The organism is Amycolatopsis sp. NPDC051371 (genome assembly GCF_040682155.1).
Taxonomy (GTDB): Bacteria; Actinomycetota; Actinomycetes; order Mycobacteriales; family Pseudonocardiaceae; genus Amycolatopsis.
Genome location: NZ_JBFBAG010000002.1, coordinates 343,573 through 454,596, shown reverse-complemented (window position 1 = coordinate 454,596; position 111,024 = coordinate 343,573). Strand labels below are relative to the sequence as shown.

The 111,024-nt window shown below is 72.6% G+C and carries 109 protein-coding genes (1 of these 109 only partly in view); 52 read left to right on the top strand and 57 right to left on the bottom strand.

Features of this window, described 5'->3' with window-relative positions:
• Positions 1-29 carry the 3' end of a hypothetical protein gene (locus AB0M59_RS04405; RefSeq protein ID WP_364608470.1) on the top strand. Its footprint begins 364 nt before the window's first position, so the window shows 29 of its 393 coding nt (coding positions 365-393); its start codon lies beyond the left edge, outside the window; its stop codon occupies positions 27-29.
• Between the two features lie 3 nt (positions 30-32).
• Here AB0M59_RS04405 and AB0M59_RS04400 read toward each other — a convergent pair whose 3' ends face one another.
• On the bottom strand, positions 33-173 hold the full coding sequence (locus AB0M59_RS04400; protein ID WP_364608467.1) for a hypothetical protein: 141 nt from the start codon (positions 171-173) through the stop codon (positions 33-35).
• A 42-nt stretch (positions 174-215) separates the two neighbouring features.
• A complete protein-coding gene (locus tag AB0M59_RS04395; protein ID WP_364608464.1) occupies positions 216-1,067 on the bottom strand; it encodes a phytanoyl-CoA dioxygenase family protein in 852 nt (283 codons plus the stop codon).
• Between the two features lie 82 nt (positions 1,068-1,149).
• On the opposite strand from AB0M59_RS04395, the gene AB0M59_RS04390 reads away from it, so the two are divergent.
• A complete protein-coding gene (locus tag AB0M59_RS04390) occupies positions 1,150-2,121 on the top strand; it encodes a LacI family DNA-binding transcriptional regulator (protein WP_364608461.1) in 972 nt (323 codons plus the stop codon).
• A 3-nt stretch (positions 2,122-2,124) separates the two neighbouring features.
• Here the strand turns inward: AB0M59_RS04390 and AB0M59_RS04385 are convergent, their stop codons facing one another.
• Complete coding sequence (locus AB0M59_RS04385) at positions 2,125-2,574, bottom strand: hypothetical protein (RefSeq protein WP_364608458.1); 450 nt, start codon at positions 2,572-2,574, stop codon at positions 2,125-2,127.
• Between the two features lie 132 nt (positions 2,575-2,706).
• On the opposite strand from AB0M59_RS04385, the gene AB0M59_RS04380 reads away from it, so the two are divergent.
• Both AB0M59_RS04380 and AB0M59_RS04375 read left to right on the top strand, forming a co-directional pair.
• On the top strand, positions 2,707-3,888 hold the full coding sequence (locus tag AB0M59_RS04380) for a histidine kinase (RefSeq protein ID WP_364608455.1): 1,182 nt from the start codon (positions 2,707-2,709) through the stop codon (positions 3,886-3,888).
• Positions 3,889-3,905: 17 nt separating this feature from the next.
• Positions 3,906-4,556: a response regulator transcription factor gene (locus AB0M59_RS04375; protein ID WP_364608452.1), complete on the top strand. Its 651-nt coding sequence runs from the start codon at positions 3,906-3,908 to the stop codon at positions 4,554-4,556.
• On the opposite strand, the gene AB0M59_RS04370 is transcribed toward AB0M59_RS04375, so the two are convergent.
• Positions 4,437-5,012 carry an RDD family protein gene (locus AB0M59_RS04370; protein WP_364608449.1) on the bottom strand — a complete coding sequence of 192 codons (576 nt, stop codon included), beginning with the start codon at positions 5,010-5,012 and terminating at the stop codon, positions 4,437-4,439. The two genes, AB0M59_RS04375 and AB0M59_RS04370, sit on opposite strands and share 120 nt — an antisense overlap.
• Before the next feature lie 157 nt (positions 5,013-5,169).
• Here AB0M59_RS04370 and AB0M59_RS04365 point away from each other — a divergent pair, with 157 nt between their 5' ends.
• Entirely contained in the window at positions 5,170-6,834 is a 1,665-nt protein-coding gene (locus tag AB0M59_RS04365) for an alpha/beta fold hydrolase (protein WP_364608446.1), read from the top strand.
• On the opposite strand, the gene AB0M59_RS04360 is transcribed toward AB0M59_RS04365, so the two are convergent.
• A complete protein-coding gene (locus AB0M59_RS04360) occupies positions 6,815-7,558 on the bottom strand; it encodes a DUF3592 domain-containing protein (protein ID WP_364608443.1) in 744 nt (247 codons plus the stop codon). The genes AB0M59_RS04365 and AB0M59_RS04360 overlap by 20 nt on opposite strands.
• 94 nt (positions 7,559-7,652) lie before the next feature.
• Here AB0M59_RS04360 and AB0M59_RS04355 point away from each other — a divergent pair, with 94 nt between their 5' ends.
• Both AB0M59_RS04355 and AB0M59_RS04350 read left to right on the top strand, forming a co-directional pair.
• A complete protein-coding gene (locus AB0M59_RS04355; protein WP_364608440.1) occupies positions 7,653-8,849 on the top strand; it encodes an amidohydrolase family protein in 1,197 nt (398 codons plus the stop codon).
• Between the two features lie 147 nt (positions 8,850-8,996).
• The gene (locus tag AB0M59_RS04350; RefSeq protein WP_364608437.1) at positions 8,997-11,750 is read left to right on the top strand and encodes an AAA family ATPase; all 2,754 of its coding nucleotides are present in this window, start codon (positions 8,997-8,999) and stop codon (positions 11,748-11,750) included.
• Here the strand turns inward: AB0M59_RS04350 and AB0M59_RS04345 are convergent.
• On the bottom strand, positions 11,715-12,536 hold the full coding sequence (locus tag AB0M59_RS04345; protein WP_364608434.1) for an alpha/beta fold hydrolase: 822 nt from the start codon (positions 12,534-12,536) through the stop codon (positions 11,715-11,717). The two genes, AB0M59_RS04350 and AB0M59_RS04345, sit on opposite strands and share 36 nt — an antisense overlap.
• A 44-nt stretch (positions 12,537-12,580) precedes the next feature.
• On the opposite strand from AB0M59_RS04345, the gene AB0M59_RS04340 reads away from it, so the two are divergent.
• Together AB0M59_RS04340 and AB0M59_RS04335 are read left to right on the top strand one after the other, a co-directional pair.
• Positions 12,581-13,186 (top strand): SGNH/GDSL hydrolase family protein, encoded by a 606-nt coding sequence (locus tag AB0M59_RS04340; protein WP_364608431.1) that lies wholly within the window; start codon positions 12,581-12,583, stop codon positions 13,184-13,186.
• A 10-nt stretch (positions 13,187-13,196) separates the two neighbouring features.
• On the top strand, positions 13,197-13,613 hold the full coding sequence (locus AB0M59_RS04335) for a hypothetical protein (RefSeq protein ID WP_364608428.1): 417 nt from the start codon (positions 13,197-13,199) through the stop codon (positions 13,611-13,613).
• Between the two features lie 2 nt (positions 13,614-13,615).
• On the opposite strand, the gene AB0M59_RS04330 is transcribed toward AB0M59_RS04335, so the two are convergent.
• Positions 13,616-14,770: an iron-containing alcohol dehydrogenase gene (locus AB0M59_RS04330; protein WP_364608425.1), complete on the bottom strand. Its 1,155-nt coding sequence runs from the start codon at positions 14,768-14,770 to the stop codon at positions 13,616-13,618.
• Complete coding sequence (locus AB0M59_RS04325; protein ID WP_364608422.1) at positions 14,758-15,867, bottom strand: mandelate racemase/muconate lactonizing enzyme family protein; 1,110 nt, start codon at positions 15,865-15,867, stop codon at positions 14,758-14,760. The genes AB0M59_RS04330 and AB0M59_RS04325 overlap by 13 nt, the downstream gene beginning before the upstream one ends.
• 281 nt (positions 15,868-16,148) lie before the next feature.
• On the opposite strand from AB0M59_RS04325, the gene AB0M59_RS04320 reads away from it, so the two are divergent.
• The 4 genes from AB0M59_RS04320 (at position 16,149) to AB0M59_RS04305 (ending at position 18,408) form a co-directional block, all read left to right on the top strand.
• Positions 16,149-16,961: an IclR family transcriptional regulator gene (locus AB0M59_RS04320; RefSeq protein ID WP_364608419.1), complete on the top strand. Its 813-nt coding sequence runs from the start codon at positions 16,149-16,151 to the stop codon at positions 16,959-16,961.
• A 114-nt stretch (positions 16,962-17,075) separates the two neighbouring features.
• Positions 17,076-17,606: a hypothetical protein gene (locus tag AB0M59_RS04315; protein WP_364608416.1), complete on the top strand. Its 531-nt coding sequence runs from the start codon at positions 17,076-17,078 to the stop codon at positions 17,604-17,606.
• A 51-nt stretch (positions 17,607-17,657) separates the two neighbouring features.
• Entirely contained in the window at positions 17,658-17,819 is a 162-nt protein-coding gene (locus AB0M59_RS04310; RefSeq protein ID WP_364608413.1) for a hypothetical protein, read from the top strand.
• A gap of 85 nt (positions 17,820-17,904) precedes the next feature.
• Positions 17,905-18,408 (top strand): hypothetical protein, encoded by a 504-nt coding sequence (locus AB0M59_RS04305; RefSeq protein ID WP_364608410.1) that lies wholly within the window; start codon positions 17,905-17,907, stop codon positions 18,406-18,408.
• A gap of 40 nt (positions 18,409-18,448) precedes the next feature.
• Here AB0M59_RS04305 and AB0M59_RS04300 read toward each other — a convergent pair whose 3' ends face one another.
• The 4 genes from AB0M59_RS04300 to AB0M59_RS04285 form a co-directional block, all read right to left on the bottom strand.
• Complete coding sequence (locus tag AB0M59_RS04300; RefSeq protein ID WP_364608407.1) at positions 18,449-19,204, bottom strand: ZIP family zinc transporter; 756 nt, start codon at positions 19,202-19,204, stop codon at positions 18,449-18,451.
• Between the two features lie 101 nt (positions 19,205-19,305).
• Complete coding sequence (locus AB0M59_RS04295) at positions 19,306-19,599, bottom strand: hypothetical protein (RefSeq protein ID WP_364608404.1); 294 nt, start codon at positions 19,597-19,599, stop codon at positions 19,306-19,308.
• A gap of 52 nt (positions 19,600-19,651) precedes the next feature.
• Positions 19,652-20,137: a DinB family protein gene (locus tag AB0M59_RS04290; RefSeq protein WP_364608401.1), complete on the bottom strand. Its 486-nt coding sequence runs from the start codon at positions 20,135-20,137 to the stop codon at positions 19,652-19,654.
• On the bottom strand, positions 20,134-20,739 hold the full coding sequence (locus AB0M59_RS04285; RefSeq protein ID WP_364608398.1) for a class I SAM-dependent methyltransferase: 606 nt from the start codon (positions 20,737-20,739) through the stop codon (positions 20,134-20,136). Before AB0M59_RS04285 ends, AB0M59_RS04290 begins: the two co-directional genes overlap by 4 nt.
• 66 nt (positions 20,740-20,805) lie before the next feature.
• Between AB0M59_RS04285 and AB0M59_RS04280 the strand changes: the two genes are divergently transcribed.
• The 7 genes from AB0M59_RS04280 (at position 20,806) to AB0M59_RS04250 (ending at position 27,280) form a co-directional block, all read left to right on the top strand.
• Entirely contained in the window at positions 20,806-21,390 is a 585-nt protein-coding gene (locus AB0M59_RS04280; RefSeq protein ID WP_364608395.1) for an XRE family transcriptional regulator, read from the top strand.
• Positions 21,391-21,480: 90 nt separating this feature from the next.
• On the top strand, positions 21,481-22,305 hold the full coding sequence (locus AB0M59_RS04275; protein WP_364608392.1) for a hypothetical protein: 825 nt from the start codon (positions 21,481-21,483) through the stop codon (positions 22,303-22,305).
• A 128-nt stretch (positions 22,306-22,433) separates the two neighbouring features.
• The gene (locus AB0M59_RS04270) at positions 22,434-23,339 is read left to right on the top strand and encodes an ATP-binding cassette domain-containing protein (RefSeq protein WP_364608389.1); all 906 of its coding nucleotides are present in this window, start codon (positions 22,434-22,436) and stop codon (positions 23,337-23,339) included.
• Positions 23,336-24,097 (top strand): ABC transporter permease, encoded by a 762-nt coding sequence (locus AB0M59_RS04265; protein WP_364608386.1) that lies wholly within the window; start codon positions 23,336-23,338, stop codon positions 24,095-24,097. The genes AB0M59_RS04270 and AB0M59_RS04265 overlap by 4 nt, the downstream gene beginning before the upstream one ends.
• Complete coding sequence (locus AB0M59_RS04260; RefSeq protein ID WP_364608383.1) at positions 24,097-25,152, top strand: streptophobe family protein; 1,056 nt, start codon at positions 24,097-24,099, stop codon at positions 25,150-25,152. The genes AB0M59_RS04265 and AB0M59_RS04260 overlap by 1 nt, the downstream gene beginning before the upstream one ends.
• The gene (locus tag AB0M59_RS04255; RefSeq protein ID WP_364608512.1) at positions 25,149-25,844 is read left to right on the top strand and encodes a response regulator transcription factor; all 696 of its coding nucleotides are present in this window, start codon (positions 25,149-25,151) and stop codon (positions 25,842-25,844) included. The genes AB0M59_RS04260 and AB0M59_RS04255 overlap by 4 nt, the downstream gene beginning before the upstream one ends.
• A complete protein-coding gene (locus AB0M59_RS04250; protein ID WP_364608380.1) occupies positions 25,841-27,280 on the top strand; it encodes a HAMP domain-containing sensor histidine kinase in 1,440 nt (479 codons plus the stop codon). The genes AB0M59_RS04255 and AB0M59_RS04250 overlap by 4 nt, the downstream gene beginning before the upstream one ends.
• Positions 27,281-27,282: 2 nt before the next feature.
• Here AB0M59_RS04250 and AB0M59_RS04245 read toward each other — a convergent pair whose 3' ends face one another.
• Entirely contained in the window at positions 27,283-28,050 is a 768-nt protein-coding gene (locus AB0M59_RS04245) for an SDR family oxidoreductase (RefSeq protein WP_364608377.1), read from the bottom strand.
• A gap of 12 nt (positions 28,051-28,062) precedes the next feature.
• A complete protein-coding gene (locus tag AB0M59_RS04240; RefSeq protein WP_364608374.1) occupies positions 28,063-28,266 on the bottom strand; it encodes a DUF5808 domain-containing protein in 204 nt (67 codons plus the stop codon).
• A 79-nt stretch (positions 28,267-28,345) separates the two neighbouring features.
• On the opposite strand from AB0M59_RS04240, the gene AB0M59_RS04235 reads away from it, so the two are divergent.
• Positions 28,346-29,068 carry an SDR family oxidoreductase gene (locus tag AB0M59_RS04235; protein WP_364608371.1) on the top strand — a complete coding sequence of 241 codons (723 nt, stop codon included), beginning with the start codon at positions 28,346-28,348 and terminating at the stop codon, positions 29,066-29,068.
• Here the strand turns inward: AB0M59_RS04235 and AB0M59_RS04230 are convergent.
• On the bottom strand, positions 29,050-29,346 hold the full coding sequence (locus AB0M59_RS04230; protein ID WP_364608368.1) for a winged helix-turn-helix domain-containing protein: 297 nt from the start codon (positions 29,344-29,346) through the stop codon (positions 29,050-29,052). The genes AB0M59_RS04235 and AB0M59_RS04230 overlap by 19 nt on opposite strands.
• A gap of 184 nt (positions 29,347-29,530) precedes the next feature.
• Between AB0M59_RS04230 and AB0M59_RS04225 the strand changes: the two genes are divergently transcribed.
• Positions 29,531-30,466 (top strand): TerC family protein, encoded by a 936-nt coding sequence (locus AB0M59_RS04225; protein WP_364608365.1) that lies wholly within the window; start codon positions 29,531-29,533, stop codon positions 30,464-30,466.
• A complete protein-coding gene (locus AB0M59_RS04220; RefSeq protein WP_364608362.1) occupies positions 30,463-30,840 on the top strand; it encodes a bacteriophage spanin2 family protein in 378 nt (125 codons plus the stop codon). Before AB0M59_RS04225 ends, AB0M59_RS04220 begins: the two co-directional genes overlap by 4 nt.
• Positions 30,841-30,858: 18 nt before the next feature.
• Here the strand turns inward: AB0M59_RS04220 and AB0M59_RS04215 are convergent, their stop codons facing one another.
• Positions 30,859-32,310, bottom strand: coding sequence for an aromatic amino acid ammonia-lyase (locus tag AB0M59_RS04215; RefSeq protein WP_364608359.1), 1,452 nt, complete (start codon positions 32,308-32,310; stop codon positions 30,859-30,861).
• Positions 32,311-32,387: 77 nt separating this feature from the next.
• On the opposite strand from AB0M59_RS04215, the gene AB0M59_RS04210 reads away from it, so the two are divergent.
• Both AB0M59_RS04210 and AB0M59_RS04205 read left to right on the top strand, forming a co-directional pair.
• Positions 32,388-33,212 carry a MurR/RpiR family transcriptional regulator gene (locus AB0M59_RS04210; protein WP_364608354.1) on the top strand — a complete coding sequence of 275 codons (825 nt, stop codon included), beginning with the start codon at positions 32,388-32,390 and terminating at the stop codon, positions 33,210-33,212.
• Positions 33,178-34,512, top strand: a complete 1,335-nt coding sequence (locus tag AB0M59_RS04205) for an MFS transporter (protein WP_364608351.1) — start codon at positions 33,178-33,180, stop codon at positions 34,510-34,512. The genes AB0M59_RS04210 and AB0M59_RS04205 overlap by 35 nt, the downstream gene beginning before the upstream one ends.
• Positions 34,513-34,651: 139 nt before the next feature.
• Here the strand turns inward: AB0M59_RS04205 and AB0M59_RS04200 are convergent, their stop codons facing one another.
• Entirely contained in the window at positions 34,652-35,113 is a 462-nt protein-coding gene (locus AB0M59_RS04200; protein WP_364608348.1) for a MarR family transcriptional regulator, read from the bottom strand.
• Positions 35,114-35,180: 67 nt separating this feature from the next.
• Here AB0M59_RS04200 and AB0M59_RS04195 point away from each other — a divergent pair, with 67 nt between their 5' ends.
• The 3 genes from AB0M59_RS04195 to AB0M59_RS04185 are packed head-to-tail and all read left to right on the top strand — an operon-like array spanning position 35,181 to position 37,901.
• Entirely contained in the window at positions 35,181-36,218 is a 1,038-nt protein-coding gene (locus AB0M59_RS04195; RefSeq protein WP_364608345.1) for an LLM class flavin-dependent oxidoreductase, read from the top strand.
• Positions 36,211-37,248, top strand: coding sequence for an LLM class flavin-dependent oxidoreductase (locus tag AB0M59_RS04190; RefSeq protein WP_364608342.1), 1,038 nt, complete (start codon positions 36,211-36,213; stop codon positions 37,246-37,248). The genes AB0M59_RS04195 and AB0M59_RS04190 overlap by 8 nt, the downstream gene beginning before the upstream one ends.
• A complete protein-coding gene (locus AB0M59_RS04185; protein ID WP_364608339.1) occupies positions 37,245-37,901 on the top strand; it encodes an NAD(P)-binding domain-containing protein in 657 nt (218 codons plus the stop codon). The genes AB0M59_RS04190 and AB0M59_RS04185 overlap by 4 nt, the downstream gene beginning before the upstream one ends.
• On the opposite strand, the gene AB0M59_RS04180 is transcribed toward AB0M59_RS04185, so the two are convergent.
• Complete coding sequence (locus AB0M59_RS04180; protein ID WP_364608336.1) at positions 37,898-39,271, bottom strand: MFS transporter; 1,374 nt, start codon at positions 39,269-39,271, stop codon at positions 37,898-37,900. The genes AB0M59_RS04185 and AB0M59_RS04180 overlap by 4 nt on opposite strands.
• A 94-nt stretch (positions 39,272-39,365) precedes the next feature.
• On the opposite strand from AB0M59_RS04180, the gene AB0M59_RS04175 reads away from it, so the two are divergent.
• From AB0M59_RS04175 to AB0M59_RS04165, 3 genes are all read left to right on the top strand, one after another.
• Positions 39,366-39,884 carry a helix-turn-helix domain-containing protein gene (locus AB0M59_RS04175; RefSeq protein ID WP_364608333.1) on the top strand — a complete coding sequence of 173 codons (519 nt, stop codon included), beginning with the start codon at positions 39,366-39,368 and terminating at the stop codon, positions 39,882-39,884.
• A 68-nt stretch (positions 39,885-39,952) separates the two neighbouring features.
• Positions 39,953-40,516: a TetR family transcriptional regulator gene (locus AB0M59_RS04170; RefSeq protein ID WP_364608330.1), complete on the top strand. Its 564-nt coding sequence runs from the start codon at positions 39,953-39,955 to the stop codon at positions 40,514-40,516.
• Positions 40,517-40,526: 10 nt separating this feature from the next.
• A complete protein-coding gene (locus tag AB0M59_RS04165) occupies positions 40,527-41,261 on the top strand; it encodes a cupin domain-containing protein (RefSeq protein WP_364608327.1) in 735 nt (244 codons plus the stop codon).
• A gap of 6 nt (positions 41,262-41,267) precedes the next feature.
• On the opposite strand, the gene AB0M59_RS04160 is transcribed toward AB0M59_RS04165, so the two are convergent.
• A complete protein-coding gene (locus AB0M59_RS04160; protein WP_364608321.1) occupies positions 41,268-41,744 on the bottom strand; it encodes a hypothetical protein in 477 nt (158 codons plus the stop codon).
• A 45-nt stretch (positions 41,745-41,789) separates the two neighbouring features.
• Complete coding sequence (locus AB0M59_RS04155; RefSeq protein ID WP_364608319.1) at positions 41,790-42,674, bottom strand: SDR family oxidoreductase; 885 nt, start codon at positions 42,672-42,674, stop codon at positions 41,790-41,792.
• 122 nt (positions 42,675-42,796) lie between these two features.
• Here AB0M59_RS04155 and AB0M59_RS04150 point away from each other — a divergent pair, with 122 nt between their 5' ends.
• Positions 42,797-43,366: a helix-turn-helix domain-containing protein gene (locus tag AB0M59_RS04150; RefSeq protein ID WP_364608317.1), complete on the top strand. Its 570-nt coding sequence runs from the start codon at positions 42,797-42,799 to the stop codon at positions 43,364-43,366.
• Positions 43,363-44,130 (top strand): SDR family oxidoreductase, encoded by a 768-nt coding sequence (locus AB0M59_RS04145; protein ID WP_364608313.1) that lies wholly within the window; start codon positions 43,363-43,365, stop codon positions 44,128-44,130. Before AB0M59_RS04150 ends, AB0M59_RS04145 begins: the two co-directional genes overlap by 4 nt.
• 4 nt (positions 44,131-44,134) lie before the next feature.
• On the opposite strand, the gene AB0M59_RS04140 is transcribed toward AB0M59_RS04145, so the two are convergent.
• Entirely contained in the window at positions 44,135-44,806 is a 672-nt protein-coding gene (locus AB0M59_RS04140; RefSeq protein ID WP_364608310.1) for a Rieske (2Fe-2S) protein, read from the bottom strand.
• Positions 44,803-45,399, bottom strand: a complete 597-nt coding sequence (locus tag AB0M59_RS04135) for an RNA polymerase sigma factor (RefSeq protein ID WP_364608302.1) — start codon at positions 45,397-45,399, stop codon at positions 44,803-44,805. Before AB0M59_RS04135 ends, AB0M59_RS04140 begins: the two co-directional genes overlap by 4 nt.
• Positions 45,400-45,511: 112 nt before the next feature.
• Here AB0M59_RS04135 and AB0M59_RS04130 point away from each other — a divergent pair, with 112 nt between their 5' ends.
• Positions 45,512-46,792, top strand: a complete 1,281-nt coding sequence (locus tag AB0M59_RS04130; protein WP_364608295.1) for a vanadium-dependent haloperoxidase — start codon at positions 45,512-45,514, stop codon at positions 46,790-46,792.
• Positions 46,793-46,795: 3 nt separating this feature from the next.
• Here the strand turns inward: AB0M59_RS04130 and AB0M59_RS04125 are convergent, their stop codons facing one another.
• The 3 genes from AB0M59_RS04125 to AB0M59_RS04115 form a co-directional block, all read right to left on the bottom strand.
• Positions 46,796-48,130 (bottom strand): alpha/beta hydrolase, encoded by a 1,335-nt coding sequence (locus AB0M59_RS04125; protein ID WP_364608289.1) that lies wholly within the window; start codon positions 48,128-48,130, stop codon positions 46,796-46,798.
• A gap of 63 nt (positions 48,131-48,193) precedes the next feature.
• Positions 48,194-48,652, bottom strand: a complete 459-nt coding sequence (locus tag AB0M59_RS04120; RefSeq protein WP_364608281.1) for a MarR family transcriptional regulator — start codon at positions 48,650-48,652, stop codon at positions 48,194-48,196.
• A gap of 3 nt (positions 48,653-48,655) precedes the next feature.
• Positions 48,656-49,207 carry a MarR family transcriptional regulator gene (locus tag AB0M59_RS04115; RefSeq protein ID WP_364608274.1) on the bottom strand — a complete coding sequence of 184 codons (552 nt, stop codon included), beginning with the start codon at positions 49,205-49,207 and terminating at the stop codon, positions 48,656-48,658.
• A 47-nt stretch (positions 49,208-49,254) separates the two neighbouring features.
• Between AB0M59_RS04115 and AB0M59_RS04110 the strand changes: the two genes are divergently transcribed.
• Positions 49,255-49,680: a DUF6069 family protein gene (locus AB0M59_RS04110; protein WP_364608271.1), complete on the top strand. Its 426-nt coding sequence runs from the start codon at positions 49,255-49,257 to the stop codon at positions 49,678-49,680.
• Between the two features lie 10 nt (positions 49,681-49,690).
• Positions 49,691-50,293: a hypothetical protein gene (locus tag AB0M59_RS04105; protein WP_364608263.1), complete on the top strand. Its 603-nt coding sequence runs from the start codon at positions 49,691-49,693 to the stop codon at positions 50,291-50,293.
• On the opposite strand, the gene AB0M59_RS04100 is transcribed toward AB0M59_RS04105, so the two are convergent.
• The 3 genes from AB0M59_RS04100 to AB0M59_RS04090 form a co-directional block, all read right to left on the bottom strand.
• Positions 50,285-51,109, bottom strand: a complete 825-nt coding sequence (locus tag AB0M59_RS04100) for an amidohydrolase family protein (RefSeq protein WP_364608257.1) — start codon at positions 51,107-51,109, stop codon at positions 50,285-50,287. The two genes, AB0M59_RS04105 and AB0M59_RS04100, sit on opposite strands and share 9 nt — an antisense overlap.
• Positions 51,110-51,172: 63 nt before the next feature.
• Positions 51,173-52,216 carry an amidohydrolase family protein gene (locus AB0M59_RS04095; RefSeq protein WP_364608254.1) on the bottom strand — a complete coding sequence of 348 codons (1,044 nt, stop codon included), beginning with the start codon at positions 52,214-52,216 and terminating at the stop codon, positions 51,173-51,175.
• Between the two features lie 28 nt (positions 52,217-52,244).
• Complete coding sequence (locus AB0M59_RS04090; RefSeq protein WP_364608249.1) at positions 52,245-52,934, bottom strand: GntR family transcriptional regulator; 690 nt, start codon at positions 52,932-52,934, stop codon at positions 52,245-52,247.
• A gap of 167 nt (positions 52,935-53,101) precedes the next feature.
• Between AB0M59_RS04090 and AB0M59_RS04085 the strand changes: the two genes are divergently transcribed.
• Genes AB0M59_RS04085 through AB0M59_RS04070 form a run of 4 tightly spaced genes read left to right on the top strand, consistent with a single transcriptional unit; the run spans position 53,102 to position 56,632 of the window.
• Positions 53,102-53,944: a fumarylacetoacetate hydrolase family protein gene (locus AB0M59_RS04085; RefSeq protein ID WP_364608246.1), complete on the top strand. Its 843-nt coding sequence runs from the start codon at positions 53,102-53,104 to the stop codon at positions 53,942-53,944.
• Positions 53,941-54,474, top strand: coding sequence for a flavin reductase family protein (locus AB0M59_RS04080; protein WP_364608243.1), 534 nt, complete (start codon positions 53,941-53,943; stop codon positions 54,472-54,474). The genes AB0M59_RS04085 and AB0M59_RS04080 overlap by 4 nt, the downstream gene beginning before the upstream one ends.
• 24 nt (positions 54,475-54,498) lie before the next feature.
• Positions 54,499-55,695: an oxidoreductase gene (locus AB0M59_RS04075; RefSeq protein WP_364608240.1), complete on the top strand. Its 1,197-nt coding sequence runs from the start codon at positions 54,499-54,501 to the stop codon at positions 55,693-55,695.
• Positions 55,696-55,711: 16 nt separating this feature from the next.
• Positions 55,712-56,632: a VOC family protein gene (locus tag AB0M59_RS04070; RefSeq protein ID WP_364608236.1), complete on the top strand. Its 921-nt coding sequence runs from the start codon at positions 55,712-55,714 to the stop codon at positions 56,630-56,632.
• Between the two features lie 135 nt (positions 56,633-56,767).
• Here the strand turns inward: AB0M59_RS04070 and AB0M59_RS04065 are convergent, their stop codons facing one another.
• Positions 56,768-57,880 carry an NAD(P)/FAD-dependent oxidoreductase gene (locus tag AB0M59_RS04065; protein ID WP_364608231.1) on the bottom strand — a complete coding sequence of 371 codons (1,113 nt, stop codon included), beginning with the start codon at positions 57,878-57,880 and terminating at the stop codon, positions 56,768-56,770.
• 69 nt (positions 57,881-57,949) lie between these two features.
• Here AB0M59_RS04065 and AB0M59_RS04060 point away from each other — a divergent pair, with 69 nt between their 5' ends.
• On the top strand, positions 57,950-58,627 hold the full coding sequence (locus AB0M59_RS04060; protein WP_364608228.1) for a TetR/AcrR family transcriptional regulator: 678 nt from the start codon (positions 57,950-57,952) through the stop codon (positions 58,625-58,627).
• 89 nt (positions 58,628-58,716) lie between these two features.
• Positions 58,717-60,360 carry a CotH kinase family protein gene (locus AB0M59_RS04055; protein WP_364608225.1) on the top strand — a complete coding sequence of 548 codons (1,644 nt, stop codon included), beginning with the start codon at positions 58,717-58,719 and terminating at the stop codon, positions 60,358-60,360.
• Position 60,361: 1 nt separating this feature from the next.
• Here AB0M59_RS04055 and AB0M59_RS04050 read toward each other — a convergent pair whose 3' ends face one another.
• Both AB0M59_RS04050 and AB0M59_RS04045 read right to left on the bottom strand, forming a co-directional pair.
• Positions 60,362-61,240 carry a hypothetical protein gene (locus AB0M59_RS04050; RefSeq protein WP_364608222.1) on the bottom strand — a complete coding sequence of 293 codons (879 nt, stop codon included), beginning with the start codon at positions 61,238-61,240 and terminating at the stop codon, positions 60,362-60,364.
• Positions 61,241-61,292: 52 nt separating this feature from the next.
• A complete protein-coding gene (locus AB0M59_RS04045; RefSeq protein ID WP_364608219.1) occupies positions 61,293-62,012 on the bottom strand; it encodes a TetR family transcriptional regulator in 720 nt (239 codons plus the stop codon).
• An 87-nt stretch (positions 62,013-62,099) separates the two neighbouring features.
• Here AB0M59_RS04045 and AB0M59_RS04040 point away from each other — a divergent pair, with 87 nt between their 5' ends.
• From AB0M59_RS04040 to AB0M59_RS04030, 3 genes are all read left to right on the top strand, one after another.
• Positions 62,100-62,567, top strand: coding sequence for a glycogen operon protein GlgX (locus AB0M59_RS04040; RefSeq protein ID WP_364608216.1), 468 nt, complete (start codon positions 62,100-62,102; stop codon positions 62,565-62,567).
• A gap of 87 nt (positions 62,568-62,654) precedes the next feature.
• Entirely contained in the window at positions 62,655-63,602 is a 948-nt protein-coding gene (locus AB0M59_RS04035) for a GNAT family N-acetyltransferase (RefSeq protein WP_364608211.1), read from the top strand.
• 161 nt (positions 63,603-63,763) lie between these two features.
• Positions 63,764-64,456, top strand: a complete 693-nt coding sequence (locus AB0M59_RS04030; RefSeq protein WP_364608203.1) for a signal peptidase II — start codon at positions 63,764-63,766, stop codon at positions 64,454-64,456.
• A 10-nt stretch (positions 64,457-64,466) separates the two neighbouring features.
• Here the strand turns inward: AB0M59_RS04030 and AB0M59_RS04025 are convergent, their stop codons facing one another.
• From AB0M59_RS04025 to AB0M59_RS03990, 8 genes are all read right to left on the bottom strand, one after another.
• Entirely contained in the window at positions 64,467-65,435 is a 969-nt protein-coding gene (locus AB0M59_RS04025) for a sensor histidine kinase (protein ID WP_364608198.1), read from the bottom strand.
• Positions 65,432-66,274, bottom strand: a complete 843-nt coding sequence (locus tag AB0M59_RS04020; RefSeq protein WP_364608509.1) for an MEDS domain-containing protein — start codon at positions 66,272-66,274, stop codon at positions 65,432-65,434. Before AB0M59_RS04020 ends, AB0M59_RS04025 begins: the two co-directional genes overlap by 4 nt.
• 50 nt (positions 66,275-66,324) lie before the next feature.
• Complete coding sequence (locus AB0M59_RS04015; protein ID WP_364608193.1) at positions 66,325-66,834, bottom strand: DUF664 domain-containing protein; 510 nt, start codon at positions 66,832-66,834, stop codon at positions 66,325-66,327.
• A gap of 18 nt (positions 66,835-66,852) precedes the next feature.
• Positions 66,853-67,365 (bottom strand): DinB family protein, encoded by a 513-nt coding sequence (locus tag AB0M59_RS04010; RefSeq protein ID WP_364608190.1) that lies wholly within the window; start codon positions 67,363-67,365, stop codon positions 66,853-66,855.
• A 197-nt stretch (positions 67,366-67,562) separates the two neighbouring features.
• Positions 67,563-68,231: a hypothetical protein gene (locus tag AB0M59_RS04005; protein ID WP_364608187.1), complete on the bottom strand. Its 669-nt coding sequence runs from the start codon at positions 68,229-68,231 to the stop codon at positions 67,563-67,565.
• A gap of 19 nt (positions 68,232-68,250) precedes the next feature.
• The gene (locus AB0M59_RS04000) at positions 68,251-68,616 is read right to left on the bottom strand and encodes a hypothetical protein (protein ID WP_364608506.1); all 366 of its coding nucleotides are present in this window, start codon (positions 68,614-68,616) and stop codon (positions 68,251-68,253) included.
• Between the two features lie 32 nt (positions 68,617-68,648).
• Entirely contained in the window at positions 68,649-69,017 is a 369-nt protein-coding gene (locus tag AB0M59_RS03995) for a roadblock/LC7 domain-containing protein (RefSeq protein ID WP_364608184.1), read from the bottom strand.
• Positions 69,018-69,440: 423 nt separating this feature from the next.
• Positions 69,441-70,421, bottom strand: coding sequence for a sigma-70 family RNA polymerase sigma factor (locus tag AB0M59_RS03990; RefSeq protein WP_364608181.1), 981 nt, complete (start codon positions 70,419-70,421; stop codon positions 69,441-69,443).
• 97 nt (positions 70,422-70,518) lie between these two features.
• On the opposite strand from AB0M59_RS03990, the gene AB0M59_RS03985 reads away from it, so the two are divergent.
• Both AB0M59_RS03985 and AB0M59_RS03980 read left to right on the top strand, forming a co-directional pair.
• Positions 70,519-71,085, top strand: a complete 567-nt coding sequence (locus tag AB0M59_RS03985) for a dihydrofolate reductase family protein (protein WP_364608177.1) — start codon at positions 70,519-70,521, stop codon at positions 71,083-71,085.
• 107 nt (positions 71,086-71,192) lie between these two features.
• The gene (locus AB0M59_RS03980; protein ID WP_364608172.1) at positions 71,193-71,636 is read left to right on the top strand and encodes a hypothetical protein; all 444 of its coding nucleotides are present in this window, start codon (positions 71,193-71,195) and stop codon (positions 71,634-71,636) included.
• On the opposite strand, the gene AB0M59_RS03975 is transcribed toward AB0M59_RS03980, so the two are convergent.
• Both AB0M59_RS03975 and AB0M59_RS03970 read right to left on the bottom strand, forming a co-directional pair.
• Positions 71,620-72,243, bottom strand: coding sequence for an NAD(P)H-binding protein (locus AB0M59_RS03975; protein WP_364608163.1), 624 nt, complete (start codon positions 72,241-72,243; stop codon positions 71,620-71,622). The two genes, AB0M59_RS03980 and AB0M59_RS03975, sit on opposite strands and share 17 nt — an antisense overlap.
• Positions 72,240-73,142, bottom strand: coding sequence for an EamA family transporter (locus AB0M59_RS03970; RefSeq protein ID WP_364608157.1), 903 nt, complete (start codon positions 73,140-73,142; stop codon positions 72,240-72,242). Before AB0M59_RS03970 ends, AB0M59_RS03975 begins: the two co-directional genes overlap by 4 nt.
• 78 nt (positions 73,143-73,220) lie before the next feature.
• Here AB0M59_RS03970 and AB0M59_RS03965 point away from each other — a divergent pair, with 78 nt between their 5' ends.
• Entirely contained in the window at positions 73,221-74,114 is an 894-nt protein-coding gene (locus tag AB0M59_RS03965; protein WP_364608153.1) for a LysR family transcriptional regulator, read from the top strand.
• Here AB0M59_RS03965 and AB0M59_RS03960 read toward each other — a convergent pair.
• The 6 genes from AB0M59_RS03960 to AB0M59_RS03935 all read right to left on the bottom strand — a co-directional run bounded on the left by AB0M59_RS03960 (position 74,098) and on the right by AB0M59_RS03935 (position 84,127).
• Positions 74,098-75,585 (bottom strand): SulP family inorganic anion transporter, encoded by a 1,488-nt coding sequence (locus AB0M59_RS03960; protein ID WP_364608148.1) that lies wholly within the window; start codon positions 75,583-75,585, stop codon positions 74,098-74,100. The genes AB0M59_RS03965 and AB0M59_RS03960 overlap by 17 nt on opposite strands.
• Before the next feature lie 172 nt (positions 75,586-75,757).
• Entirely contained in the window at positions 75,758-76,234 is a 477-nt protein-coding gene (locus AB0M59_RS03955) for a (2Fe-2S)-binding protein (protein WP_364608144.1), read from the bottom strand.
• Between the two features lie 9 nt (positions 76,235-76,243).
• Entirely contained in the window at positions 76,244-78,520 is a 2,277-nt protein-coding gene (locus AB0M59_RS03950; protein WP_364608141.1) for a molybdopterin cofactor-binding domain-containing protein, read from the bottom strand.
• A gap of 203 nt (positions 78,521-78,723) precedes the next feature.
• Positions 78,724-79,935, bottom strand: a complete 1,212-nt coding sequence (locus tag AB0M59_RS03945) for a helix-turn-helix domain-containing protein (protein WP_364608136.1) — start codon at positions 79,933-79,935, stop codon at positions 78,724-78,726.
• A gap of 62 nt (positions 79,936-79,997) precedes the next feature.
• Positions 79,998-81,812 carry a rhamnogalacturonan lyase gene (locus AB0M59_RS03940; protein WP_364608129.1) on the bottom strand — a complete coding sequence of 605 codons (1,815 nt, stop codon included), beginning with the start codon at positions 81,810-81,812 and terminating at the stop codon, positions 79,998-80,000.
• A 29-nt stretch (positions 81,813-81,841) separates the two neighbouring features.
• Positions 81,842-84,127 carry a cellulase family glycosylhydrolase gene (locus AB0M59_RS03935; RefSeq protein ID WP_364608122.1) on the bottom strand — a complete coding sequence of 762 codons (2,286 nt, stop codon included), beginning with the start codon at positions 84,125-84,127 and terminating at the stop codon, positions 81,842-81,844.
• A gap of 266 nt (positions 84,128-84,393) precedes the next feature.
• Here AB0M59_RS03935 and AB0M59_RS03930 point away from each other — a divergent pair, with 266 nt between their 5' ends.
• A complete protein-coding gene (locus tag AB0M59_RS03930) occupies positions 84,394-85,395 on the top strand; it encodes a hypothetical protein (protein ID WP_364608118.1) in 1,002 nt (333 codons plus the stop codon).
• A gap of 95 nt (positions 85,396-85,490) precedes the next feature.
• Positions 85,491-86,306, top strand: a complete 816-nt coding sequence (locus AB0M59_RS03925; RefSeq protein WP_364608113.1) for a SigB/SigF/SigG family RNA polymerase sigma factor — start codon at positions 85,491-85,493, stop codon at positions 86,304-86,306.
• A 197-nt stretch (positions 86,307-86,503) separates the two neighbouring features.
• Here the strand turns inward: AB0M59_RS03925 and AB0M59_RS03920 are convergent, their stop codons facing one another.
• Positions 86,504-92,863: a type I polyketide synthase gene (locus tag AB0M59_RS03920; protein WP_364608103.1), complete on the bottom strand. Its 6,360-nt coding sequence runs from the start codon at positions 92,861-92,863 to the stop codon at positions 86,504-86,506.
• A 118-nt stretch (positions 92,864-92,981) separates the two neighbouring features.
• Here AB0M59_RS03920 and AB0M59_RS03915 point away from each other — a divergent pair, with 118 nt between their 5' ends.
• Together AB0M59_RS03915 and AB0M59_RS03910 are read left to right on the top strand one after the other, a co-directional pair.
• On the top strand, positions 92,982-97,115 hold the full coding sequence (locus tag AB0M59_RS03915) for a hypothetical protein (RefSeq protein WP_364608098.1): 4,134 nt from the start codon (positions 92,982-92,984) through the stop codon (positions 97,113-97,115).
• 14 nt (positions 97,116-97,129) lie between these two features.
• Positions 97,130-97,807 (top strand): hypothetical protein, encoded by a 678-nt coding sequence (locus tag AB0M59_RS03910; RefSeq protein ID WP_364608092.1) that lies wholly within the window; start codon positions 97,130-97,132, stop codon positions 97,805-97,807.
• Between the two features lie 161 nt (positions 97,808-97,968).
• On the opposite strand, the gene AB0M59_RS03905 is transcribed toward AB0M59_RS03910, so the two are convergent.
• Genes AB0M59_RS03905 through AB0M59_RS03865 form a run of 9 tightly spaced genes read right to left on the bottom strand, consistent with a single transcriptional unit; the run spans position 97,969 to position 110,856 of the window.
• Entirely contained in the window at positions 97,969-98,265 is a 297-nt protein-coding gene (locus AB0M59_RS03905; RefSeq protein WP_364608089.1) for a hypothetical protein, read from the bottom strand.
• The gene (locus AB0M59_RS03900; protein ID WP_364608086.1) at positions 98,258-100,333 is read right to left on the bottom strand and encodes an ATP-binding protein; all 2,076 of its coding nucleotides are present in this window, start codon (positions 100,331-100,333) and stop codon (positions 98,258-98,260) included. Before AB0M59_RS03900 ends, AB0M59_RS03905 begins: the two co-directional genes overlap by 8 nt.
• Position 100,334: 1 nt before the next feature.
• Entirely contained in the window at positions 100,335-101,999 is a 1,665-nt protein-coding gene (locus AB0M59_RS03895) for a hypothetical protein (RefSeq protein WP_364608083.1), read from the bottom strand.
• Positions 101,996-102,502, bottom strand: a complete 507-nt coding sequence (locus AB0M59_RS03890; RefSeq protein WP_364608080.1) for a hypothetical protein — start codon at positions 102,500-102,502, stop codon at positions 101,996-101,998. Before AB0M59_RS03890 ends, AB0M59_RS03895 begins: the two co-directional genes overlap by 4 nt.
• Before the next feature lie 2 nt (positions 102,503-102,504).
• Positions 102,505-103,632, bottom strand: a complete 1,128-nt coding sequence (locus tag AB0M59_RS03885; protein WP_364608077.1) for a hypothetical protein — start codon at positions 103,630-103,632, stop codon at positions 102,505-102,507.
• The gene (locus AB0M59_RS03880) at positions 103,629-105,623 is read right to left on the bottom strand and encodes a hypothetical protein (protein WP_364608074.1); all 1,995 of its coding nucleotides are present in this window, start codon (positions 105,621-105,623) and stop codon (positions 103,629-103,631) included. The genes AB0M59_RS03885 and AB0M59_RS03880 overlap by 4 nt, the downstream gene beginning before the upstream one ends.
• Complete coding sequence (locus tag AB0M59_RS03875; protein WP_364608071.1) at positions 105,620-106,828, bottom strand: hypothetical protein; 1,209 nt, start codon at positions 106,826-106,828, stop codon at positions 105,620-105,622. Before AB0M59_RS03875 ends, AB0M59_RS03880 begins: the two co-directional genes overlap by 4 nt.
• A gap of 15 nt (positions 106,829-106,843) precedes the next feature.
• Positions 106,844-108,757 (bottom strand): phage tail protein, encoded by a 1,914-nt coding sequence (locus AB0M59_RS03870; protein WP_364608068.1) that lies wholly within the window; start codon positions 108,755-108,757, stop codon positions 106,844-106,846.
• Positions 108,754-110,856 carry a putative baseplate assembly protein gene (locus AB0M59_RS03865; RefSeq protein WP_364608065.1) on the bottom strand — a complete coding sequence of 701 codons (2,103 nt, stop codon included), beginning with the start codon at positions 110,854-110,856 and terminating at the stop codon, positions 108,754-108,756. The genes AB0M59_RS03870 and AB0M59_RS03865 overlap by 4 nt, the downstream gene beginning before the upstream one ends.
• Positions 110,857-111,024: the final 168 nt, after the last annotated feature.

The following is a 111,024-nucleotide window of genomic DNA, read 5'->3' as shown; positions in this document are numbered from 1 at the left end:
ACGAACTGACCAAGTCGGACGAGTTCTAGCCGCTACAGGTGCATCGCCAGCCACAACGCCATCCAGGCGAGGCACGCCAGCGCACCGCCGACTCCGAACGCCAGCAGCACGCGGCGCAAGCCCGCGATGACCCCGGCCCGGCCCGACATCTCGGTGATCCCTGCTTCAGCCATGACACTGAGATGCCCGCCGGCCGGGCCCACAAACATCCGGGTTCAGGAACCGGGCTCTTCCTCGCCCATCACCAGGCCCTCGATGGTGTGCTTCTGGGTGATCGGCTCCAGGGTGTCGACGATCGGGCAGTGCAGGTGGGCGCGCACCGATTCCGGTAGTGACGCCCAGAAGCCGTGCGTCACGGCGGTGTCGTGGCGTTCGTCGTTGCCCGCGCCCGGCGCGTCGAGGCCCAGCACCAGCACCGGCCGGGACTTCACCGACTGGTTCGCGGTGCCGCGGTGGACGGTCAGCGCCGAACGGATCGAGATGTCGCCCATCCGCGGGAACTTGCGCGCCGCGAGCGAGCGATACCTCGGGTAAGCCGAGCGCGGCGGGAACATGCCGTGGTCGAACGCGCCGCCGTCGTCCCAGTGGGTGCCGGGGGCGATCTCGAACGGGCCCATGTCCGGCTCGGTGTCGACGGCGGTCACGTTGACGGCGAGCGAGTTCAGCCGGCGGTGGCGCGCGGTCTCTTCGGGCATCGGGAAGTCGCGGTGCCACGGCTGGTCGACCGCGCCGGCGAGCGGGACGTCGAACCCGAGCTCGACGATCCGGTACTCCGGCCCCAGCACGGCCTCGGCGACCGCGGTGATCCACGGGTGCGCGGCCAGGTCGGCGAAGCCCCGGAGCTGTTCGGGGTGGATCTCGACGTAGTAGCGGTTCGGGCCGCGGCCGACGGCACCGTCCGGCCGGGCGCGGGCCTCGGTGAACGCCGCTTCGATGTCTTCGCCGAGCCGGGCCACCCAGTCGCGCGGGAAGGCCTGGGGCAGGCCGATGATGCCGACCTCGTACAGCCGGCCGGTCAGGGATTCGACTTCGGCGGCGGTCAACGGCGCGGTCAGGTTGGTGGTCATCCGGTCCTCCGAGCTGTCACTACGGCGTGGCGACTTCAGTTTGCAACGTGGCATGCCACGTTGCAAGAGGTAGGCTGCCGTCGTGAACCCGAAGTTGCGGGACGTGGCCGAGCACGCCGGGGTGTCGGTGCGGACGGTGTCCAACGTGGTCAACGGCTTCCGCTATGTGGCCCCGGCGACCCGGGAACGGGTCCAGGCGAGCATCGACGCGCTGGGCTACCGGCCGAACCTGGCCGCCCGGACGCTGCGGCGCGGCCGGACCGGGCTGGTGGCCCTGGTCGTCCCGGAGATCGATTCGCCCTACTTCGCCGAGCTCGCCGCGCGGACGGTCCGCATCGCCGAACGCCGCGGCCTGACCGTGCTCATCGACCAGACCGACGGCGACGCCGAGCGGGAGAAGGAGCTGCTGCACGGCCGGCGCAGCCAGCTCGTCGACGGCGTCCTGTTCAGCCCGTGGGCGGTGGCTCCCGCGGAGCTGGCCGCGCGCACCGACACCGTTCCGCTGGTGCTGCTCGGCGAGCACGACGGCACGGCCGGGGTCGACCACGTCGCGATCGACAACGTCGCCGCCGCGCGCGAGGCCACCGGGCACCTGCTGGCGACCGGCCGCCGCCGCATCGCCGCGCTGGGCATCCAGCCGGAGTCCTTGAACGCCACCGCCCGTCAGCGGCTCGCCGGTTACCGCGAAGCGCTGGGAGACCTGCCCAGGCTGGAGATCCCGGTTCGGCGCCTGCACCGGGCCGACGGTCACCGGGCGATGCTGGAGCTGCTGGACTGCGCCGAGCCTCCCGACGCCGTCTTCTGCTTCACCGACGAACTCGCGCTGGGCGCGTTGCGCGCCGCCGCCGACCGCGGCCTGACCGTGCCGGACGATCTGGCGCTGGTCGGGTTCGACGACATCGAGGACGGCCGGTTCAGCGTCCCCGCCCTGACGACGGTGTCGCCGGACAAGGACCGCATCGCCGAGCTCGCCCTCGACTGCCTGACGGCCGAGCCCGGGCCGCCGCGGTCGATCGTCGCCCCGCACCGGCTCGTGGTGCGCGGCACCAGCTGACGTTCAGGCGTCCCGGTTCACCACTCGCAGGATGAGCCACTGGTCGAACCACGCCCCGGCCGTGGTCACGACCAGCATGACGATGCCGAGGATCAGGTGTGTGTAGCTGTGCAGCGGCGCCGCGCTGTCGGTCAGCTTCGTCAGCCCGACCTGCAGTCCCAGCCGCAGCGCGAAGAGCACGACGACGAGCGCGAGCGCCTGCTTGCTGCGCCACACCGCGCGCAGGTACTTGCGACGCCGCGACAGCAGCGTGAACCACAGCGTCAAGTGCACCGCCAGGAGCACGAGCGGCAGGTACACCACCCACGAGTACCGGTCGCTGAACTGCAGGCTGAAGTCGTTGCTCGCCACCAGCAGCCCGACCAGCACGAAGTACCAGCCCGGCAGGCCCTCGATCTTCCCGGGCGCGGTTCCGGTCTCCACTTCGGCCTCTCGCATCAGAAATCGGTTCATGCGCCGAGCCTTCCGCGATCGGCGGCGCGGGCGATCAACCGGCGGTACGAGATTCTCCCGCCGTCTCGTACCCAGGTACGAACTCTCGGCGCGAAGGGAGCGTGGGGACGCCGGGTGGGGCACGATCGGCAGATGACCTTCGCCGGCCACCCGGGGATCCCGTGGACCGGCCGCCGCGGCCCGCTGGTGGCCGAGGCGGTCGTCCTCGGCCTGCTGGTGGTGCTCGACTCGGTCCTCGCGGTCCGCGCCGGTCCGGGCCAGGGCGAGCTCGTCACCGTCGCCATCGAGTTCGCGCCGGCCATCGGCCCGGTCGTTGCCGTGCTGGCGGTGCTGCGCCGCCGGTTCCCCGACCACATCGCCGTGCTGGCCACCGCTGTCTCCGGGCTTTCCCTGCTGGGCTCGACGGTCACCGCGGTGCTCGCGGAGGCGGGAGCGCGACTCCCGCCGCAGCCCGGCGCGGCCGAAGCCCTCGCGCTCGCGCTGGTGGTCGGCGCCTGCTGCCACCGGCTCCCGCCCCGGGCCGCCGCGGCCCAGGCGGTGCTCGGCGGCGCCGCGGCCACCCTCGCCCCGATCCTGCGCTACGGCACCGGCTCCCCCGCCGCGCTCTACGCCGCCGGGGCCGCGGTGGTCTGGGGCGGCGCGCTGGCCGGCGGCTTGGTCCTGCGCGACGCCGAGGTCCGCCACCGCGTGGACGTCCTCGAACTCAGGTCCGCCGAACGGCTCCGGCTGGCCCGCGAGCTGCACGACCTCGTCGCCCACCAGATCACCGGCATCGTCGTGCGCGTCCAGGCCGCGCACCGCGTCGCCGAGCGCACCGGCGGCGACACCGCGACCTTCGCCGAGCTCGAAACCGCGGGCGCGACCGCCCTTTCCGCGATGCGGCGGCTCGTCGGCGCGCTGCGGACCGGGGACGAAGACCTCTTCGTGCCGCCCGCCGACCTCGCCACCGCCGTGGACCGCGCGGTTCCCGACGACGACCGGATCCACCTCGACGTCAGCCCGGATCTCGCCACCCTGGCCGTCGCGCCGGAGGTCGTCACCACCGCGCACCGGCTGCTGACCGAGTCCCTCACGAACGTCCGCCGGCACGCGCCCGACGCCGTCGAGGTCCGGGTGCTCGTGCACCACGAACCCCGTGGCGAGCTGCGCGTCGAGGTGATCAACGACGGCGCCGCCCGGCCCGCCCGCCGGGGCGGTTACGGCCTGCTCGGGATGGCGGAGCGGGTCGCGGCGGTGGGCGGTACGGTGCAGGCGGGACCGGCGGAAGGCCGGCGCTGGCGCGTCGTCGCCCGGCTGCCGCTCGAACCCGGCTGAGGCGAGGGGAGACCGGGTTGCCGACGCGAGTGCTGATCGCCGACGACCAGGCGATGGTCCGCGCGGGGTTCCGGCTGATCCTCGAAGGTGAGCCGGACATCGAGGTCGTCGGCGAGGCCGCCGACGGCGACCAGGCGGTGCGGCTGGCCCGCGAACTGCGGCCCGACGTCACGCTCATGGACATCCGGATGCCCGGCGTCGACGGGCTGCGCGCCACGGAACTGCTGGCCGGCGCGGGAGTCCCGGACCCGCTGCACGTCGTGATGGTCACGACGTTCGGGCTGGACGAGAACGTGCACGCGGCCCTGCGCGCCGGCGCCTGCGGGTTCCTGCTCAAGGACGCCGGGCCGAACCTGCTGATCGAAGCCGTGCACGCGGCCGCCCACGGCGAAGCCCTCGTCTCCCCCGCGATCACCACGCGGCTGCTGGCGCACTTCACGCGCGGCGGTTCCGCGCACGCCACCGAGCCCGCGAACCCGCTCACCCCCCGGGAGCTGGACGTCGTGAAAGCCGTGGCGCGCGGCGAGACGAACGACGAGATCTGCCGCTCACTGGTGGTTTCGCTGCCGACGGTCAAGACCCACATCGGCGCGGTCAAGCGCAAGCTGAGCGCCCGCAACCGCACCGAGATCGCCATCTGGGCTTGGGAAAGCGGCCTGATCCGCTGACTCTTCGATCGGACGCCGCGGCACGCGCACGACGACCGTGCGCGCCACGACGTCGCCGAACCGCTGCCGTCGGCGCGTCACGAGCATCACCACGATCCCCGCGAGTCCCCACGCGAAGCCGTCGACGAGCATCAGCAGGTCGCGGACGACGAACGCGCCCAGCGACGGATGCGTACCTTCGAGAGTTTCGATGCGCAGGCGCAGCCAGCGCATCGCCGGAGTCTGGCCGCCGTGCCGGTAGGGCCACCACACGTTGACGAACACGAGGCCGAGGAAGTCCAGCGCCAGCATCGTGTAGAGGACGACTTCGAGGAACGTCAACAGCGCCAGGCCGTGGGGGTGGAACAGCCAGACCACCGCGATCGCGAGCAGCAGCATGGGCACGAAGACGAGCATCTCGTCCAGCACGAACTGCACCAGGCGGCGCCCGACGACGCCGAGTCCCGGACGGGTCATGAGCCCATGATCTCGGTCCCGGCGCACGGGCGCGCGCTGAGCCGTCTCATACCCGGGACCGAGGCGCGGGCACCGACTTCGTCCTCCGGGCTGATCACCACCCGCCGCGGCCGGGCCAGGCTCGGGCGCACCCCACCCGGCGACGGAAGGACCCCCGGTGCGCATCTCCCGGACAGGACTGGCGGCCGCGACGGCCGCTCTCTTCGCGGCGGCGGTACCCGCCGCGGCCGCGGACCCGCTCACGCCGTACTCGACCCAGCAGCTCCAGTGGGGCGACTGCCCGTTCAAGCCGGCCGCGGACGACGCTCCCACGCAGTGCGCGCTCGTAACCGTGCCGCGGGACTGGGCTAACCCAGCCGCGGGCACCGACCTGCGGGTGTCGATCAGCCGCGCCGCCGCGACCGGCGAGCGGCAGGGCGCGCTCCTGCTCAACCCGGGCGGGCCGGGCGGCCAGGGCACGCCGCTGGCCGGGACGCTCGCCGCCCTCGAGCCGTCGGTGCACCAGCTCTACGACTTCGTCGGCATGGACCCGCGCGGCACGGGCCACGCGGGCACCGACGACAAGGGCTTCCAGTGCCAGATCCCGGTCGGCCGCCTGCCGCAGGGAATCCTCGACGCCCGCGACCGCTCGACGGCGAGCGTCGCCGCGCACCAGCAGGTCCCGCGGGCCACCGCCGAGGCGTGCCAGAGCGACGCCGTCGCGCCGTACATCACGACGTGGCAGACCGCGCACGACATGGACCTGATCCGCGCGCTGCTGGGCGACGAGAAGCTCAACTACCTCGGCTATTCGTACGGCACGTGGCTCGGCGCCAAGTACGCGTCGCTGTTCCCCGAGCACACCGGCAAGACGGTGCTGGACTCCAGCGTGAACTTCGAAGGCCGGCTGCAGGCCGACTTCGAGGCGTTCCCGGTGATCGACCAGCGGCAGTTCGACGACGTCTACGTGCCGTGGCTGGCCCGCAACTTCGCCGAGCAGTTCGGCGGGACGGCCGCGGAGGTCAAGGCGAAGTGGGAGCGGGTCCGCGCCTACTACGGCGGTCACGGTGTCTCCCCCGACACGTTCGACGGCATCTTCGTCGGCAACGGCAGCGAGCTCCAGTGGCTGCTCGGCGCGCTGGTCTTCCTCCAGGGCGCGGCCGCGCTCGACGGGACGTCCGCCACTCCCCCGGCGAAGCTGGCGGACTCGATGGATGCCGTGTCGCGCAAGGCGTTCGGCGTCCCCGCCGCGTCCCTGACGCCGGACCGGGTGGCTGCCGCCGCGCCGGACTACACCCAGCGTCCCGGCACCCGGTACGCCGTCGCGTGCGGTGACCAACCCACGCGCTCGGCGTCCTGGTACGAGCGGCTCAGCGACCGGCAAGGCCCGCGGTACCCGCTGTTCGGCTGGGCCTACGGTCTCGGCGAAACCTGCGGCTTCTGGTCCGACAAGCCGCAGCACGACCTGCCGGACGTGCCTGCTTCGGTGGCGGCGAACATCCTGGTGGTACAGGGAGAATTCGACCCGCAGACGGGGTACGAGCAGGCTTCCGCGGCGGTGCGGTCGGCCGGTGTCCCGCTGGTGTCGGTGGACGATTCGCCGTTCCACGGCCAGTACGCGCTGGCGGGCAACCCCTGCGTCGACGGACTCGTGAACGTGTTCCTCACCAAGAACTCCCGGCCCCGCAGCACGACGTGCCCGGGGGTCCCGCTGATCGGCGAGGACCAGGTGTACCCGGTCGCCGGGCCGGTGCGGAGCGCTCCGGCGTCCGTCCCGACGCGACTGGCCGGCGGGGATGCGCGCACGCGGGTCCGGGACGAGGTCAGTGCGATGAACCGCTGACGGTTCGCCCGGTCGCCGGGACCAGGAACGGCCCGCCGCGAGGCCCCTCGCGGAACAGGACGCTCAGGTTCGCGCCGGTCCCGGCGACCCAGGCCGGCCGGCGCGGCCGGTCGCTCAGCGCGGCGACCCCGAAGGCCTGGGCGCCCCGGGCCGTGACGGTGGTGCCGTCGTCGTAGCGGATCTCGAGGTCCGGTGCATGGTGGCCCTTCGCGGCGAGGTTCCGGTCCGGGACAACGGTGACGACGGCGGGGCGCCATCCGGTGCGGCGGGCGTCGCCCCGCCGCCGCGCCCACCGGATCCGGCGCAGGACGGCGACCGGCAGCGTCACCCCGCCGGTGAAGAGCAGGAGTCCGCCGAGGGCGCTCACGACCGCGTTCTCGTTCGGTTCGTCGACCGTGCGGACCCGGTCCGGGCGAACCGCGTCCGTGACGACGGTGACGTGGTCGCCGGTTCGGTAGCGGCGTCCCGAGGTCACTTCGACCCGCGCTTCCCGGGGCGACCCGGCGAGTGCGTAGCGGATGGTGAGCACGTACGTTTTCCGAACCGAGTGAACGGACACCACGGAACCGTCCCCCCGCACGCCGGTGCGCAGCAGTTCGTCCGCGGCCCGGTCCAGCAGGATCGAGAGCGCGATGCTTCCGCCGAACACCGCGAGGGCGACCACCAGCACGAGCGTCCAGCGCAGGCCGCCGGCCCGGAGGCGGCGCAGCCCGATTTCCCCCATGGACCGATCGTAGGCCGGTCGTCCGGAATCTCCGTACCGCTTCTCCGTACTTGCCCCGACGTGCCCGCGCCGCGACCGGGTGATCGTGGCCCGCATGACGAAACAGCTTCAGGTGACCGAGCGGCGCAGGCTCACCGCCATCCGGGCGGCTCGGTTGTTCGACGGTGTGGGCTCGGCGTTCGTGGCCGACCCGCTGGTGGTGCTCGACGGCGCCACGATCCTGGGCGTCGAGTCCGGGGGAACCGCGCCCGAAGGGGCCGACGTCGTGGATCTCGCCGGGGCGACGTTGCTGCCCGGGCTCATCGACACGCACGTCCACCTCGCCTTCGATGCCAGTACCGAGCCCGTCGCCCGGCTCGCGGCGCGGGACGACGAGCAGGCGCTGGCGGCGATGGCCGAGGCCGGGCGGGCGTCGCTGCGGGCCGGGGTCACCACCGTGCGGGACCTCGGGGACCGCGGCTATCTCTCGCTGTCCCTCAAGGACCGCGCGGACCAGCCGGCGCTCGTCGCCGCCGGGCCGCCGATCACCAGTCCCGGCGGGCACTGCCACTTCCTCGGCGGCGTCGCGGACGCGAGCGAGGCCGGCGTGCGGGCCGCCGTGCGCGAGCACGTCGAACGCGGGACCGACGTCGTCAAGATCATGGCCAGCGGCGGGACGATGACACCGGGGACTCGGCAGGAGTGCGCGCAGTTCGACCGGGACGTCCTGCGTGCCGCCGTCGACGAGGCGCACCGGCACGGGCTGCCGGTCACCGCGCACGCGCACGGCACCTCGGCCATCGCCGACGCCCTCGCCGCCGGCGTGGACGGCATGGAGCACGTGACGTTCTGGTCCGCCACCGGCGTCGACCACTCCGAGGAGCTCCTGCGCGCCGTCGTGGACCAGGGCGTGGCCGTCGGGGCGACGGTCGGCATGGTGCCGGTCGAAGGCCTGGCGCCGCCCGAGGAGATCGCCCGGCGCATGCCCGGGGTCGTCGCGAACTACCGGCGGCTCGTCGAGCTCGGCGCGCGGGTCGTCGCGGGCACCGACGCCGGGATCGCGCCGGTGAAGCCGCACGGCGTGCTGCCGTGGGCGCCGCTGATGCTGCGCCAGGTCGGCCTGTCGCCGGCCGACACGCTGCGGGCGATCACCTCGGTCGCGGCGGGTGTGTGCGGGCTCGCGCACCGCAAGGGCCGCGTCGCGCCGGGGTTCGACGCCGACCTGCTGGCCGTCGACGGCGATCCGCTGGCCGACCCGCGGGCGCTGCTCCGGGTCCGTGCGGTGTGCGCGCGAGGGCGGTGGATCGCGTGAAGAAGTTCCTGAAAGCCCTGGTCGCCGGCCTGGCCCGAGCCACGTGGTTCCCGGCGCCGATCCGGCCGGCCGGGCCGAAGTCCCGGTGGCCCGGCGAGCCGCGCTGAACCGCGCCCGATGAGCGCGAGCGCCGTATCGTACGAGCTCATGGAGCGGGGCTTCGTCGGCCGGACCGGCGAGCTGGACCTGCTGCGCGCCCGCCTCGAGGAGGCGCGGGCCGGGCGCGGCGGGCTCGTGCTCGTCGTCGGCGAGCCGGGCATCGGCAAGACGAGCCTGGCCCGCGAGCTGGCCTCGCACGCCGAGCGGGCGGGCGTCCCGGTCGGCTGGGGACGCGCGAGCGACGACGAAGGCAGCCCGCCCTACTGGGTCTTCCGGCAGCTCGCCCGCTCGCTGGACCGGCCGTTCCCGACCGGGGACACCGGCGGCTCGGCGGAAGCGCGGTTCGCCGCCTTCGAAGCCTTCGCCGACCGCCTGCGCGAAGCGGCCGCGCCGCACGGCCTGCTCGCGGTGCTCGACGACGTGCAGTGGGCGGACGCGGCGTCGCTCGCGCTGCTCGTCCACCTGGCGCGTGACCTCGACCGGGCGCCGGTGCTGCTCGTCGTGACCTACCGCGACACCGAGGCGACCGGCCGAGCCGCTCTCACCGCGGCCCTGGCTGCGCTGGCCCGCGAGCCGGTCCTGACCCGGATCCGGCTCGCCGGGCTGACCGAGGCCGAAGTCGTCGAGCAGCTCGGCCGAGGTGGCGTCGCCCCCGAAATCGCGACGCTGGTCAGCCGCCGGTCGGGCGGCAACCCGTTCTTCGTGACGGAGCTGGCCCGGCTGGCCGGCACGGCCGGGGACGCGCTGCCGGACGGCGTCGTGGACACCGTCCGGGCGCGGCTGGCCCGGCTGGGCGAGCCGTGCCGCCGGCTCGTCGCGACCGCGGCCGTGCTCGGCCGCGACGTCGACGCGGCCGCGCTCGCCGACGTCCTCGAGCGGCCGGCGGCCGACGTCCTGGCCGACCTCGACGAGGCCGCGGAAGCCGGCATCGTCACGGCGGGCAGCTTCAAGCACGACCTGATCCGGGAGTCCGCGGCGGCCGGGCTGCCGACGGCGGCACGGCTGGCCGCGCACACCCGGATGGCGGCGTGGCTAGAACGGCGGGACCCGGCCCGGACCTCGGAAATCGCCCACCACTGGCTGGAGTCGCTGCCCGTCGGCGACGCGGCGAGCGCCGCGCGGTGGGCCGAGCGGGCCGGCGACCAGGCGCTGGCCCAGCTCGCCTGGGAACGGGCGGCCGAGCTCTACCGGCGCGCGCTCGAAGCGGCACCCGCGCCGGCCGCCGACCGGGCGCGGCTGCGGCTCCGGGAAGGGATCGCCCACCTGCGCGGTGGCGAGATCGAGCGCGGCTCCCGGGCCCTCGAAGCCGCCGCCGACGCGGCCCGGGAAGCCGGTGACCCGGCCGTGCTGGGTGAGACGGCGCTGGCCATGGAAGGCCTGTCGGACCCGTGGGGCAGCTTCAACGGCGCCAAGATCGCGCGCGAAGCCCTGGCCGGTTTGCCGCCCGGGGACAACCCGTTGCGCGCCCGGCTGCTCGCGCTGCAGGCGGGGGAAGCGGGATTCCTCGGCGGCGGCGAAGCCGAGACGGCGTCCGCCGAGGCGCTCGCGATCGCCGAGCGGCTCGGCGACCCGGACGTGCTCTGCTCGGCCTTGCGGGCTCGGCAGATGGTCCGTTCCGCACCCGACGGCGTCCACGAACGGCTCTCCCTCGCCCACCGCATGATCGCCCTCGGCGAAGAGGGCGACGACGCCGACGTGGTGCTGTGGGGCCGGTTGTGGCGGTTCGACGCGCTTCTCATGCTCGGCCGGCTCGGGGAGGCCGAGCAGGAGCTCGGCGCGCTCCGGCTGCTGGCCGAACGGCTCCGCCGTCCGCTCGCGCGGTGGCACCACCTACGCAGCACCGCCACGCTCGCCATCGCGCAAGGGCAGTTCGACAACGCCGTCGAAGCGCTCCAGCAGAGCTTCGCGCTCGTCGCCGACCGGGCGCACATGTCGCTGCAGGGCGTCCCGATCACCGTGCTGGCCTCCATCGCGGGGCTCACCGGCCGGACCAGCCTGGTGACGCCCGCGATGGAGCGCATCTTCGCCGAGAACGCCCCGCCGTTCGTCGGCCTGCTGCACGCCGCGTGGCTGCTGCACGCCGGCGACCGGGACCGGGCGGGCCAGCTGTACCGCCGGGCTTCGATGCCCGAGCGGACGCCGGTGCCCGCGACGCTGCCCGTGGCCGCCGTCGCCGTGGAGCTGGGCGCGGAATTCGGGTCGCCGGAAGCCGTCGAGCGGGCGGCGGCGCTCCTACGCCCGCACGCCGAGCTGTTCGTGACCGGCGGCGCGGGCTCGATCCTGGTCACCGGCTCGGTCCGCCGCTACCTCGGGCTCGCGGCGGCGTCCGCCGGCCGGCTCGACGAAGCGGTCCGGGAATTCCGGCTCGCCGTCGCGGCCAACGACCGGGCCGGCACGCCGCCCTACGCCGCGCTGGCCCGCTTCGGGCTGGCCAAGGTGCTGGCGCGACGCGCTCGTCCGGGCGACGTCGACGAAGCTCTTGCTCTCACCGCTTCCGTGTCGGCCGCGGCCGATCGGCTCGGCATGGCCCCGCTCCACCGGGAGGCCGAGGAGCTGGCGGCCGCGCTGCGCGGGGACACCCCGGGCCCGCTGACCCGCCGGGAACGGGAGGTCGCCGCCCACGTGGCCGACGGCCTGACGAACAAGCAGATCTCCAGCCTGCTGCACATTTCCGAGCGGACGGCGGAAAGCCACGTGCAGCACATCCTCACCAAGCTCGGCTTCACGAACCGCGCGCAGATCGCGACCTGGGTGACGGCGAACGGGTCAGCGCGGGACCAGCGACAGCACACCGTCGAGTAGTTCGGGTCCTTCGAGCAGCACGGGGTCGTTGTGGTCGGCGTCCGGGACCTCGACGAGCCGCGCCGACGCCGCCGCGGCCACCGCCCGGCTCTGGGCCGGCGGGACGACCGAGTCCCGGCCGCCCAGGACCACCACGGTGGGGACGCGCAGGCGGGCGACCTCGTCCCGGACCGGGAAGCGGTCGCGCAGCAGCAGCCGCACCGGCAGATACGGGTAGATCTCGGCGCCGACGGAGGCGAGATCCACGAACGGCGACCGCAGGAGCAGCCCGGCCGGCGGGTGCTCGAGGGCGAGTTCGGCGACCACGGCGCAGCCGAGGCTTTCGCCGTAGAAGAGGATCCGCTCCGGCGGCACCCGGCGGTCTTCGACGAGGAAGCGGTAGGCCGCGCGGACGTCGAGGGCCAGGCCGGCCTCGTCGGGGTCGCCCGCGTTACCGCCGTAGCCCCGGTAGTCGAACATCAGCACGGCCAGCCCTGCCTGCGCGAGCTTCGCGGCCAGCGGCGCCCGGCCGGCCCGGTTGCCGCCGTTGCCGTTGGTCACCAGGACGGTCGCCTTCGAGGGCTGTCCGGCGGGCTGGACGAACCAGCCGCCCAGCTCCAGGCCGTCGGCGGTGCGGAGCCGGATGTCCGCGGCCCCGGGCAGCACGACTCCGGCGGCGGGCGGCGGCGTGGTGTCCGGCAGGTAGATCAGGCGGCGCTGGAAGATCCACACGAGCGCGAGGACCAGGACGACGACCAGCACCAGCCCGAGGAGCACCCGCACGACCACGGTCCTAGTCAAGCGCACCCACCCGGGGAAACAACGACGCGGCCCGGACGTTGTACCACTCGATGACCATCCTTCGATTCTGCGTCCTCGGCGACTCCTTGGCGGCTGGCGTCGGCAGCACCCACTCCCAAGACACGCTCGGGCAGCGGCTCGCCCGGCAGCTGCGTGCGGCGGGCCACGTCGTGGACCTGCACGGTTTCGGCGTGCCCGGCGCCCGGTCCGCCGACCTGGAACGCCAGGTCGGCGTCGCGCTCCGCACGGGCGTGGACCTGGCGCTGATCGTGATCGGTGCGAACGACCTCGCGGGGCTGGTCCCGCCGGCGGTCGCCGCCGGGCAGCTGCACGACGCGGTGGCCCGGCTGGTCCGCGCCGGCGCGCGCGTCGTCGTGGTCCCGGCGCCCGATCTGGGGATCGTGTCGCGGGTGCCGGGGGCGTACCGGCACCTGGTCTCCGCGGCGAGCGGTCAGTACGCGCAGGCGCAGACCGAGGCGGCCATCCGGGCGGGCGGCGCCGTGGCGGCTCCCGGGCCCCAGCTCACCGCCCGCTTCGCGGCCGAGCCCTCGCTGTTCTCGGCGGACCGGTTCCACCCGTCGTCCGCCGGGTACGGGGTGATCGCGGACGCCTTGGCGCCCCACGTGCTGGCCGTGGCGGCCGACCTCGCCGCGTAACCTCGCGCTCATGAGCACGCTCCCGGCCATCCCGGTCCTCGTCCGCACCTGGTTCGGCGACGACGCCGCCTGGGCCGCCCTGGCCGAGGAGGTCCGGACGCCCAGCGAAGACGGCTTCCTGGCCAACGTGACGCCGGTGGACGACCCGGCGTTCGAAGACCTGGGCGTGGCAGCGTTGCGGGCGAAGCAAACGGCCGGGCCGATCGTCTCCTTCCTCGCCGACGAGAAGACCCTGACCGAGGCCGAGCGCCCCATCCTGGCCGTGTGGGTGCTTCCGCGCCGGGACGGCGACAAGCGCGACCTCGAGCCGTTCCGGGTGGTGCCCGCCGCGCTGTGGAGCGTGGAGAACAACATCAACCTGGCGAACATGGACTGGGCGGACTTCACCGGCTCGGCCGGCGCGGACGGCGTCTTCCGCGGGTTCTGACGTCAGTACACCGAGCGCAGCAGCTCGGCCACCTGCGCCTCCGACGGCAACCGCGGCGCGTTCCGGGTGACGGCGTCGGCCACCGCGGCCGCCGCGATCACCGGGATGTCGCCGCGGGTCACGCCGAGTTCGCGCAGCGGGCGCCTGATCTCGATCGTCCCCGCGATCTCCCGGACCGCCGCGATCGCCGCGCCCGGCCGGTCCGATGTCGGCGGCAGGTGCAGCGCGCGGGCTGTCGCTTCGTACGCCGAAGCCGCGGCCGGAGCGCTGAACACCAGCACCTCCTCCAGCACCGCCGCCAGCGCGACGCCGTGCGAAGTGCCCGTGTGCGCGGTCAGCGCGTGCCCGATGCCGTGGACCAGCCCGAGCCCGGAGAGTGTCAGCGCGTGCCCGGCCAGGTGCGCGCCGAGCATCAGCCCGGACCGCGCCTCCAGGTCGCCGCCGTCGCGGTAGGCCACCGGGAGCCAGCGCCCGACCAGGCTCACCGCCTGCGTCGCGTAGGCCGCGGAAAGCGGCGTCGACCCGCGTGACGCCAGGGACTCGATGCCGTGGACCAGGGCGTCCAGCCCGGTGGCGGCCGTGACGCGGGCGGGCAGGCCGAGCGTCAGTTCCGGGTCCAGGACGGCGATCCGCGGTTTCACCGACGAGTGTCCGATGTAGACCTTCCGGCGGGCGCACCGGTCTTCGGTGACGCCGAACCCGTTGGTCTCGGCGCCGGTGCCGGCCGTGGTCGGCACCGCGATCAGGGGCAAGCCGTCGTCCGCGTCCCACAGCCGGTCCGCGTCGGCGGCGGCCGCGCCCGGGTTGCCGGCGAGCAGGGAGATGCTTTTCGCCGCGTCCAGGGCCGATCCGCCGCCGAGCGCGAGCACGACGGCAACGCCGAACTCGCGCAGGCGGGCGGCCCCGCGGTCGAGCTCCGCCGTCGATGGGTTCGGGCCGACGTCCTCGTGGACGGCGTGCTCGATCCCTGCGGCGGCCAGGATCTTCTCGACGCGCCCGACGATCCCGGTGGCCCGCAGGCCGCGGTCGGTGACCACGAAAACCCTGGTGTGGCCCAGGGAATCGATGAAACGGGGCAGCTCGGCCACAACACCGGGCCCGTATTCGGTGCGGCCGGTGGGTCCCGGTTCGCCCCCGTGGTGGGTCAGATCCGCCATCGCCGCACCGCCTCTTCGTCGAGTTCGATGCCCAGGCCGGGCCGCCGCGGGACCTCCAGCTCGCCGGCCGCGGTGATCATCACGGGCTCGGCCAGCATGAAGTCGCGGCGTTCGGGCGTCCAGCCGGGCGGGTCCCACGGGAACTCGAAGTACGGGCCGCCGCCGACGCCGGCCGAGACGTGCAGGTTGGCCAGCACGCCGATGCCGTTGGTCCAGCTGTGCGGGGTGAACGCGCGGTGCTTGAGCTGCGCGAGCTCGGCCACGGTCCGGGCGCGGTGCAGGCCGACGGCGAGCACGACGTCCGGCTGGTAGACGTCGAGGACGTCTTCTTCGAGGTAGCGCAGGAGCTCCGGCACCGAGTGCTGCATCTCCCCCGCCGCGATCCGCACGCCGGGGTTCTCCGCGCGGAGCGTCTTGAAGCCGTCGAGATCGGGGTAGGGCAAAGGTTCCTCGACCCAGAAGACGTCCAGCTCGGCCAGCCGGCGCACCAGCTTGCGGGTCTTGGCCAGGTCGGACGCGGCGCTCGTGTCGCCCGCCATCCGCCAGGACTGGTTGAGGTCCACCATGATCTCGAAGTCCGGGCCGAGTGCCTCGCGGACGGCTCTTACGGTGGCGACACCGTCGTTCACGTGGTCGCGGTCGATGCGGATCTTCATGGCGCGAAACCCGGCTTCCCGGGCGCGCAGGGCCGTTTCGACCCGCTCCTCCGGCGGTTTCAGCTCGGCGGAGGAGGCGTACGCGCGCAGCGAGCGGGCGGCGTTGCCGAACAGCGTCGCCACCGGCAAGCCCACGACCTGCCCGAAGATGTCCCAGAGGGCGGCTTCGAGGGGCCAGAACCGGCCGCCGTGGAAGTCGGCCGTCTCGATGGCCTTGACGTGCCGGACGATGTCGAGGGGGTCCTCGCCGAGGAACAGGTGCTCGACGGCTTCGAAGCCGGCCATGGTGTCGCCGGAGCCGATGCCGGTGACGCCGTCGTCGGTGTGGACGCGCACGATCGTGGCGTCGAAGTGGCGGCGCGGGTCCGGGTCCCAGGCCGCGTGCAGCGGCGGGTCCAGCTCGAGCCGCAGCCGGTCGAGGGTGATGGCGGTGATCTTCATCGGGTCACCAGTCCGGGCGAGGGGACGCGAAGGTCATGAGTGCTCCCGGTCGGCGGTGGGGTGCGGCGGGATCGACGGTACGAGCGTTCGGAAACAGCGGGCAAGGGACGGCGGGACATCGCAACACGGGTTGCGCCGGCGCCAACCGCGGACGGTCATCGGGGTCCGGAGAAGTGGCCGTTCGCACGGCCGCCACGCACCCGCACCGCCGGTGGTCGCGCGGCAGTGGGCCGCGGCCGCACGACGTCACTCGCCAGGACCGCGCTTGCTACTTTCCCCCCATGGCACTCGCGGACGACACCCGGCACCAGGGGCACGGCCTCCGCCGCGACCTCGACCTGCTGGAAGCGCTCGCCTCGCCCGAAGCGCAGCGCGCGGGCGAACTGGGCGTCGTACGGCTCTCGCAGCTCACCGGGCGGGAGAAGAGCCAGGTCTCGCGGGCGCTCAAGGCGCTCGCCGAAGAGGGCGTCGTCGAGCGCGATCCCGACACGCTCGGGTACCGGCTCGGCTGGCGGTTGTTCTCGCTCGTCGCCCGGACCGTCGAAGACCGCCTCGTCCGGGCCGCCGAGCCGGTGATGCGGGAACTGTCCGCCGAACTCGAAGAGACCAACCACCTCTGCGTCCTGCGCGACCAGGAGGTGCTGACCCTGCTGTCGGTGTCCGGGCACTCCTTCCGCGTGCACGACTGGGAGGGGCGCGGCGTCCCGGCGCAGTGCACGTCGGCGGGGCGCGTCCTGCTGCTCGACGCGTCCCCGGATGACCTGTACATCCGGTTTCCCGCACCGGCGGCGCACCACCCGCTGTCCGAAGTGCACACCTTGCCCGAGCTTTGGGCGAGGATCCAGCAAGCCCGCCGGGACGGCTACGCCCGCGTCCGCGAGGAGTTCGAGGAGGGTCTCGTCGGGGTTTCGGCGCCGATCCGGGACTTCCGCGGCCGGGTCGTCGCCGCGCTGAACGTCTCCGCACCCGCCGCACGGCTCGGCGAGCGCCTCGACGCCGCGGGCCGCGTCACCGCGGAAGCCGCCGCGCGGGTCTCCGCGCACCTCGGCTGGGAGGAGCGCCCGAAACCGCCGCCCACCGCCCGGCTCACCTGAGCGTCCTCCACAGTGGACGGTCGGCCGTCGTTGCCGTGCGGCCTCCCCCTCGAGAGGGGACGGCTCATACCTCGGCGGGAGGTCGCGCCGCGCCGGCCCGGACAGACTCGGCTCATGACCGCACCACTCACCGGCTCGCCCACCGTCCGCGACGGCCGTCGCCCACCGCGGTGGGCCGTCCTCGCCGCCCACGCCGTCCCGCTGGTCACCCTGCCGTCCGGGATCTGGCGGCTCTTCCTCGCCGCCGGCGTCGACCTCGGCCTGCGGCCGTACCACGCGATCGGGTTCGGCGAAGCCTGTTACATCGTCGGGCTGAGCGTCGTGTCCGAAGCGCTGGCCCTGCTCACGCTCGGCCTCGTCCGGCCGTGGGGCGAGCGCGTCCCCCGGTGGATCCCGATGCTCGGCGGCCGCCGGGTCGCGCCGTACGCCGCGATCGTCCCGGCGGTCGCCGGGGCGCTCGCGCTGGCGGTCATCTGGGCGTACGCCTTCCGCGACTTCCCCGGCCTCGGGGCCGTGACGTTCGCCGGTCCGGGCTGGCACGTCCTGCTCGTCGCCTGTTACCTGCCGCTGCTGCTCTGGGCACCGCTGCTGGCCGCCGTCACGTGGGCGTACTGGCGCCGGCGGTGCCACGGCGGGCAGGTGTAGCCGCCGGGCGGATCGGGTACCTCTCCGCGCACATCCTCGGAGGGAGCCGACATGGGTATTCTGATCGGACTGCTGGTGGTCTGGGCCATTCTCGCCGTCCTCGGCATCGTCATCAAGGGCCTCTTCTGGCTGATCATCGTCGGCGCGGTGCTGTTCGTCGCGACCGCGGTGATCGGTTTCGTCAAGCGGGAGGCTCTCGGCCGCCGGCATTGACGGCAAAACCGGCCGACATCACGTTTCAGCGCCGGAAACGGCGATTCGATCAGCGAGTCACCCGAAAGCGTGCTATTCGATCACTATGACCGAATCACCGAACTACCCGAACTATCCCGAATCCGCCGCCGCCGGGCAGCCGGCGGCCGCTCCCGCGCGGCCCTCCACGGTCGAAGGTGCTTTCTGGGCGTTCATCGCGTCGACCGTCATCGGGCTCGTCGGCGGTTTCCTGATCTTCGCCAGCCGTGACTCGATCGCCGACACGTTGCGCAATTCGAACAGACAAAGCGGCGGCAGCCTGACCGACGCGCAGATCGACCAGGCGGTGACCCTGACGATGATCGTCGCGCTCGTGATCGCCGTGATCATCGCCGCGCTCTACCTACTGTTCGCGTTCAAACTGCGGGCCGGCCGGAACTGGGCGCGGATCGTGCTGACGGTGATCACCGCGCTGCAGCTGATTTCGCTGCTGGCGGGGCAGAGCACGATCCTGGGGTACATCAGCGTGGTCGCCGCCGTCGTCGGTGTCGTGCTGTCGTTCATGACGCCGTCGAACGCCTACTTCTCCGCGGGCAAAGTAGTCCGCTAGGACGACCGGACCGGGCCTGCCACACCGTTGGCGGGCCCGGTCAGCCGCCCGCGTGCTCGATCACGAACGCCGTCAGGAAGCCGAGCGTGGCGAGCAGGCCCGTGTACAACTCGGTGCGCTCGAAGGCCTCCGGGATCATCGTGTCGGCGATCATGGCCAGGATCGCCCCCGCGGCCACCGCCGTGATCGCCGCGATCGTGGCGGGCGACGCCGACCGCAGCAGGACGTTCCCCAGCAACGCCGCGGCGCCGCTGGCGAGCGCGATGCCACTCCAGACCCCGAAAACGTAGCCGGGGCCGCGTCCGGCGCTCTTCATGCCCGCCGCGCTGGACAGGCCTTCCGGGACGTTCGAGATGAACACCGCCGCCAGCACGGTGAGCCCGACTCCCCTGCCGCCGAGCAGGGACACGCCGAGCACGACCGACTCGGGTATGCCGTCGAGCAGCGCTCCGACCGCGATGGCCGCGCCACTGCCCGCACTGTCCTGTTCGGACGGTTGCTGCCCGCCGGAACGCTTGCGGTGCCGGGCCCCTCGCCGCGCGAGGACGACGTTGATCGCGACGTACACGACCGCTCCACCCAGGAAACCGCCCGCGGTCGGCCAGAGCCCGCCGGAGCGCTGCGCCTCGTCGACCAGGTCGAAGGCCAGCGCGGAGATGAGCACCCCCGCCCCGAACGCCATGATCCCGGCGACGACGCGCCGCGACACGCGGACCCACCACGCGACCGAGGCGCCCAGCACCAGCGCGATCCCGCCGACGAGACCCCACAGCCCCGCTTCCACCCACTCCGGCACGAAAGCCACCTTTCGCCGACGTCATGATCCCCCGGTGGGCTACCCACCGCGCCGCCGGTTCAGTCCGCGGGAATCACGCGCGCTCGGCTGACCGGATCCGGTCAGCGGCCGTCCCAGGGGCGGCCGGCCAGCAGGTTCGTCACCCAGCGCAGCGCGGTCTCGCAGAGCGCCGCTTCGGCGCCGCGCCGATGGGCGACCACGTCGTCGTCGCACCAGAGCATCAACGCCGTCGAGCCGCCCGCCGTCGGGGTCAGCCCGACCACCCAGCGCCGGCCGCCCAGGGCGAGGACGCGCTCGGCCGTGCTCCAGCGCCCGCGCGAGCCGGTCACCGTCCACGCCGACATCCGGGCGAGCTCCGCGACCGTCCTCGCGCCGCCTTCATTCCGGCCGTTCATGCCGCAACTGTCGCACGGCAGGACCGCCCGGGGCGGGAACACCGGGCCGGTGCTACCGGCCGGTCGAGCCGTCGATCAGCTCGCGCAGGATGTCGGCGTGGCCGGCGTGGCGGCCGGTTTCCTCGATCATGTGGACCAGGGCCCAGCGCATCGACGGCGGCGTGCCGGTGGGACGGGCCACCGGCTCGGTCAGGTCGGTGCACGCGTCGATGACCGCGTTGGCCTCCTCGACGGCGGCGCGGTAGCCCGCCAGGAGCGAGGCGGCCGTCTCCCGCGGACGCGGCCGGAACGTGCCGGGCCAGTCGGTCGTGCGCTCGCCGAGGAACGTGAAGCGCTCGACGTGGGTCAGGTGCCGCACGAGGCCCAGCAGCGACGTGCCCGACGGCACGCCGGGCGTCCGGACCTGCGGTTCCGGGACACCCTCGGCCTTGGCGGCCACCGCGGCGCGCAGCTGGTCGAGGAAGCCGCGCAGCACGTCCTTCTCGCCGGGGCCGGTCCGCGGGGGCGGGGTGTCGCGCCGGCGGGGCGTGGCGGTCATCGGGCGCGGCGGATCAGCAGCAGGTGGTCGACGACGTCGGCGACCTGGCCGCCGGGCCCGGTGGCGCGGCGGGACAGCGCGTCGGCGCGCTCGACGGTCCATTCCCCGGGGTCGAGTTCCAGCGATCGACCCACCTCGTGCGCGGCGGGGAACCGCGCGTCCTGGTCCCACGACCACGGCGCGACGGATCCGTGGTCGACGACCAGCAGCCGGCCACCCGGGGACAACGCTTCCGCGGCCCGCCGCAGGACCCGAGCACGCGGCAGGGCGAACGGCGTGTGCAGGTAGTGCGCCGAGACGAGGTCGAACCGGCCCGAGGGGAAGGTCTCGGCCAGGTCGCGGCGCTCGGCGGTGACCCGGTCGCCGAGCCCGAGTTCCCGGGCCAGGCCGGCGAGGCGGGCGATCGCGATGCCGGAGACGTCGGCCGCGGTCACGCGCCAACCGCGGCGGGCGAGCCACAGCGTGTCGCCGCCGGCGCCGCTCCCCAGGTCGAGCGCCGTCCCGGGGTCCAGATCCGTCACGACCTCGGTGAGCCGGACGTTCGCACGGGGATCGGCTCGCGGCGTCGCATAGTGGGCGTCCCAGAACTCGGTGGTGGTCATGGGACCCACCGTGCTCCGGCCGTGCCGAGGTGGCACGGTTTCTTGCGGTTTCGGCAAGATGGCCGGGTGACCGACGACTTCGAGGACGTCCTGCACGCCGTCGGCCCGCGGCTGCGGGCCCTGCGCCGCGCCCGCGGCCTCACACTGGCCGAAGTGGCCGTGACCACCGGGGTGTCGGAGAGCACGCTGTCCCGGCTGGAGAGCGGGCAGCGGCGGGCCAGCCTGGAGCTGCTCCTGCCGCTGGCCCGCGCCTACCGCGTCCCGCTCGACGACCTCGTCGGCGCGCCGCGCACCGGCGACCCGCGTGTCCACCTCACGCCGATCCACCGCCACGGCATGACGTTCGTGCCGCTGTCGCGGCGGCCGGGCGGCATGCAGGCGTACAAGATGCTGATCCCCGGCAGCGACCACCCGCTCGAACCGGACCACCAGACCCACGATGGCCACGAGTGGCTCTACGTGCTCCACGGACACCTGCGGCTGGTCCTCGGCGAGCACGACCTGGTGCTGCCCGCGGGCGAGGCCGCGGAGTTCGACACGACTCTCCCCCACTGGCTGGGGAGCGCCGACGGGAAGGCCGTCGAGCTGCTCATCCTCTTCGGGCAGCACGGCGAACGGGCCCACCTGCGCGCCCGCGCAGCCCGTGACTGAGCGGGTGTCCGGACCGTGTCAGCCCGGTGTCAGGTGTCCCGGCGAACGTGATCACAACGCACCACCGGGCCACACACAAGGGGAACCGCCATGACCGTCTTCACCACGCCGCAGCCGATCACCGCCACGCTGACCACCGCCGGCGCCCACGTGCGGATCGCCGCGAGCGACCGGCCGGACACGGTCGTGCGGGTCGAACCCGTGAACGGCGCGAGCAAGTCCGACGTGAAGGTCGCCGAGCAGACCGAAGTCGCCTTCGCCGCCGGGGAGCTGTCGATCAAGACGAACAAGCCCGGCGCCAAGGGCGGTTCGGTCGCCATCACGATCGAGCTGCCGGCCGGGTCGGCGCTGGTGCTGGAGACGGCCTGGACGGACGTGCACGCCGAGGGCCGGCTCGGCGCCTGCGAGCTGGACGTGGCCTCGGGAGAGGTCCGGCTCGGCCACGTCGGCGCGCTGCGAGGCCGGCTCTCGGCCGGAGAGGTCGCGGTCGGCCACGTCGCCGGGACCGCCGAAGTCGACGGCGGCGCGGCCGGCGTGCGGATCGGCGAGGTCGAGGGCTCGCTGCGGTACGTGGGTTCGACCGGGCAGGTGTGGATCGGCCACGCCCGCTCCGGCGTCGACCTCAACGGGTCCGGCGGCGGCTTCGCCGTCGACCGCGCCGACGGCGATGTCTTCGCCCGCGCGGCGAACTGCCCGATCCGGATCGGGCGCATGACGAGCGGCCGGGCGGACCTGACCAATGCCGCCGGCGGCATCGAAGTCGGTATCGCCGACGGGACCGCCGCGTCGGTGGACGCGTACAGCACGAAGGGCACGGTGCGCAACTCCCTGCCGGAGCACGCGGGCGAGTCGGCGGACCAGGTCGAGATCCTCGCCCGCACGCGCCTCGGCGACATCGTCATCCACCGCGCCTGACGGCTTCGCGCGGCCGGGATCGATTTCCGGGGAATCGTCCGGCGAGCACACTCCCGGCCGCGCGAACTCCCAGGGTTCTCCCAGAACCTCCCAGGGACCGGCCAGGCGGGCGGGCCAGGCTCGCCGCCATGACGACCATCGAGATTCGCGGCCTGACCAAGCGGTACGGCCCCGACACCGTCGTGGACGACCTGTCGTTCACCGTCGAACCCGGGCAGGTCACCGGGTTCCTCGGGCCGAACGGGGCCGGCAAGTCCACGACCATGAAGATGATCCTGGGCCTCGCGGCGCCGACACGGGGGTCGGTCACCGTCGGCGGGCGCCGCTACCGCGACCTTCCCGTGCCGCTGACCGAGGTCGGCGCCCTGCTCGACGCGGGGGCCGTCCACGGTGGCCGGAAGGCCTGCGACCACCTGCTGGCGCTCGCGGTGAGCAACGGGCTCCCCCGGCGCCGGGTCGCCGAGGTGCTCGCCCGGACCGGGCTGGAAGGCGTGGCCGGCAAGCGGGCCGGCGGGTTCTCCCTCGGCATGCGGCAGCGCCTCGGCATCGCGGCGGCGCTGCTCGGCGACCCGCGCGTGCTGATCTTCGACGAGCCGGTGAACGGGCTCGATCCCGAAGGCATCCGGTGGATCCGCGACTTCATGCGCTCCCTGGCCCGCGAGGGCCGGTCCGTGCTGGTGTCCAGCCACCTGATGAGCGAGATGGCGCAGACCGCGGACCACCTGGTCGTCATCGGCCGGGGCCGGCTCGTCGCCGACACCGCCGTCAGCGAACTCGTGCGCGGTGAGGGCACCGTGCTCGTCCGCACGCCCGACCCGGGCTTCGCGCGTCTGCTCGCCACCGCCGGGGCCACCGTGCGCGAAGGGGTCGAGGCCTCGCTCGTCGTCTCCGGCATGACCGGCACGGAGATCGGCAAGCTCGCGGCCTACCACGGCGTCGCGCTCGCCGAGCTGACCCCGCAGCGCGTCTCGCTCGAGGACGCCTTCATGGAGCTGACCAAGGACAGCGTCGAGTACGAGGGAGCCGTCGCATGAGTTTCGCCCATTCCCTCCACGCCGAGTGGATCAAGCTCCGCAGCCTGCGCTCGACCTGGTACACCCTGGCGTGCCTGCTCGTGGTCGGACTCGGCATCACGGCCCTCACCACGAACGCCGCCGGGAGCCAGTACGCCGACGATCCGCGGGCTTGGGATCCCACCGCCTTCAGCCTCAAGTGCTACGTCGTCGCGCAGCTGGTCATCGGGGTGCTGGGCATCCTCGCCGTCACCGGCGAGCACGCGACCGGGCTGATGCGGACGTCCTTGACCGCCACGCCCCGCCGGCACCGGCTGCTGGCGGCGAAGGTGGTCGTGGCCGTCGGCGTCGCCGTGGTGGCGGGCCAGGTCCTGATGTTCGCCGCTTTCCTGCTCTGCCAAACCGTGCTGACCGCGAAGGACGTGCCGCACGCGCGGCTCGGCGATCCCGGCGTGCTCGCGGCCGTGACCGGCGGCGGGCTCTACCTCGCGGCGATCGCGCTGCTCGCGATCGCGCTCGGCACGCTCGTGCGAGCCACCGCGGGCGCGCTGGCCACCCTCGTCGGGATCGTCTTCCTGATGCCCGGCGTCGCGGGCCTCTTCCCGGTGTGGCTGCGCTGGATCTTCCACTACTGGCCGACGCTCGGCCCGGCCGCGGTCCTCACGACGGTCCCCGACCCGGAGTTCCCGCACCCCTGGCTGAACCTGGCCGGGATGTGCCTCGGCGTCGCGGCGGTCCTGGCCGTCGCGTTCGCGGTCTTCCGGCGCCGGGACGTCTGATGCGGGAGGTGGCCCGGGGCCTGGCCGCCGCCGTCGCCGCGCTGTTCGCGATGGCCGGGGTCGCGGCGGCCGGCCTGGCGCTGCTCGGCACCGGCGGCGTCGGGCTCACCGCGGCGGTGGTCGCTTCGGCCGTGGGCGGCCGGGTGGAGGTCGAGGCGATGCCGGCCGGGGTGCTCCCGGTCGCCGTGCGGGGCGAGCTGCACGTCATCCCGCTCGGGCTTTCCCTTGCGGGGGCGATGGTCCTGGGGTGGCTGCTGCTGCGCCGCCGTGACGACGGGCTGCTCGTCCGCGGCGCCGCGGCGGCAGTGGCCTTTCCCGCAGCACTGACCGCGATCGCGTTGCTCGCCAAGGGAAAGCCGCCGCTCCCGGAGGGTATCGGCGGGGGCTGCGTTTCGGCCGGGCCGCGGCTGCCCTGGTCCGGTCACTTGGACGCCGGATTCTCCGTGGCCGTCGGGCCGGCGGTGCTCGGCGGCGTGGTCTGGGCGCTCGTGGTCGTCGGCGTGTGCTGGCTCGTCGCGCGGTTTCCCTTTGTCGCGAAGGGTTTCCGCGCTGCGCGGTGGCCGTCGGCCGGGCTCGTGGTCGTGTGCCTGGCCGCCGCTTGGACGTTCGGCGGCGCCCCGGCGGCCGGAGGTGTCCTGCTCGTCCTCCCCCAGCTGGTGTCCGGTGCGGTACTGCTGGGTCTCGGCGTGCCGTGGACGGTGGACACCACGGGTGCGCTGTCCTGCGTCCCGGACATCGGGCACTTCACGCCGGGGCTCTGGGTGTCCGGCGCGCTCCTGCTGGGCTGCGGCATCGCAGTCGCCGTTCGCCGTCGCCCACTGCGCCGAGCGGCGGCGGCCGGTGCGGTGGTGGGTGGCGTATCGACCGTCATGACGCTGCTGTCGCACGTTTCGCTCGACGTCGCCGTGACCGCGTTCGGCTTCTCGGTCCCGGTGCTGGACGCGCGGCTCACGGCGAACCCGCTGCTCGCCCTCCTGGCCGGCGCGCTGGCCGGGTTCGCGGGCTGCCTGCTCGTCGACGCGATCTCCGTATCCTCGCGGGCATGGAAGCGATGACGCCTCGCGGCGGCGCCGAGCGGCTGCTCGTGGTGGACGACGAAGCCACCGTCCGCGAGCTGCTTTCCGCCGCGCTCCGGTTCGCCGGTTTCCGGGTGACGTCCGCGGCGACGGCGGGCGAAGCCGTCGCCGCGGCCACCGAAGAGCCGCCCGACCTGGTGCTGCTGGACGTCATGCTGCCGGACATGGACGGCTTCGAAGTCGTCCGGCGGCTGCGCGAGCAGCGCCGGCCGGTGCCCGTCCTGTTCCTCACGGCGCGGGACGGGCAAGCCGACAAGGTCACCGGCCTGTCCCTGGGCGCCGACGACTACGTGACGAAGCCGTTCGACCTGGCGGAGCTGATCGCGCGGATCCGCGCGATCCTCCGCCGGACCGCGGGGCACCCGGCCGACGTGCTGGCGGTGGGCACCCTCACCCTCGACGCCGAAGGCCACCAGGTGACGCGCGCGGGACGGCCCGTGCGCGTGTCCGCCACCGAGTTCCGGTTGCTGCGCTACCTGCTGGAGAACGCCGGCCGCGTGGTGTCCAAGGCGCAGATCCTCGACCGCGTGTGGCGCGACGACTTCGGCGGTGACGCCAGCATCGTCGACACCTACATCTCCTACCTGCGCCGGAAAGTCGACACCGAGGAGCCCAAGCTGATCCACACCGTGCACGGCGTCGGCTACGTGCTGCGGGAGCCCCGGCGGTGAGGCGGCTGTCGCTGCGGGCCCGGCTGCTCCTGCTCACCGCGGGCCTGCTGCTGGCCGGCCTGACCCTCGTCAGCGCGCTGGTCTCCGATCAGCTCGAGCGCTTCCAGCTCGACCGGCTCGACGGCCAGCTGCGCTCGATGACCGAGCTCATCTCCCTCGCCGCGGGCCCGCCGCCGACCGGGCAGCCCGCCGTGCGTCCCGACCTCCTCGACCCCGCGCTCGACCTCTTCGGCACGCCGTACTTCCTCTACCTGGATGCCAGTGGCGCGGTGGCCGGCGGCTTGCACTCCTCGCGGGTGGCCGGCCAGGCGCTGCCGCCCCTCGACGCGTTGCGCACCGTCCCGACCGACGGGACCGCCGTCGACCTGCGGGCCGCCGACGGGTCGCAGCGCTGGCGGGCCATCGCGCGGCCCGCCGTCCGCTGGGGCGGGAAGGTGGTTTCGGCCGCGCCGCTCGCCGAGGCCGACGCGACGATCACCCAGCTGCGGGTGAGCAGCCTGGTCACCGGGGCCGGGCTGCTGGTCGTGCTGACCGTGGCCGGCTGGTTCGCCCTCGGCCGGGGCCTGCGCCCGCTGCGCCGGATCGAGCACACCGCGGCCGCGATCGCCGGCGGCGACCTCACCCGGCGCGTGCCGGGCCTGGCGCCGCCCCGGACGGAGATCGGGCACCTCGCGGCGTCGCTCAACACCATGCTCGGCCAGCTGGAGGAGGCCTTCGCCGACCGGGCGGCGTCCGAGGCGCGGATGCGCACGTTCGTAGCGGACGTCAGCCACGAGCTGCGCACGCCGCTGTTCGGCATCAAGGGGTCGACGGAGCTCTACCGGATGGGCGCGCTGCCCGAAGCGTCCGATGTGGACGACGCGATGCGCCGCATCGACCGCGAGGCCACCCGGCTCACGGCGCTGACCGAGGACCTGCTGCTGCTCGCCCAGCTCGACGAGGCACCCGAGGAGCAGCTCGACCGCGCGCCGATGGACCTGCGCACCCTCGCCGGCGACGCCCGCCACGACCTGCGAGCCCTCGACCCGTCCCGCGAGGTCTCCCTGACCGGGCCGGACGGCGCCGGGCTGCCGGGCCCGGCCCCGGTCGACGGGGACGAAGCGCGGCTGCGGCAGGTCGTCACGAACCTGGTCGGCAACGCGGCCGCGCACACCCCGCCGGGCACACCCGTCCGCATCGGCGTCGGCACGGCGGCGGGCCGGGCGGTGCTGGAGGTGGTCGACGAGGGCCCGGGCATGACGGCCGAGCAAGCGGAGAAGGTGTTCAACCGGTTCTACCGGGCCGACCGGTCCCGGACCCGGTCCGGTGGCGCGGACGCGGGTCTGGGGCTCTCGATCGCCCGGTCGTTGGCCCGGGCGCACGGCGGTGACGTCGAGCTGGAGACCGTCCTGGGTGAAGGCGCCCGCTTCCGGCTCGCGGTGCCGCTGCTGGAGTGAGGTCAAAGCACGGAAAGCAGGCCGCCGTCGACGTACAGGAGCTGCCCGTTGACGAACGCGGAGGCGTCGGACGCGAGGAAGATGAGGCCGCCGACGAGGTCTTCGACACGACCCCAGCGACCGGCGGGAGTGCGGCCGCGCACCCAGGCGCTGAACTCCTCGTCGGCGACCAGCGCGGCCGTCAGCTCGGTCTCGAAGTAGCCCGGAGCGAGGCCGTTGACCTGGATGCCCGACGGCCCCAGGTCGGCGCACATCCCCTTGGTCAGGAGCTTCAGCCCGCCTTTGGTCGCGGAGTACGGTGCGATGCCCGGGCGGACGGTTTCGCTCTGCACCGAGCAGATGTTGACGATCTTCCCGCGGCCGCGCGGCCGCATCCGGCGGGCGACCTCGCGGCCGACCAGGAAGGCGCTGCTGAGGTTCGTGTCGAGCAGCCGGTACCAGTCCTCGTCGGAGAACTCGGTGAACGGCGCCCGGTGCTGGACGCCGGTGTTGTTCACCAGGATGTCGAGCGGGCCGGCCCGGTCTTCGACGCGAGCGATGCCCTCGGCGACGGCCGCGGAGCCGGTGACGTCGAACGGTTCGGAAAGAACGGTCCCGATGGCCGACAGCTCCTCCTCGGCGCGACCCAGGGCGGCGCGATCGCGGCCGTTGAGGACGACGACACAGCCCGCTTCGAGAAGCCCGCGCGCCAGCGCGAAGCCGATCCCGCGGCTGGAACCCGTCACGAGCGCGACGCGGCCGGTGATGTCGAAGAGCGGATGACTGGCCACCTCACGGACTTCTCAGCGCCGGAAGTAGCGAAGCGGGTGGGCGACCCAGTAGAAGTTCAGGTCGTAACCCCAGCCGAACGACTTCGGGGTCCAGAGCCGCCGGTCGTCCGGGTTCCAGACGCGGGCCCGGAACCGCTTGGCGGTCGGGCGGCGCCAGTCGTACGGGGCGCCGGCCGCGTGTCCCTGGGGTTCGATCGGCTCTTCGGGTCCCGCCATCGTCATCACCTTCCCTGACCAGGGTGTACCCGCGCGTGATCAGTGGTCAAACGGCGGCCGCCGCCGTACGGTGCCGAGGGTGAGCGGACTGAGTGGGCAGACGGTCGTGCTGATCGGCGGCAGCGCCGGGATCGGCTTCGAGACGGCGCGGCTGGCCCGGGCCGAAGGCGCCGAGGTCGTGCTGACCGGCCGCGATCCCGGCAAGCTTTCGCAGGCGGCGGAGGCGGTGGGTGCCCGCGCCACGGCCGCGTTCGACGCCTCCGACGCGGCCGCGGTGGCGGGCTTCTTCGCGGACCTGACCGGCACGGTCGACCACATCCTGATCACCGCGGGCGGCCCGCACTACGGACCGCTGCTGGAAATGACCGCCGACGACGTGCGCGCGGCGCTCGGCGGCCACATCGCGGTCGCCCTCGAGGTCGCGCGGCACGCGGCGCCGAAGATGCGCCCGGGCGGTTCACTGCTGCTGATGGGTGGCACCGGCGGCCGCCGCATCGGGCACGGGCTCGGCATCGTCTCGGCCGCGACGGCCGCGCTGCCGCCGTTCACCGCGGCCCTCGCGCTGGAGCTGGCGCCGGTGCGCGTCAACCTGATCGCGGCGGGGTTCGTCGACACGCCGCTGTCGGCGACGCTGCTCGGGGACAAGCTCGAGGACCGCCGTGCCGAGCTGCGGTCGACGCTCCCCATCGGCCGCGTGGTGGGGCCGGCGGACGTCGCGGCGCTGGCGGTCCACCTCATGACGAACACGGCGCTCACGGGCGCGACCTACGACATCGACGGCGGTCAGCAGTTCGTCTGGTGACGCGGAACCGGGCCGAGGGCCTCGACCAGCTCCGCCACCCGGTGGTGCGCCTCCAGCGGGTGCCGCAGGCGGCTTTCCGGGTGGATCGTGTAGTGGTTGCGGCGGCCCACGCGCTCGCGCTCGACGTAGCCGTCCGCGATCAGGTCCGCGAGGATCAGCTGCACGCCGCGCTCGGTGATGCCGACGCGCTCGGCGATGTCGTGCAGCTTGTGGTCCGGATCCTCCGCCAGGCACAGCAAGACGTGCGCGTGGTTGCTCAGGAACGTCCACGTGGCCATGCGCGCAGCTTAGCCGTCCACACTTGACAGACGAAGCACAGTTCGTCATTCTGGAGGAGACGGAGGGGAGTACCCGCCCGGTCCGGCATCGTCAATACGGCTGCCCCTGCGCAGACCCGGTGCCGACACCACGTTCGCGTGGTCGGGGAGACCTCCGGTTCGCCACGAACCGGAGGAATCTGCTGTGACCGTCCCCTTCTGGGCCTGGGCCGCCGTGCTGGGCGTCATCCTGCTCATGCTCGCGGTCGACCTGTTCGCCCACCGCAAGGCGCACGTCGTCGGCGTCCGCGAAGCGCTGACGTGGTCCGGCGTGTGGGTCGCGCTGGGCGTCGCGTTCGGCGCCGTCGTGTGGTGGGTCTGGGGCGCGGAGCTCGCGGGCCAGTACTTCGCCGGGTACGTGATCGAGAAGTCCCTGGCCGTCGACAACGTCTTCGTGTTCGCGATCATCTTCGGCTACTTCGCCGTGCCGCGCGAACACCAGCACCGCATCCTGTTCTACGGCGTCATCGGCGCGCTGGTGTTCCGAGCGGTGTTCATCGCCGCCGGGTCGGCACTGCTGGCCAGTTTCGCCTGGATCCTTTACGTCTTCGGCGCTTTCCTCGTCCTGACCGGCATCCGGATGGCGGTGCACCGCTCGGAGTCCGTGGACTACGACCAGAACGTCGTCTTACGGGCCTTCCGCCGGCTCGTCCCGTCGACGGATGTCCACCACGGCAAGAAGTTCCTCGTCCGCGAGGCGGGCCGCTGGGTCGCGACGCCGCTGCTGGCGGTGCTGGTGCTGATCGAGGTCACCGACATCGTCTTCGCGGTCGACTCGATCCCGGCGATCTTCGCGGTGACGCAGGAACCGTTCCTGGTGTTCACGTCGAACGCGTTCGCCATCCTCGGCCTGCGCGCCCTGTACTTCCTGCTCGCGGATCTCATGCACCGGTTCGTCTACCTCAAGATCGGCCTGGCGCTGGTCCTCGTCTGGGTCGGCGTGAAGATGCTCCTGCTGGAGATCTGGAAGATCCCGACGGGACTTTCGCTGGGCGTGGTCGGCCTGATCCTCGCGACGGCGGTCGTCGCCAGCCTGCTCAAGACGCGCACCACTCTCATCGAAGAAGGGAAAGCCCGATGAAACGACTTCCGGCAGCCATCATCGGCGGCAGCCTCGTCCTGGCCCTCACGGGATGCGGCGTGGCGTCCGAAACCGCGGACCAGGTCGGCAACGCCGCCACGACGGTCGGCGTGTGCAGCGATGCGGTGCGGATCGCCACCGCGACCCCGGACCTCGGCGACCCGCAGGCCGCGCTGGATCACGCGCACGCGGCCGGCCGGGAGCTGACGGACCTGGCGGCGCGGGCCGGGAACACGACCGCCGGCGAGGCGATCGACTCCCTGGCCACCACCCTGCGCGAGACCACCGTCGACGACGTCGTCACCGGCCCGGCGGACTGGGTGCAGCGCAAGACCGACCAGGTCACCGCGCTGACCAAGGCGTGCGGCCTCTGACCCGAAACCCGCCCGGTCTCAGAGGACCGCGAGCCGGTCCAAGAGCCGCTCGGCCTGCTTGATCTCCGCGCTGAGCGGGTGGTCCTCCGGGATGTGCGGGAGGCCGCCGTCGGCGAGGCGGAACGCTTCCCGCAGCGGCGTGTCCGGCAGGCGCATCCCGGACAGCCGCAGCGCGCGTACGGCGCCGAGCAGCTCGCACGCCAGCACCGTCCGGTACGCGGCGGTGGCGGCGACCGTGCTGCGGACGGCGTGCGTGGAGAAGCTCGCGTGGTCCTCCAGCCCGCGGGAGATCACGGCCGTGCCGAGGGTGACCGGCGACGCCGCGTGCCGCAGCGTGCCCAGTGCGTCGTGCGCGACGTACTCCAGGATCATGATCCCCGAGCTGCCCGCCGGTCCGTCGGCGAGGAACGGCGGGAGCCCGCTCAAGTCCGGCTCCACGAGGTCGCCGAGGCGCGCGGTGGACAGCTCCGCGACGTGGTGCAACGCCGCGCGCAGCTGGTCGAACGCCAAGGCCACGTGAGCCGTCGAGAACTGGCCGTGGTGATAGGCCTGCTCGGTCTCGACGTCGATCAGCGGGTTCTCCGCGGCGGCGTTGATGTCGATGGCCAGCACGCGTTCGACGGCGGCCGCGGCGTCCAGCGCGGGCGCCTGCACCTGCGGGAACGCGCGCAGCCCGAACGGGTCCTGCAGCCGTCGTCCCTCGGGCAGGTCGTCGGCCGCGGTGAGTAAGCGGCGCATCTCGGCGGCGCAGCGCACGGCGCCGGGGTGTGGGCGCGCGGCGTGGACGCGCTCCGAGTACGCCTCGGCCGAACCGCCTAGCGCGCAGAACGTCAGCGCGGTGACGACGTGGCTCGCGGCGAGCAGCCGGCTCAGGTCGTGCCAGGCCAGCACGGCCTCGCCGAGGGTGGCGGCGTTGCTGGAGATGAACGCGAGCGCGTCGCCGGGGCTGATCGCGACCGGGTCGAGGTCCCCCGCCGCCCACGGCAGCTCCCCCGCCAGCGTCAAGGCGATCTCCGCGAGCTGGGCGAGGTCGCCGGTGCCGATGGCGCCGCGGGAGTGGACGTGCGGGAGCGCGCCGACGCGCAACGCCGTCTGCAGCACCTCCAACAGCCGCGGGTGCACGCCGCTGCCGCCCGCGGCGAGCTGGTTGAGGCGGATGGCCATCACCGCGCGCACGGCGTCGTCGGGCAGCGGCTCGCCGGTCCCGCCGGCGTGGCTGCGCAGCAGGCGCAGGCCGTGGTGGTCGGCCGACTCCGGGTCGACGACGGTGTGCCGGTTGGCGCCGACCCCGGTCGTGCGGCCGTAGACCGCGCGCTTGGCGCCCAGCTCGACGGCCAGCTGATAGCTCGCCTCCGCCCTCTTCACCGCGTCGGCGCCGAGCTCCGTCGACGCGCTGCGCCGGGCCACGCGCACCACGTCGGCGCAGCGGAGCCCGGTCCCGCTGATCTCGATGCGGTTGGCGTCGGTCATCGCCACCTCCCTTGACAAGTTTTCATTCATTCTTAAGGTGACATGAAACTACTCATTCACACAAGGACGGAGATCCGGTGCCCCGGTCGCTGCACGAGCTGCTCACCGCCCACCGGCTGACCCCGGCGCAGCGGCGCATCGCCAGCTACCTCGCTGACCACGCGGCCGAGGCCGTGGCGCTGACCAGCGCCGAGCTCGCCGAGTACGCGCAGGTCAGCCAGCCGTCGGTCACCCGGTTCGTCGCGTTGCTCGGCTTCGACGGCTATGCCGGGTTCCGCCGCTACCTGCGCGAAGCCGCGGCCGAACCCGAGCCGGAGTGCGGCGGCAACAAGTTCCAGGACGCCATCGACGCCGACCTGCGCAACCTCGGCGCGTTGCGGGCCCAGCTGGCCGACGACACCCGGCTGCGCACGCTCGCGGCCGGCCTCATGGAGTCCGTCCCGCTCGTCGTGACGGGCTACCGCGTCTCCGCGGCGCAGGCCGCCTCCTTCGCCTACCTGGCCACGAAGATCCACCCGGACGTCCGGCTGCTGACCGACTCCGGCAGCGTCTTCGGCGACTCCCTGCGCCACGCCCACCGGCGCGGCGCGCGGACGCTGGTCCTGGTCGCGCTCCCCCGCTACCCGCGGGAAAGCGCCGCCGCGCTCGAGCAGGCCCGCGCGCTGGGCCTGCGCACCCTCCTGATCACGGACCGGCCCGTCACGGCGCTCACCCCGCTCGCCGACGACGTGCTGAGCGCGGGCGTCGCGTCGGAGTTCGTGTTCGACTCCCACGCGGCGGTCGTCTCGCTGACCGTGGCGCTGGTCGAGGCGATGGCCGACGCGGCCGGCGCCACGGCCCGGCAACGACTGGAAGGCTTCGAAGACTATGCCGCAGAGCAAGACCTCTTCCTCCCCGAGTGAAAGGGTCACCGCGTTCGACGACGTCCCGCTCAACCGGTTCCACCTCCGCATCACGGCGCTGACGTTCTGCGCCAACTACTCCGACGGCTACGAGCTGGGCATCATCAGCATCGCCCTGCCGGTGATCGCTTCGTCGCTCGGCTTCGGCGCGGTGTGGGAGGGCCTGCTCGGCGCGTCGGCGCTGATCGGGATCTTCCTCGGCAGCGTGCTCGTCGGCTGGGCGGCGGACAAGATCGGCCGCCAGCGACTGTACACTTTGGACTTCCTGCTGATCGCCGTCGCATCGGCCGCGGAGTTCTTCGTCCAGGACCCGGTGCAGCTGTTCGTCCTGCGATTGTTGATCGGCATCGGCATCGGCGCCGACTACGCGCTCGGGCCGACGCTTGTCGCGGAGTTCGTCCCCCGCAAGTACCGCGGCGGGCTATTGGCTTCGCTGACGGTGCTGTGGACGGTCGGCTACGTCGCGGCGTTCTTCCTCGGCAACTACCTGGTCTCCCTGGGCGGCGACTCGTGGCGGTGGCTGCTGGCCACGAGCTGCGTGCCCGCGATCGCCGTGGTGCTGCTGCGCATCGGCGTCCCGGAGTCGCCGCGCTGGCTGCTCACGCAGGGCCGGATCGACCAGGCCCGCGCGGTGGTCCGCCGGCTGCGCGGCGACGAAGCCGCGTTCGACCAGCTGGTGGCCACGCATCGCCCGGAGCGGCGCGCCCGCTACCGCGAGCTGTTCGGCAAGCAGTACCGGCGCGCCACGGCGTTCGGCGCGATCTTCTACAACGCGCAGGTCATCCCGTACTTCGCGATCTACACGTTCCTGCCGCTGGTGCTGCTCAAGATCGGCATCGGCGAGGAGGACACGACCAGCGACGGCATCCTGAACCTGTTCCTGCTGCTGGGCAGCTTCGGCGGCCTGTGGCTGGTGGCGAAGATGACCCGCCGCGGCCTGACGATCTGGTCGTTCGTGGTGCTGATCGTGACGATGGCCCCGATGGCGGTCTGGCCGGACGCCCCGACGGCGCTGCTGTTCCCGCTCTTCCTGGTCTTCACGTTCACCATGTCGGCGGCGGTCAACCTCGACCAGGTCTACCCGCCGGAGCTCTTCCCCACGGACCTGCGCAGCTCAGGCGTGGGGCTGTTGAACGGGCTGAGCCGCGTGGGCTCGGCGATCGGCACGTTCCTGCTGCCGCTGGCCCTGGACGGGATCGGGTTCTCCCCGACGATGCTGATCCTGACGGTGGTCCTCGTGGTGGGGCTCGTCGTGTCGGTGAAGTGGGCGCCGGAGACGAAGAACTCGATGCTGGACTGAAGAAGGGTCTCCCCAGGATCGACCAGGATCGCGCGTCCGAGGTTCGTTGGCGGCGCGGCGCGAGTGCGAACGTCTTGAATGACTCATTCAGGTCTTCGGAGGTCCTGAATGACTCATTCAAGACCTTTGGTCGCGACGACTAGCCGAGCCGGGCCCGGAGCGCCGCCGCGATTTCGCCCGCCGCGGTGAGCTGCTCCGGGGTCAGTGCGTCCACGAACAGCTCGCGGACCGCCGTCAGGTGCGGGACCGTCGCACCCCGGAACGCCGCCGCACCCTCCGGCGTCAGCACCACCTCGGCTCCCCGGTTGTCCGTCCGGCATTCCTCGCGGCGGATCAGGGCGCGCTTCTCCATCCGGCCGAGGTGGTGGGACAGGCGGCTGCGCTCCCAGCCGATGTCGTCGGCGAGCTGCGACGACCGCAGCCGCTGCCCTTCGGCCTCGCTGAGCGCCAGCAGCACCGCGTAGTCCCCCGGCGAGAGGGCGCACTCCGCCTGCAGCCGCGCGCCGAGTTCGGCGCGCAAGGCTTCCGTCGTCTCGATGAACCCGCGCCAGACGCGCAGCTCCTCGGTGGTCGGCTGTACTCGCCGTGTCGTCCCCGTCACCCTGCCTCCTAGTTGACACGTCAATCATAACGAGCGGATTATTGACGTGTCAATCAAAGGAGTGACGATGATCGAGCTGGGACTGAACTCGTTCGGCGAGGTCGCCACCGACGACGGTCGCGCGCTGAGTGACGCGGAGACCGTGCGACTGCTCGTCGAGGAGGCGCGGCTGGCCGAGTCGGCGGGGCTGGACGTCTTCAGCGTCGGCGAGCACTACCGCGAGGGGCACAACGACAGCGCGACGCCCGTGCTGCTGGCGGCCATCGCCACGGCGACCGAACGCATCGAGCTCGGCACGTCCGTGACCGTCCTGAGCACGAACGACCCGGTGCGGCTCTACCAGGAGTTCTCCACCCTGGACGCCGTCTCGGACGGACGCGCCCAGCTCGTCCTCGGCCGGGCCTCGGCGACGGAGTCATTCCCGCTGTTCGGGTACGACATCGCCGACTACGAGCGGCTCTTCGAGCAGAAGCTCGAACTCTTCATGCGGCTGCAGCGCGAAGAGAGCGTCACCTGGTCCGGCGACGTGCGGACACCGTTGACGAACCAGACACTGCATCCCCGGATGCGCCCGGGCGGGATCCCCACCTGGATCGGCGTCGGCGGCAGCCCGGATTCCGTGGTGCGGGCCGCCCGGTACGGCCTGCCGCTCATGCTGGCGATCATCGGCGGTCGCCCGCAGCGGTTCGCCGGCCACGTCGAGCTTTACCACCGCGCGCTCGAGCAGTTCGGACAGCCGGCGCACCCCGTCGGCCAGCACTCCCTCGGCCTGATCGCCGACACCGACGAAGAAGCCGTCGAGACGTGGTGGCAGTACTGGCGGCCGGTCGTCGCGCGGATCTCCGCCGAACGCGGCTTCTACCCACCGGACCGCGACCGCTATCTGTCCGAAGTGGACACCGGCGCCCTGTTCGTGGGCTCGCCGGACACCGTCGCCCGCAAGATCGCGACCGTGGCACGGGACCTGCGCCTGAGCCGCTTCGACCTCAAGTACGACATCCTGCACCTGCCGCGGGCCGCTCGCGCCCGGACGATCGAGCTGCTCGGCCGCGAGGTCGCGCCGCGGGTGCGCGAACTGCTCGCGAAGGAGCCTTCCCATGTCTGACGTGCACTTCGGCCTCGACACGTTCGGCGACGTCCCCGAGGACGACGCCGGCCGGCCGCTCTCCCACGCCGCCGCCATCCGGCAGGTCGTCGACGAAGCCGTGCTCGCCGACGAGACCGGGGTGGACGTGATCGCCCTCGGCGAGCACCACCGCCCCGAGTACTCCATCTCCACGCCCGAAACCGTGCTGGCCGGCATCGCCACCCGCACGTCGCGGATCCGCCTGTCCTCCGGCGTCACGGTGCTGAGCTCGGACGACCCCGTCCGCGTGTTCCAGCGCTTCGCGACGGTCGACGCCCTCTCGGACGGGCGCGCCGAGGTCATCCTCGGCCGGGGCTCGTTCACCGAGTCGTTCCCGCTGTTCGGCTACGACCTGAGCGACTACGACGCGCTGTTCGAAGAGAAGCTCGACCTGTTCGTGCGGCTGCTCGACGAGAAACCCGTGACGTGGCAGGGAAAGCACCGGCCGTCGCTGGAGGACGCCGACGTCTACCCGAAGACCGACTCCGGCCGGCTGACGACGTGGGTCGGCGTGGGCGGCTCACCCCAGTCGGTCATCCGGACCGCCCACCACGGCCTCCCGCTCATGCTGGCGATCATCGGCGGGCCGCCCCAGCGGTTCGCGCCGTACCTCGACCTGTACCGCCGGGCCGCCGCGCAGTTCGGCACCACCGCCCACCCGGTCGGCATGCACTCCCCCGGGTTCGTCGCCGACACCGACGAGCAGGCCCGCGAGGTGTTCTGGCCGCGCTACCGCGTGATCCGCGACCGGATCGGCGCGCTGCGGGGCTGGGCGCCGATCCGGCGCGAAGAGTACGACCACGAGATCGAGCACGGTTCGCTGTACATCGGTTCCCCCGAGACCGTCGCCCGCAAGATCGCCGCTGCGGTCGCGGACCTCGGCGTCGGCCGGTTCGACCTGATCTACAGCTCCGGATCACAGCCGGCGAGCGCGCGCCTGCGCGCCGTCGAGCTGTACGGCACCAAGGTGATCCCGATGGTGCGTGACCTGCTCTCGGAGGCGAAATGATCATCGGCATCCTCGGTGCGGGCAAGGTGGGCACGGTCCTGGCCCGGCTCGCCCTCGCCGCCGGGCACGACGTGCTCGTCGCCGGCTCGGGCGCGCCGGAGAAGATCGCGCTCACCGTCGACGTCCTCACGCCCGGCGCTGTCGCGACGACCGCGGCGGAGGCGTCGGCCAAGGCGGACGTCGTGATCCTCGCGCTGCCGCTGGGCAAGTACCGCACCCTCCCGGCCGGCGCACTGGCCGGGAAGTTCGTCATCGACGCGATGAACTACTGGTGGGAGGTCGACGGCGTCCGCGACGACCTGAGCGTGTCGACCAGCGAGACGGTCCAGTCCTACCTGGATGAATCCCGTGTCGTGAAGGCGTTCAACCACATGGGGTACCACGACCTCGAAGACGAAGCCCGTCCTGCGGGGGCACCGGGCCGGAAGGCGATCGCGATCGTCGGTGACGACCCGGCCGACGTGGCACGCGTAGCGGACCTGGTGGACGCGTTGGGCTTCGACCCGGTGCTCGCCGGGCCGCTGGCCGAGGGCGTCCGGCTCGAGCCCGGCGCGGAAGCGTTCGGCGCGAACCTCAGCGCCGTCGAGCTGCGTGCCGTGCTCGACCGGTTCCCCGATTCGGAGCGCGGGCGCCTGGTGGCCGGCTCGGCTTAGACGGCGACCGCCGCCACGACGCGCCTGGCCCGTGCCGTCAGGGCCGCGATCGCCGCGGCGCCCACCAGGGACACCGCGATGCCCACGAGGACCGCGGTGTTCCAGCCCGCGGTCAGGGAGGCCGGCGTCGGCCTCCCGTGGACGGCGAGCACGCTGACCACCGTGACGCCGATCGCGGCGCCGACGTAACGGCTCGTGTTGTTGATGCCGCTGCCCATGCCGGCCCGGTGCGGCGGCACGCTCGCCACCGCTTCGCGGCCCAGGGAGGCGTTCACCACGCCTGTGCCGAAACCCGCCACCACCAGGCCCGGCAGCAGGGCCGCCGGGCTCGAACCCGGGGTGACGAACGCGAGCGGGACCAGCCCCGCGGCCACCACGACCAGGCCGGCGCTCATCCGCGCGCCGCCGGAGAGGGTGGCCGGGAGCCGGCGGGTAAGCAGCGCCGAAACCACGCTGGTCGCCGACCAGGCCAGTACGACCAGCGCCGCCGTCACGGGGCTGAGCGCGAGGCCGTTCTCGAGCATCGTGCACAGGAACGCCATCAGCGCGGTGACGCCGGCGCCCGCCACGAACGCGCCCGTCGTGGCCGACAGCAGGGCCGGGCGGCGGAAGAGCGCCAAGTCGAGCATCCCGCCGCCGGAGGCGTTCTGGTGGGCGAAGAACGCGGCGAGCAGCACGACGGCCGCCGCGATCAGCGCCAGTTCGAGAGGGCTCGTCCAGCCTTGCCGGCCTTCGGTCAGCGCGGCCAGCAGCGCCGCGAGGCCGCCGCCCAGCAGCAGCGCGCCGGGCAGGTCGATCGTCCGCGCCCGCCCCGAAACGGACTCCTCCAGCAGGACCCACCCGAGCACGGCCACGCCGAGCGACAGCCCCGCGATCACGACGTAGAGCACACGCCAGTCGGCGTCGAGGGCGGCGCCGGCGAGCGGGCCGATCGCGATGCCCGCGCCGAGGCAGGCACCCCACAGGCCGGTCGCGCGGGCGCGGCCGGCGGCGTCCGGGAACGCGGGTCCGAGCACCGCGAGCCCGCACGCGATCAGCGCGGCGCCGCCGAGGCCTTCGACGACCCGGCCGCCGATGAAGGTCAGCGGCCCGGGCGCGACCGCGCACAGCACGGATCCCACGGCCGTCACGAGGGCGCCGGCGACGAAGACGCGCCGGCGGCCGAAGTCGTCGCCGACCGCGCCGGCCGGCAGCAGCGCGACGGCCAGGCCGAGGCTCATCGAGCTGAGGATCCACGACGTCGCGACCGCGCCGGCCCCGAGGCCGCCGGCCACGGCCGGGACGATCGAGAGTGGCGCGGTGAAGACGAAGAGGGCGAGCAGGGTCGCGCCGCCGGAAGCGACGAGGACGGCTCCGGGACGGCTGGCCATGCGGACTCCCGTTGATTCAGTCACCGAACTCTTTCGCCGGGAGACTAGCACGGTTGGTTCGCTGAACGAACTCTTCTGTGGCAGACTGGGATCCATGGCACTCCCCCGCGAATACACGAACCAGGCCTGCTCGATGGTCCGCGCCCTGGAGATCGTCGGAGAGCGCTGGACGCTGCTGATTGTCCGCGACGCCGTCTTCGGCGTCCGCCGCTTCAGCGACTTCGTCGAGCACCTCGGCATCCCGCGCGCGGTCCTGACCGAACGGCTGGAGTTCCTGATCGGCGAAGGCGTGCTGGAGCGCGTGCCGGGTCCCGGCAAGCGCAGCGAGTACGAGCTGACGGCGAAGGGCCGCGGGCTCTGGCCGGTCGTCCGCGCCCTGTCGGCCTGGGGCGACGAGCACTACGCGCCGAGCGGCCGGCGCCGGGTGTTCGTGCACGCGGACTGCGAGGGCGAAGTGGCCGAGTCGGGCACCTGCCTGCGCTGCGGCGACGAGGTGCCGCTCGCCGAGACGGTGATGACGCCGGGTCCGGGGCTGACCCCGCCGTTGCCGGAGAACGGGCAGGTCAGCGCGCTCCTCGCGCGGCCGCACCGGCTCCTCCAGCCCGTGCACTGAGTCCGCCGTACCCGGTTTCGCAACTCCTGCTCTGGCTTCTGTACCTACTAGTATGTACAGTCCTCGACGTGGACACCAGGAAGCAGCTCATCGACGCCACCCGGGAGCTGTTGTGGGAGCGCGGCTACGTGGGCACGAGCCCCAAAGCCATCCAGCAGCACGCCGGCGCCGGGCAAGGCAGCATGTACCACCACTTCTCCGGCAAGCGGGAGCTGGCGCTCGAGGCCGTGCGGCGCAGCGCGGACGAGCTGCTGGCGGCCGCCGAGGCCCAGCTGCGCAAGCCCGGGACCGCCGTCGAGCGGATCACGGCGTACTTGCGTCGTGAGCGCGAAGTGCTCAGGGGCTGCCCCATCGGGCGGCTCACGCAGGATCCCGAGGTCGTCGCGGATCCCGAGCTGCGCGCGCCGGTCGACGAGACCCTGACGCGCCTGCGGGCCCGGCTGGCCCAGGTCCTCGACGAGGGCAAGGCCGCGGGCGAGCTGCCCCCCGGCCTGGACACCGCCGCGCTGGCCGCGACCGTCGTCGCCGTCCTGCAGGGCGGCTACGTGCTGGCTCGCGCCGCGGCCGCGCCCGAACCGTTCGACCAGGCCGTCTCCGGCGTCCTGTCCCTGCTCACCGCCTACGCCCGCTGAGGAGTCCTCCGTGCACGTCCGTCCCGTTCCGCAGGCCAGCACCGCCGCTCCCGCCGACGTGATCTCCGGCAGTGCGTGGATCACGTCGCTCGCCGTCCCCGAGGGCCCGTCGCGGACTCAGGTCGACCGGGTGCAGTTCGCGCCCGGCGCCCGCACACGCTGGCACCGGCACCCGCTCGGCCAGGTCCTCGTCGTCACCGAGGGCACCGGGTACGTGCAGCGGCAGGGTGGTCCGGCCCAGCTGGTCCGGCCCGGCGACACGGTCCGCGTCGCCGCCGGCGAGTGGCACTGGCACGGCGCCACCGACACGTCTTCGATGACGCACCTGGCCATCGAAGAGATCCCCGGCGACGGCGCTCTCACGGAGATCGGCGACCCGGTCGCCGGCGCCGAACCCACGCCGGTGCCCGCGGCGCCGGTGACCCGGACGCTGGTGCTGGAGCAGCGTCTCCCGGCGCCCCGGCTGGTCGAGCTCGTCGAGATCCGCCGCATCACGATCGCCCCCCGCTACGGCCCGGGCCTGCATGTCCACAATGGACCGGTGTTCGGCAGCATCGAGGCCGGCTCGGCCGTGTACCAGATTGAGGGTGAACCCGAGTCGGTGCTGCGGCCGGGCGACGTCTTCTACGAGCCGGAAGCGGTGCGGATCGCCCGCTTCGACGCGCAGGAGGACGGCGTCACGTTCATCGCCCACTTCCCCGTGGGGCCGGGCGAAACCCCGCGCCTCGACCCGCTCGAGAGCTAGGGCTCGTCAGTCCACCGGGACGTAGGCGCCGCCGGCCCGAGCGGCCGCGAGCTCCGCGTGCGTGGACGCACTGGACAGGAAGCGCCCCTGGACGACCCGGACGTAGAAACCGTCCAGCGGGAAGACGAGCACGAACTTCGCCCCGTCGTTTCCGCGCAGGACGACCCCTCGCACCAGGTTGCCGAGGAACTCGATGATGTCGCGTTCGATCTCGCCGGCGAATTCGCGCTGCTTGTCCCGCGAGATGTCGTACAGGTCGGTGTCGATGTCGTAGGTGGTGCGCCTGCCGGTCACCGGATCCCGCGCTTCGAATGCCAACCCCAGCCAACGCCGCGGTTCGACGACCACGGTGGCGTGCCACGTCGTTCCGCCGAGCCGCCAGTTCGTCCCGGTGCCGGCTTCCTCGGCGACCACCGTCCACGTGGTGGTCGCCTGCAGCTCGCGAAGGAAACCGAGGAGCCGGTCGCCCACCCTGGATGCCATGCACTCACCACTTCTTGCGATAGCCCGCGCGGAACGAGGTGAAGCCTAGGCCGGTGCGGCGAAGTAGTCGCCGGTGTTCAGGTCTTCGAGCAGGCCCGGGTGCGTGGGCGCCCAGTCCAGCAGCCGCCGCGTACCGGCGCTGGAGACCGGCCCGTCGAAGCCGTAAACCCGGGCCATGAACGGGCTGGCAAAGTGCGTCGCGGCCTCCACCGGAGTCAAGGAAACCGGGGGCACGCCGAGGTTTCGGGCGATCGTCTCCGCGACGCTCTTCACCGTCACGCTTTCGGCCACGCCGTGCAGGATGCTCCCGGCCGGAGCCTGCTCCAAAGCCAGCCGGAACAGGACCGCCGCATCGCGCCGGTGCACGGCGGGCCAGCGGTTGGCGCCGTCGCCGACGTAGGCCGACACGCCGGTCTCGCGCGCCGTGGCGACGAGCATCGGGATGAACCCGTGGTCGCGCGGGCCGTGGACGGTGGGTGCGAGCCGGACCACGCTGCCGCCGGCGGCCAGGCACATCCGCTCGCCCGGGATGCGGAAGGCGGCGATGCCGTACGCGTCGGGCTCGTCCCGCTCGCCGCTTTCCCGGCCGACGGGCAGGACCAGCGTGCCCGACGTGCTGACGAACGGCTTGCCCGCCACCGCCCGGCCCAGCACCTCGATCGCGGCCGTGTCGCGCCGGGTCAGGTCGTCCGGGTCGGCGAAGTCGCCGCCGAAGGCCATGTGCAGGACGCCGTCGGCGGCTTCGGCGCCACTACGCAGGCGGCCGAGGTCTTCCAGCGAGCCACGGAGTGCCTTTGCACCCAGCGATTCCAGCCGAGCGGCAGCGGTCTCGGAGCGTGCGAGGCCGGTGACGGTGTGGCCGGCCGCGAGGAGCTCGGCGACGACGGTGGGACCGGTCTGGCCGGAACCACCGGTGACGAAGACGTGCATGCGAACCCTTCCTTGACGTCAGTGACTGGCACTACTTAGCGCCAGCCGCTGACTTTACGCGTAGCGCCAGCGACTGGCACAACGTGACGCCAGTCACTGACGGAATGCGGTAGCCTCGGCTCGTGCCACGAAGCGGAGCAGAAGCGCGCCGCCGCCTCCAGCAGGCGGCTCTCGAGCTGTACGGGGAACGCGGGTTCGACGGGACCACCACGGCTGAGATCGCCGCGCGGGCCGGCCTCAACGAGCGCACCTACTTCCGGCACTTCGCGGACAAGCGCGAGGTGCTCTTCGACGGCGAAGCCGACCTGCGCGACACGATGACCGACGCGGTGGCCGAAGCGCCCGACGGCCTGGCGCCGTTCGAGATCCTGCTGCGCGCGTTCCGGAAGGCCGCGCGGATCCTCGAAGCCAACCGCCCGTTCTCCGAACCCCGGCTGGCGATCATCGCCGCGACCCCGGCGCTGCGCGAACGCGAACTCGCCAAGCACGCGTCGCTCACCGACGCCCTGGCCGAGGCATTGCGCCGGCGTGGCGTCCCCGGTGGGTCGGCGGCTCTCGCCGCGCAGACCGGCTGGGCGACCTTCCACCACGCGGCCCAAGCCTGGATCGACGACCCGGCGCAGAGCCTGGACATCCATCTCTCACAGGCTTTCGACGAGCTGCGAGCCCTGTCCGCGGGAGGCGAACGATGACCGGGCACAAGGGCGTACTGGTCACGGGCGGGTCCCGCGGCATCGGCCGGGCCACCGCCGTCGCCTTCGCGGCCCGCGGCTACCGCGTGGCCGTCCACTACGCCACCCGGCGCGACGACGCCGAGACGACGGTGGGCGAGCTGACCGGCTCCGGGCACACGTGCATCGGCGGCGACCTCGGCGACCCGGCCGCGGCGCGCCGGATCGTCGACGAGGCGGTCGCGACGCTCGGCCGGCTCGACGTCCTGGTCAACAACGCCGCCCAAGCGCCGACCGAGCAGACCCGGCACGCCGTCGCGGAAGTCGGCTACGACCAGTGGGTGGAGGTGTGGCGGCGCACGGTCGACGTCAACCTCCTCGGCGCCGCGAACGTCACCTGGGCGGTGGCCCGCCACCTGATCGAGCACGGCCGCCCGGGCAGCATCGTCAACGTCGGCTCGCGCGGCGCGTTCCGCGGCGGACCCGAGCACCCGGCCTACGGCGCGAGCAAGGCGGCCCTGCACGCCTTCGGCCAGTCGATGGCGATCGCCCTGGCACCGCACGGGATTTCCGTGACGTCGGTGGCGCCCGGGTTCGTCGCGACCGAACGCCAGGAGCCCAAGCTCGCGGGCCCGGGCGGCGAAGGGCTGCGGGAGCAGAGCCCGTTCGGCCGGGTGGGCACCGCCGAAGACGTCGCCGCGGCGATCGTCCACCTCGCCTCACCGGAGGCGGCGTGGAGCTCCGGCGCCATCCTCGACGTCAACGGCGCGTCGCACCTGCGCTGACCGGTCACGCCCCCGTCGGCGGCACCAGCACCTCGACCACTCCCCCGGCTTCGCGCACCACGAGGTGCGGCAGCGGCGGCGGGGTCACCGGCAGCTGGTGCGTCAGGACCACTCCGTCGACCCCGAACGACGTCCGGTGGCACGGGCAGTTCAGCCGCCGCGCCGGGGCGTCCAGGTTCAGCCGGCAGCCGAGGTGCGTGCAGGTCGCCGAAACCCCACGGACTTCGCCTCCCGAGCGCTGGACGAACCCCGCCACCGCGCCGAGGTCGAACGGCAGCACCCGGCCTTCGGGCAGGTCGTGCGCGGCGACGACGGCCCGCCACTCGCCGTTCTCGGGCCGCAGCGTCTCCTCCTGAGCCGCCGGTTCGGCGCCCGACGACACCAGGTACTCGACGCCGGCGCCCGCCGCGGCCGCCACCGCCGCGGCCGAGGACACCTGGATGAACCGGCGGCGATTGCCGCTCCGCCCGGGTGCCGGTTCCCCGAGCTCCTGGGCCAGCCGCCGGTGCAGCCCGGCGACGAACTCCTCGCTCGCCGCCCCGGCTCCCGGCCGGGCGGCGCGCAGCAGCACCGCGGTCCGCAGCTCGGCTTCGTCACCGGGACCGGCCTCGAACGGGCGCGGCCGGCGCCGGCGCAGGAGGTCCTTGACGTACCAGCGGACGCCTCGAGTGGTCACGTCTCCGTCCCTTCCGCCAGCTGGGCCGCCTGCCGCAACGCGCGGTGCTGCAGCACCTTCGCGTTGCCCACGGTGATGCCGAGCTCCGCCGCCGCTTCCTTGAGCGAGCACGCCTGCAGGAACCGCAGCCGCAGGATGCGGCCGTACCGCTCGGGCAGCTGCCCGAGGATCGCCTCGGCGCGGGCCGGCGTCCGCGGGTCGATCACGTCGGCTTCGAAGGCCGCGATGTCGCGCTCCTCGTCCAGGGTGGTGATCTCCCGGCCGAGCGTGCGCCGCCAGTGCCCGGCCAGCACCGTCCGCGCGGTGGCCAGCAGGTACGCCCGGACCTCGCCCACACTCGCCGAGACGCGCAGCGGCCGCAACGCCGTCAGGAAGACCTCCGTGGTGAGGTCCTCCGCGTCGGGCCGGTTGCCCACCTTCGAGAACATCAGCCGGTACAGGCGGTCGACGTTGTCGCGGTAGACCGCCTCCCAGTCCGGGTAGACGTCCGCGCCGACCACGTGCAGCCGCGCGGGCGGCGCCGCGCGGGCGTCTGTGTCCGCTGTGTCTTCGATGTCAGCGCGTCCGCGCCGGAACCGCTGTGCCACCGGCACCGCCCGCCTTCTCCCCGCCGATTCTTCCCGCCACCTGAGGGATACGCGACCGGGTTACGCGTAACCGGCGCACGTATCGGCAAGCGGACCTTGAAACGACCCGGGGAGAGAAATGACCACATCGATGTCGCGCCGGCACCTGTTCGCCACCGGCGGGGCGGCCGCCGCCGTGCTCGCCACCACCGGCCTGCCCTCGCCCGCCACGGCGGCCCCGGCCCCGGCCCCGGCCCGGCCGGGCGGCGCGGACGTCGTCCTCGCCTGGAACAGCGCACTGCTGACCACCTTGCGCACGGCCGGCCTCCAGCCCGCGACCGTGCACCCGACCCGCGCCTTCGCCCTGCTCCACGCGGCGATGCACGACGCTGTCGTCGCGACGGCCGGGACCGGGCGGCCCTACCTGTTCACCGTCGACGTCCCGGGCGCGGCGGCCCCGGAAGCGGCAGCGGCGCAGGCCGCGCACGACGTCCTGGCCGCGTTGTACCCCACGCGGGCCGGCGAGTTCGGGAACCTGCTGGCCGGGCAGCTCGCCGCGGTGCGTCCGGCGGGGCGGACCGCCGGCGTGCGCGCCGGGCAGCTGGTCGCCAAGCTGCTGCTGGGCCTGCGCGCGAACGACGGCTCGGCCGCGGTCCCGCCGGTGCTGCCGCCGGGGACGGCACCCGGGCAGTACCGGCCGGCGCCGCCCGCGTTCGCACCCGCCGCGTTCACCCACTGGGCCGCGGTGACGCCGTTCGTGCTCGACCGGGCGAGCCGGTTCCGGCCCGTGCCCTACCCCGAGCTGGGCAGTGCCCGGTACGCGAAGGCGCTGCGCGAGGTCGCGGCGGCCGGGCGCGACACCAGCACCACCCGCACCGCCGACGAGACACTGCAGGCGCGGTTCTGGGCGGCGCCGATCTGGAACTACTGGAACGAGATCGCGCAGTCGGTGGTCGGCGGTTCCCGCAGCAGCCTGCTGGTCGCGGCGCGGGTGTTCGCGCGGCTGAACCTGGCGTTCGCCGACGCCGTGATCGCGTTCTACGAAGCGAAGTACCACTACCGGATCTGGCGGCCCATCACCGCGATCCGCCTGGCCGGCGAAGACGGGAACCCGGCGACGGACGGCGTCCCGGACTGGTCGAGCCTCGCCACCACCCCGGCGGACCCGGCGTACCCGGGCGCGCACAGCGTCATTTCGCAGGCGGGCGCCCTGGTGCTGCACCACGAGTACGGGCCGCGGTGGCAGCTCGCGGTGACGTCCGAAGCGCTGCCGGGCGTGGTCCGGCGATTCGCGGCGTTCCAGGACGTCGCCGACGAGGCGGGCCTGAGCCGCATCGTCGCCGGCGTCCACACCCGGCTCGACCACGAAGCCGGGCGGCAGCTGGGCACCGACGTCGCCGCGTTCGTCCTCCGGTCGTAGCCCCTACCGGCGGGCACCGGTCAGCATCGGCGGGTCGAACCGCACGTAGCGACCGGTGCCCCCGGCGGCCGCGTTGAGCCGCCACGGCTCCGCGACGTCGGCCCATCGCCCGGTCTCGATCCGGGACTCCAGCGCGTGCAGTGCGGCGATCGTCTCGGACGTCCGGAACGCGCAGTGCCCGGTCGCGTCGACGTAAGCCTGGCGCAACAGCGAACCCGCGCCCGCCCGGCGCACTTCCTTGCCGTACCAGTCTTCCTGCTCCACCGGGACGAGCTGGTCGGCGACGGTGTGGATGTCCAGCGTCGGCACGCGCAGCCGGCCGGTCGCCGTCGACGTGCGCGCCAGCGTGCGCACGGCCTGGGGATCCGGGCGGATGTCGGCGTCCCGCGTCAGGGTCGCGAGGTCGGCGTCGAGGTCGAGACCGGCCGCCCGGTACAGCGACCGGACCTGGCGCGCGTGGCTGCTGCCGGACAGCAGCGCCCGGTAGTCGACGCCCGCGGTGAACGCGCTGTTGCCGCCCGCCGCCAGCTCGATCTGGTACCGGCCGGCGACGACGAACCCGAGCACAAGCTGCGAAAGTTCCTGCTGCTGCTGGACTTCCTGGCCCGCGTAGTCGGCGGGCGGCGTCGGGCCGGTGAACCAGCCGGGCTCGTTCATCAGGGCCGCGGCGAGCGCGATGCGCGCCTGCCCCGCGGGCGAGTTCTGCGCGTCGGTGGCGATCTTCGTCAGGGCGGCGGCCGAAGCGTTCGCCTCGTCCGGGCTCGCGAAGCGGACCAGCTTGACGTCCTGCGTGGGCGCGAGGAGGTGGGCGAGCGCGTATTCGCCGTCGAGCTGGTAGTTGTTCAGGTTCAGGCCGCCGGCGACGAGTCCGCAGGTGCTCAGCACGCCGTCGAGCCGGTGGCCGCCGGCTTCGGCTTCGCGGGCGCTGACCAGCCCGCCCATCGAGGTGCCCCACGCGATCGTGCGGCGCGCGGGCCCGGTCAGCCGCTCGAGCGCCGCCAAGGCACCGAACTGGTCGTCGACGGCGGACGCGAGCGCCCACCACGACGGGCCGCTGTAGGACGAGCCGACCAGCGCGTACCCGCTGCCGAGCAGCGTCTGACGCGTTTCGTCGTTCGGCGCGTTCTGCGCGGCGAGCGGGCCGAAACCGTGGCTGTACAGGATGGTCGTGCCGTTCCAGGCGGCCGGCACGTCCGCCACCCAGGTGGCGCCGTCCGGCAGCTGCCCGGTGTAGTGCCCGCTCGTGGCGCCGGCCGCGACTCCCGAAGTCAGGCCGAGGGCCACCAGAATCGTGCCGATCAGCGCCAGGACGCGGCGGTAACCCTTACCCGTGGTCATGCGAGCAGGGTGGCACGCCGGCGACGCGATGTACAGGTTTCCTGTCCTTTATTCGCCCGGACGTCAGTGCGACGGCCGATCCGACAGCGCGGCGTGGCAGGCGACGACGTAGGCGCGGAACCTGGCCGCGTCACGCGGGTTCAGCTCGGAAACCATCCGTTGTTCGAGCGCGAAGACGTCGTCGCGGACGCGGTCGAGGATCTCCTCGCCGGCCTCGGTCAGGCTGATCACGCGCCGCCGCCGGTCCCGCGGATCGCCGTCCCGCGCGATGAAGCCCTGTCGTTCGAGCGCGACCACCATGTCGGCCATCGCCTGGTCGGTGACGAACGAGTTGCGGGCCAGCTCGGCGGTGGTGAGCCCGGAGCGCCGCTCCAGCACGGTGAGCGCGGTGTACTGCAACGGCGTGAGCGCGACCGGGCGCAGCACGTCGTCCAGCCGGGCCCGCACGGCGAGCTCGAGCTGCTTCACGAGGTACAGCAGGCCGGGCCCGGCGGCACCGGCGGCGGGAACGGGGTGGGACACGGCTCAATGGTGACCGACGCCCGGATGGGCCGCCGGTCCGGCCTTCGGCCGCTTGAGGACTTCGGTGGGCAGCCCGAGGTTCCCGACGATCCGCTCGACAGCGTCCCCGAGCCGCAGGAAGTCGTCCCCGAGCGGGTCGACCACCAGGCGCCGCACGTTCGCCACGTGCGCGGGCGACGAGGCCGCCAGGTGCGCTCGACCGGCGTCGGTCAGGGTCGCGATCGTGAACCGGCGCCCCTGGCCGGTGCACACCTTCCGCGTCACCCACCCGCGATCCTCCAGGCGGGCCACCGCGTGCGAAATCCGCGGCAGCGACCCGTTGGCCATCTCCGCGATCTCGCTCATCCGCAGGCTTTCCTCCGGTACGACCGACAGCCGCGCCAGGATCATGTACCCCAGCAACGTGAGGTCGGCGTCCCGCAGCAGCTGGCTCTCCAGCGCTCCCGGCAGCGTGAGCAGCACCTTCGCCAGGTTGATCCACACGCGCCGCTCTTCCTTGCCGAGCCGGTCGAACGGCTCCTCCGGCTCCTGTTCGTCCACGCTTGACTTTAACACGCAACTCAACCTATCTTTGGGTTTAACACGCAACCCAAGGAGGAGCGATGACCCCCACCGCCACCCGGACGTCCGCCACGGCCCTCCGCCTGGGGGTCGCCGTCGTGGCGGCCGCCGCGGTCAACACCGTCATCGCGCTGACGGCGTCCTCACTCGACGACGGCGGGATCGGCATGGGCCTCAACGCCGCCTCCTTCCTGCCGGCGACCGTGCTCGGGCTGCTCCTCGGCACCGCGGGCTGGATCCTCATCGCCCGCCGGGCCCCGAAGGCGCTGCGCGTGGTGGTGCCCGCGGTCCTCGTCCTGACCTGGGTGCCGGACCTGCTGCTCCTGAACGCCGGCGCCACCGCGGCCAACGTCGTCGGACTGATGCTCATGCACCTGGTGGTCACGACGGCGGTCGTCCTCGCCCTGCGCCCGACCCTGCGGGAGCCGGCCGCGGTGCCGGCGGCTCCGGGGCAGGTCGCCCGGTAACGTCTCGGGGATGGACTGGGAACCGACCAGACGATCACTGCACGGCGTCGCGGAGCTGCTGCTGGCGGGTCCGCAGCACCGGGCGACCGAGCGCATCGACCTCCAGGTGGCCGAAGGCGGTTTCGCGACCGTGGCCGGGCCCGCGCTGCGCGTCGAAGGTGCCGAACTCCTGACGGACTCCGCCCGGCTGCCGCTGGCCGGGCGGACCTACGCCGAAGTCGCGGCGCAGGCCGGGCTCGAGGCGGGCGAGCCCGCGGGCGTCTACTCCGGGGGTCCCGGCATCCGCGCCGACGAGACGATCACCTTCGACCCGGACGCGCTGAAGTCGTTGCTGGCGGCCTTCTCCGCCGGGGACCGGGCGCTGCGCGAGTTCGCCCCGGACGTCACGCCGGTGCTGTGGCCCGAGCACTTCGACGTCGCGATCACCCTCGACGAGGTCAACTACGGCGTCTCCCCCGGCGACGGCCACCTGGGCGAGCCCTACGCCTATGTCGGCCCGTTCGAGGCGCGGGAGGGCGAGTTCTGGAACGCGCCGTTCGGCGCCGCCCGCCCGCTGCGCGACCTCGACGGCGAGGTGACGGCGTTCTTCCGCGCCGGACGCGAACTACTCTGAGCCCGAACCGGCCGGCCGGGGGAACAGCCGCGCGCAGTTGGCGGTGGTGAGCTCCCGCCAGGTCGTGCCCTCGGGCTGAGCGGCCGCGTCGATGCTCGCCAGCTGGGCGTCGACCGCGGCCGGCGGGGTCCAGCAGAAGTCGCTGCCATACAGCAGCCGCTCGGTGCCGAACGCGCGCTCGACCGCCGGGACCTGGTGCGGGAACGGCGTTCCCGCGATGTCGAACCACAGCCCGCCGACCTGCTCGGGCACGGTCGGCCCGCCGCCGTCCCCGGCGACCGCGGTGCGGAACAGCTCGAGGCGTTCGGCCAGCAGCGGCAGCACGCCGCCGCCGTGGGTGAAGATCCAGGGGACGCCCGGGTAACGCCGGAGGGTTCCGCCGAAGACCAGGTCGCTCACGGCCCGGCCGGTGTCGAAGAGGAACTCCAGCATCGGCCGCGGCCGGCCGAGCGCGGTCGCTTCGGCGTGCGGCGGCGACGTCGGGTGGACGAACACCGGGGTCCGGCGGCGCTCCAGCTCCGTCCACAGTGGAGCGAACGCCGGATCGCCGGGGTAACGCCCGCCGGCGTTGGTCTCGATCGTCACGCCGTCGCAGCCCAGTTCGTCGACCGCGTGAGCGAGTTCGGCGAGCGCACCGTCCACATCGGGCAGTGGGAGCGACGCGAAGTGCCCGAACCGGTCCGGGTGCGCCCGGCGGGTCTCGGCGCCGGTGTCGTTGACGTGCCGGGCGAGCGTCCGCGCCGCGGCGTCGTCACCGAAATGGACTCCCGGTGACGAGATCGACAGCAGCGACACCTCGATGCCCCAGCGGTCCATCAGCGATCGCGGCCTCGACGTACGCCGGGGTGAGGAAGTGCGCGTGGACGTCGACGAGCCCGCTCACGCGACCACTTCCCCGGCGGCCCAGACGCGCCGGACCTTCGCGGTCGCCGTGATGTCGCGGGTCGGATCGCCGTCGACGAGCACGAGGTCCGCCCGCAGTCCTTCGCGTACCGCCCCGCGGTCGGAGAAGCCGAAGTACCGGGCGGGCAGGTCGGTCGCCGCGCGGAGTGCGTCTGTTTCGGACAGTCCGGCCTCGACCAGCAGGGCCAGTTCCTGGTGCAGGCTCGCCCCCTGGACGACCGGGAGAGGCAGCATCGGTGCGGAGAACGCGTCGGTGCCCGCGAGGATCGGCACGCCGGCCGCGTGCAGCGCCGTGACGGAGTCCCGGCTGAACGCGTAGCCGTCGGCGCCGAGCTTGGTGGTCAGCGCGTCCATCATCGTCAGCGTCGGCACGGCGACCTGGCCCCGCGCGGCCATCTTCGCCGTGGTCTCGGCGTCGAGGACGCCGTCGCGCGGGACGTGGGTGATCACGTCCGCCCCGGCCCGGACCGCGCGTTGGTAGGCATCGACGGACGAAGCGTGCGCGACGGTGAGCTTGCCGTGCGCCTTGCCCTCGGCGATGACGGCGTCGATCGTGGCCTGGTCGAGCAGGTCGCCTTCGATGACGACCTTGAGGTAGTCCGACCCTTCGGCCACGCGGCGGGCGACGAACTCCGCGGCCTGACCGGGCGCGGTGAGGATCGCCTCCTCGGGCATGCCGGGCATCTTCGCGTGGTTGCCGCCGGGCCCGATGGCCGGCACGCCCGCGCTGCGGATGTCCGGCACCCGGCCACGGAAGGAGTCGACGCGTTCGCGAGGCCAGCACGCCATGTCCAGCGCGGTGGTGACGCCGTGGGCGGCGAGCGCGCGCAGGTCGTCCGAGGTGAGCAGGTGGACGTGGGCGTCGACCAGCCCCGGCAGGAGGGTGGCACCGGCGGCGTCGAAGACCTCCGCGCCGGTCGTGCCGGCGCCGATGAGCGGGCCGTCGATCACCACGGTGGTGGGTTCGGTCAGCGCGGCGCCGTCGAAGACGCGGACGCCGGTCAGGGCGGTCTTGGTCATGATGCCTTTCCGGAAGGGGGCCGGTCCGTCACGAGGCCGGCTCGGCGGCGAAGCTCGACTCCATCAGGATTTCCTTGGTGCGGTTGACGTGCGCCTCGAACCGGGCGACGGCCAGGTCGGCGTCGTGCGCCAGCGCGGCGTCCACCAGGCCCTGGTGCTCGCCCGCGACGTCGCGGTGCCGCTCCAGGCCGCCGGGCCCGGACCAGGCGCGGTAGAGCTCGGCCGCGTCGGAGAGCCTGGTGCAGATGTCGAGCAGCACGACGTTGCCGCACGCCTTGATCAGCGTGTGGTGGAACTCCAGGTGCGCGCGGGCCCACTCCTCGTTGCGCCGCATCGGCGGCCCGGGCAGGATCATCGGCTGCCCGGCGAGCCGGTGGTGCGCGGCCAGCACCTCCGACTCCCAGGTGACGCCGCCGCGCCGCACCGAAAGCCGCAGCGCCGAACCCTCGTTGATCACGCGCGCTTCGGTCAGGTCCGTCAGCGCCTGCAGCGACAGCGGCGTGACCCGGAACCCGCGGTTGCGGTCCACCTGCACGAGGTCCTTGGCGGCCAGCAATCCGAGGGCCTCCCGCACGACACTGAGGCTGACCTCGAACTCCACACTCAGCTCCGCGGGCTTGACGCGCTCGCCCGGCGCCAGTTCTCCGTTGAGGATCGCCAAGCGCAGCCGGTGGTAGACCGACACGGCCAAGCTCTCGCCACCCGCTCTCTTCACCATGCCGAGACGGTAACACACTCTACGTGCAAGAATCGATTCTTGCCTTGACAGTCGTATACCGCAGGCAGAGTATGAGCTGACCGACGCACCTCGCCGCCCCGGCACCGATCCGGGACGCGACCGAGTGGGATCACGGCGTCGGAGCTCCTCGACCGAAAGGCATCTCGATGCGGATCGCCAACCTGGCCGGCCGGCTCGTCCTCCTCACCGAAGACGGCGCCGTCGACGTCGAGCGCGCCGGCGGGCAGCGCTTTTCCGCCGACCCCCACGCGGTGTACGCCCGCTGGGACGAGTTCACCGCCTGGGCGGCCGACGCCCCGACCGACGGCGCCGAAGCGTTCGACGAGGCCGACCTCCGGGCGCCCTCCCCCACCCCCGCCCAGGTCTTCGGCGTCGGGCTGAACTACCGCGACCACGCCGCCGAATCCGGCCTCGGCCTGCCCGGCTCCCCCGCGGTGTTCACCAAGTTCCCCAGCTGCCTGACCGGCCCGCACGGCGACGTCGCGCTCACCGGGTCCACTGTGGACTGGGAGGTCGAGCTGGTCGCCGTCATCGGCCGCGAGGCGCGGAACGTGCCCGTCGAGCACGGCTGGGACCACGTCGCCGGGCTGACCGCCGGCCAGGACCTCTCCGACCGGACGGTGCAGCTGGCCGGGTCGGCGCCGCAGTTCAGCCTCGGCAAGTCCGCGCCCGGCTTCGGGCCCACCGGGCCGTGGCTGGTCACGCCGGACGAGTTCGCCGACCGCGACAACCTGGAGCTGAGCTGCGCGGTCAACGGCGAGTCCGTGCAGAAGGGCCGCACCAGCGACCTGATCTTCTCGGTCCCCGAGATCGTCGCGCGGTTGTCGGCGATCCTGCCGCTGCGGCCCGGCGACGTCATCTTCACCGGCACCCCCGCCGGGGTCGGCATGGCCCGCACCCCGCAGCGGTTCCTGGCCGCCGGCGACGAGCTGGTCACCACGATCGAAGGCATCGGCACGATGCGCCACCGGTTCACGGAGCCGGCATGACCACTGTGGACGGACGCCGGTTCCGCGCCGTGATGGCCGCGGTTTGCGCGCCGGTCACGGTCGTCACCACGAGCGACGCCGCCGGCCGACCGCACGGCGCGACGGTCAGCTCGTTCACGTCGCTCTCGGTCGACCCGCCGCTGGTGAGCGTCGCCTTCGACCGGCGCTCGGCGCTGCTGGCCGAGGTCCTCGACGCGGAGAAGTTCGGGGTGAACCTGCTCGGCCAGGGCCAGGACGACCTCGCCGTCCGGTTCGCCACCCGCGGCGCCGACCGCTTCGGCGGCGACACGGCGTGGTTCGCCGACGCCCGCCTGCCCCGGCTGCGCGACGCCGCCGGCTGGGTGGCCTGCGACCTGGACCGCGTCGTCGAAGCCGGCGACCACCTCCTGCTGTTCGGACTGGTCACCGACCTGGGCCGCACCGACCTGCCGCCGCTCGTCTACGCCCACCGCACGTTCGGCACGCACTCCCGCTTCGCCGATCGGCCGCGCCCGCTCATCACCGACCAGATCGCCGCCTGCGCCCGCTGACCCGCTCGGAAGGACAACGCCGTCATGACCCTCGCGACCGAACAACCCGCGCCCACCCGCGAGCAGATCCTGACCCGCATCGCGGACATCCGGCCGCTGCTGGAGAAGAACGCCGCCCAGGGCGAGGCCGACCGGCGGGTCGCCGAAGAGAGCATCGCCGCGCTGACCGACGTCGGCGCGTTCAAGATCGCCCAGCCGCGCCGCCACGGCGGTTACGGGCTGCCGGTGCGCGCGATGCTCGACGTCTCGTCCGCGGTCGCCGAAGCCGACGGCGGCACCGGCTGGGTCGTCGCGCTGAGCAACGTCTGCGCGTGGCTCGCCGGGCTCTTCAGCGTTCAGGCCCAGGACGACATCTGGGGCGCGGACCCCGACGCGAAGGTGTCCGGCGTGCTGGCCCCGACCGCCGAAACGACCAAAGTGGACGGTGGCTACCGCGTCACCGGGCGTTGGTACTACAACTCCGGTTCGTGGCACGCCGACTGGGCGGCCCTGGGCATCCCGCTGACCGACGAGCGCGGCGAGGTCGTCGACCAGGGCATGGCGCTGCTTCCCCGCACCGATCTCGGCTTCGAAGACACCTGGTTCGTCGCCGGGATGCGCTCGTCGGGCTCCAACTGCCTGATCGCCGACGACGTCTTCGTGCCCAGGCACCGCGTGATGTCCGTACCGCCGGCCATCGGCGGCCAGTACGCCAACGGCGAGCCCGAGGAGGATCTCTTCCGCGCCGCGCTCGTCCCGGTGCTGACGCTGGTGCTGGCCGGGCCGCAGCTGGGTCTCGGCCGCAAGGCGCTGCAGCTCGTCAAGGAGAAGGCCGGCCGCAAGGCGATCTCCTACACCAGCTACGCGACGCAGGCGGACTCCGTCGCCTTCCAGCTCCAGCTGGCCGAGGCGGCGATGCGGATCGACACCGCCCACCTGCACGCCTACCGCGCGGCCGGCGACATCGACGCGGCGTCGGCGGCGGGCACGTATCCCGGCGTCGAGGCGCGCGCCCGGACCCGGGCCGACACCGGCTGGGCCGTCGAGAACATCACCCGCGCGATCGACGTCCTGCTCTCGGCGCACGGCGCGGGCAGCTTCGCCGACGTCAACCCGCTGCAGCGGATCTGGCGCGACTCCGCCGTGGCCGCCCGGCACGCGATCGCGGCGCCCGTGGTCAACTACGAGGTCTACGGCAAGGCGCTGCTCGGGCGCGACGACCAGATCACCCCGCTCGTCTGACCCGGAGGGACCCGTCATGAGCCTGCACCGCCTCACCAAGATCGCCATCGGCGTCCCGGACGTCGACGAGACCGCCAAGTACTACACGGAGTTCGGCCTCACGCCGACCGCGTCCGGCTTCGCCACCGCCGACGGCGGCGAGCAGCTCGAACTGCGGCAGACCCGGCAGCGCCGGCTGCTCACCCTCGGCATCGGCGCCGACGACCCGGACGACCTCGGCCGCATCACCGCGTCGCTGGCCCGCCTCGACGTCGAGAGCCGCATCGAAGGCGACGCCCTCCACACGAAGGACCCGGTGACCGGGCTCGACGTCGTCGTGTCGGTCGCGCCGCGGCTGCAACAGGAACCGCCGGAACCCGTGGCCTACAACCGGCCCGGCGCGGTGCGGCGCGCGAACACCCGCGCGCCCGGCATCGACCGGGAGCCGCCGGTGCGGCCGCGCAAGCTCGGCCACGTCGTGTTCGGCTCGACCGACCAGGCCGCCACCCAGCGGTTCTTCACCGAGGGCCTCGGGTTCAAGGTCAGCGACGAGGCGCCGGGCCTGGCCGCGTTCATGCGCTGCTCCACCGACCACCACAACGTGCTGGTGCAGCAGGCGCCGGTGAGCTTCCTGCACCACACGTCGTGGGAGGTCGACGACGTCGACGAGGTCGGCCGCGGCGCCACCGCGATGCTCGAAGGCCACCCGGAGCGCCACACCTGGGGCCTGGGCCGGCACTACATCGGCTCGAACTTCTTCTGGTACCTGCGCGATCCCGCCGGCAACTTCTCCGAGTACTACTCCGACATCGACTGCATCCTCGAGGACCAGCTCTGGGAGCCCCGCGTCGTCGCCGGCGAGAAGAGCCTCTACGCGTGGGGCCCGCCGCCCCCGCCGTCGTTCCTCGCGCCGGAGGACCTGGCGGACCTGATGACCGACGCCCACGACGGCGCCTGACCGCGCCGGTGTCGCGCGTAGCCCGGACCAAGGTCTTGAATGAGTCATTCAGGACCTCCGAAGACCTGAATGACTCATTCAAGACCTTCGCACTCGCGCCGCGCTGTCAACGACCTCGGGCGCGTGGGGGTCGGTTCACTGACCACCACGGGTGAACATGGCGACCAGGCTGTGCGGTGCGTCGTCGCCGAAGAGCAGCTCGTGGAGCTCGTTGCCGTCGGCGGCCGCCTCGGCGCCCCGGACGAACATCGCCCGCTCGAACTCGGCCAGGGCGGCCTCGACGTCGTCGTGCGCGGCGAGGGCCCGGCCCAGCTCGGCGCCGTCGAGCATCGCCAGGTTCGCGCCTTCGCCGTTCGGGGCCGCGAGGTGGGCGGCGTCGCCGACGAGCGTCACCCCCGGCACGCGGTCCCACCGGTGCCCGACCGGCAGGGTGTGGAGGGGGCGCAGGACCGGCGCGGTGTCGCCGTCGGTGATCAGCGCGGTGAGTTCCGGGGCCCAGCCCTCGAACTCCCGCGCGGTCCGCTCGGTGGCGGCGGCCGCGTCGGTGAAGTCGCCGAACCAGTCCAGCGGCTCGGTCAGCGCGACGTAGGTGTGCAGGGTGCCGCCCTTCTCGCGGTGGGCCTGGATCCCCTTGCCCGGCGCGAGCGCTAGCAGGGCCCCGCCGCCGACCGCCTTCGCGGCGGCCGGGTGCCGGGTGTCGCCGTCGTAGAGGAAGGTCTCGACGTACGACCGGCCGAGGTACTCGGGCGTGGCGCCGGAGAGCAGCGGCCGGACCTTCGACCAGGCACCGTCCGCGCCGACCAGCAGGGTCGTGGTGACCGCGGTGCCGTCGGCGAACGTCACCACGTGGCGGCCGTCGCGGAGCGCGCGGACGCCGGTGACCTTGTGTCCCCAGTGGACGGTGCCGTCCGGGAGCGAGTCGAGCAGGAGCTGCCGCAGCTCGCCGCGAGGCACTTCGGGGCGCCCTCCGGTGCCGTCGTCGGGCTCGTCGTACAGGACCGAGCCGTCGCGGTCGAGGACGCGGGTGGCCTGATGACCCTCCAGGACGAGGCCGCGGAACTCGTCCGTCAGGCCGGCCGCTTCGAGGGCGACCTGGCCGGTGTCGTCGTGGATGTCGAGCAGGCCGCCCTGCCTGCGGGCCGTCGGGGACGGTTCGGCCTCGTAGACGGTGGCCGAGATGCCGTGGACGTGCAGGACGCGAGCGAGGACGAGGCCGCCGAGCCCGGCGCCGATGATCGTGACGTTCATGATGTCTCCTTCGAGTTCTGGAATGTCATTCCATCTTGGAACGGCGTTCCAGATATGTCAAGATGAGGCATGGCACCCCGCACCCGCCGCCGCACCGAGGCCCTCAGCCGCGAGCGGATCGTCGAGGCCGCGGTCGAGCTGCTCGACACGAGCGGTGAGACCGGGCTGACGTTCCGGACGCTGACCGAACGCCTCGCCACCGGAGCGGGGGCGATCTACTGGCACGTGGCGAACAAGGACGAGCTGCTGGCCGCGGCCACCGACGGCGTCCTGACCACCGCGCTGAGGGCCGGCTCCCCCGGTTCCCCGCGCGACGAGATCCGCGCGGTCGCACTCGGGCTGTTCGACGCGATCGACCACCACCCCTGGCTGGCCACCCAGCTGGCGTTGCAGCTCGCGCGCGGGTCGGTGACACCCCGGATCTTCGAAGTCATCGGCCGGCAGGTCCGCGAGCTGGGCGTGCCGAAGGGCCAGTGGTTCACGACGACGTCGGCGCTCGTGAGCTACATCCTCGGTGCGGCCGGCCAGAACGCCACGAACGCCCGGAGCGCGGTGCCGCACGCGAACCGGGACGAGTTCCTCAACGCCGTCTCGAGTGCCTGGGAAGACCTGGACCCGGAGGAGTACCCCTTCACCCGGGCGGTCGCGGCCGAACTGCGCGGGCACGACGACCGCGAGCAGTTCCTCGCCGGGGTCGACCTCGTCCTCGCCGGCATCACGGCCGTCCACCTGCCCCGAGCCGAGTGACAGAGCCACGGGAAAACGGCGCAGTCGCAAAATTCATCGCTGAAATTTCTGCTCGCCCGATCCGGGAAATCCGGTTCTACACTGGCGAGATGGGCGATCAGGAACAACAAGCACTCGATTCCCTCTACGAGATCGACAACGTGCTGACGATCAACATCGTGCTACCGCAAGCGGACTGGGACGCGGTGCGCACCGAGCAGCCCGCCGGCGGGGTGTGCAACTTCGACTGGGCCGGTGGCAGCCGTTACACGTGGCGGAAAGCATCGGTCGAGATCACCGGCACGAAGTTCCCCGCCAAGACCTCTTTCCCCGAAGTGGGGATCAAGAAGAAGTCCTTCTGCGGTTCGATCAACAGCGACAAACCGTGCCTGCACATCGACTTCGGGAAGTTCCTCGACGCCAACAAGCAGCCGATCCAGAAACTGATCGGATCGCGGTACCTCACGCTCAACAACTCGATCCAGGACGCCTCCTACGTCCGGCAGCTGCTCGGCTACAAACTGTTCGAGCTCGCCGGACTGCCCTATTCCCGTGGCAACTTCGCGCGCGTGCTCGTCAACGGCACGCCGATCGGCCAGGGAACCGGGGCCGGCAGTCCGGGCGTCTTCGTGAACGTCGAACCGATCATGCCCCGCTACATCGAACGCAATTTCGACACCACGAAGGGAAACCTGTACGAGCTCGAGCACAAGGACGACTTCGTCGACGAGCGCTTCGATCTCATCGGCGTGGAATCGCTCTCGAAGTTCGAGGACAAGGCCGACCTGCGGTTCGCCGTCGACCACATCGCGGCGAACGGGCTGGCCGGCGCGAGCGAGGTGTTCGACCTCGACCAGTTCGTCAAGGTCTACGCGATGGAGTTCTTCCTCAAGCACTGGGACGGTTACTCCCGCAACACCAACAACACCTACGTCTACAACGACGTCGACGCCGTCGCGGCGCCCGGCGTGGACGACGTCCGGTTCAAGATGATCCCGTGGGGCCTCGACCAGACCCTGCAGCCCGCCCGGCACTTCCGGATCGACACGGCCGGGCTGCTCGCCAAGCTGGTGCGCGACGACCCGGGCCGCCGCGCGCAGCTGATCGGCCAGATCCGCGCCTACCGCGACAGCGTGTTCGGCTTCAAGACCCAGGAGACGGTGCTCAAGCCGCTGCTCGAACGGATGGCGGCGCTGCTGACGGGACTCGGCGTGCCCGACGTGCCCGCGCAGGTCACCACGGTCCGCAAGCAGCTCCGGCTCGCCACGTCCGCCGGTTACCTCCGCGGCGGCCTGCCCGGGGCCGACGGGGCGCACGTCCGCGAGGACGTCACCAACGAGTGCATGCACGCCGGCGGCACCGAAACCTTGCCGGCGGATCCCGGGAGCTTCGAAGTCGTCCACCGGCCCCGGCCGGCCGACGTCGACGACGCGGACCTGTGGTGCTTCGACACGCTCGGCGCCGGGAAGTCGCTCACCAGCAAGGCCTCCGGCCGGTTCCTCTACGCGAGCACGACGGAGTCGAGCCCGGGCCGCAAGCTGCTCGGCACGCGTGCGGCGGACGACGCCGACCACGCCGAGGAGTTCTCGGTCGTCCCGGTCGATCCACCGGACGACGAGTTCACCTTCAGCGGTTATTTCACGCTGAGGAGCGTCCGGACCGGCGCGAGCGCGGCCTTCGGAACCGATCCCACGGCGAGCGGGCGACCCCGGGTCCACCAGGATCCCACCGCGTCGAAGCTGTACTTCTCCTGAGTCAGAGGACCGCGTAGCCGCCGTCGTCGTCGACGATGAGGATCTTCCGCTCGTCGCCGAGGGAGAACGTCGTGACGCCTTCCGGCTTCGCGCTCCGGTGGAAGGTGAAGTCGAGCAGCCGGACGGTGTCGCTGCCGCGGTCGCACGTGCCGAGCTGGAACGGCGCGTCGCCGTCGCTGGCCGACCGGCCGAGCAGGAGGAGGAGATCGCCGGTTCGTTCGTCGCGGGAAAGGTCGCGAATGCCCTGCACCGCGGTCGATCCCGGGATCCGGACGGACCGCAGGGTGGGCGTGCCCAGTGCGTCGGTCGTCCACTTCCCGCCGACATCGACGGGGACCCGGATCAGGGTGACGCGGCCGGGGACGGCCGGTCCCCGCAGGCCGAACAGCAGCGCGCCCGCGTCCCAGACGAGGCCCTCGACGTTCAGCCCACCCGCGTCCGGCTCCAGCCGGCCGGCCGCGGCGAGGGTGGGCACGTGCGCGAGCAGCCACTCGCGGAACCCCGCCATCGGTTCGGCGGGCAGGTCGCCGCCGGGGCGGTACCGGACGCGCACCAGGCCGTCGTCGACCCGCTGTCGCCGGCCGCTTTTCGCGACCGCCAGCGAGGAACAGACGACGAGGAACGTCTCGCCGTCGAGATCGACGCGGGTGAGGCCTTCGGGATCACCCAGCCCCTCGGCACCGGCCAGCCGGCGCCGGTGGATCCGCTCCACGGTTTCCGCGTGGGCGTCGAACGTCATTTCGAACAACGCGGTGGGGTCTTTGTTGTCGACGAAGGTGAACCGCCGGGAACCCGTCCGCACCACGCCCGAAGCGTTGAACGGAACCTTGCCGTTCTTTTCGGGGAACGGCGTCGGCTTGACGTGTTTCCGCTTCGCCACCGGTCGAGTGTAAACCGCCCGCGAAAGGTGTGGCACTCAGTGCCAGTGGCGGTCAGCCGCGCAGGACCTCGCCGACCCGGGCGACCACCTCGTGCAAGGGTGTCGCCGTGGTCAGCACCGCGACCACCGTGGCCGCCTCGCCGCCCGGAGCCCGGAACGCGTCGATGACCAGCGCGAACGCCTCGGTCGCGGTGGCCTTGATGTCGCCGGTGCCGCCGGTGCGCAGCCAGCGCCGGAGGACGTGGTTGTTGGCGGCCGCGATCGCCGCCGCGGCGACGGCCGCGCGCAGGCTCGCCGTCGCGTCGCCCTGCTCCTCGTAGCGCGCCTGGAGGTAGCGCGCGAGCACCCGCTGGTAGCGGTCGACGGTCGCGACCTCCTTGTCCCGCAACGAGGGAACCGTGCGGGTCAGGGCGAACCGCTTGAGCGACAGGTCGAGGTCGGCGGCGTAGGAATCGAGCACCAGGCCGACCGCGGCGCACGCCACCTCGACCGGGTCGCGCGCCGGGTCGGCGGCGGCGAACTCCTCTTCCATCTCCGCGACGATCTCGTCGTGGTTGGCGAAGAGCACGTCGTCCTTGGCGTCGAAGTACCGGAAGAACGTGCGGCGCCCGACGCCGGCGGCGGCCGCGATGTCGTCCACCGTGGTGGCCTCGTAGCCGTCGGCCGCGAACAGGTCCACGGCCGCGGAGGCCAGGGCGCGGCGCAGCTGCCGCCGGCCCGCGGGGGTCGCCCCGACCCGGGTGGCCGGCGCGCGGCGCGGCGAATCCGTCATGGCCGGACGGTAGCAGCCGCACTTGCTAGCGGCACTGAGTGCCGTTACGCTGGCGAACCTCACCCACCCCGTGGAAAGGCGCCGCCGATGTCGCTCGACCAGCAGGTGCCGACGAGCACCCCCGCGCCCCGCGACCCGGTGGGCGACCGGGTCGACGCCTACTACGGCCGCCTGTTCGGCTGGCCGGTGAAATGGCGCGGCGTCCACCCGTTCCTGGCGCTGGAGAACGGGATCTGCGCGGTGACGCTGCCCAAGCTCAGCGCGGGCCCGGTCCTGACCCGCCTGGCGGCGACGGGCTGCCAGGGTCCGGCCATGCACCTGCCCACCCAGCAGGGCCCCCGGGTGGCCCTCCTCGCGGAGACCGACGGCCTGATCCCCCCGCGTTCGGAGCTGCCCCGGAACGTCGAGGTGCTGGCGTGGGGCACGCTGCTGCCCCTGCCGGTCGGCACGCGGCGGGTGGACGTGGCGACGGAGTGGCTCTCGGCCCCGGATCCGCAACAGCGGTGGCTGCCGAGCCTGACCGCGGTCCTCGCGGGTATCCCCGAACGCCTGTAGCCCGGCCGGCTCGACGAGCACACGCCGCGCGAGGGCCCGCCGAAAACGGTTCGACGGCCCCGCCGGGTCCTGACACAGTGGCCGACCATGGTGCACGTCGAGCTGCTGACCGCCGAAGACGTCGGACTCATGCAGGGCCTCGCGCAGCGGATCACCGCCTCCCGGCCGGATCTGGTGAACAGCGACGCGTCGTACGGCGAACTGGCCTGGAACTGGGGCCGGGGGCACGCGGCCGACGGCGGGAGCTGGCCGCGGCGGCTGTGGTTCTCCGCCAGCGAACTCGTGGCGTGGGGCTGGGCCCAGCTCCCGCGCCGGGTGCGGCGCACCGACGGGTCGGTGAAGGACATCACCAGCGCTTACCTGGCCTACCAGGTCGACCCCGAGCACGCCGGTCTGGTGGACGAAGTGATCACCTGGTTCGACGCCACCGCGGGAAACATCGAGCGCACCGTGCTGCCGGGAGCCGCCGACGGCTTCGCGCTGGAGCGCTGGGCGGCGCACGGCTACGCGACCGATCCGGCCGCGCTCGGCGACACCGGGTCGTGGTCCCAGCTCAACGAGCGGGACCTCACCGACGTGGAAAATCCAGTACTGCCGCAGGGATTCCGGGTCCGCACCGCGGACGACGCCGGGCCGGCGGCCGCGGTCCAGGCTCACGTCGACGCGTGGGCTCCGACGTCGTACACGGCGTCGGCCTACGACGGCGTCCGGCAGACTCCTGCCTACCGCGGTGACCTGCACGTGCTGGTGGAGGCACCGGACGGGACGATGGCGGCCTCGGCGATCCTGTGGCTCGACGAGGTGAACAAGACCGTCGAGTTCGAGCCGGTCGGGACGCACCCGGGCTACCGGCGGCTCGGGCTGGGCCGGGCGATGATGCTCCACGGGATGCACCGAGCCCGGGCGGCGGGCGCACGGCACGCGACGGTCGCCTGCCTCGGCGCGCCGGGGCACCCCAATGCCCGCGGGCTGTACTTCGGCGTCGGGTTCCGGGAGCTGTCGCGGGACGCGCCGCTGATCAAGACCGCGGGCTGAGCCCGTTCGTCACAGCGGATAAGTCCACAATGGACAGCGCGCCTCCCGGAGTTTGACGGCGCCGCCGGTGGGGTATTCCCCAACCCCGCGATTCCACGCAGCCCGTCGCCCCCCGTCCGGGCCACGGCCCGTGGTCGCCCGGCCCGGGCTGTGAGGCAACGATGACCCATTACGGCACCGCCGGGACACCCCGGCTCGAAGCGGTAGGTCTCGGCGCGAAGGTCTCCCGGCCGCCGTGGACGGCGTTCGCACTGGTCCTGGTCGTCGTCGCGGACCAGGTGACCAAAGCGTGGGCCTGGCGCGAAGTCCCCCGGGCACACATCAACTTCGGCGGCAACCCGCTGGTCGGGCCGGTCGTCGGCGCCTGGTACGCCGGTCCCGTGACCGGGGCGGTGCTCGACCTCGCCGGCAGTGCGCTGCTGACGGCCTGCGTGCTGCTCCTCCTGCGCCGCCGGCACCCGGTGCTCCTGCGGGCGCCGGCCGCGCTCGCGATCGGCGGCTGGATCAGCAACCTGCTCGACCGCCTCGGGCTGCACCACCTCACCGCGCCGGGCAGCGTCCGCGGCGCCATCGACTTCGTGCCGGTCGGCAAGTACACCTTCAACGTCGCCGACTTCTTCATCATCGGCGCGACCCTGGTGTTCGCGCTCGCCCAGGGCTACCGCTGGGCGACGGCGAGGCTGTCCCACGTCACCGCCGACATCCCCCGCCCCCGGCCGCGGCTGCGCACCCCGGCGCGCATCGTGACGGTGAGCGGCGCCGCCGTGCTCGTCGCCGCCGTGACGCTCGGGGCCACCCACTACGGCGGGACGACGCATCCCCCTCGCGCCCACCGGACCTCCGCGACCCGGTGAGCGGCGTCGCTCAGTCCGTGGTGCGGTGGAGCCACGGGTTCCCCGCGGTGAGCCGGGCGGTGAAGCCGGTCTCGTCGCGGTGCAGGGTCACCTGGCTGCAGATCTGGTGCGCGATCCACAGTCCGCGGCCGCCGACCTGGCGGTCGGCCGGCAGCAGGCCGGCGAACGGGTCCCCGGGGCCCTCGCCGGCGTCGTGGACGGTCACGACCACGTGGTCGGCGTCCGCCCAGACCCGCATCGTGACCGGCGGGCGGCCGTGGCGCACCGAGTTGTCGACGATCTCGCTGACCGCCAGGACGAGGTCGTCGACCTCGGCGACGGGCAGGTCGGTCTTGGCGATGCCGAGCACGGCGTGGCGGGCCGCGGACGGCTGCGGGTCGGCGAGCTCGACGAGCGGGGCGGTGTGCTGGATCGGGTGGAGCGTCATCGGCCGCGGGCCGGTCAGGAAGGCCGGCGGGTCGACGTAGCCGGTGTTGCTGTGGTGCCCGCCGCCGGGCGTGGCGACGAACGGGTGCGTCCGGGCGACGTCGTCGAGCACGTGCCGCGGGGTGGTCCGCGTGTCGTAGGCGCACATGCTGCGCAGCGGGAACTCGTCGTAGGCGTGGTTGACGGTGGCCTCGTAGCGGGCCCACCAGTCCCACGACGTGTCGATCGCCTTGCGCGGGATCTCGCCGAAGATGCGGATGCCGGCCGCGCCGCCGGCGACGAGCCCGGCCATCATCTCGCGGTAGGACTTGATCGCGGCGGCGGGCCGCACGTAGAAGTCGTCCGTCGCCAGGTACTGCGCGCCCGCCGAGGGGGTGAGCGCCCGGCGCACCAGCTCGGCGTGGTCCGGTTCCAAGGACACGAAGGTCGGCTCGCCCGCGGTCAGGCCGGCTTCGAGGAACGGCACGGCGACGGCGAGCAGTTCGGCGTCGGAGCGGTACTGGACGGCGGCGTGGTCGTAGCCCTTCGGGGCGAGCTGCGGGGCGGCGGTCATGAGACGCGCTCCACGCGGACGCCGGGCAGGCCGAACAGCTCGAGGAGCCGGCCCGGAGTGGTCAGCCGCGTCCGCAGGACGACCGTCGTGTCGTGGCGCTCGGCGTAGTCCGCGACGTCGAACAGGCTGCGGTGGTCGATGAAGGCGAGGCCGGCGGCGTCGATCGCGACCGGTTCCCCGGCGGAGCGCAGGTCGGCGCGCTCCAGCGCCAGCGGCCACAGCCGGCCCACCGCCGTGTCCAGCTCCCCCGCCAGCGCGGCGACGTTCCCGGCGCGCGCGTGGCCGTGCAGGTGGAACGGTGTCGCGCCTTCGTGGGCGGCCGGGTGCATGCAGGCCAGCTGCGCGACGACCTCGTCGCTCAGCTCGTCGAGGTCGTAGCCGCACATCGCCGACATCGGGTTCGCGGCCATGAAACGGTCGACGAGGTGCTCGTAGCGGGCGAAGGCGTCCAGCTGGGCGGGCGTGCGAACCAGCGACGTCGCGTCGGCGGCGACGCGCAGCCCGGCGAACCCGGCGGCCAGCGCCTCCGCGGTCGCCGTGGCGTAGCGCCCGACCTGGCCGGCGGGGTCGACCACGGTCCCGGTGGTGTAGGTCGAGTCCACCGACGAGACCCGCACGGCGCCGCGGCGGAACCCTTCGTCGAACCGGCCGTCGGCCCGCAGCCGCGCGGTCAGCGACGCCTCGTCACCGGGGGCGACGTAGAGCACCCGCTCCCCCGCGGCCAGTCCGTCGGCCAGATATTCCCGCGCGTGGACGGCGAATCCGGCCCGCCGGCGGAAGCCGCGGCACACGTGGCTGCGAACCGGCGACGGTGGCTCGCTGTCCCGCTGTGTCGGCATCTGCACGGTCCGAGACTACGCCGCCGGGGGCCGCCCCGATGAGACGGCGGTCACGGCAGGTCGAAGGTCGCGCGCCCGGGCCGGGGGTGCTTCGCGGAGGGGCTCCGGAGCAGGACGTCGCGAGTCAGTTCGAGCTGACCGTGGTGTTGCGCGAGCTCTTCGAAAACGTGCTGCAGCGCACCCCCTTGCGAACGGGCCGCCGGGGTGTCCGCGTACTTGGCGGGCGCCGGCGCGCGCAGCGGCGCGGCGGACTCGGCCACCGCCAGATCGGCGCACAGCTGTTCCTTGGCGGCGGCGACCCGCTCGATCATCTCCTCCGCCGGGCCCGACGCGGTGAACTCGGCGGCCCGGTCACGCTCCACCGAGCGGCCGGCGACGAGCGAGCCGGCCCAGAACTCGAGCACGCCGAGGCAGTGCGTGACGATCGCGTAGGGCGTGTTCGCCCCGGGCAGGGGCGGGCGCCGGTTGACCCGCTCGTCGCCCAGCTCCGCGAGGATCGCCGCCATCCCGTCGAGGGCACGGCGGGCGAACCACAGGTAGTCCTCGTCATTGATCTTCATGTGCTCCCCCCGGTCCGGTCACCCGTCGAAGCCGGTGGCGCCGTCGATCTGCTCGCGGAGGATGTCCGCGTGCCCGGCGTGCCGCGCGGTCTCCTCGATCAGGTGAACGTAGATCCACCGCAGCGAAACGCGGCCGAGCCGGGGCATCGGCACGGTGTCGTCGAGCGCGAACCGCGCGGCCACCCGCCGGGATTCCGCACAGGCGCGTTCGTAGTCGGCGACGAGGTCCTCGACGCCGGTCACCGCGTCGACGGTCCAGCCGTCGTCGGCGACCCGCACACCCGCCTCCGGCCGCCCGTCCAGGACGCCGGTGAACCATTCCCGTTCGACCGACGCCAGGTGCTGCAGGAGTCCGAGGAGCGTCGTCGGCGAGGGCACCAGCCGGCGGCTCGCCTGTTCCGTGGACAGGCCCGACACCTTCCGGACGACGATGCCCCGGTACAGGTCCAGGAACGTCTCCAGCACCTCACGTTCGCCGCCGGCGGCGACCTGCTCGTCCGGGCTGAGCGGTGGGTCCGGGGACGTCGTCACGCCGCCGACCCTACCGGCACGACTGACAGGGTCCCGTCCGTTCGCTACAGCGGCCGCGCCCGCCGGGCGATCTCCGGCGGACCGCACCGACCGTCCCCCGGGACACGATCGCCTCGTCCACTGTGGACGCTCATGGGGCGCACCCGCCGCCACGCGAGAAAGACGTGGGATCGACGATACGATCGGCGGCGGGCCGGTCAGGACGAGACTTCCATCTCCAGCCCCATGATCCGGACGGTGCGCCGGCGGCGGAGCCAGCCGCGGGCGGGCGCGCCGTCCGGGAGCTCGTCGAGGATCGCCTTGCGCTGCGCCGCGGTCGTCGAACGCCAGCGCATCGCGAGCACCGGGCGGACCGGTGCGATGAACGGGCGCACCCGTTCGTGCGCCCCGGACAGCCGGATCTGGTAGTCGCGGTCCGGCCGGTACGCGAGGTCCAGGTCGATCAGCGGCTCGGTGCCGCCGGCGCGGTGGTGGCTACGCGACAGCACGCGGGCCAGCTCGTCCAGCGCGACCTGCAGGGTGCAGGGCATCTGGTCCTGCCAGCGGCCGAGGCGCGGGGCGTTCACCGCCGCCGCCGTGACGTCGGCCGCGAGCACCACCAGGGCCCGGACCGGCGTCCCGGCGAGTTCGACGCGGATCCGCCTGCCGTCCGCGTCGACGGAGAAGCGGAGCACCCGGTCGGCCACGACGGCACCCGACCGCAGCCGGACCCACTCCTCGACGGCGCCGGGCGAAGGGCAGGACGACACGAACGTGAAGGCCAGCTCGTCGCCGGCGAGGTTCATCGCCACCGGGAACAACGAACCGAGGTCGTGCATCAACGCCGTGCCGATGACGAGTGCGGCGCGGGAGCCGCCTCCGGTCATCCCCCTCTCCTCCCTCCGGCTACACCTGCAGGTCGGTTTCGATGCGTTTGAGGTAGTGGCGGGCCAGCGCGAGGTTCGCCCGCTCCCGGTCCAGCACCAGGTACAGGAACAGCGAGTTGCGCGAGGTGTTGATCAGCCGGATCAGGTGGTACTGGCGGTGCAACGTGATCAGGATGTCCTCGATGGTGTCGTTGAGCGCGAGCGAGGACATCACCCGCAGCTTCGCCCGCACGACCTCGGTGTTGCCGGCCGCGGCGACCTCCAGGTCGAGCCACTCGCCGCCGCCGCTGGTGCCGAGCGACATGCCGCTTTCGTAGTCGACCAGCGCGACGCCGACGGCGCCGGCGATGGACATGGCTTCCTTGAGCGCGGTGTCGATGTTCATCATCATGCCTCTTCCTTCCGTTGAACTGCTTGCTACGCGGCCAAGATCGTGCCGATGCGCTCGATGACGGGCCGGGACTCGAACAGGAGACGCCCGACGTTCAGGCCCTTGTCGCCCAGGACGACCATCAGCGCCAGCCGGCCCACGGCGTAGACGGCCATGTAGCCGTCGCTGCCGAACACGACGGTCTGGCTGAGCGTGCCCTTGCCCGTCATCTCGGCGGCCTGGCGCGCGATCCCGAGATCGGCCGCGGCGAGTGCGGAGATCTTCGCCGGATCGAGGTATTCGTCCGCGTCGGCGATGATCGGTATCCCGTCGACCGCGGCGAGCACCGTACCGGTCACTCCCGCTACGCTTTCCCGGAGATTTCGCAGCTCAGCGGCGAGTGCGTCGAAGTTCAATTCTCTCTTTCCTTCGTAAACTGGCAGCCGAAGAAATGATCATCCGTTCGGGTTGCCCTGCCGCGGGGACCCTACCGCCATCATCACTTCCCGCCTATCAACAGTAGTTGCTCCCTTGACGCCTTTACACGATCGGGTGAAGCGCAACGGTTGGTGTAACCGAAATAAATTCACCGGCGGACTGATGTCCATTAATCACGTCGCAGGCAGCGCCGATGTTCCCGATTTTCGGCGAGGTACCTGAAATGCGCTTATGCCACCAAGGGCGTCCGATCACGGTTATATCTCTGCGTGATCGGCAGTTCACTTTCGACCATTCGCCGCGCGACGAGCCTCGAGCCGCTTGGTAACCGGCGTCCGACTCCAGCGCGTCAGGGCCGAAGCCCCTCGGCGGGTTGCTGACTCACATCCGGCGAAAACCCCTTATTCCGGCAGTGAACGCGGCAGACCGAACGCCGGGAGCACGCTGTTCTCGAAACGCGTCATGGCACAGATCCGCTCTCCGGCCAGCTCGAGGACGTACAGGCCGGTTCCGTGGCGGACGCCCGACGGGCCGCGCAGGTACGCGCCGAACGCCGGTTGGCCGTTGGCGCGCGTCGGGACGAGGGCGAACCGGCGGCCCGCGGCGAACAAACCGGCGCAGAAGCAGGCCGCGACGGCGCGGCCCTCGTATTCGAACGGCAGCGGCGGCATCGCCAGGAAGACGTCTTCGGTCAGCAGGGCCACGAGCGCGTCGATGTCGGCGCCCTCCCAGGCGCGGACGAAGTTCGCCACGATCGCGTTCTCCGCGGGCGAACCCGGCGCGGGCGGCGGCTCACCGGATTCCCGGCGCCGCAGTCCGGCGCGAGCCCGCTTGAGGGCGCTCTTGACCGAGTCGACCGTCGTGTCCAGCATTCCGGCGACCTCGGTCGCGGGAAAGCCGAGGACGTCGCGCAGGACCAGCACGGCCAGCTGACGGGGCGGCAAGGCCTGCAGGGCCGTCACGAACGCCAACGAGACGGATTCGCTCCGCTCGTACCGCGCCTCCGGGCCGAGTGACGCGGGAAGGAGAGCGTCGGGAAACGGCTCGAGCCAGACGACTTCGCCGAGCCGGGTCGGCTCGGGCGGCTCGACGCCGGGGATGTCCCACCCCTCGGCCGGGCGCCGGGCGGCCGAGCGCAGCGCGCTGAGGCACCGGTTGGTGGCGATCCGGTACAGCCAGGTGCGGATCGACGCGCGGCCGTCGAAACCGCCGAGCCCGCGCCAAGCCGACAGCAGGGTGTCCTGGAGCGCGTCCTCGGCGTCCTGGAACGAGCCGAGCATCCGGTAGCAGTGCACCTGCAGCTCACGGCGGTGCGGCTCGGTCAGCGTACGGAACGCCTCGCCGTCGCCGGCCCGCGCCTTGCCGATCAGGTCCGTTCCCATCCGGCCGCTCCTCCTCGTTGCCATTCTGTATGGACGCCGGCGACGACGCGAAGGGGGCGGCCGCCCCTTTTCCCGGTCCCGCGGCGTCGGAACCGGCATGGGAAAAATCATCATCAGCGAAAACGTCACGCTCGACGGAGTGATCCAGGACCCGACCGGCGAGGAGGGCACCGGCCGCGGCAGCTGGTTCACCTGGATCGGCGACCGGGACCGGGAAGAGTGGGCCAAGGTCGAGTACGAAGAAGCGCTGGGCGCCGAAGCCCTCCTGATGGGACGGCGGACCTACGCGTACTTCCTCGGACGCGGCTGGGCGTCGCGCACCGGCGAGTGGGCGGACCGGCTGCGGAGGCTGCCCAAGTACGTCGTCTCGTCGACCGCTTCCGAGAGCGGCGGCTGGGGCGCCACGAAAGTCGTGGCGATCGAGGAGGTCGCGAAGCTGAAAGAAGAGGTGAGTGGGGAGATCGTCGTCTACGGCAGCGGGCAGCTCGTGCGCGACCTGATCGAGCGCGACCTCGCCGACGAGCTGCGGCTGATGATCTACCCGTTCGTGCTCGGCGCGGGCGAGCGGCTCTTCCCGGAGACGAGCGGGGTCAGGCCCCTGCGCCTGACCGGTGCCCGCGCCGTCGGCGACACCCTCGCCCTGCTGACCTACGCAAGAGGGTGACCCCGCCGGACCTCGGCCGAAAGGACGAGGTCCCCGGTACCTTCGGCCGAGGTGGCCGCCCACCCCGCTCCCCTAGCTTGATCATCGACCGGGAGTGAGGAGGCGTCATGAGGTTGCGCACCAGAAGGGCCGGAGTCATCGCCGTCGCGGCCGGGGCCGCGGTGGTGGCGATCGGGGCGACCGTGATGGCCACCGCCGCCGATCCCGTCGCGCCGGAGATCGTCAGCGCGACGCCGGCCGAAGCCGGACACGAGACCGAAGGCAAGTACACCGCCGGGGACTACGTGCTGAACGTGCACGAGCTGAACGGCGACGGTGAAGGCATGGGCACCACGATCGGCCCGCACACCGCGTACTACTCGAAAACCTTGCACGGCACCGCATCCTGGACGCCGGTGGTCATCAAGTTCTCCGTCGGCCGCGACAGCGACGCGCCGACCGTCTTCGCCTACCCGGTCCCCGGACCGGGTAAGGGCGTCGACTGCGTCGCTTCCGGCACCGAGGCCGCACCGCTCGTCCGGTGCGAGACCAAGGTCAGTAGCCGACCGTGAAGTGCCGGTCCGCGCCGGCGTTTTCGAGCTCGTCCACGACCGCGGCGGCGAGGTCCTCGGCCGAAATGCGCGACGACCCGTCGGGGCGGGTGAGGAGCGACGTCGTGCCCCGGCGGTAGTCGCCGGTGCGTGGACCGGGCTCCAGCACCGCCGGCGGGCTCAGGTAGACCCAGTCGGCGGCGGGGTGCGCGCGGCAGACGTCGAGCTGCGCGGCGCTGGCCCCGGCGATCGCGCGGTACTCGGGTGGGACGTACCGCGGGTCGTCGAGGACCAGGCCGCCGCCGGGGACCCGGAGCGGGGCCGCGCCGCCGACGACGAGGACGCGGGTGCCGGCCGTCGCGGCCGCGTCCAGCAGCGCCGACGTCGTCGCGGTGACCGTGTGCTCCTCCCCCGGCGCGGGACGGGCCGCGGCCACCACCGCGTCGGTGCCGGCGAACACCGTCGCCATCCGGTGCAGGTCGCCCGCGTCCGCCTCGACCACGAGGACGCTGGGTACTTCGGGCCGTCGCGTCCGCACGATCGCGACGAGGTCGTGGCCGCGCCGGGCGGCTTCGGTGAGAACGCGGGAGCCGACCATGCCGGCCGCGCCGACGACGGCGATCTTCACGAGAGGTGTCCTTTCCGGACGAACGGGGTGGGGAGCTGGCCGGCGACGAGCGCGGCCAGCGCGAGCGCGAACCCGGCGAGCTGCACCGGGCCGAGCGTCTGGTGCAGGACAACCGCGCCGAGGACGGCCGCGACCAGCGGGGAGAGCAGCGCCAGCACGGCTACCGACGCGACCGGCAGCGTGGTGACGCCGCGGAACCACAGGGCGTAGGTGAGCAGCCCGCCCACCAGGCCCAGCCAGAGGTAGCCCAGCACCGCGCCGCCGTCGATCGACGGCGGCGCGCCCTCGAAGACGGCCGTGAACGGCAGCAGGAACAGGCCGCCCGCCGTGAGCTGCCAGCCGGCGAACGCGGTCGGGCCGACCCCTGCGGGCCGTCCCCAGCGCTTCGTCAACGTCACGCCGAGGGCCATCGTGACCGCGCCACCCAGCCCGGCCGCGACGCCGACGCCGTCGAAGGCCGCGGCCGGCCCGATCACGACCAGGCCGACGCCCGCCATGCCCACCGCACCCCAGCACAGTCGCCGGCCTGACAGGCGTTCGCGGAGCACGGCCACGGAGAGGACGGCGACCACGAGCGGCTGCGCGGCGGCCAGCGTCGCGGCCACGCCGCCGGGCAGGCGCTGGGCGGCGACGAACAGCAACGGCAGGAACAGGCCGATGTTGAGCACGCCGAGCGCGGCGGCCTTCCCCCACCACGCTCCGCGCGGCAGCGTCCGGGTCAGCGCCAGCGCGATGAGCCCGGCCGGCAACGCCCGGAGCAGGCCGGCGAACAGCGGGTGGCCGGCGGGGAGGAACTCGGTGGTGACGATGTAGGTGGTGCCCCACACCGCCGGCGCGAACGCCGTGAGCGCGATGCGCGGCAGGTCCACGCGGGTTTCGCGCTGGAGTTGGTCGGTCATGCGGAAAGTCCACCCGAAACGGATCCATGAGTCCAACACATGTTCGTCACCGCTGCGATCGTGATCCAAGATGGACGGGTGGAACTCCAGCAGATGCGGTACGTCGTCGCGATCGCCGAGACGTCCAGCTTCACCCGCGCCGCCGAGCGGTGCCTGGTCGTCCAGTCGGCGCTGAGCCATCAGGTCGCACGGCTGGAACGCGAACTCGGCGCGCGGTTGTTCGACCGGACCAGCCGCCGCGTGCGGCTGACCCCGGCGGGCGAGGCGTTCCTGCCGGCCGCGCGCCAGTGCCTCGACGCGGCGGAGCGGGCGGCGGCCGAGGTCGCGGCCGCCATCGGCGAGGTGCGCGGGCGGCTCGCCGTCGGCCTGATCCCCACGGTCACCGCGGCCGACGTCCCGGCCGCGCTGCGCGAGTTCCACGACCGGTTCCCGCCGGTGCGCATCAGCCTCCGGATGGGCGCGAGCGACGACCTCATCGAGCAGGTCCGCGACGGCACCCTCGACGTGGCGTTCCTCGGCCTGCCCACGACGGCCCGCCCGAGTGGCGTCGCGGTCCACGAGCTGGGTCGCGGGCACCTGATCGCGGTGGTCGCCCCGGACCACCCCCTGGCCGGCGAAACGATGGTCAGCCTGCGGCGCCTGGCGTCGGAGGTGTTCGTCGACCTCCCGGCGGGCACGGCCGGACGCGCCCAGTCCGACCAGGCGTTCGCGGCGGCGGGCCTGGATCGCGAGGTCGCGTACGAGGTGACCAGCGCGGACTACCTCGCGCGCCTGGTCGGTCCGGGCCTCGGGGTGGCGATGCTGCCGTCCGGGTACGCACCACAGCTGACGGGCGTGGTGACGATCGAGATCACCGACGCCCCGGCCCGCGTCGAATACGTCATCTGGGCGGCGGCCAACCCGACCCCGGCGGCGAGTGCTTTCGTGTCGCTGCTGGGCATCGACCCCGCGCCGGTCAGTGGCTCCCGGTGAGCTCGCCGGAAAGCCGGCCGTGCATGGTCGCGCTGGGCGTGTTGAGCCCGGTGATCTCCACGGACTTGCCGCGGTCGGCGTACTTGGCGGTGACCGCGTCCAGGGCGGCGACGGTGGAGGCGTCCCAGATGTGCGCGTCGGTCAGGTCGATGACGACGCTGTCCGGGTCGCCGGCGTAGTCGAACCGCGAGACGAGGTCGTTGCTGGAGGCGAAGAACAGCTCGCCGGTCACCGCGTAGACGACCTGGGTGCCGTCGGGGTCGGTGGCCGCGGTGACGTCGACCAGCCGGGCGACGCGGCGGGCGAAGATGACCACCGCCGTGATGCTGCCGGCGACCACCCCGATCGCCAGGTTGCTGGTGGCCACCACGATCGCGACCGTCACGACCATGACGGTGATCTCGCCGGCCGGCATCCGCTTGAGCGTCGCCGGGGCGATGCTGTGCCAGTCGAAGGTGCCGAAGGCGACCAGCACCATGACCGCGACCAGCGCGGCCATCGGGATGTCGGAGACGACCGGGCCGAACACGAGGCACAGCACCATCAGGAACGACCCGGCGAGGAACGTCGAAAGCCGGGTGCGGGCACCGGCCGTCCGGACGTTGATCATCGTCTGGCCGATCATCGCGCAGCCGCCCATGCCGCCGAAGATCCCGGTGACGACGTTGGCGATGCCCTGCCCGATCGCCTCCCGGGTCTTGTTCGAGCGGGTGTCGGTGATGTCGTCGACCAGCTTGGCGGTCATCAGCGACTCCATCAGGCCGACCAGCGCGAACGCGAGCGCGTAGGGCGCGAGCAGCGTCAGTGTGTCCCAGGTGAACGGGACGTCCGGGATGCCCAGCACCGGCAGCGACGACGGCAGCGCGCCCTTGTCCCCCACCGTCGGAACGGAGATGCCGGCGGCGATCGTCAGCGCGGTCAGCGCCACGATGGCCACCAGCGGCGCCGGCACCGCCCGGGTCAGCTTCGGGAACAGCACCATGATCACCAGGCCGGCGGCGAAGAGCGGGTAGACCGGCCACGGCACGTCGATCAGCGCCGGCACCTGGGCCAGGAAGATGAGGATGGCGAGGGCGTTGACGAACCCGACCATGACGCTGCGCGGCACGAACCGCATCAGCTTCGCGACCCCGAGGGAGCCGAGCACGATCTGGAACAGCCCGCCGAGGATCACGGTGGCGACCAGGTAGCCCAGGCCGTGCTCACGGGCGAGCGGCGCGACGACGAGCGCGATCGCGCCGGTCGCCGCGGAGATCATGGCCGCGCGGCCGCCGACGACGGAGATCACCACGGCCATCGTGAAGGAGGCGAACAGGCCGATGCTCGGGTCGACCCCGGCGATGATCGAGAAGGAGATCGCTTCGGGGATCAACGCGAGCGCGACGACCAGGCCGGCGAGGATTTCGACGCGCGCGACCTTCGGCGACAGCCAGGCCGGCCGGGTGCGCAGGACGGAGAGAACGGAGGACACGAGGGATCCAGACGTGCGAAGGCGCGGGAGGCGGGCCCCTCACGCTAGAGGAGAGCCGTCCACCCGATCGAAGCCGCCCACTCGAACCGGCCGCCGAGTGTCCCTGCCGCGGCGAGGTCGTGAGTGAGAAACAGTGTTCTAACCCTGTTTCTCACTCACGACGATCACCGGGTCACATGTTTTCCGCGCCCGCCTTCACCGCCTCGCGGATCCGGGCGTACGTCCCACACCGGCAGATGTTGCGGATCTCGTCGAGGTCGGCGTCCGTGATGTCCCGGCCCGCCGCCTGCGCCTGGCGGACCTTGGCCACCGCCGCCATGATCTGGCCGGGCTGGCAGTAGCCGCACTGGGCGACGTCGCGGTCCAGCCACGCCTCCTGCATCGGGTGGAGGTCCTTGCCCACCGTCGCCGGGAGGCCTTCGATCGTCGTGATCTCGTCGGTTTCCTTGATGTCGGCCACCCGCACCGAGCACGGGTTGAACGCCTTGCCGTTGATGTGACTGGTGCACGCCTTGCAGACGTCGAGCCCGCAGCCGTACTTCGGGCCGGTGATGCCCAGCAGGTCGCGCAGGACCCACAGCAGCCGGAGGTCGTCGTCGGCGTCGACGGTGACCACGCGGCCGTTGACCTTGAAGGTTTGGTTCGGCACAGCGGGCTCCTAGTAGGCGTGGTCGAGGCCGTCGGTGGGCGACGGCGGCGTGGACGGCTGCGGCGGCAGGGGCTCGAAGCTGATCGTGCCGTGGTTGATGGGGAACGAGGTCGGCATCTTGCCGACCGCGCGGGCGTAGGCGCAGGCGACGGCGGCGAACGACGGCGCCACCGCGAGCTCGCCCGCACCACTGGGGCTCGACGACGTGTTCGGCATGACGACGACCTGCGTCTCGGGCGGAGTGTTCCACTCGCGCGTGTAGAAGTAGTTGTCCCAGCTGCCTTCCAGCGGGAGCCCGTCCTTGATGTGCAGGCTGGACGTCAGGCACATCGCGATGCCGTCGTTGAGCCCGCCGATCATCTGCGCCTCGAGGCCACGCGGGTTGATCGCGAAGCCCGGGTCGACGACCACGAGCGCCTTCGTCACGCGCGGGCCGGTGACGCCGTCGCGGACCTTGCGGTTGACCGTCTCCGGCCGGCAGTCGATCTCCACCAGGACCGCGACCGCGCCGCGGTATTCGGCGTGCAGCGCGATGCCCTGCGCCGTGCCGGCGGGCATCGCCCGGCCCCAGTTGCCGACCTGGACGGCCTTGTCCAGCACCGCGCGCAGCCGGTCGTCCTTGAGGAACTCGCGCCGGAACACGACCGGATCCTTGCCGAACTTCTTCGCCAGCTGGTCGACGACGAGCTCTTCGGCGGTGACCACGTTGGGCGAATAGATGTTGCGCATGCTGCCGGTGTTGAACTTCAGCGGGATCTCGTTGAGCAGCTGGGTCGTGACGCCGAAGTTGTACGGCGACGACTGGCTCAGCAGGAAGATCGACTCGGCGAAGCTGAGGTTGCCGGCGATCGGGAGCTTCGCGGCGGTCGCGGTGATCATCTCGCCCAGCCCGTGGCTGAACTCCGTCTGCACGCTCGTGTGGCGCTGCTCGAAGCTGACGACGTTGCCGAGCAGGTAGGTCGCCCGCACCCGCGACACGCACATCGGGTGGATGCGGCCCTGACGGAAGTCGTCGGTGCGCGACCACATCAGCTTGACCGGCTTGCCCATCTTCTGCGACGCCTCCGCCGCTTCGGCGGCCGCGTCGTGGAAGAGGTGGCGGCCGAACGACCCGCCGCCCTGGGTGACGTGCACCTTCACCGCGTCCTGCGGCATGCCCAGCAGCTTGGCGATCTCCTCCTGGGCGACGATCGGCACCTTGAGGCACGACCAGATCTCCGCGCGATCCGCGCGGACGTCGGCGATCGCGGCGCCGGTCTCCAGCGGGCTGTTGCTGGCGGCGGCGAAGGTGAACTCGGCGTCGATGTACTGGTTGAGCAGGCCGGGAACGGCCATCGGCAGCTGCGCGGCCTTGAGCTTCTTCAGCACGGTCGCGTCGGACTCGCCGTCGACCGTGCCCGCTCCCCAGGTCACCTTCAGCGCCCGGATCGCGTCGATGCACTGGCCGAAGGTGCGGCCGCGCACCGCCACGCCGTGCGAGATCGCGGCAACGTCGGTGATCCCGGACATCGCCTTGACCTCGGCGGCGTTGAGGATCGCGCGCGGGGTGCCGTTGATCGTGGGCGGCCGGGCGACCATGGTCGGCAACGCGTTCGGCACGTCCATGTCGAGGGTGAACTGCTTGGTGCCGGTGACCGCGGCGTGGGCGTCGAGGCGGTTCTGCGGCGTGCCGAGCACCTTGAACTGCGACCGCGGCTTGAGCGTCGCCGCGACGCTGATCGTCGTGGCCGAGGCGGCTGCTTTCGCCAACGACCCGTAGCTCGCGGTTCGACCGGAGCCGCGCACGACGCCGCCGGACGTCGTCAGCTGCGACGCGGGCACGCCCCACTTCGCGGCGGCCGCGGCGATCAGCCGCTGCCGCGCGATCGCCGAGGCCGTCCGGACCGGCGTGTAGATGCTGCGCATCGAGTTGGAGCCGCCGGTCAGCTGGTTCATCAGCAGCTCGGGCCGGGCGTCGGCGAGCGTGACGTCGATCTTGTCCAGCGGGAGGTCGAGCTCCTCGGCGATCATCATCGCCACGGCGGTGGTCATCCCCTGGCCGACCTCGGCGCGCGGCACGGCGAACGCGGCCCGGCCGTCGGCCCCGATCTGCACGCTGATCAGGCCGGAAGTCGGCAGCGCGGCGAGGTTCTGCAGATCGCCGAGGTCGAAGATGTCCTCGGGCTGGGGCAGCGACGGGATCGCGGCGTCGGCCTTGCTCGGCGCCAGCTCCGCGCCCCCGACCTGCGCGGCGACGGCGAGCGTGGGCGCGGCGAGCACAAAACCGAGGAAGCGGCGGCGGGCCATGGAGCGCGGCTCGGACCCGGGTGGGGGGCCGGAAGGGTCGTGTTCGGGCATGAGCGGCTGGGACCTCTCGAACGACGGTGTGGGAGAAGCGCGGGCCTGAGCACCGCCGGCCGGAGTGTTGCACACATCACGCCGCCGAATGAAGGATCTGAGTGCCTACATTTGGCCTAGTGTCGTTGTGCACTGTGCACAGCGGGTACCGGTCACGGCACGCGCGGTGGCGGGAGGAAAGGCAGCGCCCGGACGACCAGAGCGAGCTCCAGGGCCAGGTCACCGCCGGTCAGCGACCGGCCGGTCAGCTCTTCGATCCGGTGGATCCGGTTGAGCACGGTGTTGCGGTGGCAGTGCAGCGCCTGCGCCGAGCGCGTCGCCGAGCCGCCGGTGCGCACCCACGTCGAGAGGGTCTCCAGCAGCGGGCCGCGCTCGACCGCCCGCAGGTCCAGCAGGCCGCCCAGCCAGTTCTGCTGGAGCGATTCCGTCAGCTCGGGCGAGCTGAGCAGCAGCGCTTCGGGCAGCCGCTCGGCCAGGCACACGACGTCGACGTGGCCCGGCGGCACCGTCCGCATCGCCAGCACCGCCTGGCGGTAGGCCGTGTGCACGGCGGCCAGCCCGTCGACGACCAGGGACACGCCGGCCGGCACGGTCAGCACGGACCCGATCGCGCCGACGGCGTCTGCGACCTCTCGGCCCGGCAGCGAGACCAGGCCGACGAGCACGTCCGCGCGCGACTGCCAGGCCGACGCGGAGCCGACGTCCTCCAGCGCGGAGCCGAGCGGCTCGGCGAAGGCGGCGTCGCCGGGACCCGCGGCCGCGACGACGACGTAGGGTCCCGAAATCGGCAGGCGCAGCGCCCGGCCCGCCTCGTAGGCGAACCCCGCGTCCGCCGCCCGGCCCTGCAGCAGCCCCTCCCAGAGCGACGCGCGCCGCTGCTCGTCCGCGCGGACGAAACTCCGCTCCGCCACGTGGTAGGCCAGCGCCACCTGGGCCGACGTGGCGTCGACGACCTCCCACACCCGGGTCGCGAGGTCCAGCATCGCCTCGTTGTTGACGTACCCGGTCGCCCGCGCCTTCTCGGTCAGGGCCTGCCAGACCAGCCGCCCGCCGATCCGGAACGAGCGCAGCACGTCGTCGAGGGGCAGCTGCTGTTCGGCCCGGCGCCGCCCGGTCGCCTTCGCCGCGTCGTAGAGGTCCTCGGCCGTCTCGGGGCCCCGGCCGATCAGCTGCAGGACCCGGCGGAGGTTGTCGTGGCAGGAGCGCCAGAGGTCGTCGTCGGGCACGACGTCGACCGTCCGGTAGCCGGGGTTCTGCTCGACGATGACGGCGACCAGGGCGCCGGTGAGCTCGTCGAGCTCGTCCAGCACCCTGGCCGCGAGCGACCACGCGGTGTCCCGGGCGTCCGCCCGTGCCTCGCCCATCCACACCACCACCGTCGCGCTCCCACCGGCGCGTCAGCCTACGTCGCAGCCTCCGTTTTCGCTCACTTCGCCAGCGCGAAACCCGGGTGCGGCGGCTGGTTGTACGCGGTGTTCTGCCACGCCACGGCCTCCCGGTACTGGCGGTCCTGCATCAGCGAGACGTGCGAGATGCTCGTCGGGTCCGCGGTCGAGTAGATCCGCAGCGCCCGGTTGTCCGACGTCGGCCAGACGACCTCCTCGCGCCAGTCGCCGAACAGGTCCGCCTGCAGCGACGGCGTGTTCTTGGTGCCGTTGTTCGCGTGCACCCCGGACGCCGTCAGCAACCGGGTGTCGGCGCCGGTGCCGTACTTGTCGATGTGGGTGCCGTCGAGCAGTTCGCGCTGGGCGTCGCCGTCCCACCAGATGACGAAGTTCGTCGAGGACGGCTTGCGCCCGATGTTCTGCCCGCTGGTGTTCAGCAGCCCGGACACCGCCGACGACCAGGACTCGGCGCCGGGACTGCCCGCGTAGATGTCGTCCGACACACCGCGTCCGTTGTCGCAGGAGCACGACGCGTTCTGCCAGATGATCTGCCCGGTCTTCGCGTCGGCCATCCAGGCGGCCGGCTTCGACGTGTCTTCATCCACTTTGAACTCCTCCAGGCCGGCCCGGCTCGGGATCAGGTCGCCGACGTGCATGGCGTCGCCGTGACCGAGCCGGGTGTTCCACAGTGGACTGCCGTTGTCGTCGATCGCCATGGCCCCGAAGACGATCTCGTCGCGGCCGTCGCCGTCCGCGTCGGCGATGGCCAGCTGGTGGTCGCCCTGGCCGGTGTACTGCGAGCCCGCCGAGTTCGAGTCGAACTTCCACCGCTCGGTGAGCGCGCCGCCCCGGAAGTCCCAGGCCGCGATCACGGTCCGGGTGTAGTAGCCGCGCGACATGATCAGGCTCGGGTGCGAGCCGTCCAGGTACGCGGTCCCGGCCAGGAACCGGTCCACCCGGTTGCCGTAGCTGTCGCCCCACGAGGACACGGTGCCGCGGGGCGGGTCGTAGTTCACGGTGGACATCGCGGCGCCGGTCTGGCCGTTGAACATCGTGAGGTACTCGGGTCCGGACAGGATGTAGCCGCTCGAGTTGCGGTAGTCCGCGCTCGCGCTGCCGATGACCTGCCCGGTGCCGGACCGCGTGCCGTCCGCGGTCTTCATCGCGACTTCAGCCCGGCCGTCACCGTCGTAGTCGAAGACCTGGAACTGCGTGTAGTGCGCGCCCGCGCGGATGTTGCGGCCCAGGTCGATCCGCCAGAGCCGCGTGCCGTCCAGCCGGTAAGCGTCGACGTAGACGTCCCCGGTGTAGCCGGACTGCGAGTTGTCCTTGGCATTGCTGGGATCCCACTTCAGCACCAGCTCGTACTGGCCGTCGCCGTCCAGGTCGCCGATGCTCGCGTCGTTCGCGGCGTAGGTGTAGCTCTCCCCGGATGGCGTCGTGCCGCCGGGCGGGAGCTGGATAGGCACGTCCCGGGTGCTCGCCGCCGCTGTGCTGTCCAGCGTCAGCGAATCCTCGGCGGCGAAGGCCGACATCCGCTCGACGCCGCCGACGACGGCCCGGACGCTGTACCGGGCCCCGGCGGGAGCGCCCGCGTCCAGGTAACCGGTCGGTCCACCGACCGGCGTCTGGGTCACCCTCGTGCCGTCGCGGTAGACGGCGAAGGCCACCCCGGCGGGGTCGTCGGCGAGCAGCCGCCAGCCGACCTGGTTTCCCTTCGCGGTGTGGACGCTGACCACCCCGCGGTTCAGCTTGTCGAACGTCGGCGCGGTCTCCCCCGCCGCGACGCCTGGCAGCAACCCCACCACCAGGACGCCCACGGCGGCCACGACCAGCCTGCGACTCAGCGTGAACATACTCTTCTCCTTGTCTGGTGTGGACGGATTCAGCTGGTCGTGCAGATGCTTCCGTTGAGGGTGAACGAGGCCGGTGCCGGGTTGGACCCGGTGAACGTGCCGTTGAAGCCGATGCCGGTCGACGCGTTCGGAGCCAGCGTGCCGTTCCAGGACAGGTTGGTGGCGGTGACCGCGCCGCCGGATTGGGCGAAGGTCGCGCCCCAGCCGGGCAGGGTCACGCGCTGGCCGGCGGTGTAGGTGAAGGCCAGCGTCCAGCCGGTGACCGGGCTCGTGCCCGTGTTGGTGATGGTCACGCCGGCGGTGAACCCGTTGCCACCGCCCCAGGCGGGCGCAGAGTAGCCGATCTTGCACGTGCCCGTGCCGCCGCCCGCACCGGTCGTCACCGTTGTGGTCGCGGAGTTCGCCGAGACGTTCCCCGCGGCGTCGCGGGCCCGCACCTGGTACCGGTAGGTGGTCGAAGCCGCCAGGCCGGAGTCGGTGAACGTGGTCGTGGCGGCCGAGCCGACCAGGGCGAACGTGCTGCTGCCGGTCGCTCGGAGGACGTCGTAGCCGGTGACGCCGACGTTGTCGGTCGAGGCGCTCCAGCTCAGCGTGGCGCCGGTCGACGTCACGGCCGAGGCCGCGGGCGTGCCCGGCGGCGTCGGTGCCACGGTGTCCGCCGTGCCGCCGCCGTAGATCGTGGCTTCCTTCGACGTCTGCCGGACGCCGTTCGCGCCGGTGAGAAAGCGCTCTCCCCATACGGTCAAGCTGGCGGGGTTAAACGAGTTGACCAGGTCCAGGTAGGCGACGTCACTGCTGTTGCCGCTCCACGACCAGCCGAGGTAGCCGAGGCCGCGGGCCTGCGCCTGGGCCATGATCGTGTCCTCGTCGGGGTTGCCGTCGGTGTGCATGTTCCCGAACTCGCCCACCACCAGCGGCAGACCGGCGGTGCGGAAGGCGTCGAAGTACCCGGTGATCTCGGCCGCGGTGTCGTAGACGCCGTACATGTGGATGGAGAACACCGTGTTGTGCTGCGGATCGGCGGCCAGCACCGAAGCGGCGTCGTCGCGCATGATGTTCTGCCAGTCCTGGCCCCACATCGGCGCGTCGGCCATCAGCAGGTGCTGAAGCCCGGCACCACGCAACCGGGCGATGGCGTTGCTCGTCGCGCTCGCCCAGGTCGCACTCACCTGCTGGTTGTTGCCGAACGGCTCGTTGCCCAGGTTGATCACGACGTAGTTCTCCTGGCCCTTCAGCGCACTCGCGACGCTGATCCAGTAGCTCGCGGCCTGGTCCAGGCTCGCGGCCGCGCCCTCCTCGCCGTACCCGGTGGTGTCGTGCGCTTCCAGCACGCAGATCAGCCGGGACTGCTTGCACAGCGAGACGACGTTCGTGACCTCGGCGGCCGACGTCGGGCCCCACCGCTGGCCGCTGCCGAGCACCACGCGCACGGTGTTGGCGCCGAAGGACTTGATGTCCGCGAAGGCGCCGGTCTGGCTCGGGTACCAGGCGTACGGGTGGTTCACGCCGCGCATGACGAACGCCGCGCCGTTCGCCTCGACGACCTGGGTGCCGCTGACGTGCAGGCCCGCGGCCGCCGTGCTGGTGGGCAGGGCCGCGACCAGCGCCGGGTACCAGCGGCTTTCCATCTTCTGGATGCCGGTGGTGCTGTTCGGGTGCACGCCGTCGGTGGTGTCGGCCGCGGTGTCGAACCCGGTCCACTGGTCGGCAACGGTGATCGGCGAGGCGGCGGTGCTGTGCGCCTGTGCCCAGGCGGGAATGGCGCTGTTCAGGTCGACGACCCGCTGCGCGCAGGCGGCGCAGTTGGCCGGGTTCATCGGGATGATCTTGGCGACGACGAGCTTCGTCGCCGGGTTGCTCGCCCGCATCTGGCCGAGCAGCGTCGTGTAGGCGTCGAGGATCGTGGTCGCGGGGACGTTGTTCCAGACGTCGTTGGTGCCGAGGTGCATCAGGACGATGTCCGGCCGGCTCGCCGACAGCCAGCCGGGCAGCTGGTTGTCCCGCACGATGCCGGTGGCGAGGAACCCGCCGTGGCCTTCGTTCTCGCCGTCGTAGGTGAAGCCACAGCCCTGGGCGGGCAGGGTGCCGACGAAGTCGACGTCGCTGTGGCCGGTGTCCTGCAGGTGCTTCCACAGCAGGGCGCGCCAGCAGCCGGGCGAGCCGGTGATGGAGTCGCCGAGTGCCATGATCCGCGTGGGTGTGGCGGCCGCGGTGGTGCCGGCTGTGCCGGCTGTGGCCGTGCTGGGAACTGGGGCGACGACGCAGGCAGCGAAGAGCAAGCCGACCACGACAGCCCGGAGAAAACGCCGGGTCATACCGATCCTCCTGGAGAAACCGACAGGGACAGTCGACCTGGGAGCGCTCCCAGCACGGGAGTGTAACGGCTTGCCCGCCGGGAGCGAAAGTATCGGCGAATTCGACCACGTCGTCGAACCGAATCGGTCCACAGTGGACCCGACCCGAATGGCCCAGGCCGTTCGGAGGATGTGCGCCGGTGCACCCGGTGGGTACAGTCGTCTTCGTCAAGATCATCACTGGACGACGCCGCGTTGCCCGCCCCCTCGGCCTCCAGGAGCACGACGTGCGTATCTCCCCCCGGTTCGTCGCACCCGCGATACTCCTTTCGGCGCTGCTCGCCGCCTCCCCCGGGAGCGCGCAGGCCGCCGCGACGGCGAAGTGGCCCGGCGATCCGGCCGTCACGGTCGCCGACTCCGCCGGTGTCTTCGGCGAAAACCTCAGCGGACTCTCGTTCGCGGGCGCCGACGTGCTGTGGGCCGTCAAGAACGGCCCCGGCACCTTGTACCGGCTCGTGCGCCAGGGCAGCACGTGGGCTCCGGACAGCGGCTGGCCGTCCGGCAAGAAGCTGCACTACCGGGGCGGCGGCGGTGACCCGGACGCCGAGGGCGTGGTGGCCACGCCGGACGGTGTGTTCGCCGCGACCGAGCGCGACAACGACGAGGACGGCAGCCTGCTGAAGGTGCTGCGGTTCGACACCGGTTCGTCGTCGAAGTCGCTCGACGCGGTCGCGGAGTGGGACCTCACCGGCGACCTGCCTTCGGTCGACGACAACGGCGGCTTCGAGGGCATCACCTGGGTCCCCGACGCGTTCCTGACCGCCGGCGGGTTCCGCGACGACCACACGAAGGCGCTCTACTCTCCGTCTGCCTACGCCGGCCACGGCACCGGCCTCTACTTCGTCGGTCTCGAGGACGAAGGCAAGATTTACGCCTACGCGCTCGACCAGGCGGGCGGCGGATTCACCCGCGTGGCGACCATCGCGTCCGGGTTCCCGAAGGTCATGGAGCTGGAGTTCGACCCGGAAACGGGCCGCCTCTGGTCGGTCTGCGACGACACGTGCGACGGCAAGACGGCGACGTTGAAGATCGTCAACGGCAAGTTCACGGTCTCGGCGACGTACGCGCGGCCCTCGAAGATGCCGAACTACAACAACGAGGGCTTCGCGATCGCCCCACCGTCGACGTGCGTCGCCGGCCGCAAGGCGGTCGTCTGGTCCGACGACACGAACGACGGCAACCACGCCCTGCGCTCGGGAACGCTGCCCTGCGGCGGGAACCGCACTTAGCCTCTCGTTTACCTTCGTTACTCCGAGTGCACCAATACCCGGCCTCCCCATCGCTGGTTCGTGTGATTCGGGACGGCTTTGGGTATGTGGGCACCATGGTTGTCAGAGCACCGGAGCGACCCACCGCGACGCTCGTCGTGTCCACGCCGCGGCGGGTCAACCAGTTCGCCCACTGCGTTCCGCTGTTTCACGAACACAGCCGGCTGCCGGCCGAGGACCCCCGGCGGACCGACCTGCGCGACCGGCTCATCACCGAGCACCTCGAGCTGGCCGAGAACATCGCCAAGCGCTTCGGCGGCCGCGGCGAGTCCTTCGACGACCTCGTGCAGGTCGCGCGGACGGGCCTGATCCACGCCGTCGACCGCTTCGACCCGGACAAGGGCCGCGACTTCCTGTCCTTCGCCGTGCCGACGATCATGGGCGAGGTCCGCCGTCACTTCCGTGACACCGCGTGGTCGATGCGCGTGCCCCGTGGGCTCAAGGAGCTGCAGCAGAACCTCGCCCGGGCGACCGGCGAACTGGCTCACGACCTGGGCCGCTCCCCCACCCCCAGCGAGCTCGCGGCGCACCTCGACATCGACGTCGAGACCGTCCGAGAAGGACTCCTCGCGGCCGAGGCCTACAAGCCGGCGTCCCTCGACGCCCCCGCCCGCGGCGGCGGTGGCGAAACCACGGTCGCCGACCAGCTGGCCGACCACGAATCCCCGTACACCAAGGCCGACGACCACTTGACGCTGCAGGCCGCGATGGCGGGCCTCCCACCCAGGGAACGCGCGATCATCGAGATGCGGTTCGTCGAGGAGCTCACGCAGAGCCAGATCGCCGAGCGGGTCGGCGTCTCCCAGATGCAGATCTCCCGGCTGTTGACCAAGACTCTGGAACAGCTGCGCCACCGCATCGTCGCCGACTAGGACGGCGCTGGTGTCGGGCGTTGCGAGTTGCTTGGCGTTCGGGCGCCGGAGCCAGGGCGCTCGCCGAGCCCGAGCCTGGCTCCGTAGCCCGGACCAAAGGTCTTGAATGAGTCATTCAGGACCTCCGAAGACCTGAATGACTCATTCAAGACGTTCGCACTCGCCGCGCGCCGTCAACGAACCCCGGGCGCGCGGCGCTAGACCGCCTCGCCGGATCGCTCCGAGAGATATCCGGCCAGCTCCGCGACGGTCGGCCGGTCGAAGACGACCGTCGCCGGCAGGTCGATCCCCGACAGCCCGGCGAGGCGGGTGCGCAGCTCGATCACCGTGAGGGAGTCGAAGCCCAGTTCGAGGAACGACCGGTCGTCGGCGATGACCGCCGCGTCCGGGTGGCCCAGCACTGCCGCCACCTCCGCGCGCACCAGCTCCTGCAGCTCGGGCTCGGCCGGGTTCTCCGGCCAGCTGGGACGCGGTGCAGCGGCGCGCGAACCGCCCGTGGGCGGGGCCATCGCCGCCGACGGGTCGAACCGGACCGGTACCAGGACCGGCTCGGCCGATCCGAGCGCCGCGTCGAACAGCGCCAGGCCCTGCTCCGCGGTGAGCCCGTCGATGCCGGACGCGTGGATGCGCCGCCGGGCCGCCTCCGAGATCCGGTCGCCGAGGCCGGTGCCCAGCTCCCACAGCCCCCACGCCAGCGACAGCGCGGGAAGCCCCGCGGCCCGGCGGCGGCACGCCAGCGCGTCCAGGACCCGGTTGGCGGCCGCGTAGTTGGCCTGGCCCGCCTTGCCGAACACCCCGGCGATCGACGAGAACAGGACGAACGCGGTCAGCGGCCGGTGCCGGGTCACCTCGTCGAGCACCAGCGCCGCGTCCACCTTCGGCCGGAACACGGTGTCCAGGCGCTCCGGCGTCTGCGTGGCCAGGACGCCGTCGTCCACGACCGCCGCGCTGTGCACGACAGCGGTCAGCGGCGGGTCGCAGCTCTCGACCAGCGCCGCCACGGTGGCCCGGTCCGCGACGTCGGCGGCGACGATCCGCACGTCCGCACCCGAAGCACCCAGCTCCGCCCGCAGCTCCCGCGCGCCGGGAGCCGACGGCCCGCTCCGGCTCACCAGCAGCAGGTGCCGGACGTCGTGCGCGGTGACCAGGTGCCGGGCCAGCGCTTGGCCGAGCGCGCCCGTGCCGCCGGTGATCAGCACCGTCCCTTCCGGACCGAACGGCCGGCCTTCCGACGGCGCCGTCCGCGCGATCCGGAGCACGTGCGGCGTTCCTTCGCGGACGGCGATCTGGGGCTCCGCACTGCCTCCGGCGACGCCGGCCACCCGCTCCACCGGGAAGCCGGGCTCCAGGTCGACCATGCTGATCCGGCCGGGGTACTCCGCCGCCGCGGCGCACCCGAGGCCCCAGACCGCGGCGGCGGCGAGGTCCGGGACCGGTCCGGTGGCGTTCCTGGTCACGAGCAGCAGCCGGTCGCCGCGCTCCTGCCAGTCGTGGAGGACGGCGAGCGCCCGGCCCGTCGCCGCCCGGACGTCACCGGGGCCGATTTCCACCACCCGCACCGGTTCCCGTGACGCGACCGGTGTCATCGGAATCCATTGTGGACGGTAGAGCATCGTGTCCCGGGCCGCCATCGGCCGCGTCGTCAAGGATTCGACGCGGGCCACCGGCTGCCCACCGTCGTCGAACAGCTCGACGCGGACGGCGCCGGAGCCGAGGCGGACGCCGTGCACCCGCGCCCGCCGCGCTCCGGGCGCGTAGACCTCGACGCCGCTCCAGAGGAACGGCACCCTCGGCTCGGCGGCCGGTCCCTCGGCGAGCGCCGTCGCGTGCACGGCCGCGTCAAGCAGGACGGGGTGCAGCTCGAACCGCCCGCCGACGTCCGGGGCGAACTCCACCTCGGCGAAGAACTCCTCCTCGCGCGTCCACAACCTTTGTACGGCTTGGAAAGCGGGTCCGTAGGCGTGCGCACGGTAGCCCTCGGCGACATCGGCTTCCACCGCGTCCGGCGGCGGCCAAGCCCCGGCCCAGCCGTCCGGCAGCGACCCGCGCGGGCGCAGCCGTCCGCCCGCGTGCTTCCGCCAGTGCTCGTCCGCCGGGCGCCGGGCGTAGACGTCGATGCGCGGGCCGTCCACGACGACCTGGACGTGCACGTCCTCGCCCGCGTCGAGCCGCAGCGGCACTTCGATCGTCAGCTCCTCGACGGCCGCACCGCCGGCGTGCAGGGCCAGGTCGACGAACGCCGTGCCGGGGGCCAGGACCGCTCCCCCGACGACGTGGCCGGCGAGCCACCGCTGGCGGCGGAGGCCGAGCGAGCCGCCGTGCACGATCCGCGGCGAGTCGGGCGCGACCAAGGCTGGGCCGAGGACCGCGTGGTCGCCGCCGGCCGGCTCCGGCGACGGCGGGTCGAGCCAGTACCGGGTGCGCTTGAACGGGTACGTGGGCAACGGCGTGATCTGCGCGCCGCTGCCGGCGAACACCGCGCGCCAGTCGACGGGGACTCCCGCGGTGTGCACCGCGCCGGCCGCGGCCAGCACTCCGCTGCCCGTCATCGTCGCCGGCAGTGCGTCGGCCGCGATGCGGCTGAGCACGGGCGCCGGGCCGATCTCCAGACCGATGACCGGGCCCGGTGCGGCGATCGTGGCCAGGGCGTCGGCGAACCGCACGGCCGAGCGGGCGTGCCGCCGCCAGTGGCCGGGCTCGATCTCGTCGACGAGCTGTCCGGTCAGGCACGACACCAGCGGCAACGACGGCCGGTGGTGCTTCAGTTCGGTGGCGACGTCGTGGAACTCGTCGAGCATCGGGTCCAGCAGCGGCGAGTGGAACGCGTGGCTGACACGCAGGCGCGTGCCGCCGCCGAAGCGCGCGGTGAGGGCCGTCGTCGCGGCGTCCTCACCGGAGAGGACGAGCGAGCGCGGGCCGTTGACCGCGGCGATCGCGACGCCGTCGCTCAGCAGCGGAGTCACTTCCGCTTCGGCGGCTTCCACCGCGATCATCACCCCGCCGCCGGGCAGCGAGGCCATGAGCCGGCCGCGGGCGGCCACGAGCGTCGCCGCGTCCCGCAGGGACAGCACTCCGGCGACGTGCGCGGCGGCGATCTCGCCGATCGAGTGCCCCGCCAGGACGTCCGGCCGCAGTCCCCAGGACTCGAAGAGCCGGTACTGGGCGACTTCGAAGGCGAACAGCGCGGCTTGGGCGTGGTCGGTGCGGTCCAGCATCTCGCCGCCGGCGAACGCGATGTCGCGCACCGGGCCGCCGACCGCGTCGCACGCTTCGTCGAAGGCGTCGGCGAACACCGGGAACAGCTCGGCGAGCTCCCGGCCCATGCCGGCGCGTTGCGCGCCCTGCCCGCTGAACAGCAGGGCCAGCCGGGTTCCGCCGCGCACGGTCCGGCCGGGCACCCGGCCCTCGGCGACGGCCCGCAGGGCTGCCGGGTTCCCGGCGGGCACCAGCACGCGGTGCGCGAGCGGCGTCCGGCGGGCCAGGGTGTAAGCGACGTCGACGGTGTCGGGGACCTCGGTGAGGCCCGTCGCGACCTGCCGCAGCCCTTCGTCGTCCGCCGCGCTGAGCAGCCACGGCGCGGACGGAAACGCTTGCCGCGCCGGGACTTCCTCCGCGGGCGCCTCTTCGACGATCGCGTGCGCGTTGGTGCCGCCGATCCCGAAGGCGGACACGCCGGCCCGGCGGACCCGGTCCGCGCGCGGCCAGGGCTGCGCCGTGTCCAGCAGCGCGACCCCACCGCTCGCCCAATCGACGTGCGGACTCGGCTCGTCCGCGTACAGCGACGGCGGCAGCTGTTCGTGCCGCAGCGCCGCCACCACCTTGATCACGCCGGCGACCCCGGCGGCCGCCTGGGTGTGGCCGAGGTTCGACTTCACCGAACCGAGCCACAGCGGGTCGCCGCCCCGGCCGCGCCCGTAGGCCGCGATCACCGCCTCCGCCTCGATCGGGTCGCCCAGGGAGGTACCCGTGCCGTGGCCCTCGACGGCGTCGACGTCGGCCGCGGTCAGCCCGCCGTCCGCGAGCGCGGAAGCGATCAGGGCCTGCTGCGCGCGCCCGTTCGGGGCGGTCAGCCCATTCGACGCGCCGTCGGCGTTCACCGCGGTGCCGCGCAGGAGCGCCAGGACCGGGTGCCCGTGCCGCCGCGCGTCGGACAGCCGTTCCAGCAGGATGACGCCCGCGCCCTCGGACCAGGCCGTGCCGTCCGCTCCGGCGGCGTAGGACCGGCACCGCCCGTCCGGGGACAGGCCGCGCTGGCGGCTGAAGGCCAGGAAGGTCCGCGGGGTCGCCATCACCGTCGCGCCGCCCGCGACCGCGAGCGAACATTCGCCCGCGCGCAGCGCTTTCGCCGCGAGGTGCACGGCGACCAGCGACGACGAACAGGCCGTGTCGACGGTCAACGCGGGGCCGGTCAGCCCGAAGGTGTAGGAGATCCGACCCGAAGCCACCGCGTGCGAAGAGCCGATGCCCAGCCACGCCTCGAGTTCGTGCGCGGTGGTGAACCGGCTCGCGTAATCCTCGTTCATCACCCCGACGAACACGCCGGTGTCGCTGCCGCGCAGCGTCGCGACGTCGATGCCGGCCCGCTCGAACGCCTCCCACGACGTCTCGAGCAGCAGCCGCTGTTGCGGGTCGGTCGCGAGCGCCTCGCGAGGCGAGATGCCGAACACGCCCGCGTCGAAGTCCCCCGCGCCGTCGAGGAACCCGCCGCGGCGCGTCACCGACCGGCCGAGCGCGTCGGGGTCCGGGTCGTACAGGTCGTCGGTGTCCCAGCCGCGGTCGGCCGGGAACTCGCTCGTCGCGTCGACCCGGTCCGCGACGAGCCGCCAGAGGTCTTCCGGCGAGCGCACGCCGCCGGGGTACCGGCAGGCCATCGCCACGATGGCGATCGGCTCGGCGGCGGGCACCGGCTGTGCCCGCGCAGGCGTGTTCGCATCGCCGGACGCGAGCCGGGCCAGCTCGGCGATCACTTCGCCGGGCGTCGGGAAGTCGTAGATCAGCGAGTGCGGGACGGGCACGCCGGTCAGCGCGGTGAGCCGGTGCCGGAACTGCACCCCGGCCAGCGACGAAAGCCCGAGGTCGGTGAAGGGCCGGTCCCGCCAGCCGTCGCCGCCGTCGTGGCCGCACAACGCGACCAGCTCGGCCCGGACGACCGCGGCCAAGTCCAGGGGTTTCGGCGCGCTCGACAAGACGTTGCGACGCGGCTTGCCCGACGGCGTCCGCGGGATCTCGTCGACTTCGATGTAGGCGACCGGCACCTTGTAGAGCGAGAGCCGGCTCAGGCACAGCCGCCGCAGCTCCTCCGCGTCGAAGCCGTCCGGCCCGGGGACCACGAACGCGACCGGCACCGCGCCGACGACGTCGTCGGGGCGCCCGGCCACCAAGACGTCCCGGACCGACCCCTCGAGCACGGCCTCGATCTCGGTCGGGTGGACGTTCTGCCCGCCGCAGACGATCACGTCGTCGACCCGGCCGTCGAGCAGGAGCCGGCCGTCTTCGAGGCGGCCCGCGTCGCCGGTGGGGTACCAGCCGTCGCGCAACGGCGGCTCGGCCTGCCCGTGGTAGCCGAGCATCAGCCCCGGCCCGCGGACGAGCACCTCGCCGTCGTCGATCCGGATCTCGACGCCGGGCACCGGTGTCAGCCCGGCCTCGCCCGGGGTTTCCACGGCGATCTTGCCGCCGGTCTCGGTGCTCCCGTAGCCGTTGAGCACGTCGGTACCGAACAGGTCCCGCGCCGCGGTTCGGGTCGCCGGGGTGCACGGCGCTCCCGACGTCAGGCACAGCCTCGGTGCGCCGAGCGGGCCGTCGTGCTCCTGGCGGAGGCGCAGGTAGGTGGCCGGAACGCCGGCCAGCACGCAGCCGGGGTGGGCGGCGAGGAGGTCCGGGGAGAGGCCGTCGGCGAACCGGGTGTGGGAGCCGACCGCGATGGTCGTGACGAAGGCCAGCGACAAGGCGTACGCGTGGTGCGTCGGCAGCGGCCACAGGACGGTGTCATCCGCGGTGAGCCCGAACATCGGGACGTAGCACGCGGCGGTCGACCAGAGCATCGCGCGCTGGGAAAGCAGGACGCCCTTCGGTCGGCCCGTGGTGCCGGAGGTGTAGAGCAGCCAGGCCGGTTCGTCGAGGTCGAGGTCGTCTCTCGGCTGTGCTCCCGGTTGTTCCGGCGGGTCCTCCACGAAGAGAACCCGCAGGCCCCGGCTCTCGGCGAGCCGATGCGCCATGTCCGCGTGCCGCGCCTCGGTGACGAGCAGGGTCGCCCCGGAGTCGTCGGCGATGTGGGCGAGTTCGGCCTCGGTCGCCCGGGTACTGACCGGAACCCCGACGGCCGAGGCGCGCAGAACGGCCAGGAGGCACTCGGCGAACTCGACGCGGCTGCCGACGTGGACGAGCACCCGGTCACCCCGCTCGACGTCGAGTGCGGTGGCGTATCGCGCGCTGTGTTCGGCGAGCTGTCCGTAGGTGACGGTGCGCGTGTCGTCCGTGTAGGCCGGGCGATCGGCGGGGTGAGCGGACAACGCGGCGGCGAGCGGCCGAAGGAGATCAGCCCGGATTTCTTCCACCGCTCCGGGTATACCGCAGGTTCCGCCTTCCCTGCCACGGGGGACGTTTCCGCGACGTCCTGGTGACGGCCGGCTGCGACGCTGTCCAGGGTTCCCGTAGCGGGAGGAGAGCCGTCCCATGCCGCCGCCACCGAGGGCTCGCGCGAAGCTCCCCGCGCTGACGGTGGACCCGGCCACGACCACGGCGCCGGCGGCCGTGAAGGAGCGCCCGCCGCAGCGGAAACCGGACCCGCTGCCGCCGTCGAACGCCGCGGCGCTGGCGACGTTGCGGGCGGGCGACAAGAAGCCGCTCGCCGACCCGTCGCGCAAGGAGTCGCAGGACAAGGTCGGCAACGGCGCGGTGGCGGCGGGCCTCGCCCGGAGTCCGGGCACGGACCCGAAGTTCGCGGTGCTCAAGAAGGACGTCGCGCAGAAGAAGCGCACGGTTGCGAAGTCCCATCCCCCGGCGAACAAGGAAGCGACGTCGGCGCAGGCCGCCTCGGTGCCGCCCAAGGACGACGAGGTGGCGCAGGGCAAGACGGCCAACGCCGAGAAGATGAACGAGGCCAAGCCGAAAGAGTTCGACAAGGAAGCGTTCATCAAGGCCGTCGAGAAGGCCATCGCCGAGAAGGCACCGAAGAACCTCGAGGAGGCCGACGACTTCGCCGGCTCCGGGAAACCGGCCGAGGTCAAGGCCGAAGTGCAGGGCAAGGTCGGCGAGGGCAAGACGGACTCGGCCGAGCAGATCGCCGACACCACCGCGGCGCCTCCGGACACGTCGGCGGCCGAGGTCAAGCAGGTCGTACCCATGGCGGCCGACCGCCCGCCGGGCACGCCGGGCACGCCCGATCCGGCGAAGGCGACGCCGGACAAGCTGCCGCCGTCGGCCACCGACCTGTCCGCGGGCCCGGCGAGTGTCGACAAGGAGATGGCCGACAACCAGGTCACCGAAAAGCAAATGGCGACGGACCCGGCGTTCAGCCCGGCCCTGAAGGACAAGAAGACCGCGGAGAAGCATTCCGAGGCGACGCCGCCGGAGCTCCGCAAGAACGAGTCCCAGCAGCTGCGCCAGACCACCGCGCAGGCCAAGCACTTCGGCGCCGCCGCGATGGGCGCGATCACCAACCGGCGGGTGGGCACCGGCCGGCAGGTCGACGGCGGCAAGAAGAACACCAAGACCACCGACGAGGAAAAGCGGACTCGGGTAACGGCCATTCTGCAAAAGGTCTTCGACACCATGAAGACCGACGTCGAAGGCATTCTCACGGGCCTCGACAAACTCGTCGACGACCAGTTCACGAAAGGCGAGAAGGAAGCCCGCGACGCGTTCACCGCCGAACACCGGCAGAAGATGGACGAGTACAAGGACAAGCGTTACAGCGGCGGGTGGGGCCTGGTCAAGTGGGGCCACGACAAGCTGTTCGGCCTGCCGGAGGAAGCGAACCAGATCTTCGTCGAGGCCCGGGACCACTACGTCAAGCGGATGCGCGGGGTCATCTCGGCCGTGGCGGACACGATCGGCCGTGAGCTGACCAGAGCGAAGCAGCGCATCGCGACGGGCCGTTCGGAGCTGCAGAAAGCGGTCGACAGCCTCCCGAAGGACCTCAAGGCGCTCGGCAAGGAGGCGGCCGCCGGCTTCGCCGACAAGTTCGACGAGCTGACCCAGTCCGTCGACGACAAGAGCACCGAGCTGGTCGACACGCTGGCCACGAAGTACACCGACGCCGTCAAGTCGGTCGACGCCGAGATCGCGGTGGAGAAGGAGAAGAACAAGGGGCTGGTCGACAAGGCGCTGGACGCGGTCAAGGGCGTCATCAAGACGATCCTCGAGCTGAAGGACATGCTGCTGGGGGTGCTCGCCAAGGCCGCGCAGGCCGTGATGGCCATCATCAAGGACCCGATCGGCTTCTTGGGCAACCTGGTGTCGGCGGTCGGCGGCGGGCTCAAGCAGTTCAAGAACAACGCCGTGACGCACCTGCAGCAGGGTGTGTTGTCCTGGCTCCTGGGCACCGCGGCGACGGCGGGCATCGAGCTGCCGAAGAGCTTCGACGTCGTGAGCATCCTGCTGCTGATCGCGAGCTTGATCGGCCTGTCGTGGGCCAACCTCCGGGCCCGGCTCGCGAAGAAGCTCCCCAAGGAGGCCATGACGGCCATCGAGGCGGGCGAACACGCGCTCCCGATCATCCTCGAAGTGCGAAAACGCGGCATCCGGGCGCTGTGGGACGACCTGAAGACGCGCGTCGGCGACCTGAAGAAGAACTTGATCGACAATTTGGTGTCGTTCCTGCTGCCGACGATCATCATCGCGGGGATCACGTGGATCATTTCACTGTTCAACCCCGCGTCGGCGTTCATTCGCGCCTGCAAGATGATCATCGACATCATCAAGTTCATCGTGACGAACGGGCGGCAGATCCTCGAGTTCGTCAACACCGTGCTGGACGCGGTGATCGCGATCGCCAAGGGCGGGGCCGGCGGGGTGGCCGGTCTCGTCGAGAAGGCCCTCGCGCGGTCGATTCCGGTGTTGATCGGGGCTTTGGCTGCACTTCTTGGGGTCGGGGGGATCGCGGGGAAGGTCAAGGAGGTCTTCCAGAAGCTCGCGAAGCCGGTGAACAAGGCCATTGACTGGGTGATCGACAAGATCGTCGGGTTGGCCAAGAAGGTCTGGGCCAAGATCAAGGCGTTGGCGAAGAAGCTGAAGGACAAGTTCAGCAAAAAGAAGCCCGGGGACAAGCCGCGCAAGCCCTTCAAGGACAGGCTCAAGGAGAAGCTGTTCGGCGGCGACGACAGCCCTGAGGGTCAGCAGAAGCGCCTGAAGAAGGGCTTGGCCGCAGCCAGGTCCGCGGCCAAGCGCGTGAAGCGCACCGGCGGAGTCATGGAGAAGATACTGCGCGGCGTGTTCACGGTCATCCGCGTGCGCTACCGCATGACGTCGCTGGAGCCGGTGCTCAAGGACGGCCACTGGAAGGCCGTCGGTACGGTGAACCCCACCGGCGAAATCGACCTCGGCATCGACGCGCCGGCAGCCGGACCGCTCACCGAGGAGGACGAGAAGAGCAAGGAAGCGGTCAAGGTTCACCTGCCGGGCCGAGCCGCCAGCTACATCACCAAGGTTCTCGACTCCTGGTGGGCGTCGCAGCTAGACAAGGCGAAGCTGTGGCCTGGTCCCCAGGTGCTCGGTGCCGCCCGGACGAAGGGCACAGGGGAGGCGGCGACCGAAGGTTTCCTGGACAAGGTGTTCCGGGGCTACTTCAAGGGGCGCAAAACCAAGCCCGACAAGCCGAACGTGTGGGACACGGAGGTCGAGAAGGGCACCGCGTTCCGGCACGACCTGGTCGGGGCGATCGGCAAGCAGGCCGAGTCGGACCTGCGCCCGGCCGCCGTGGCTTTCTCGAAGACCAGCGACAAGAACGCGGAGTACGCGGAACTGGCCTTCTACACCTCGCAGGGGAAGTTCGGCGAGTTCGAACCGCTCCCGATGTCGAAGGAGAAGGCGGATCCCGACCTGCTGAAGGCCGTCCAGACGGCCGGTGGGGTCGTCGCGTTCCTGAAGCTGCTCGCTCGCGGAGGCAGCTCCGAGGGAGTCGACTACACTAAGTTCATCGAGATCTGGAACGCGGAGGGCGCGTCGAAGCAATGGATCAAGACGCAATTCCGCAACGCCGACAAGGGCAAGCACGAATGGATCCCGACGAGCTACCTGGGCGATGTCCTGACCGCCGCGGCCGACCAGCGTACCAAGTCGGTCCTCCCGAAGAAGTGCGACATCGCCGAGGATTGGGTCACCCTCCAGCACGAACTCCGGTCGTACACGGCGTTCGTGTTCTGGAAGATCGAAGTGGCGAAGGGTTCCACCGAGGTCGGCGACAGAGCCGTCGAGGCACACGTCGGCGGCTGGGAGAGGGACGGGAACCCCATCTTCAACGGGCGGGACGACTTCTGGCACAAGAGCCTGAAGACCCTCTTCGACAACTTCGTCTCGTCGACGCCTGAAGGAACGCCGGCTCAGTTCCTGACCGAGGTCATGCTGAGCAATCTCGACGCAGGCAAGCTCATGTGGAACGGCAAACTGGGGCACATCGACCCCTCGTTGCACGGGCTTCGGATCAACGCCGAGTACAAGATGGTTAAGGTTGACGCCACCGGCCTGAAGCTCGAGACGAAGCGGTTGAACAACGTCACCATCGACAGCCTGGGCGAGATGCAGAGGACCAACTTCGGCCACGTGCGTATGGACTTCCTGCAAGCGAGAGCAAAGCTGAAGGTCAAGTAGCGAAATGGAGGAACATGAGCCAGACGTTCGACCCCGCCGTGGCAAAGGCGCTGGAGTCCGCGATCGGGCACGGACCGCCACTCGAGGACGCCGAGTGGCGGAAGCTCAAGGAGCTGACCATCCACCACGCGCGTGACCTGACCGGTATCGAAAGATGCGCGGAGCTCACGATGCTCTTCGTGCTCGGCTGCGACGCCGTCGACATCAAGACGATCTCGCGACTCACGTCCCTGAAGAGCCTGGTGGTGACCGACAGTGGCCTGACGTCGCTGGACGGTATGGGCGACCTGTCCTTGATGCAATTCGACATCTCCCAAAACTTGGTCACCGACTTGACTCCGCTGCTCAGCCTGCGGAACGTGCAGAACCTCGACACCATCGGTAACCCGCTGACCGTCGAGTCGTACGACGAGGTCTTGCCCGAGTTGCGCGGCCGGGGAATGTACATCACATCCTCGGACCGGAGCGAGTGGGAACTGACCCTCCGCATGCAGGAGGCCGGCCTGCCGTTCATCTGTTACCGCGCGGACAATATTCTACGACTTGCCAGCCCCGGCTTCCGGCTCACCAAGCTTCCCGACTATGGCCACTCCGCGGTGACCGAGGACGAGCTACGGAAGGCCCTGGACGAGGATCCCCAGCGCGTCTACCGGCTTTTCGATCGCAAGGACCAGGTCTGGTCACTCGAGTAGGTCACCGGAGACCGTCCAGTGACCGGTCACGACGAGCTGACCATTGACTGCGGGCGCCCAGCCTCTGGCGGCCCTCGAAGATGTGGTTCGACGCCGACGCGCCTGAGCCGCAACGAGTCAATGGCATCGGACCATAGGCACGAAGGTAGAATCGTGACGGCTCAGCAGCCGTGGCAGGCTTCCTTGTGCGGCACAACCATCGGCACCACCCGCATCGCCGCCCCGGCGATCGCCGCGTTCCCCACCCGGTCCTGTCCCGCCGCCAACGTGGAAGCCAAATGCGAAGGCACCGTCTTCGAACTGCCATCCATAGCCGTCTTCGCAGCCTGGGCATTACCGATCACCGCCGGCACCAGCACCAGCTTCTTCTTACCCCGGTCACCAGCCGCAGCGACGCTGAGCTCATGAGCCGTGACCGGTACAGCGGGCTTCGTCTGCGGGGGCATCAGCTCAGGCATGCGAACTCCCGTTCTCCGTCAGAAGCCCAGCATACCGGCCCAGCTCGGCCGGGCGGAACAACCGCGCCTCGCGCTGGAACTGCCGCGAAACACCCCGCACCACGTGACGCATGCCGATCGAAGAAGAGACACTGTCGGCCGCCGACAGCGCTGCCGTGCGGGCCGCCGAGGCTATACCCGCTCCCGTCATGTCCAGGCGGCACAGCACGTCCACGTCGACGTCCGGCGACAAAGGTGCCTCAGGGGGAAACGCCAGCTCCCACAAGCGACGACGCTCGGCAAGACCAGGCCGCGGGAAGTGGACCACGAAGTGGAACCGCCGGGTGAACGCCGGGTCGATGTTCTCCTTCAGGTTGCTCGTCAGGATGATCAACCCGTCGCTCGCTTCGAGGCGCTGCAACAAATAGCCGACCTCCAGGTTGGCGTACCGGTCGGTCCCGTGCTTGACCTCGCCGCGCTTGCCGAACAGGGCGTCCGCCTCGTCGAACAGCAGCACCGCGTGGCTGTCCTCCGCCTGCCGGAACACCTCCTCCATGTTCTTCTCCGTCTCCCCCACCCACTTCGACACCACCTGCGCCAGATCCACCTTCAGCAGCTCCAGGCCCAGCATCCCGGTGACGACCTCCGCCGACATCGTCTTGCCCGTGCCCGGCTCGCCGGTGAACAACGCCTTGACCCCGCCGGTCGTCGTCTTGCGGGCGAAACCCCAGGACTCCGCGATGCGGGGCCACGCGCGGAACGCCGACGCGATCTCGGCGATCTGGCTCATCTGGGCGTCCGGCAGGACCAGGTCCGCCGGACCCCGGCGCGGGATGATCGACTGCACGACCCCGCTGGTGCGGCCCCGGGTCACCGTGGCGATCGCCGGCTCGACGTGCTCGGTGATCGGGTGGCCGTTGCCCGACAGGCGCGCGTCGGCGTCGGCGACCGCGGCCACCGCGCGGAGTTCGCCGCCGCTCATGCGGTAGCGCGCGGCCAGGTCCGCCAGCACGGCCGGATCCAGCACCGGGAACGCGGACGACCACATCTCCCGGCGCTCCGGGAAGTTCGGCGCCGGGATCGTCAGCTCCGCGTACGTGCGAGCGGCCAGCAGCGCGGGCGGGCGCCACGGGTTCGCGCCCGTCAAGCACAGCGGCACGCCCGACCGCACCCACGCTTCGTCGAAGTCGCCGCCGCCGTCGGTCCGCAGCCACAGGATCGCGTCCAGGGCGGCCGCGGTCCGCAGGTCCCGCGCCACCTCCCCGGTCGCGCGCCGCAGGGGCTTCCCGGCCGCGGCCGCCAGCGCCTGTGCCGCGTCGACCTGGCTGTCGGGCGGACACCCCCACAGGCCGACCACGTCGACGTCGCCCGCGGCCAGCGCGCGGCCGAGGGCGCTCAGCCGCTGCGACCGCAGGTACGGGGACGCCACCTGCCGCTCCGGGCGGGGCACCTCGCCGGGGTCGTGGCCGAGGATCCCGACGTCGCCGCCCCAGCCCATCAGGTACTCGAACACGCCGCCGCCGAGGGCCAGTTCCCGGGCCGGCTCGCTCGGCGCCTCGCCGTACGCCCGCAGCAGGCCGTAACGGCGCAACCGGCCCGCGGCACCGAGCGCCCGGCGGACCGCCAGCCGGTCCGCCGGCGCCTCCGCGACCACGGTGACCAGCAGCTCCACGCACGGCGCCCGCCGATTGAGGTTGTCCACCACGTACGCGTAGACGCGCTCGTAGCCCGGGTCCAGCTCCGGCGCGGCCACCAGCAGCAGCGCGTCCTGCTCGACCCGGGTCAGGCCGTAGCGGGTCGAGAGGGCATCCAGCGGGAGCGTCACCCCGCGGGCCGCGGCCAGGCGCCGCAGGTGCTGCTCGGACTCCGGGTCCGGGCGCGGCGCCGACGCCGGCTCGGTCATCGCCTCGGTGAACGCGTCCACGCGGTCCAGCAACGCGTCGACCTGCTCGTCCGTCACGCAGAACGGGGTCAGGTCGGGGCGCGTCAGCAACGCCGCGGCCTCCGACTGACGCGCGACGGCTGTCCGCAGCGCCTGGTGCAGCTCCGCCAGGCGCACCCGGAGGTGCTCGACCGCCAGTCCGCTCATCTCAGCCACCGGAGAAGGTCAGGGTCCGGCCACCCAGCCAGACCACGTTCGGCACGTCGGCGAGGGCGCCGCCCCGCCCCAGGTCCGCGTGCCGGCGGCCCAGGGGGATCTTGACGCGCACCGCGTCGCGGGTGAACCGCACCGTGGCCTCCAGGTCGGCGAACCTCGTCAGGGCCAGGACCGGCGTCTCCCCGCCCCACAGCTGCCAGGCGATCATGCCCAGCGCCAGCGACGCCGCGAGCGCGACGCTGTGGTCCAGGGCGCGGTCCCCGGCCAGGGGCACCGCCCGGCGGCCGGCGAACAAGGTCCGGACCAGCTCGTCCAGGCGCTCGGCGGGAAGTTCGGCCGCCAGCCGGGGTTCCACTCCGCCGGTCGTCCACAGGGGAGTCCGCGACCGCAGCCGGGAGAGAGGATCGTCACGCAGCGGGCGCGCGTCCGTGAGGAACCGGACGCCCGCGGCCGCCAGGTCCCGAAGGCACGCCGGCGGCAGCGGACCGTCCCGGACCAGGACGGGTGGCCGGCCGCACGCTTCCCAGTGCGGCAGCAGACCCTCCACTGTGGACGTCCAGGCCATCGGGAAGAGGCCGGGGGCGTCGACCAGCAGCAGGCCGTCGTCGACCCCCGCGATCAGCAGCGGACCGGCTGGATCGTGGCCGCGGCTCAGGGACAGCGCCAGCACGCCGTCCAGCACCGGCAGCGCGGGACCGACCTGCCGGGCGAAGGCGGTCAAATCCGGCACGGAATCCAGGCCCGCGAACGTAGCGGCGGTGACGTCGTCCTCCGGCGCCCGCCGCCAGCCCCGCTGCGGCGCGCCGAGAACCTTGTACGCCAAGGCTGCGGCGAACAGCGGAGCGTCGCCGAGCAAGTCCACTCCGGACAGTGCCGGGCCGATCGCGTCCAGGTAGCCGGTCCGCGCCAGGGGGCCCGCCAGAAGGAACGGCAGCACCGAGGCGACCCTCGTCTCCCCCGCCGCCCTCGGGACGACGCCACCGGACGTTCTCTCGCCGACGGGTGCGGTTGCCTGTTCGCCGGCTTCCCGGGGTGACGAACCCAGCAGCTCGAGGAGTTCCGCACGGGTCGTGGGCGGCTTCGGGAGCGCCAGCCGGCGGGTCAGTTCCGCCACCAGCTCGGCGATCGGTCCCGGAGTGCCCCGACCAGCCGACTCCCCGGCGAACTCGGTCAGCAGCGCGGACAGGTACCGCCGCACCGTCTCCTCCGGGAGCAGGGCGAGCAACGCGGCCAGCTCGTGGCGCTCGGCCAGTTCCTCGAACAGCGCGGCCGGCGTGTCCGCGACGAAGGCCGGCAGCTCGGCGACAGTGTCCGTTGTGGACGGTTCGGCCGACATCGGAACCAGCACCGGCGCCGGGATCGAGCCGGGCGACGGGTCCCCACTCGCCGCCCGTTCGAGGACGAGACTCGCCGGCACCAGCCCACCTCCCCCGCGCGCGGCCGGCCGGACGGACAGGCGCACCGGCTCGGTGATCTCCAGGTCCGGGCCGTCGCCGGTGAGGTACTCGCCGAACTCCGCGGTCAGCAGGTCGGGCAGTGCGTCGAGCACCCGCTGGACGAGCCCCCGAGGGTCGGGCCCCCAGCTCCACCCACCGCGTCGGACCACGCGCACCGCGCAGTGGTGCACGGTGATCTCGCCGGCGGTGGGGGTGCTCACTGCTTCTCGACCTCTTCCAGCCGGCCGGCCCAGCCCGCCACCAGCAGCAGCACGGCGTGCGTGCCCGCGCTCACCGTGACCGGCATCGACACGTGGTCGGTGTCCTTCGTGATGGTCCCGGTGAGCGGCAGCGTCCCCGGCCCCTCGGAGACCAGCGCGAACACGGCGGTGTCCTGGGCCGGGTTCCCCGGCAGCTTGACGAGCAGCCCGGCGCCGTCGAACGTGGGCGCGTCGAGCACCGGCAGTCGGGTCAGCGCGGGCTTGGGCGGCTGGTCCGGTACCGGCGTGACCCCGTACGCCTGCGGGTCGGTGAACACCTCCGGCTGGTCGTCCGCCTCGTGCACGGCCAGTTCCCGGCCCGGCAACGACAACGTGGCGTCGCCCACGCGAACCGGCAGCGCGGCACCGACCAGCGCGTCCACCGCCGGCACCGGGATGTCGATCGCCTTGACCGCACCCACCACGACTCCGGTGCTCGACTCGTACACCGCGAAAACGCTCATCCTCAGCCACCCCCACTCGTCGCCGCGACCGTCGCCAGGACCAGGAAGTCGACCGCGCCCGGCTGTTCGGTGACCGCCGGCCCCGCGCCCGGGTCGTAGGACCGCAACCGGCACCGGACCCGCCGCTCACCGTCCACAGTGGCCTCCGCCGGCACCGTGAGTCCCGACTCGGACGGCGGAATCCGCGGGGTCACGTACACGTGCAGCGACACCCGGCCGTCGGCGACCTCCTCCGGCGTCACCCCGGCGGGCAGCGGGAGCACCATGCCGTCCGTCGCGCTGCCGGAAGTCGCCAGCACGCTGCCCGCGGAGATCCGGCCCGAGAAGCTGCCGGCGATGGTCAGGTTCCCGTTGGACTCCACCGTCATCAGCGGTTCGACGTCGCCGGTTCCCTTGTACAGCCCGTAGACCAGCGTCGGAGCGTCCGATCCGGACAGCACCAGCGCCGGCTTGCCCTCGCCGGCCGAGGGCTGGGTCCGCAGGGACAGCGAGCCGGACCGGGCCGACACGGTGTCCGCGCGCACCCCGGCGAACTTCAGGCCGACGTCCCGGGCCTTCGGGACCGCCGCCGTGAAGTGACCGGCGGTCCACTGGACGAAGCCCAGCAGCACCAGCCACGGGACCGGCGGGGCGGCCGGTACCGCGCTCACCGGGGGCGGCTGCTGGTCGGCCACCAGCCGCTCGTCGCCCAGTCGCCGGAAGAGGATCTGGAAGGACTCTTCGACGCGGGACGGCCCGGCGGAGCCGGCGCACGACGCGGGACCGGTCGCCGGCTGGGCCCGGTCCGCGGCCGTCAGGAACACCGGGTACGGCTCAGGTGTCGGTCCGTCGGCGCCGTTGACGGCCTCGAAGTCCGCCTCCGACAGCACGACCGGCGCCGGCACCACGATCTCCCGGCCGGTCCCGTCGACCGCGAGCCCGGGCTGCACGCTCACCTCGACGAAGCGGGCGCCCGTCACCGGGTCGGCCCGGTTTTCGGTCGTCAGGGCGAGCCCGTCGGCGATGCCCCACTCGTGCGAGAGGCGGGCGTGCCGGACGGCCGTCGCGCGGGCGTGGGCGACGGTCGCCGCCAGGTCCGCGGCGGCGAGCACCTGCCCTTCGTGGAATTCCGGGCGCAGCGGACCGGTCACGACGACTCACCCGACCGCGGCTTGCGGGTGGCCCCGCCGCTCCGGCTCGACGACGACCGGGGACGCCGCGCCGGGGCCTTCGGTTCCGGTTCCGGTTCGGCTTCCGGTTCCGCGGCGGGCGCGCTCTCCAGTTCCGACAGCCGGTCGGACAGCCGCTCCGGCAGTTCCTCCCGGACTTGCGAAACCTGCTCCCGCGCGGTTTCCAGCTGTCCCCGCAACGCCTCCACGGTCGCGATCAGGTCGCTCACCTGACCCCGCAGCGCGTTCATCTCCTGCAGGCTGTCGGTCACCTCGGCCGGCACCGTGTACACCTGCTCGCGCACGGGCTTGGGCACGGTTTCCCCCGGCGCCGGGGTCACCAGGAGGTCCCACATGTGCTCCAGCGGGCCCCTCTGCCGCCACTGTTCGAGCAACCCGGACACGTACGGACGCGGGATCGGGCCCGACTCCGGCACGCCCGGCGGCCGGTACCCGGGCGTCGGCTGACAGCACACCTGCTCGGCGAGGTGCCGCAGCTGGTAGAGCTTCGGCAGCCACTCGCCGTACGCCGAGCCACCCGGCAGCACCTGCTCCCGCGTCGCCGAGCACACGCGTACGACGTCGCAGCCGTCCAGCTCCAGGTGCGCGAGCAGCACGTCGTCGTCGGCGCAGTCCACGCACGGCGGGTTCAGCGTCGAGCAGGCCGCATCGGTGACGAACCGCCGCACGCACGTGGTCAGCTTCCCGGCCGCGTCCGCGAGCAGCCCCAGGTCGGCGACCGTCAGGCGGTGCGCGGGGTCCGGCTCGGGGATGGGCAGCGGCTGCGGGAGGGCGACCTTGCGCACGTCGTCGTGCAGCAGGCAGTCCGCGACGCCGGACACCCGGTCCAGCCGGCCGAGCAGCCACTCGCGGATCCGCACGAGATCGGCCCGGAACTCCGCCTCCAGCACGTTGTCCAGCGGGGTGCCCTGGGCCAGCAGGCGGACCTCGATGGCCCCGTCGGCAGCGGCGGTCGCCACCCGGTTCTTCGCCTCCGCCACGACGGCCAGCGCGACCGCCCGGTGCGCCGGGTCCGGCCACACCCGCTCGGGATCCGTCCCGGCCAACCGGTCGCACGCCGCGCCGAGCACCTGCCGGGCGGTGTCGAGTTCGCCCAGGTCGTGCTTGGCACGCAGGTCGTTCTGCCCCGCGGCGTCGTAGGTGTCGTACCGGGCGATGGCACTGGCCAGGGCACGCACGTACTCGGTCTGCTGCCGGGCCGCGGGCGGCTGCGGGACCCCTTCGCCGCTGTCCCGCAGCAGCCGGAGGTTGTCGGCGTACCGGACGGCGTCGGCGTCTGCGAACTCGATCGTCCGGGTCGAGTGCGAGCCCGCGACCGACATCGGGTCCAGGTAGTGCCCCAGCCGCCGGCTCAGCAGCCGGATCCGCTCGTAGGCGTCCTTGTCCCCGATCTGCGCCAGGAGCTTGGTGGCCGGGTTGTAGCGGTGGTCGTCGGCGGTGTCGCACTTGACGACGAACCGGAAGCCCTCCTGGACCCGCGAGGGCACGCAGCCCGGCGCCGGGCACGGCTCCTCGGTCGCGAACGGCGCCACCGGGTCGGCCATGCTCTCCTCGTACCGCACGAAGAGCCCGTAGTGGCGCTGGTCGTCGTCGCAGGGGTCACCGCACGCGACGCCCGGCGAGGACACCCGCAGCTCCCGCACGAGCGCCTGCACGTCGACCTTTTCCGTGCAGGACAGGACGATGTCGTTGCCGCAGCAGTCGAGGGCGTGCCCCGGGTGGACGGACAGCGTCCCGCCGGCGCACGAGTCGCACGTGACCTCCAGCCCGCACACCACACCCGGGCCGGACACCATCCGGTTGTGCAGCCGGTCCTTCCCGGCCACGTAGTCGGTCAGCAGGCCGAGGTCGTCCTCGGTGAGCAGCTGGCCCGCGAAGAACCGCGGCCGGACGAACGCGGCCGGGAAGGCCGGGGCCCCACCGCACCCGCACCCGCAGTCAGGCTTGCTCATGAACGCTCCTCGGTGACGAAGAACCAGCTTTCGAAGACGTCTCCGCCCGCGCCGGTACCGGACGTCCACGGCCCGATGCCCGACGGCGGCACGAGGCAGCCGGTCGGCTCGGGCTCCGGCTTCGGGTCGTGGCCGTGGCCCGTCTCCGTCTCGGCGTCCGCTTGGGCCTGGCCGAGGAAGGGGACCCGGCCGCCGACGTTGGTGCCGTCGACGGGACGGCAGCAGTGGTCGAGGATGAACGCCGCACGGACGGTGATCAGCACGCGGTCGCCGTCCTGCAGCGTTTCGCGGGTCGTCTGGCGATAGCGGAAGTGGTCGGTGAACTCGCCGTCCTTGTCGGTGGGCTCCTCGAACTTGCCGCCCATGTACCAGGTGTCGGCGTTGCGGCCGGCGCCGCCTTCGATCACCTGGATCTCCACGACGCCGCGGCGGAGGCTGTCGACGCGGACGCCGTCGGAGAACTCGACGACCAGGCCGCCCGCGTTCTTCTGCGTGCCGAGCAGTTCCTTGGCCTCGTTCACCGTGTAGGTGTGGCCGTGGCGCCAGTTGACGCCGGTGATCACGGTCGGCACGCGCCGGCCGAAGAAGCGGCGGACGTCCAGGTGGATCTGGTCGCGGACCGGTTCGCCGAAGTCGACGTCGTCGATCCTGGCCAGCCACAAGACCTTGTGCTCGCACGGGGTGCAGCAGGTCTCGCAGCGGTCGTCCTTCGGCGGTGTCTTCGTCGTGACCCGGACGCAGTAGGTCTCCTCGGTGTAGCCGTGGTCGCAGTCCGAGGTGTCCGCGCACGCGGAGTTGAACACGGTCCGGGTCGGTTCGACCGCGCGCTCGGTGTACTCGACGCCGACCCACACCGTCCCGCCGGTGCGTTCGTCCTCGTGCAGTGCTTCCCACAGGTCGATCGAGCAGCTGCCCGGCACGACCACCTCGTTGCCGTCGCAGTCGACGCCGAGCCCGCTGGTGATGTGCACCTTGGCCTGGTGTTCGTGCCTTTCTTTGTCGGAAGCTGCCTTGTCGTCCGCCGGCGGAGCGGGTTCCACGAGGAGCCCGCAGACCACGCCGTAGCCGAGCAGGCAGCGCATCCGCAGCTTGAGCTTCTCGCGGAAGTACTCCTGCTCGCGCTGGAAGTCGCGGGCGGTCAGCAGCTGGCCGTGGAAGTACCGCAGCCGGCGGAAGGGCTGTTCCTGTGTCGTTGCCTCGGTCATCTCTCTTCTGTCCTCTCAAGACACTCGCGTGTGGACCCCGACCGCGGACACCACGCCGACGATCACGCCTCGACGTGCGCCGCGGGGCCCGGGTCTCAGTACTCCGTCGTCGTTCAAGCGCGCGACCCCCACCACCGGCGGCGGCAGCGGGACGAACGCGGTGTCCACCCCGACCGCCGACCGCGTGCCGACCACGAACCCCGTCCCGCCGGCGCGCACCGATCCCCTCGTGTGCGCGGGCGCCTGCCGGGCCACCAGGCGCCGCACCGCGTCCTCGTCCGCGGCACCGGAGGGCAGCAGGACCCGGAACCGGTGGGCGTGCTCGGTGAGGGGATCGGTGTCCGGGTCGCCGAACGCCCGCAGCGGCGTCGCGCCCAGCGTCGAGGTGCCGAGCCGCAGCCGCGACGACGAGCGGCCGAACAGCCGCACCGAGCCGAGGCCGCGAGCGGTCGCCGGGGTCGCGGTCGCGCGCACCTGCGCCCAGTGGCGGTCGCCGGCCAGCTCGTCGATCACCGGTGTGACACCGAAGACGATGCCGATCGCCTCCTTCAGGGCACCCGGCGTGCCGCGCCGCCGGTACAGGCAGGGCGCCGCGGCGATCAGCTTCCGGCGCGTCTCCGCGTCCCAGCCGGCCTCGAACGACAGGCCGAGCAGCCCGGCCAGCCACGGCAGCGCGGCGTCCGGCACGCCGGCCGGGTCGAGCAGCGCGGGGTAGCGCTCGACGACGCGGTCGATTTCGGCGATGCTCGCGTCGAACAACGCCAGGAACCGCTCGGTGAAGTCGTCCGCCGCCGGGTCCTGCCGGAACGCGGCGGGCAGCAGGTCCGCGCTGGTGGAGCGCGGGAAGTCGAGCCGGATCCGGTGCAGGACCGGGGTCGCGGCGGAGTCGCCGGACAGGCGGGCGCGCAGGGTGAGGTGGCGGCCGGGCGGCTGGTCGACGAGGAAGTCGGTGACGCCGGCGGGCGCGGTCTGCCAGTCGCTCTCGGCGAACTCGTCGTCCTCGGACACCACGACCGACACGGACACCGCCGTGCCGGCCGGCACGTCCGCCTCGACCCGCACCCGGTGCCAGCGGCAGCGCGAGATGCCGCTGTCGATCAGGCGGGTGGTGAATTCTCCCTGCGTCACGAACCGGCCGGTGCCCGGCGCCGGTGTCTCACGCGGCTGTCCCGTCCAGCCGTAGCAGGAAGTGACGTCGCCGTCCGGGCCCTTCTCCCGGAGGCAGAAGCCGTCCTCGTCCGCGGCGACGAGACCGCTCGGCGGCAGCGCGGCCGCCAGTTCGTCCAAAGTGGATTCTTTGGGCCCCCGGTAGACGCGGAAGCGGCCGCGGTCCTCGGTGAGCAGCCAGATCGTGCGGCCGCCGGTGCGGATCCCGACGATCTCGCCGTCGACGTGGGTCCGGACGACCTCGCACAGGGTCCCGTCGGGGCCGTACCGCCAGAGCCGGTCGCTGCCGGCGCGGGCCACGAGCACCTGCTCGTCCCGCGCGAGCGCGACGACACTGGCGTGGCGATGGCGGATCACCGCGGTGAGGTGGTCGCCTTCGTTGCGCCAGACGAAGATCCGGCCGGAGTCGACCACGGCGATCCGGTGCCCACGCGCGGCCACGGCGGTCGGTCCGTGCAGCAGGCGGGGGTCGCAGTGGCGGGCCCAGACGGGCAGCCAGCCGCCGGCGCACGTGTCCCGGCGCAGCAACCGCTTCCCGGCGAGCAGGTACCAGCCGCACGGCCGGCAGCCCGGCGCGAGACGCGGGTCGGGGAACCACGGCAGCAGCTGAGCGCGCGTCGGGCCCTCCGGGGACGCGCCGTCGTAGGCCAGCCGCACGCCGGCTTCCTCGGTGAACCCGACGACATCGCTCACCGTCGTTTCGTCCCACCCGACGACGTCGTCGAGGAGCCGGAAGGTGACGGCGGCAGGCGCGCAGGTCATGACTCCTCCACCGGGATCAGCAGCGGGCGTTCCGGCCAGACGAGGTCGTCCGGCGGAATCGCGTGGTCGGTGCAGGGCGGCAGCCGCAGCCCGTCGGCGGTGAGCGAGAGCCCGGACACGGCGAGGACGCCGTCCACGGCGAGGAGGCGGCGCACGAGCGGGGTGTGCCGCACCGCGCCGCCGAAGGGCCAGCCGCCGCCGGTCTCGCCACCGCGCACCGGGTCCAGGTAGGTGGTCACCGCGTCCGCCGCTCGCGCGAGGACCGCGGCCCGGTCTTGGTCGGCGTCGAGCACGACCCGGGCCTCGACGACGATCCGCCGGTACGCGACCGGGCCGGTGACGACGGTGACGCCGGCGGGGGCCACCTCGCGGGTCAGGAAATCCGCCACCGCGCGCAGGGTGGCGGCCGTGGGCACGGGCGGCTCGGTGCCGCCGTCCTCGATCGGCGGCACCACGAGGACGCCGACGACGCCCGGGATGGGTGCGCCCGCGAAGTCCGGGTGCAGGCCCGGCACACCGTTCGCGCGGGCGACCGAGGCACCCGGCGCGCGCAGGGCCAGCAGGCCGTAGTCGGCGGGCGCGACGGCGCGGCCGCGGGACCGCAGCTCTCCCACCCCGCGCCGCACCACGTCCGCGTCCGGCTCGGCGTCGCTGCCGCCGGTGGCGGGGAACGGGTTGCGCACGCCGGTCACGAACGGCCGCGCGGTGACGACGCCGGTGACCGCGCCGGCCGCCACCGCGCCCGCTTCGCCGCCGCCGACCCGGTACCGCACGGCACGGACGTTGCGGAAGCCCGGCGGCACGGGCGCGCCGTTGACGCCGTCGCCGAAGGTGACCACGCCGGTGTCGTAGTCGACGACGAACACGCGGTCGTCCGGGCCGTACGCGGCGAGGCTCGGGACCTCCTGCCACCGCGACGCGTTCTCTGTGACAACCGGGGCTCCGCCCCGGGCCGGGGGCTCCGCCACCCGGACCCCCCGAAAGGCGGCCGTGGTGGTGCCGAAGAGGTCGGCACCCGGGTCGTCGTCGACCTCGATCACGACGCTGCCGGCGAGGATCGGGACCTGGCTCAGCCGCAGCCGCCGCCGCTCGGCCGGTGCCGCGGGGTCCTGGATCGGTTCCAGGGGCTCGTCGAAGATGGTGTGGGCGGCGGTGGCGGCGACCGTGTTCAGCCGCAGGCCCGAGACGAGCGGCGGCGCGACGGTGAAGAGACCGTGCGCAACCTGCAGCCGCAACCAGCGCAGCGCCGGGCCCGGGCGTGCGGCCGGCGGTCGGCCGGGTGCCCAGGTGCGGGGCAGGCGCAGCTCGATCGTGCCGCTGGCCCGCAGTCCTTGAGTCTCGTCGCGGACGACTTCGGCGGGGACGAACCGGCCGCCGTCCAGGACGTCCCAGCGCAGCAACGGCCGGGGCTCCAGCGGCAGCGGGGTGAGGCCGCCGGCGGCCGCGGGCGTGGGCGGTGCGGCCGCGATCACGAAGCCCAGCGACAGCGAGGGGAACGGGCTCGCGGTGCCGTCGAGACCCAGCCACAGCGCGTTGCCCGGCCGGGGTTCGGCGCCGAACGGCGGGAACGGGCGGCCGGGCCCGTTCGGCCCCAGCGGGACCGGCTCGAGCGCGCCGCCCCGCTGGACCGCGATCACGCCCAGGGTGGCCGGGGTGGCGTAGAGGTCCTGGTCGGTCTCGTAGACGATGTCGCCGCCGGCGCCGGACGCGGCGGCCTGGAAGCCGGCGGGGACGAGCACCGACGCGCCGTCCGGCGGGGCCACGGTGAACTCCAGCAGCGCGGCGGCCGCGGTGGCCGGGCGGCGGCGCACGCCCGCGGTGTTCAGGTGCTCGGCGAGGATCTTCTCGGGCAGCCGGTTGACCCGGGCGAGCACGGGCTCGGCCTGGGTGCCGAAGAGCCGGACGAGCGCGACGCCGGCGTCCTGCCGGTCGGGGTTGGTCCAGTCGGGGGTGTAGCCGGGAACGCGGTCGCGCACGGCGGCGCGGACGGCTTCACGCGTCGCGTCGACGAGCTCGGGCTGCACCCCGGACGGCCCCGGGCCGGGGACGAGGTGGCCTTCTTCGGTGGATTCGCGCGCCCACCAGACGTCGTCGGTCACAGCAATCCCTCCCCCGGCACAGATGCGGCGAACGCGGCGGCTGAGCGGTCTGCCGTGGCTGGTCGTGAGTGAGAAACAGGGTTAGACACCCGGCTTGCCGACGGCGTCGATCACCGCGCCCGCCTCGTCGCGGATCTGCACGGAGTAGCCCGGCACCGCGACGCCGGT

What these genes read in the sequence shown, in the direction of transcription:
- AB0M59_RS04400 (WP_364608467.1), bottom strand. Translation starts at nt 173, where the DNA reads ATGGCTGAAGCAGGGATCACCGAGATGTCGGGCCGGGCCGGGGTCATC.
- AB0M59_RS04395 (WP_364608464.1), bottom strand. Translation starts at nt 1,067, where the DNA reads ATGACCACCAACCTGACCGCGCCGTTGACCGCCGCCGAAGTCGAATCC.
- AB0M59_RS04385 (WP_364608458.1), bottom strand. Translation starts at nt 2,574, where the DNA reads ATGAACCGATTTCTGATGCGAGAGGCCGAAGTGGAGACCGGAACCGCG.
- AB0M59_RS04380 (WP_364608455.1), top strand. Translation starts at nt 2,707, where the DNA reads ATGACCTTCGCCGGCCACCCGGGGATCCCGTGGACCGGCCGCCGCGGC.
- AB0M59_RS04370 (WP_364608449.1), bottom strand. Translation starts at nt 5,012, where the DNA reads ATGACCCGTCCGGGACTCGGCGTCGTCGGGCGCCGCCTGGTGCAGTTC.
- AB0M59_RS04360 (WP_364608443.1), bottom strand. Translation starts at nt 7,558, where the DNA reads ATGGGGGAAATCGGGCTGCGCCGCCTCCGGGCCGGCGGCCTGCGCTGG.
- AB0M59_RS04355 (WP_364608440.1), top strand. Translation starts at nt 7,653, where the DNA reads ATGACGAAACAGCTTCAGGTGACCGAGCGGCGCAGGCTCACCGCCATC.
- AB0M59_RS04350 (WP_364608437.1), top strand. Translation starts at nt 8,997, where the DNA reads ATGGAGCGGGGCTTCGTCGGCCGGACCGGCGAGCTGGACCTGCTGCGC.
- AB0M59_RS04340 (WP_364608431.1), top strand. Translation starts at nt 12,581, where the DNA reads ATGACCATCCTTCGATTCTGCGTCCTCGGCGACTCCTTGGCGGCTGGC.
- AB0M59_RS04335 (WP_364608428.1), top strand. Translation starts at nt 13,197, where the DNA reads ATGAGCACGCTCCCGGCCATCCCGGTCCTCGTCCGCACCTGGTTCGGC.
- AB0M59_RS04330 (WP_364608425.1), bottom strand. Translation starts at nt 14,770, where the DNA reads ATGGCGGATCTGACCCACCACGGGGGCGAACCGGGACCCACCGGCCGC.
- AB0M59_RS04325 (WP_364608422.1), bottom strand. Translation starts at nt 15,867, where the DNA reads ATGAAGATCACCGCCATCACCCTCGACCGGCTGCGGCTCGAGCTGGAC.
- AB0M59_RS04320 (WP_364608419.1), top strand. Translation starts at nt 16,149, where the DNA reads ATGGCACTCGCGGACGACACCCGGCACCAGGGGCACGGCCTCCGCCGC.
- AB0M59_RS04315 (WP_364608416.1), top strand. Translation starts at nt 17,076, where the DNA reads ATGACCGCACCACTCACCGGCTCGCCCACCGTCCGCGACGGCCGTCGC.
- AB0M59_RS04310 (WP_364608413.1), top strand. Translation starts at nt 17,658, where the DNA reads ATGGGTATTCTGATCGGACTGCTGGTGGTCTGGGCCATTCTCGCCGTC.
- AB0M59_RS04305 (WP_364608410.1), top strand. Translation starts at nt 17,905, where the DNA reads ATGACCGAATCACCGAACTACCCGAACTATCCCGAATCCGCCGCCGCC.
- AB0M59_RS04295 (WP_364608404.1), bottom strand. Translation starts at nt 19,599, where the DNA reads ATGAACGGCCGGAATGAAGGCGGCGCGAGGACGGTCGCGGAGCTCGCC.
- AB0M59_RS04290 (WP_364608401.1), bottom strand. Translation starts at nt 20,137, where the DNA reads ATGACCGCCACGCCCCGCCGGCGCGACACCCCGCCCCCGCGGACCGGC.
- AB0M59_RS04285 (WP_364608398.1), bottom strand. Translation starts at nt 20,739, where the DNA reads ATGACCACCACCGAGTTCTGGGACGCCCACTATGCGACGCCGCGAGCC.
- AB0M59_RS04275 (WP_364608392.1), top strand. Translation starts at nt 21,481, where the DNA reads ATGACCGTCTTCACCACGCCGCAGCCGATCACCGCCACGCTGACCACC.
- AB0M59_RS04270 (WP_364608389.1), top strand. Translation starts at nt 22,434, where the DNA reads ATGACGACCATCGAGATTCGCGGCCTGACCAAGCGGTACGGCCCCGAC.
- AB0M59_RS04265 (WP_364608386.1), top strand. Translation starts at nt 23,336, where the DNA reads ATGAGTTTCGCCCATTCCCTCCACGCCGAGTGGATCAAGCTCCGCAGC.
- AB0M59_RS04260 (WP_364608383.1), top strand. Translation starts at nt 24,097, where the DNA reads ATGCGGGAGGTGGCCCGGGGCCTGGCCGCCGCCGTCGCCGCGCTGTTC.
- AB0M59_RS04255 (WP_364608512.1), top strand. Translation starts at nt 25,149, where the DNA reads ATGACGCCTCGCGGCGGCGCCGAGCGGCTGCTCGTGGTGGACGACGAA.
- AB0M59_RS04240 (WP_364608374.1), bottom strand. Translation starts at nt 28,266, where the DNA reads ATGGCGGGACCCGAAGAGCCGATCGAACCCCAGGGACACGCGGCCGGC.
- AB0M59_RS04230 (WP_364608368.1), bottom strand. Translation starts at nt 29,346, where the DNA reads ATGGCCACGTGGACGTTCCTGAGCAACCACGCGCACGTCTTGCTGTGC.
- AB0M59_RS04220 (WP_364608362.1), top strand. Translation starts at nt 30,463, where the DNA reads ATGAAACGACTTCCGGCAGCCATCATCGGCGGCAGCCTCGTCCTGGCC.
- AB0M59_RS04215 (WP_364608359.1), bottom strand. Translation starts at nt 32,310, where the DNA reads ATGACCGACGCCAACCGCATCGAGATCAGCGGGACCGGGCTCCGCTGC.
- AB0M59_RS04205 (WP_364608351.1), top strand. Translation starts at nt 33,178, where the DNA reads ATGCCGCAGAGCAAGACCTCTTCCTCCCCGAGTGAAAGGGTCACCGCG.
- AB0M59_RS04195 (WP_364608345.1), top strand. Translation starts at nt 35,181, where the DNA reads ATGATCGAGCTGGGACTGAACTCGTTCGGCGAGGTCGCCACCGACGAC.
- AB0M59_RS04190 (WP_364608342.1), top strand. Translation starts at nt 36,211, where the DNA reads ATGTCTGACGTGCACTTCGGCCTCGACACGTTCGGCGACGTCCCCGAG.
- AB0M59_RS04185 (WP_364608339.1), top strand. Translation starts at nt 37,245, where the DNA reads ATGATCATCGGCATCCTCGGTGCGGGCAAGGTGGGCACGGTCCTGGCC.
- AB0M59_RS04180 (WP_364608336.1), bottom strand. Translation starts at nt 39,271, where the DNA reads ATGGCCAGCCGTCCCGGAGCCGTCCTCGTCGCTTCCGGCGGCGCGACC.
- AB0M59_RS04175 (WP_364608333.1), top strand. Translation starts at nt 39,366, where the DNA reads ATGGCACTCCCCCGCGAATACACGAACCAGGCCTGCTCGATGGTCCGC.
- AB0M59_RS04160 (WP_364608321.1), bottom strand. Translation starts at nt 41,744, where the DNA reads ATGGCATCCAGGGTGGGCGACCGGCTCCTCGGTTTCCTTCGCGAGCTG.
- AB0M59_RS04155 (WP_364608319.1), bottom strand. Translation starts at nt 42,674, where the DNA reads ATGCACGTCTTCGTCACCGGTGGTTCCGGCCAGACCGGTCCCACCGTC.
- AB0M59_RS04145 (WP_364608313.1), top strand. Translation starts at nt 43,363, where the DNA reads ATGACCGGGCACAAGGGCGTACTGGTCACGGGCGGGTCCCGCGGCATC.
- AB0M59_RS04130 (WP_364608295.1), top strand. Translation starts at nt 45,512, where the DNA reads ATGACCACATCGATGTCGCGCCGGCACCTGTTCGCCACCGGCGGGGCG.
- AB0M59_RS04125 (WP_364608289.1), bottom strand. Translation starts at nt 48,130, where the DNA reads ATGACCACGGGTAAGGGTTACCGCCGCGTCCTGGCGCTGATCGGCACG.
- AB0M59_RS04110 (WP_364608271.1), top strand. Translation starts at nt 49,255, where the DNA reads ATGACCCCCACCGCCACCCGGACGTCCGCCACGGCCCTCCGCCTGGGG.
- AB0M59_RS04105 (WP_364608263.1), top strand. Translation starts at nt 49,691, where the DNA reads ATGGACTGGGAACCGACCAGACGATCACTGCACGGCGTCGCGGAGCTG.
- AB0M59_RS04100 (WP_364608257.1), bottom strand. Translation starts at nt 51,109, where the DNA reads ATGGACCGCTGGGGCATCGAGGTGTCGCTGCTGTCGATCTCGTCACCG.
- AB0M59_RS04095 (WP_364608254.1), bottom strand. Translation starts at nt 52,216, where the DNA reads ATGACCAAGACCGCCCTGACCGGCGTCCGCGTCTTCGACGGCGCCGCG.
- AB0M59_RS04090 (WP_364608249.1), bottom strand. Translation starts at nt 52,934, where the DNA reads ATGGTGAAGAGAGCGGGTGGCGAGAGCTTGGCCGTGTCGGTCTACCAC.
- AB0M59_RS04085 (WP_364608246.1), top strand. Translation starts at nt 53,102, where the DNA reads ATGCGGATCGCCAACCTGGCCGGCCGGCTCGTCCTCCTCACCGAAGAC.
- AB0M59_RS04080 (WP_364608243.1), top strand. Translation starts at nt 53,941, where the DNA reads ATGACCACTGTGGACGGACGCCGGTTCCGCGCCGTGATGGCCGCGGTT.
- AB0M59_RS04075 (WP_364608240.1), top strand. Translation starts at nt 54,499, where the DNA reads ATGACCCTCGCGACCGAACAACCCGCGCCCACCCGCGAGCAGATCCTG.
- AB0M59_RS04070 (WP_364608236.1), top strand. Translation starts at nt 55,712, where the DNA reads ATGAGCCTGCACCGCCTCACCAAGATCGCCATCGGCGTCCCGGACGTC.
- AB0M59_RS04065 (WP_364608231.1), bottom strand. Translation starts at nt 57,880, where the DNA reads ATGAACGTCACGATCATCGGCGCCGGGCTCGGCGGCCTCGTCCTCGCT.
- AB0M59_RS04060 (WP_364608228.1), top strand. Translation starts at nt 57,950, where the DNA reads ATGGCACCCCGCACCCGCCGCCGCACCGAGGCCCTCAGCCGCGAGCGG.
- AB0M59_RS04055 (WP_364608225.1), top strand. Translation starts at nt 58,717, where the DNA reads ATGGGCGATCAGGAACAACAAGCACTCGATTCCCTCTACGAGATCGAC.
- AB0M59_RS04045 (WP_364608219.1), bottom strand. Translation starts at nt 62,012, where the DNA reads ATGACGGATTCGCCGCGCCGCGCGCCGGCCACCCGGGTCGGGGCGACC.
- AB0M59_RS04040 (WP_364608216.1), top strand. Translation starts at nt 62,100, where the DNA reads ATGTCGCTCGACCAGCAGGTGCCGACGAGCACCCCCGCGCCCCGCGAC.
- AB0M59_RS04035 (WP_364608211.1), top strand. Translation starts at nt 62,655, where the DNA reads ATGGTGCACGTCGAGCTGCTGACCGCCGAAGACGTCGGACTCATGCAG.
- AB0M59_RS04030 (WP_364608203.1), top strand. Translation starts at nt 63,764, where the DNA reads ATGACCCATTACGGCACCGCCGGGACACCCCGGCTCGAAGCGGTAGGT.
- AB0M59_RS04025 (WP_364608198.1), bottom strand. Translation starts at nt 65,435, where the DNA reads ATGACCGCCGCCCCGCAGCTCGCCCCGAAGGGCTACGACCACGCCGCC.
- AB0M59_RS04020 (WP_364608509.1), bottom strand. Translation starts at nt 66,274, where the DNA reads ATGCCGACACAGCGGGACAGCGAGCCACCGTCGCCGGTTCGCAGCCAC.
- AB0M59_RS04015 (WP_364608193.1), bottom strand. Translation starts at nt 66,834, where the DNA reads ATGAAGATCAATGACGAGGACTACCTGTGGTTCGCCCGCCGTGCCCTC.
- AB0M59_RS04005 (WP_364608187.1), bottom strand. Translation starts at nt 68,231, where the DNA reads ATGACCGGAGGCGGCTCCCGCGCCGCACTCGTCATCGGCACGGCGTTG.
- AB0M59_RS04000 (WP_364608506.1), bottom strand. Translation starts at nt 68,616, where the DNA reads ATGAACATCGACACCGCGCTCAAGGAAGCCATGTCCATCGCCGGCGCC.
- AB0M59_RS03990 (WP_364608181.1), bottom strand. Translation starts at nt 70,421, where the DNA reads ATGGGAACGGACCTGATCGGCAAGGCGCGGGCCGGCGACGGCGAGGCG.
- AB0M59_RS03985 (WP_364608177.1), top strand. Translation starts at nt 70,519, where the DNA reads ATGGGAAAAATCATCATCAGCGAAAACGTCACGCTCGACGGAGTGATC.
- AB0M59_RS03980 (WP_364608172.1), top strand. Translation starts at nt 71,193, where the DNA reads ATGAGGTTGCGCACCAGAAGGGCCGGAGTCATCGCCGTCGCGGCCGGG.
- AB0M59_RS03970 (WP_364608157.1), bottom strand. Translation starts at nt 73,142, where the DNA reads ATGACCGACCAACTCCAGCGCGAAACCCGCGTGGACCTGCCGCGCATC.
- AB0M59_RS03950 (WP_364608141.1), bottom strand. Translation starts at nt 78,520, where the DNA reads ATGGCCCGCCGCCGCTTCCTCGGTTTTGTGCTCGCCGCGCCCACGCTC.
- AB0M59_RS03945 (WP_364608136.1), bottom strand. Translation starts at nt 79,935, where the DNA reads ATGGGCGAGGCACGGGCGGACGCCCGGGACACCGCGTGGTCGCTCGCG.
- AB0M59_RS03940 (WP_364608129.1), bottom strand. Translation starts at nt 81,812, where the DNA reads ATGTTCACGCTGAGTCGCAGGCTGGTCGTGGCCGCCGTGGGCGTCCTG.
- AB0M59_RS03935 (WP_364608122.1), bottom strand. Translation starts at nt 84,127, where the DNA reads ATGACCCGGCGTTTTCTCCGGGCTGTCGTGGTCGGCTTGCTCTTCGCT.
- AB0M59_RS03925 (WP_364608113.1), top strand. Translation starts at nt 85,491, where the DNA reads ATGGTTGTCAGAGCACCGGAGCGACCCACCGCGACGCTCGTCGTGTCC.
- AB0M59_RS03915 (WP_364608098.1), top strand. Translation starts at nt 92,982, where the DNA reads ATGCCGCCGCCACCGAGGGCTCGCGCGAAGCTCCCCGCGCTGACGGTG.
- AB0M59_RS03910 (WP_364608092.1), top strand. Translation starts at nt 97,130, where the DNA reads ATGAGCCAGACGTTCGACCCCGCCGTGGCAAAGGCGCTGGAGTCCGCG.
- AB0M59_RS03905 (WP_364608089.1), bottom strand. Translation starts at nt 98,265, where the DNA reads ATGCCTGAGCTGATGCCCCCGCAGACGAAGCCCGCTGTACCGGTCACG.
- AB0M59_RS03900 (WP_364608086.1), bottom strand. Translation starts at nt 100,333, where the DNA reads ATGAGCGGACTGGCGGTCGAGCACCTCCGGGTGCGCCTGGCGGAGCTG.
- AB0M59_RS03890 (WP_364608080.1), bottom strand. Translation starts at nt 102,502, where the DNA reads ATGAGCGTTTTCGCGGTGTACGAGTCGAGCACCGGAGTCGTGGTGGGT.
- AB0M59_RS03880 (WP_364608074.1), bottom strand. Translation starts at nt 105,623, where the DNA reads ATGAGCAAGCCTGACTGCGGGTGCGGGTGCGGTGGGGCCCCGGCCTTC.
- AB0M59_RS03875 (WP_364608071.1), bottom strand. Translation starts at nt 106,828, where the DNA reads ATGACCGAGGCAACGACACAGGAACAGCCCTTCCGCCGGCTGCGGTAC.
- AB0M59_RS03870 (WP_364608068.1), bottom strand. Translation starts at nt 108,757, where the DNA reads ATGACCTGCGCGCCTGCCGCCGTCACCTTCCGGCTCCTCGACGACGTC.